The sequence below is a fragment of the Paenibacillus sp. FSL R5-0636 genome (assembly GCF_037974255.1).
GTDB classification, from domain to species: Bacteria; Bacillota; Bacilli; order Paenibacillales; family Paenibacillaceae; genus Paenibacillus_AQ; species Paenibacillus_AQ odorifer.
This window is the reverse complement of sequence record NZ_CP150232.1, coordinates 57,672-173,014: the sequence shown is the minus strand read 5'-3', so window position 1 is coordinate 173,014 and position 115,343 is coordinate 57,672. Positions and strand designations below refer to the sequence as shown.

Genomic DNA, 115,343 nt, shown 5'->3' with positions numbered 1-115,343 from the left:
TCTGCGGCGTATCGGTTAACTTGTCGCCGGCTTCAAAAGCAATTCCCGCTTCAGTAGTATTAGACACGATAAAGCGCAGCTCAGGGTTCTCAGCCAGCTTCATATACTCCTCATGCTGTGAATAGGGATTAAGCGTCCGCGTAATACAATTAATTACCTCGTGCTCTTTTACAGCCGCTCCGTCTTTAATGCCTTGCAGATAAAGGGTATACAGCCCATTCTGATCATTTAGCATTTCCGCCAGTCCGTTAGCCAGCGGCTGTACAACAACCACTCCACCATTGAAATCCGTTTTTTGATTCATGGTATGAATCTGCCAATCTACAAAAGCGCGCATGAAATTGCCTTCGCCAAATTGTAGGACCTTCTCGGGATACTGCTTGTAAGCTGTCCAATTATCGCTATTTAATCTTTTCATATAAACGCCTCCTAATAGTAAATGCACACGATAAACTAATTAAACAAACTATATAAAATCATATTTATATTGATAATTAATTAAATATATGCACACGTGAAAATTTTAGATAGCAACCCTTTACGATAGTAAAGGATTAGGCTGCTATGCGCAGCCTCTACTTCTGCAACTTCCTGACTGATTCTCTGGCAATAAGCTCTGTCTCGATCGAGATCCGCCCGTCTTTTTCTGAGGGCTCCTTGACCAAGCTTAACAGCTGGCGAGCGCCTTGCTCACTAATCTTCTCAATAGGACGTTTGACCGTGGTGAGTGAAGGATTGGCAAAAAGTGAAAACCCAATGTCGTCAAAACCAACAACAGAGATATCATTTGGCACCTGCAGCCCTCGCTCAAACACACCTTTCATAGCCCCAATTGCCATATCATCATTGGAGCAAAATACAGCAGTTGGTGGTTTCTCGAGATCCAGTAGCTTGCCCATCGCCTCATATCCACTTTGCATATCATAATTACCACTTATCATGTAGTCATTACGAACAGGGATATTATGGTCAATCAAAGCTTTTATAAAGCCATCTCTGCGTTCCTGTGTGGATTTAAAGCCCTCGACACCTTCAATAATTGCAATGTCTTGATGCCCGTTTTCGATCAGGTATTTGCCTGCATTATAAGCACCTTCCCGGTCGTTCGAGATGATGTTGATAATGGAGCGGTCATCAATTTCCCGGTTCAGCACAACGATTGGAATGCCTTGCTGGACAACATGGTAAATGAATTTATTATCTGCTTCACTCTGGCTCATTAGAATAATTCCATCAAAACGTTTGCGATGAATAGAGGAATATTCCGCATAATCGTCGATCCCACGGATGAACAGATTGTACTCTACATCTATGACACTATTTACACCACGAATCGTGTCAGAGAAGAAACCCGAAGTTGTGCCGTTGGCAATACTCGTGAAGAACAGACCAATGGTATAGGATCGCTGCATCACAAGGCTTTTGGCATTGTAATTAGGGACGTAGCCCACTTGCGCAGCGATCTCGGCAATTTTTTTACGTGTGACCTCTTTAATTAGTGGACTATTGTTAAGTGCTCTCGATACAGTTGTATGCGATACATTCGCCAATTTGGCGATATCCTTGATTGTAGGTGCCATGGGTCAACCTTCCTTATCAAACGGGTTTGGCTCTTCCATGTAAGGATATCATAACGATTACCTAGTCACCAATGCCTGTTTCGAGAAATTAAAATAATGATCAGCGTTATTGTAACAGATGTTCTCAATCATACTGCCCAGTAACTCCATATCATCCGGGGCTTCTCCAGCCTCTACCCAAGAGCCTACCAGATCACACAAGATTCTTCTAAAGTACTCATGTCTGGTATACGATAAAAAGCTTCTGGAGTCTGTTAGCATCCCAACAAATTGGCTAAGTACGCCTAGATTAGCAAGTGTCTTCATCTGTTCCAGCATGCCGTCTTTATTATCGTTGTACCACCATGCGGTTCCGAATTGAATCTTCCCTGGAATACCGCCGCCCTGGAAGCTGCCCATTAAACTGGCAATAACATGATTATCATTAGGGTTCAGTGAGTACAAAATGGTCTTAGGCAATGCATTCTCACGATCCAGCGCATCGAGCAGACCCGCCAAAGGCTTAGCAATCACGCCGTCATTGATGGAATCATAACCCGTGTCAGGTCCGAGACGTCCGAACATTACGCTGTTGTTATTCCGAAGCGCATGAATATGGAATTGCATCGCCCAATCCAGCTCGTTGTACAATTTGCCGAGGAATACTAGCGTGAATCCTTTATATTTCTTTTCTTCACTCTCACTTACAGTGCCTTCATGAAGTGCTTTAGCGAATATAGCTGTAGCTTCCTCCAAGGTAGTTGGCTCAAACATTACCGCATCCAAAGCATGGTCAGATACACGGCCGGCTCTCGCGTGGAAGAATCTCACTCTGCTCTCCAATGCTGCAAGAAACTGTCCGTAATTCTCAACAGCCATTCCCGAAACTTCGCTTAGCTGGGCTACCCACGGCTGGAAGGTTGGACGGTTGATTTCAAGCGCTTTATCTGGCCGGAATCCCGGCACAACGCTAGCATTGAACCCACTCACATTACTGATTTTCTCATGATATTCCAGATTATCTACAGGATCATCGGTAGTACAAACCGTAGTCACCTTCGATTTAATGATCAAATCTCTTGCTCCGAATCCTTCACTTTGTAGCTGTCTATTCACTTCATCCCAAATTTTTGGTGCGTTAGCTTCATTCAGCAACTCATATACACCGAAGAAACGTTGCAGCTCCAGATGCGTCCAATGGTATAGCGGATTCCCGATAATCATCGGAACCGTTTTAGCCCAGGCCATAAATTTATCATAATCACTGGCATCGCCAGTAATGAATTTCTCTTCTATACCGTTAGCGCGCATCACTCTCCATTTATAATGGTCGCCATACAGCCAAGCTTCGGTAATATTGTTGAACGTTTTGTTCTCATAAATTTCTTTTGGACTGAGGTGGCAATGATAATCGATAATGGGCATGTCTTTCGCATGATTATGAAACAGCTTAATTGCGGTCTCGCTCGACAATAGAAAGTTCTCATCCATGAATTTTTTACTCATGAGGTTTGCTGCTCTCCTTTAAGTTCGAATGGGAGTTACACAAAGTTTAACGTGAACATTAATTTAATCAGTTGATTTCCCAATAAATATTTTAAACTTAAAATCATTGCTTGTAATAGGTATTAATATAAATTGTTCACGTTAACATTATATCTTCATTGTAAACGTATTTTTAAAATGCGCAAGTCTTTTTATAAGGACATTGTTACAGTTATTTTAACTTCTGAGCGGTAATAAATAAACAACATATTTAATTTCCGGACACGGCCCCACCATTATAAAAAAAGCAGGCAACCTTTTAGAAAAAGGATAACCTGCTTATATGTCATCGGACTACGATTTCTCGCAAAATTAACTATCCAGTGTTTCGCTCCAGTCATGCACCATCGTGCCCTCTAGGTACTTCTCGGCATCCATTGCTGCCATACAGCCAGATCCCGCTGCAGAAATTGCCTGACGATAACGGGTATCCTGCACGTCGCCACAAGCGAATACGCCCGGGATGTTCGTTTCTGTCGTTCCAGGGTTGACCACAATGTAGCCGTTGGTATCGGTCGTAATTTGTCCCCCTAAAAATCCGGTGTTCGGCGTGTGCCCGATCGCGACAAACACTCCGTCCGCTTCGATGAGTTCATCAATTCCCGTCTCATTGTTGCGAACCGTCAGCCCTTTAACGCCAGACTCGTCGGTTGTAACCTCAAGCGGTGTACGGTTAAGAGCCCACGATACCTTACTGTTATCCCGTGCGCGAGCCTGCATAATCTTCGAAGCTCTAAGCTCATCACGACGGTGAACCAATGTTACATTGGAAGCGAATCGGGTTAAAAAGCTGGCTTCCTCCATCGCTGAATCTCCACCACCGACGACAATAATCTTTTTGCCACGGAAAAAGAATCCGTCACAAGTAGCACAAGTGCTGACCCCACGGCCCACATTCTCCTGCTCCCCGGGGATTCCTAAATATCTGGCAGATGCGCCGGTTGAGATGATCACTGACTCCGCTTCTAATACTCCCAATCCATCTACAGTCACTTTAAATGGACGCTGTGAAAAATCAACTGAATCCACCCAGCCATTCTTAAATTCAGCTCCAAAACGTTCAGCCTGCTTGCGCATGTTGTCCATTAAATCCGGGCCTAGAATTCCTTCAGGAAAGCCTGGGAAGTTCTCGACTTCTGTTGTCGTTGTCAGTTGTCCACCTGGTTGCATACCTTCAATCACAAGTGGGTTTAGGTTGGCACGTGCCAAATAAATTGCAGCAGTAAGCCCGGCTGGGCCTGTTCCGATTACAATCGTTTTGTACATAACAGTGGCCTCCTCACAATAGGGTTTATTTAGAAGAAACGGGCCCTTTTTTGGCATGCATAGCCGCCTTCGGTGCCCCTATAAGGAACATTAGCGTTTACGCAAGACATATAAAAAGGGCTCCGTTTCTACGAAATACTACATGATCGATTTAGATATTCTCGGTAAATGGCGGAAGACTGTCGCTCACACTTCCCTCGAAACTACATTCCTCATCTATGCGCCGAGCATAACGACTGACCATAGATACAGAAACATTGTAACGCTGAGCTACTTCACGGTAGGTGACCGGCAGGTTATGCGTTTTAGCAATTAGATATTCTAAGGCAGCACACCAGCCATTCGCATGACGGATAAACGGAATATCCGGATAAAGGCTGCTCAGAAATTGCTTCCAAAGTAATTCAGCATCTTTTTTGTGGATTGCATCATATCTTCGATCCATCATACTAAGGGTCTGATCGATAACTTTCTGCCAATCCTCTCTCCATTCCGGCAGTCCCTTCAGACGCGGGGAAGAGGTTTCTTTGACTTCCTGAAGCACATTCTCTTCAGGAACACTTCCAATCAGCCGCTGCAGACTAAGAAGTGCCGCTTCTTGCAGCTTTTCTTCCTGCAAGGGCTGCTGCTTCAGAAGTCCTTGCAGAATTTCGGACATCTCTTCATCTTCAATCCACCGCAGAGCTTCTGTAACCTGAAGCTTCGTATTGGCATCCCCGTAGCGGAGCGCCCAGAAGAAGGAAGAGCGAAGCAGCGGATTGTTCCGTACCTCTTCGGTAAAGCTGCCCTTGTTGTCCTTCCACAGCTTCAGCTGCTCCTGAAAAGGAAGCTGATAGTTGTAGCTGACCAGCGACAGCGTTTTGCCTTCCCCCTGCGCCTGCTGCAGCTGAGCTAGAAAAAATCTCGGCACAGCCGATTCCGGATCGAGCTTAGCCGCCTTCTGCCAGCAGCGCTGGGCTTCTGTATACAGGCCACTATTGCTGGCAGCAGCCGCACAATAATGATAGAGACTGGCGTCGCCACCGACCTCTTCATCCTTCAACAGACGTCTAAAATGGCCATAGGCGGTTCTATGGCGTCCCAGAATCCCCATGGTGGTGGCCATTTTGAACAGATGCTCCTGATGAAACGGAATAGTGGTCTCCAGAAGGCGTAACAATCCATCCAGTTGCCCGCGGTCGCCTTCATACTGAAGGAAGATCGCTAAGTTACAGAGTGCATGCAAATTCCCGGAGTCCTGCTCCAGCACCCGCATAATACATTCCTTAGCTTTGGTAAAACGACCCATGTAAAAATACGCTAGGGCTAGGTTGTTATGTGCCGCCAGGAAGTCAGGCGTATTGCTCACAATCTCTTCAAGCAAAGTGACGGCTTGTGTAAACTTGCCCTCCTCCAACAGTGCTCGGGCTCGCTCATGCTCTATTACACCTTCCCGGCTTCTAATCCGGATAAGTGGAGCAGGACGGTCCAGCTCATATTGCAGCAGCTCCATCAATTCTTCCGATTCGGCCAGAAATTCACCGTTCACATCTTCTTCGAGATAAGTGACGAGTGAGCGTTCTGCCTCCTCATAGCTTTCCATATTGGCGAAGTTGTTAGCCATATAGAAATAACATTCCGTCATTGCCGGATCAATATTCTCCAGTACATGGGTTAAAATGTCATTGGACGCTTCATAATTACCCATTTCTGATAATACGCCAGCCACGTTGCAATGATTGACCGGATTCTCCGGCTCGTACTCTACAGCTTTGCGAAAATTCTTTAATGCCTTATCATATTGAAAGCGATCCAAGGACCGAACGGCTCTTTCAAAGAAAAAATTGGCATTCAGAGTTACAGGAATCACATTATCATTCCCCAGTTCATACTCTGAAGTTCTCTCAATCATGGAAGCAAGGCACCTCCCTTATAAGAAGCTTCCTTATACTAACGAAAAATAGGAGGGCGGCGCCCTATGGGGTATGCCGGAGCTCCATCCTTAATCGCTATTCCGTTCCCTTATTGGGCGCGGGTATCTCCACACAGTATACCACATGTGACAGCGAGAATCTCAAGTTGAGAAAGACTCTACCACTCTGCTTACAACATCTTTTTTGACAAAAAATAAAAAAGACGGGGAATTAAATTCCCGCGTCTCTAAATAGCTTATCGATTGAACCACCCTCAAGGATGATGTGCGTAGCCTGGGCAAGCATCGGTGCAACAGATAATACCGTAAACCGACTTGAATGGTCATCAGGCAGTGCAATAGAATCTGTCGTAACCACTTCCTGAATAGAAGGATGGTCAAGCCGCTGTAGCGCGGGCCCTGAGAATAATCCGTGTGTCGCGCAGACAATACTGTCCTTCGCACCTCTCTCCTTCAGGCCTTCTACCACATTCACAATGGTCGTCCCAGTATCGATCAGATCCTCAATAATGATAGGTGTCCGTCCCTCGACATCACCAATGACATGAGTGATTACCGATTCATTATGGGCTGGGCGCTTCTTGATCATAATGGCAAAAGGTGAATCCAGCTTATTCGCCAGCTTCTCAGCCATAGACGCACGCCCTGCATCCGGGGAAACAATGACCAGATCAGACATTGCCTTGGCTTTCAAATGGCTGCTGATCAAATCGAGTGCAGTCAGATGATCGACCGGAATGTTGAAAAAGCCTTGAATCGCCGCTGCGTGCAAATCGATGGTGATTACGCGGGTTGCTCCAGCGGTCGTCAGCACATCAGCCACCATCTTAGCCGAGATCGGCTCACGAGGTGCGGACTTCCGCTCCTGCCGAGCGTACCCATAATACGGCACAATAATGTTCACTGTACGAGCCGATGCCCGTTTGGCAGCATCTATCATCACCAGCAGCTCCACGAACATCTCATTAATGGGATGCGAAAGGGATTGCACCAAAAATACGTCGCAGTTCCGGATGCTTTCTTCGTAATGCACGTAAATCTCGCCGCTCATGAAGCGGGTCAGCTTTATCTGCCCCAATTCAACACCAAGTCGCTCCGCAATATCAGCCGCTAACTTTGGATTCGACGAACCGGAAAAAATACGTAATTGTTGATGATGCATAATACCCTCCTGCGGATTATAAATTATTATAGTTTGAACTGAACAGTGGTACGGCGGCGTCCCTCAAATACAGCCAGCTCACGAAAACCAGTGTGCCAAAGCATGCTACGCGCCTCTTGCAGCCCGTCCCCCAGCTTGGCAGGATCATGTGCATCGGAGCCTAATGTCAGCGGTATGCCGAGCCTTAGGGCCTCCTGTAGCAGATGCTCTGCCGGGAACATCTCAGCGCAAGGCTTCGTAAGTCCGGAAGCATTCAGCTCCATGGTGATTCCACTATCCGCTATAACCTTTAAGGTCTCTAGCTCCAGCGCCTTCACCTCAGCCTTGCCCTCCGGTGTTTGTGGACCATAACCGAACCGTTTAATAACATCCATATGTCCTATAATATCATATAATCCCGATAACGCCGACTTCTTTACCGCATCGTAATAAAGACGATACACCTCTAGCGCATCTCTGCCTTCCCAACCATGAACCTGGCGGTGATCCGTAATATCCCACTCCCCAAGAAAATGCACAGAACCTATAAGATAATCCCATGGATACGGCGACAAAATCTCGCGGATTTGCTCTTCGTATCCTTCGATATAATCGGCTTCCAGCCCCACCCGCAGGTCTATGACTCCACGGTAACGCTCCTTTAGGGTCAGACATTCCTCCACATAACGAGGCAGCTCAGCCATTGGCATAGCCATTTCAGGATAATAGCTGGCGGGATCTACGTGGATGAGCGGCAAGTGGTCGGACAACCCCAGCTGCTGAAGTCCAAGCTCTATCCCGCGCTGCACATACTCCTCAAGCTTACCCACGGCATGGCCACAGCGTTCATGATGCGTGTGGTAATCAATATGCATCACTCAGTCCCCCTTAGTACTGATCCCGGCGTGGGCGTTCGTGACGGGTACTCAACTCTTCCATAATCTCATCCAGTGGAAGCTTACGTTCTTGCAGCAATACCAACAGATGATAGATCAGATCACTGACTTCAAGGCGCAGCTCGGCGTTATCTTTATTTTTGGCGGCAATAATGGTCTCGGAAGCTTCCTCGCCTACCTTTTTGAGGATCTTATCCACGCCTTTATCAAACAAATAAGTGGTATACGCGCCTTCCGGGCGTTCCACTTCCCGCTCAGCAATCACACGCTCCAGCTCACCAAGAACAGCAAAACGCTCACCATCTGTCAAACTAGACACTGGTTTCGAAGCATCTGTTGTTGGGTTATTCAAAGGAATCTCACGGAAAAAGCATGACGTAGCTCCAGTATGGCAAGCTGGTCCTTCAGGCACAACCTTCACGAGTAGTGTGTCGCTATCACAATCATAGGATATGGAGGTAATAGCTTGTGTGTTGCCTGAGGTTCCGCCTTTATGCCAAAGTTCGCTGCGTGAGCGGCTCCAAAACCAAGTCTGACCACTCTCCAGTGAAAGCTGTAATGATTCGGAGTTCATATAAGCAACCATCAGTACCTCTAAACTGCTAGCATCCTGAACAACCGTAGGCACCAGACCGGCTTCATTCCAGCGAATGCCTGCCAGAGCTTCTTTTTGGCTTATTGTTGTATTCTTTTGTGTTTCGCTCATCGGATTTCTACCCCTTTTTGCTTCAAATCTGCCTTTAAATCATTAATTGCAATCTCTTTATAGTGAAAAATGGTCGCCGCAAGTCCCGCATCGGCTTTCCCTTCCGTAAATACATCGTAAAAATGCTCCTTCTTCCCAGCGCCGCCAGAAGCAATCACAGGAATACTGAGCAAATCGCATACTGCCGAGGTTAGCTTCAGATCGAAGCCGTCTTTTGTGCCATCTGCATCCATGCTAGTGAGCAAAATCTCGCCTGCGCCCAGCTTCTCAGCTTCTTTAGCCCAAGCCAGAGCACGGATGCCAGTGGGCTTACGCCCGCCATGAGTGTACACTTCCCATTCACCAAAAGCCTCATTATATTTAGCATCTATCGCTACTACAATACACTGGGAGCCAAATCGGCGAGCACCCTCCAAAATTAACTGAGGATTAGTGATGGCTGCCGTATTAATGCCGATTTTGTCTGCGCCTGCACGAAGAATCCTTTTCATATCATCAGTTGTAGAGATCCCTCCACCCACTGTAAAAGGAATGGCAATCTCACCGGCGGTCTGCCGCACAACCTCGATCATCGTTGCTCTACCTTCTACGGAAGCCGATATATCTAGAAACACAAGCTCGTCTGCGCCCTCGCGGTCATACAGTGCCGCTAGCTCTACCGGATCTCCAGCATCACGCAGATTCACAAAGTTAACGCCTTTGACTACCCGTCCATCCTTAACGTCAAGACAAGGGATGATACGTTTTGCTAACATTATGAAATCCCCCTTTCTTTAAAAAGCGTTTCAAACGCCTAAAGTGTGTCGGTCCCCCTAAAGCTCTCTTAGCCCAGGGGGAGCCCAAGGGCCGCTGCCCTCTGGTAACCTTGATTGTTGACATGGGCGGATCATAACCCATCCGGCTGAACCATAGCCCACACGGCTGAACATGTGCTATGATCGCTAACCCCTTCGTGGCCGCTTCCTTGACCCATAACACCTTCAAGTTCCGCGGTTTTGACCCTTATGTGGTCGGAAGAGCTCGCGCCACCTGCAAGCCCACGAGTATTTAGTTGCACAACGTGCAGTTATTTTATCAGCCTTTTTGCAAGCCACTCTTTTAACTGCATTTCGTACAACTAAATCTGAGGATGAGCTTATAAATCAACTCATCTCTGAGTTATAGCTGCACGAAATACAACTAAATTAGCTAATCAGCTCTAAATGTGAAAAATAGCTGTATAAAGTACACTTAAATCATCATCCGAGGAAAAATACCCTTCCCGCCGCCTAATTACGCCTATTGTAGCAGATTGTGCAGCGGGTTTTAGCTAGGGGGTAACCTCCATCTTCACAGGTATTAAAATTTCACCGTATCCCTCGTTGAAACAGCGCCCAAGTCGTTACGCCATTCGTAATGAGATTTTTGCAAAGTGAAACACATTAGCTAGTTGGGTTTGTTGCTTTATTGGTCAGCTGGTTTGTTTTAGCTCTTTTGTTGCTTTGTTGGTTTGTTGTTAAGCCCATTTGCTGGTTTACTTGTTTGGTCGTTTGTTCGTTTGGTCGTTTAAACTTTTGCTAGTTTGCTTCTCTGGGCGTTCATTTAATTATTATTAGTTACTCATTTACTGTTACGTCTATTTCTTTTATCCACTGCTCATTGGATTGCTCAACTGTTGTCTTTTTGTTCATTCGCTCGTCTATTAATTAGTTTGGTCATTGGTGATTTGCTACTTTATTCATTACACCTATTTCTTTAACCCACTGTTGGTTCTGTCTATTTCATTGATCCACTATTCCTTGGCTAACCCATGTCGTCTTTTTGTTCATCCGCTCATGAATTAGCGCGTTCGCCCAACGCTACTTCTGCCCAAGCGCTCGCAAAGCTTCAGAAAGATCAATATTGCCCGTGTATAACGCCTTGCCAACAATAGCTCCACCCACACCGCTGCCGCTGTGCACGTTCAGACGCAACAGATCATCAAGACTGGTGACTCCGCCGGAGGCGATCACTGTTTTACCGCTGGCTTGCGCCATGGACAGGATACCATCCACGTTCGGCCCCTGCATCATCCCGTCACGGGAGATGTCGGTGTAAATGAACGTCTCGGCTCCTTTTGCCGCCAATTCTTTGGCAAGAGCTTCAGCACGAACTTCGGAAGTGTTCAGCCAGCCGTGTGTAGCAACATAACCGTTGCGCGCATCAATGCCGATCGCTACTTTATCGCCGTATTTTGCCAATACCTCTTCGGTAAAAGTATGATCGTTAATCGCAGCAGTACCAATAATAACGCGGCTAACGCCAAGTCCGAGCAATTTCTCTACGTCCGCAAGATTGCGAAGACCGCCGCCCACCTGCACAGGAACGTTAGCATTAGCAGCAATAGCACCGATGATTGCATCGTTCACAGGATGACCTGCTTTCGCACCATCTAAGTCCACCAAATGAATGAACTTTCCACCTTGCTCTTCCCATGATTTTGCCACCTTTAGTGGACTATCATTGTATATCGTTTCCTGATTGTAATCCCCCTGCTGCAGCCTGACGCATTTTCCATCCCGGATATCAATCGCCGGATATACAATAAAAGAAGACATTTGGCGCTCCCCACTTTCGTTACATTATATTTATAGCGTGGCTTACGCCCGCTCTCTCTTAATCTTCAAGTATAAACGCCTTCGTCGTCCTTATAAGGACAGTAAGCGTTTAAGCGAGAAATATAAGGATAAAGTGTATTGTGAAACTTATACTTTCTTATATTTCAAAAAATTACCCAACAGCTTGATTCCCAGCTCTCCGCTTTTTTCCGGATGGAACTGCATACCGAACACATTATCTTGCCCGACAATAGCCGTGACTGGGTAACCATAATCTGTGACAGCCAGCAGATCACTCTCTTTTGCTACAAGCGCGTGATAAGAGTGGACAAAATACACATGCCCCTCCTCAAGGCCAACAAAAAGCGGATTCTCCGGCTGTCTAAAGCTGAGCTTGTTCCACCCCATATGCGGCACCTTATAGCCATCTCTAGGAGCGAACCGCACCACTGAACCCGAGAGAATATCTAGCCCCTCATGGCTGCCATGCTCTTCACCGGTGCTAAACAACAGCTGCATGCCAAGACAGATCCCAAGCAGAGGCTGCTCTCCAGCGGCTACCTGTTTGACGACAAGATCCAAACCATTCTCCCGCAGATGCCCCATCGCATCGCCAAATGCACCGACACCTGGCAGAATGACACTATCAGCAGCGAGAATTTGCTCGGCATCACCCGTCACTACACACTCATAACCGAGACGTTCTACCGCCTTGCTCACACTGTGCAGGTTGCCCATGCCATAATCGACGATTGCAACAGTCATCCTACAGCACTCCCTTCGTAGAAGGCACACCCTTCACACGTGGATCAATCAAAGTTGCCTCATCCAGCGCCCGTCCAAGCGCTTTGAATACAGCCTCAATCATGTGATGAGTGTTAGAACCGTAGTGTACGATAACATGCAACGTAATCCGTGCTTCGAGCGCGAACTTCCACAGGAACTCCTGAACAAGCTCCGTCGAAAAGCTGCCTACCTGCTGTGAAGGATAGGTTGCACGATATTCAAAGTGCGGGCGATTGCTGATATCGATCACAACCTGCGCCAAAGCTTCATCCATCGGTACAAAAACACTCGCATAACGTTTGATTCCTTTTTTATCACCCAGTGCTTCGTGCAGCGCCTGCCCTAGGCAGATCCCAATGTCTTCAACCGTGTGGTGGTCATCAATCTCGATGTCTCCACGCGCCTGTACAGACAGGTCAAATTGTCCGTGCTTCGTGAACAGATCCAACATATGATTCAGAAAAGGAACATCCGTCTCCAGCTCTGAAACTCCACTTCCATCTACATTAAGAGACAACTTTATATCCGTCTCGTTTGTTTTGCGGCTTAATCCAGCTTGGCGCAAGGCCTGTTCGTTATTGTTCTCCATATCCGTCTCCACCTTTTCCTTCGTTCTTGAGTCGAATCTCAATGGCTCGTGCGTGGCCTTCTAACCCTTCGCGGCGTGCCAGCTCTATAATGGTCTTCCCATCACGCAAGAGTGCTTCCTTACTGTAATAGATCAGACTTGATTTTTTAATAAAATCATCCACATCCACTGGTGACGAGAAACGTGCGGTCCCATTGGTTGGGATAATATGATTTGGCCCGGCAAAATAATCACCCACGGGCTCAGAGCTATACGCTCCCAGGAAGATGGCTCCAGCATTCTCAATGCTGCCTACGAGGCCCATAGGATCTTCGACAACAATCTCCAGATGTTCTGGTGCCAGTCTATTCACTACGGAGATCCCTTCCTCCATAGATTCCACAACAATGATCGCGCCGTAATTCTCTACGGAAGAACGGGCGATCGCCTGACGCGGCAGTTCTTGCAGCTGACGCTCCACTTCGGCCGCCACGCTATCCGCCAGGCTCTGCGATGGCGTGACCAGAATCGCCGAGGCCATCTCGTCATGCTCGGCCTGCGAGAGCAGATCCGCTGCGACATAGGCCGGCTCAGCGGTCTCATCTGCCAGCACGACAATTTCGCTGGGACCCGCGATACTGTCGATATCCACGGCGCCATATACCTCGCGTTTAGCCAGCGCAACGTATATGTTGCCGGGCCCACATATTTTATCTACCGGCGCTATGCTCTCCGTACCAAAAGCCAAAGCAGCTACCGCCTGTGCTCCGCCCACACGGTAGATTTCATTAACACCTGCTTCTGCAGCAGCAACCAGGATGTAAGGGTCAATCCCTTCTTTGCCGCCGGTGGATGGCGGAGTCACCATGACGATCTCCGGCACACCCGCGATCTGAGCTGGGATCACGTTCATCAGCACCGAGGAGGGATAAGCTGCTTTGCCACCAGGTACATATACCCCTACCCGCTTCAGCGGACGAATAATCTGCCCCAAGATCGTGCCATCCGGCTGCAAGTCCATCCATGAATTCCGTTTCTGTCTGGCATGGAACGCCCGGATATTGGCTGCAGCCGCTTGAATAGCGGATACGAAAGATTGCTCTACTCGGCCATATGCTGCCTGAAGCTCTTCCGGGGTTACCCGCAGCTGATTCGGCGTAAGTACGACCCGGTCAAATTGCTCCGTATAGCGAAGAAGCGCCGTGTCTCCTTCTTTTTTAATGGCGGCCACAATTTCCTTTACCGCCTGATTTTGCTCTGGCGTACCATACTCCACTTCCCGCTCTAGCTTAAAGTCCTTGCTCGACACAACCTTCATCGCTGGTTCCTCCCTTTACCCCTAACATCTGTTGCCGCCTACCGCAAATTAGGTTGCCCTATAACTGCCTGTAGTCGGTCACACAGTTGCTGTATCTCTTCATTTTTCATCCGATAGCTCACACGATTCGCCACCAGGCGGCTTGTAATTTCGAATATACTCTTCATTTCGATTAATCCGTTGTCCCGCAGCGTTTGCCCGGTCTCTACCATATCCACGATACGATCGGCCAGACCAATCAGTGGTGCAAGCTCGATGGATCCATTCAGCTTCACGACCTCGACCTGTTGGCCCTGCTCCCTAAAATACCTTGAAGCTACATTCGGATATTTTGTCGCTACACGCTGCTGAATCCCCGGCTGCCAGTTCGGCAATCCGATGATAGACATCCGGCAGCGGGCAATGCCAAGATCAAGCAGCTCGTATACATCACGATCTTCCTCCAGCAAAACATCCTTGCCCACGATCCCAATATCCGCCACGCCATATTCTACATATGTAGGTACATCTACTGGTTTCGCCAATATAAACTCCATCCCTGCCTCAGGCAGCGGAATAACAAGCTTGCGTGATGCCTCACCGTCCGGTGGAATCGGAAGACCTGCCTGGCGGAACAGCTCAGCAGCCTTTTCGTAAATCCGGCCTTTTGGCATAGCCACCTTCAATATCTGTGCCATTGTTAAGTTGCCTCCTTTTCCATCTCCATGCAAAATTTATGTTAATCGCTTTTTGTACTAGCGATATCCTCAGCCATGCTCACTTACAAAAGATACGAATGTATAGATTTCACCGTACCGTACACCCTCTGCTTCAACCGTGTCCGTATCCAAACGCTTCACCGTTTCAAGCTCTTCTGGACCTGCAGCAAGTCTAGTAACGACTGCATGACCCTCTGACCGCAGGCGTGTTGCCTCTTCCAAGCCTTCTTTTCTGCGAATCGCATCATATTGGATCAAAATAGGCAGCTCTTCCTCTTCGACCACTCCAGTTACACCATCCAGGATGCGATTCGTTTTTAAGGAAAATCCTGTGGATGGGATCGGACGCCCAAACTGTTGCAGCAGATTGTCGTATCTACCACCGCTGCATACCGGAAATCCTAATTCCGCTGCATAACCTTCAAAAGTCATGCCTGTATAATAGGAAAAGTCCCCGATCATCGTCAGGTCAATCAGTACATGCTGTGATACGCCGTAAGAGACCAGCACCTCCCACACCTTGCACAAATGATCAATCGAATGACGGGCGAGCGGATGATTGCTCAGCTCTAGCGCCTGTCCACAAATCTCCTTGCCTCCGCGCAGACGCAGCAGCCCATCCAGTTCGTTCTTCTGCGCTTCTGTAAGATCCAGCCGCCGTAAAGTCTCCCGGAAAGAAACATAGTCACGGCCCAGCAAATGACTTTTCAGCTCCTCTTGAGCCTCGGGTAATTCAGGAAGTGCCTCTTGAAATAACCCATTCAGAAAGCCTACATGCCCCATAGCGATCTTAAAAGACTTCACACCCGCGGCTTGCAGCGAAGAAATAGCAAGCGCCACTACCTCCGCATCGGCCTCTGGTGAATCATCACCTACCAGCTCTACACCTGTCTGGAAGAACTCCGCTTCCCGCCCCGCTTCTTCCTCAATAGCACGGAATACATTCGCGTGATATGACAGACGCAATGGCAGTGGCTCATCCTTCAATAGAGAGGCAACAACACGGGCAACCGGGGCAGTCATTTCTGATCGAAGCACCAAAGCCTGACCACGATTGTTAAGTAATTTATAGAGCTTCTGGTCGGACGTAGAGCTAGCCACGCCAACTGTATCGTAATATTCCAACGTTGGAGTCATCATTTGCTGATATCCCCAGCGACTCATGCAATGCAGTACATCGTTCTCAATTTTGCGCAATTTCGTTACGGCCCGGGGCAGATAGTCCCGAACGCCAGACGGCTTCTCAAATCCCTTTGGTTTGGACATCTTCATTGTTCACCTCGTCAGTTATCATTAGATACTGTTTATGTTTACTTTACTATGGTAAAGTGGTAGCAAATTAAAGTATTTTCAATATCGTATCATGTTCACTGCTTTTTCGTCAATCAAACCCTTAGTCGAGCGTTTGGCATTTTCTTTATTTTTGCCTCCCCGCTTATCGAATACTATAATGAGCTAATACGATTGTACTTCATAATTTTGTAATTGGTGTTCTAAAAATATACTTTCACCTAGAAAGAAGGGCTAACGCTTGACTAAATCCTATATGATTGGCGTTGATATTGGTACTACAAGTACAAAGGCAGTTCTCTTCGAGGAGAATGGAGCCATAGTTTCACAAGCTAATATGGGTTATCCCTTGCATCAACCCTCCCCTTCTATAGCGGAGCAGGACCCAGAGCAAATCCTACGTGCAGTCTTTCATACCATCTCTAATGTCATGCGGCAAAGCGTCGTAACTCCAGATAAGATCCTATTCGTCTCTTTCAGTTCAGCCATGCACAGTGTCATTGCAATTGATCAGCTAGGTAAACCACTTACTGCCTGCATCACTTGGGCTGACAACCGTAGTGCCGGGTCTGCACTTCGCCTGAAGAACGAGTTTAACGGACATGAGTTGTATTTGCGCACAGGAACGCCTATTCATCCTATGTCACCGATTACCAAGCTAATGTGGCTTCGGGAAGAGCAGCCTGAGTTGTTCCAACAAACCTATAAATTCATTTCTATAAAAGAATACATATTCGCTCGGCTGTTCGGCGAATACATCATTGATCATTCCATTGCCTCTTCTACAGGCATGCTCAACCTTGAACTTTTGGAGTGGGATAAAGAGGCCCTGGAGATAGCCCATATTTCACCAGATCAACTCTCACGGCTTGTTCCCACCACAGAGATCATGCAAGGCCTGCTTCCCGGTCTAGCAGAGGAGCTGTTACTGCTCCCGACGACACCTTTTGTCGTAGGAGCCAGTGATGGCGTCTTGTCCAACCTTGGCGTAGGCGCGATTAAACCCGGTGTAGTGGCTGCTACGATTGGAACAAGCGGAGCGATTCGCACCGTAGTGGAACACCCGCTTACCGACCCTAAAGGACGGACCTTCTGTTATAACTTAACCCCAAAACATTGGGTGATCGGAGGACCCGTTAATAACGGCGGTATGTTGTTCCGCTGGGTACGGGATGAGTTCGCTGCTTCTGAAGTCGAAACCGCCAAACGTCTTGGCATTGACCCTTACGAGGTTCTAACTCGCATCGCGGAACAAGTTCCGGCAGGTAGCGGTGGTCTTCTGTTCCATCCTTACTTAACTGGTGAACGGGCACCGCTGTGGAATCCTGATGCTCGTGGCTCCTTCTTCGGCCTTTCTATGAATCACCATAAGGAGCATATGATTCGCTCGGTACTAGAAGGCGTAATTTTCAATATGTATATGGTTCTGCTGGCTATGGAAGAGCAAATCGGGCGTCCTAGCAAAATTCTGGCTACAGGCGGCTTCGCCCGCTCCTCAGTCTGGCGGCAGATGATGTCTGATATTTTTGATCAAGAGGTCATCATTCCGGAGAGTATCGAAAGTTCCTGCCTCGGAGCAGTAGTGCTTGGTCTTTACGCAACGGGCCGTGTGGACTCCTTCGATGTTGTATTCGACATGATCGGCTCAACTTACCAGCATGATCCGATTGATGAACATACCAAAGTGTACAAGCAGCTGCTGCCGATTTATATTTCCGTCTACCGTAGTCTGGAAAGCCAGTATCAAGCTATTGCGGAGTTTCAGCGGGAACAGGCTGGAGAATAGACGAAAAATAAAAAGCGCCGGTCAACCCGCATATACGGGAGACTGGCGCTTTTATATTACCTAGCAGTAAACTATGCGCTTTGGGAACCTGTTTTAGCTTTCTTTGGTGCGCCTGATCCGAAAATAATCCAAGACGCAGGCACATACCGGAAGACGAGAGCCACTGCCAGCCATGAGACCAGCAGCGCAACAAGCCATCCTCCTACAATCGCTGCGATGTACGCAAGAGAACCCCCGTGAAACGGTAATTTTCTATAGAAATATAGCAGCATAGGGTGCAATAGATAAATCCCGAAGGAGCATGCTCCTACGGATACCAAAAGTCTTGTCAGCAAGCTACGACCCGCTCCATAGAGCAAGAAGGAGATTTGCAACAGCACCACACAAGAGAGTAGCGCATGTAGATTAGAGAAACCCTCATACCATAAGCTGTTGATGACAGTTTTTTTCGTGTAGTTGTTAAACCATAGCTCAACATGAACAACCCCTGCTACAATCCATAACAACCACAACGTAATCCAAACCGGACCTTTACCGGCGCGCCAGCCTTCACGTGAAGGCACTAGCCATTTTTTCAAAGAAGAATAATACACCGCAATCCCAGCACCCAGCAGGAAATACGAGAAATAAGTGATCGCCAGACTCCCCTTGGATAACTGCCAATACCCATGATTGGTCATGTATTTATTCAGCAGCACAAAACCCCACTGTAGTAATAACCCGATCAGCGGCGCCCAAGCCGCCAGATGACGAACCTTTTGCAAACACCACAAAATGAGCGGAAATAACACGTAAAACTGAATAATGATAATAATATAATACAGATGCGTATATGCCGTTCCTGTCCATAAATACTTCCATAGCTTAGAAGCCATCTCCCCCGGAGGTAAGCTCCAAGTATTCCCGGCATTCATTTTTAACGCAAAATACAGCAGCGAAAACACTACATAAGGCACAATAATATAAAGCAGCCTTCTAGAGTAGAACTTTCCTAGCGTTTTGCCACCCAGCGGACGGTCAATATAGTTATAGAAGAGCACGAACCCACTCAAAAATATGAATGAAGGTACGGCGAACTGGCTGAATTTATTAATAAATAAGAACGGATGAAACATGTTTGTGCCTAGTGTCTCCGCCAACGTTCGTGAAGTAGCATGAATAGCCAGCACTGCAAAAATAGCAATTGCCCGAAAAATATCCAGCTGCGGAATTCTTTCTTTTTGTCTCATAATCTTTCCTCCTGTTAAGCTCCGCATCGAAGTGATGCCTTTTTAATCAAGTATTATGAAGGCTACCTCCCCACGTTTAAGCGTGTGCGTGTATGAGACCTTCTTTTAACGTTATTTCTCCTGCTGCACGAATCCCTTTGCCCGTTCCTCAGGGATATAACCTGACTTTTCCTGCGGACTGGACTCCAAAGAGCGAGGCACGCTTCCAAAAATAATCCATGAACCCGGAACTCGCCGGAAAGCAAACTGCACAATAAGCCAGCTCCCTCCCAGTGCGACCACAAGCCCACCGTAGATGAACAAAACATATGTTAGCGACTCTAGGGGAATATGATATCTGAACCTGCGATATACCGCCAGCAATAGCGGATGAATCAAATATATCGCAAAGGAGAGTTCACCCAAACGAGTTAAAAAAGCAACAATCCCGCGAGGAGCCTTACGATAGATCAGAAATGTAGCATACAACAGAACCAATGCAGATAACATCGTATGGACATTCCATAATAGCTCGTACCACAGCGAATCCGTCCACACCCCAAAATGGCGGGCCACATACCATAGCTGCACATGGATAAAGGCTGCAATTAACCACCCGCTCACTAATAGGGCAGTCCATCCTTTTTGCTTGGCAGTTAGCTGCCTCCATGGCTTCATCAGCCACGTCTTCACCTTCTCAAAGTGAATTGCGATATAAGCACCCATCATATAATAAGCCAGATAAGAGATCGCCAAGCTCCCTTTTTCAACAATGTGCAGTTCGTATTTATTCCAGAAAATAAACCCCCACTGAAGTATCAATCCGAGTGGAATCGCCCACTTTATTAAAAATCGGGAACTCTGGAGTAGCTTAAGCAGTACTGGAAAAAGCAAATAAAACTGAATACTGATAAATACAAAATACAAATGCGCATATGCGGAACCTGAGAATAACGCTCTAATAAAGCTGTACAGGTTGCCACCGAGGTTCTGGGTCAATCGTCCGTTCACATATAAGGTTAGTGCGTAATAGCCCATAGAGGCTAGCAGATAAGGCAATAAAATATACTTTAATCGACGACGGTAGAAATTAATAATCAAGCTGCGTGTCACAGGGCGCCCATAATAATTATAAAACAATACAAAGCTGCTCAGAAAAATAAATGAGGGCGTACCGAATTTAAAGAAAATGTTGATCCAGTTCAGCCAGTAATAATAAGGTGAATGCAGTGCCTGCTCTCCAGCGGCAAAAGATGAGGAATGCACATGCAATACGCCTAAGATCGCTAATGCTCTGAAGATATCCAGCTGGGGCAGCCTTTCCTGTCTCGCAGTGTTCATATTATATTCCTCTTCTCTACTATGATGGTTGTTCATAGAGACGCTAAGCGGAATGTGGAAACTGAAAATACCAGGAAGCCTGCACCTGCTGATTTTACATTCTGATATTTGAAGCTGAATGCCTAGCGTGGGATTCGCCTTATCACTAACGCTAATTATATCGAATGTATCTGTTCTAAAAACTTAAGAAGAACTTAAAGTTTCCTTAATAATCTTCTCTAAGACGCAAGAAACCCTGCAGAACCTGCGCTAAAAAAACGCAATATGTAACTGCAGGGTTAAAAAAGCATCGTTTACACTTGTTCCGCATGTTCTTCCGTTGAAGAGGGGCGCAGCTCTCGCAGTGGATTGCCTCCGACAAAAGAGCCAGCCGCCACATTTTTGTGCACCACGGAGCCAGCAGCTATAACTGCCCAATCTCCAATGGTTACACCGGGAAGAATCGTTGTATTCGCGCCGATCAATACATTTTCACCGATCACCACTTCGCCCAGGCGATATTCCTTGATCAGATACTCATGCGCCAGAATCGTCGTGTTATAACCAATAATAGAATTCTCACCTACCGTTATTTTCTCCGGAAAAAACACATCCACCATTGCCATAAGACCAAAAGCCGTGTGTTTACCAACCTTCATCCCCAGCATCCGTCGATAGATCCAATTCTTTAACGGTAGAATCGGACAATAGCGGGCAATCTGAATAAAAATAAAGTTGCGGACACCCTTCCAAGGGCTGACCGTACGGTAAATATACCAAAGTGAGTTATGACCTTCTACTGGATAACGGGTTACGTTTCTCACGATTCATTCGTTCCTCGCTCCATAATTTCTATAATATCCTTCATGTTATGGATGATAAAGTCCGGATCATACTTGCGGAGCGTATCCTCGCCCTTCAAAGACCAAGATACTCCAACAGCGTATACACCGGCAGCTTTGGCTGATTGAATATCAACCGCACTGTCACCTATCATTAAGGTTTTACGAGGATCAACGCCAAGGTTTTTGACCGCTGTCAGAACGGGCTCCGGATGTGGCTTTGGTTCAGTAACATCGTTCACAGTCACAATCGTATCCATGTACTTAAGCAAATCGAACCTTTCCAGAGTCTTGATCGTTGTTGGACGGATCTTAGTAGTTACAATCCCAAGTTTGATCCCACGACTCGAGAGCTCCTCAATGGTCTCCTTTACAAGCGGGAAGGACCGCACTAACTCATCATGATGCTCATTATTATAAGAACGATAGGACTTTTCTAACGTACCATTTACATCCTCTAGTCCAGAGAATACTCTCATCTGTTGCTGAAGGGTTGTTCCCATATGCGGAATTATCTCTTCTCTGGTCAGTGGAGCCAGACCATTGTCCTTCAGCGCGTACATAAATGAACTAATGATTAGCTCATTCGTATCGACAATCGTTCCATCCAGATCAAAAAGAACGCATTCTATCATAAGTTTTACTGCTCCTTCTTATCTCCATCCGCTGGCTGTCCTTGCTCAGGTTGTGTTCCTTGACGAGTTTTCTGCGGTGTATTTACTGCGCTTTCTGGCACTACAGTATCTGCTTGGATCGGTTTAGTACATACGATAGGGTCAGAATAATGTGCTTTAGGCTCTCCGGTTACTCTGCGAATAACGATTAATAATATAGCTGCCACAATAATCAGTAGAGAAAGCAGCTGAGAAATACGAATATTACCATAGGCAGGATCCAGATATCCTTGTTCAAAACCTAACCATTCCATCGGACTCCATAAGCCATTTATAAACGAAGCCAGTCCTGCACTTCCGTTAAAAGCTAAACTGTCAGTACGCACAGCCTCGATGAAGAACCGACCGATGGAATACCATATAAAGTAAGACATGAAGATTTCTCCAGCACGTACAAACTTCTGACGACGGAGAACCATCAATAACGCAATCCCTAGTAAGCTCCAAAGAGATTCATACAGGAAAGTCGGATGATGAAAAGCATCCCCTATGTACATTTGATTAACGATGAAGTCAGGTAAATGCAGTTTATCCCGTAAAAAAGATTCCTCAACTACGCTGCCGTATGCCTCTTGGTTGACAAAGTTTCCCCAGCGGCCAATCATTTGACCCGCCAGTAGTCCAGGTGCGCAAATATCAACAATACGCCAGAAAGGGTAACCCTTATAACGGAAATAAATAATTCCGCAAATAATCGCTCCTATTAATGCGCCGTAAATGGCGATGCCGCCATTCCAGATCTTAAAGACGTCTATCAGATTATGCTTATAATCGTCCCATTTAAAAGCTACAAAATAAATCCGTGCCCCTATAATTGCCGAGGGTACACCCAGTAGCAGCATATCCATAAAGAATTCTTGCGGGATTCCGAACCGTTTGCCCTCGCGGATCGCAAGAAATAATCCCGCGAGTGCACCGACCCCTAGTATTAACCCGTACCAGTGTACAGGCAGTGATCCAATTGAGAATACAATAGGATCTATTGCTAATGGGAACATTGTCTCACACTCCTAATCGAGATCGTCCATATCCTCAGATATGGTCGCAGTTAACTTATTCGTAAACTGCAGGGCTGCATTAAAGCCCATTTGCTTCAGGCGATAGTTCATCGCAGCAACCTCAATAATAACGGCAAGGTTACGTCCTGGACGTACAGGAATGGTTACAAGTGGAACATCGGTATCAATAATCCGCGTCGTTTCCTCATCAAGTCCAAGCCGGTCATACTGCTTGTCTTGCTGCCAAGCCTCTAATCTAACGACAAGTGTAATCCGTTTATGATTACGGATAGCACCCGCACCAAAAAGTGTCATTACGTTAATGATACCTACTCCGCGAATTTCCAACAAGTGACGGATCAACTCAGGGGCTGTACCATGCAGCTGGTTATCTGAAGTCTGGCGGATTTCCACGGCATCATCAGCGATCAGTCTATGTCCACGTTTTACAAGTTCAAGGGCTGTCTCACTCTTACCAATACCACTACTGCCAGTAATCAGCATACCTACACCATATACATCACAGAGTACACCATGAATCGTTGCTGTAGGGGCTAATCTCCCTTCTAAGAAGCTCGTCAAACGGCTGGAGAAAATAGTCGTAGCCATCGAGCTACGAAGCACAGGAAGTCCCTTTTCATTACTTATATCAATTAACTCCTGTGGCACATCCAAACTACGGGTAATTACGATACAAGGTGTATTGTCATTACAGATTCCACGAAGCCTACTTTTACGTTCAGCTTCAGGCAGCATGGAGAAGAATGCGAGTTCTGTCTTACCTAATAGTTGAACACGTTCTTCCGGATAATATTCGAAATAACCAGCAATCTCTAGTCCAGGGCGATTCAGGTCATCGACCGTAATAGGTCGCTTTAGACCTTCCTGGCCGGAAATAACCTCTAATTGAAAATGTTGTACCAATTCAGATACTTTTACTTTCTTAGCCATGTAAATTCGTCCTTTCGTCACCTGCGGTATATGTCCGCTTACTGCGTCCGGTTGACAGCGATCTCATTACAATTCCGGAGGTAATTCTCCTGCTATCTTAATTGATAACGCTTGTGAATGCAATCTTAACGCCTATCCATTACGACCCTAATTAAACAATAAAGCCACCCTTTCGGGTGGCTTTATCAAGAGAGAAAAGATCCTGCGATCTTATCCCAACAGAATGTTAACTTCGGATTCTTTATCGAAGAAGTGAACTTTGTTCATATCGATAGCCAATTTTGGCTTGCTGCCTTCGCGAGTAGTGGAACGTCCATCTACACGAGCGATTACAGTAGATTTACCAAGGCCGCTCAAGTAAAGGAGCATTTCGTGACCAAGGTTTTCAGTTACATCAACCAATGAAGTAAAGATTGTGTTCGGGGAAGCTTCCAAGAATACTGGCTCTTCATGGATATCTTCTGGACGAACGCCCATAATTACTTCTTTGCCAATGTAGCCTTTGCTGCGGATGATTTGAGCTTTTCCGCCTGGTACTTCAACATCAAGGTTCTCAGCACGGAAACGGACAGAACCGTTTGCTTCGGACAAAGTACCATTGATAAAGTTCATTGTAGGGGATCCGATAAATCCAGCTACGAACAGGTTAGTTGGTTCATTGTACAACTCTTCAGGGGAAGCAGCTTGTTGAATGATACCATCATACATAACTACGATACGGTCACCCATTGTCATAGCTTCTGTTTGGTCATGCGTTACGTAGATACAAGTGGTTTCAAGGCGTTTAACCAGTTTAGTGATTTCAGCGCGCATTTGACCACGAAGTTTAGCATCCAAGTTGGAAAGAGGCTCATCCATCAAGAAGACTTGTGGATCACGTACGATAGCGCGTCCCAAAGCTACACGTTGGCGTTGACCACCGGAAAGTGCTTTTGGTTTACGATCTAGCAAATGCTCGATATCGAGAATTCTAGCAGCTTCACGTACTTTCTTGTCGATTTCATCTTTCTTCACTTTACGAAGTTTCAAACCGAAAGCCATGTTTTGGTATACGCTCATATGCGGATACAGGGCGTAGGATTGGAATACCATCGCGATATCGCGGTCTTTAGGTGCAACGTCGTTGACTACACGATCGCCAATGTACATTTTACCTTCGGAGATTTCTTCCAGACCAGCGATCATACGCAAAGTTGTGGATTTACCGCAACCGGATGGTCCAACCAATACTAGAAATTCCTTATCTTTAATATCAAGATTGATATCCATTACTGTTGCTTTATCTGAACCCGGGTATTTTTTGAAAATATGCTCTAAACGTACGCCTGCCATTGTATTTCCCCCTCGAGTTAATTATTGATTAATTGAAAAATTCTTTTTTCCTTGTACATTTATATTACCCTAGACGGGACACGGTGGCTATTTGTAACGTTCACAAAAAACCTATTTCCTTTTCGTCACTTTATACAAAAGCATAGTAAGCTTCACAATAGCAGCGTCCCCAAAGCTACGCACATCCGCGCCAGTCTCCTGTTTGATCTTGTCCAGACGGTATAAAAGCGTGTTGCGATGAATATATAGCTTCTTGGCTGTTTCACTTACATTACAATCCATCTCAAAAAACGTCTCCAGGGTCATCAGCATCTCTTTATCCGATAATACGGAAGAATAGTCGCCAATCTGTCCAAGTAACTGTTTACGCCGTGCGTCAGGAATGCTGTTAACCAATCGTTCCAAATGCAGCTCCCAAGGTAAATGAATATACTCACCCACTTGGAAAATACGACCGAGTACAATAGTCTCCCTCAGCAAGGCCACGGATCCCGTCAATCCCTTAACAGGAACTATAGCCGGAGCTACAGCCAAATGGAATACACCTACCCATTCGCTGGCTATCAGTTCGTGTAAGCCCATGCTGGTCTGAGCCAGAATTTCATCTACACTCTCTTCTTCCTCATCCTTATCATCTCCGCCCGTGAGTAGTTCCTTCCGGGCCAATATTAACCATTCTTTTTCTTGAAGAGGTATAAGCAGAATTTCATTCTCAAAATAGCTGCGCAGCAGCTTCATTAAGGAACGATAAGTGATCTGCGGGCTATGTGCATTCTCACTGCTAAGTAGGAATGGAACCATATCTCCGAATAAACGTCCCTTTAGAGCCATCTCATCGGGTATCTCAGAGTCATTTTTCTCTTGCTCCAGTTCGGTGTTCAACCAGGTACCCAGCTGCCGAGCCTCCGCTTCCCCTTCTTCTCTAACCCCAGTAGCTTTTAGTGCAATTGCAAAGTTTCGAACCGCATAATTCACTAATTGTATTTCCAAAGAGTTAAGTCCATCCAATTCCACCCAGACAGCGGTTACACGTCCATCAGTCTCATATAATGGTGCCCAAAGATGACCTTCATGGATTACCGGCTGTTCTTGTGCTTCCAATCCCAGGCTAAAAAGAGAAGCTGAATGTTGCCTCCCTAACTGCTTGATTCCGGTTTTCTTTCCGGTGAGCTGCTCTAACTTTTTTCGCAATGTTTCGCTATCCATAGTCACCATACTCCACCACTTTTGCTCTTTTCGCCTATTTTAGCATATTCTCTAATATTATGTTAATCACTACAGCAGCGCGCTACTATAATACGACATAAAAACACAAAAAAAGCCACCACCCTAAGGTGATGACTTTCTGTTTGGGATGAGCCATGAAGGACTCGAACCTTCGACACCCTGATTAAAAGTCAGGTGCTCTACCAACTGAGCTAATGGCTCATAAATGGTGGGGGATGATGGATTCGAACCACCGAACACGTACGTGAGCAGATTTACAGTCTGATGCGTTTGGCCACTTCGCTAATCCCCCAAAAAAGGTGGCTCGGGACGGAATCGAACCGCCGACACGAGGATTTTCAGTCCTCTGCTCTACCGACTGAGCTACCGAGCCATAAGATTACATGACAATTAAGCGGAAAAGTCTTACACTTCCCACTCATTTTGTGGAAAAAATGGCGGAACCGACGGGATTCGAACCCGCGGTCTCCTGCGTGACAGGCAGGCATGTTAGGCCAACTACACCACGGTTCCGCATTAATTAAAAATGGTGCCGGCGAGAGGACTTGAACCCCCAACCTACTGATTACAAGTCAGTTGCTCTACCAGTTGAGCTACACCGGCACGGTGTAAAAGCAATTCTAAAAAGATGAAAATGGTGGAGGCTGAGGGGATCGAACCCCCGACCCTCTGCTTGTAAGGCAGATGCTCTCCCAGCTGAGCTAAGCCTCCAGGTATTATGGTAGCGGCGAAGGGGATCGAACCCCCGACCTCACGGGTATGAACCGTACGCTCTAGCCAGCTGAGCTACACCGCCACAATAATTAGTATTGCTATGGATTGAAAATGGCGGAGAGAGTGGGATTCGAACCCACGCACCGCTTACGCAGTCTAACCCCTTAGCAGAGGGTCCCCTTATAGCCACTTGGGTATCTCTCCAAACGATATCAGTACCACAGCAATCCAAACAGGAATTTGACTCCCTGAAAACTGAATCCGAAACAAATCTGCATTCTACGTATAGGATAAGCCCTCGACCGATTAGTATTGGTCAGCTCCATGCATTGCTGCACTTCCACCTCCAACCTATCTACCTCGTCGTCTTCAAGGGGTCTTACTAATTGGGAAATCTCATCTTGAGGGGGGCTTCACGCTTAGATGCTTTCAGCGCTTATCCCGTCCGTACGTAGCTACCCAGCCATGCTCCTGGCGGAACAACTGGTGCACCAGCGGTACGTCCATCCCGGTCCTCTCGTACTAAGGACAGCTCCTCTCAAATTTCCTGCGCCCACGACAGATAGGGACCGAACTGTCTCACGACGTTCTGAACCCAGCTCGCGTACCGCTTTAATGGGCGAACAGCCCAACCCTTGGGACCTACTTCAGCCCCAGGATGCGATGAGCCGACATCGAGGTGCCAAACCTCCCCGTCGATGTGGACTCTTGGGGGAGATAAGCCTGTTATCCCCAGGGTAGCTTTTATCCGTTGAGCGATGGCCCTTCCATGCGGTACCACCGGATCACTAAGTCCGACTTTCGTCCCTGCTCGACTTGTAGGTCTCGCAGTCAAGCTCCCTTATGCCTTTGCACTCTGCGAATGATTTCCAACCATTCTGAGGGAACCTTGGAACGCCTCCGTTACTCTTTAGGAGGCGACCGCCCCAGTCAAACTGCCCGCCTGACACGGTCCCCGTACCCGGTAAGGGTACTAGGTTAGAACCTAGATACGATCAGGGTGGTATCCCAACGGCGCCTCCACCGAAGCTTGCGCTCCGATTTCTACGGCTCCCACCTATCCTGTACAGATCGTACCCAAATTCAATATCAAGCTGCAGTAAAGCTCCATGGGGTCTTTCCGTCTTGTCGCGGGTAACCTGCATCTTCACAGGTATTAAAATTTCACCGGATCTCTCGTTGAGACAGCGCCCAAGTCGTTACGCCATTCGTGCGGGTCAGAATTTACCTGACAAGGAATTTCGCTACCTTAGGACCGTTATAGTTACGGCCGCCGTTTACTGGGGCTTCGGTTCATAGCTTCGGGTTACCCCTAACCACTCCCCTTAACCTTCCAGCACCGGGCAGGCGTCAGCCCGTATACTTCGCCTTGCGGCTTCGCACAGACCTGTGTTTTTGCTAAACAGTCGCTTGGGCCTTTTCACTGCGGCCCCCTCGTGCTATTCACACTACCGGGGCACCCCTTCTCCCGAAGTTACGGGGTCATTTTGCCGAGTTCCTTAACGAGAGTTCTTCCGCGCGCCTTAGAATTCTCTTCTCGCCTACCTGTGTCGGTTTGCGGTACGGGCACCTTCTCCTGGCTAGAGGCTTTTCTTGGCAGTGTGAGATCATGACCTTCGCTACTACAATTTTCGCTCCCCATCACAGCCCAGCCTTAATGATGTGCGGATTTGCCTACACATCAGCCTCACTGCTTAGACGGACATCCATCAGTCCGCGTCACTACCCTCCTGCGTCACCCCATCGCTCATAGCGGATTACGGTGGTACAGTAATTTCAAACTGTTGTCCTTCGACTACGCCTTTCGGCCTCGCCTTAGGTCCCGACTTACCCTGAGCGGACGAGCCTTCCTCAGGAAACCTTGGGCTTTCGGCGGATCAGATTCTCACTGATCTTTTCGTTACTCATACCGGCATTCTCACTTGTGTAGTGTCCAGCGCTCTTTTCAGTACACCTTCAACCCCTACACAACGCTCCCCTACCCCAGATACATACGTATCTAGCCATAGCTTCGGTGGTGTGTTTAGCCCCGTTACATTTTCGGCGCAGAGTCACTCGACCAGTGAGCTATTACGCACTCTTTCAATGGTGGCTGCTTCTAAGCCAACATCCTGGTTGTCTGTGCAACTCCACATCCTTTCCCACTTAACACACACTTGGGGACCTTAGCTGATGGTCTGGGCTGTTTCCCTTTTGACAATGGATCTTAGCACTCACTGTCTGACTCCCGGCAATAAGTATATGGCATTCGGAGTTTGACTGAGCTTGGTAATCCTTGCGGACCCCGCACCCAATCAGTGCTCTACCTCCACTACTCTTATACCGAGGCTAGCCCTAAAGCTATTTCGGGGAGAACCAGCTATCTCCGAGTTCGATTGGAATTTCTCCGCTACCCCCACCTCATCCCCGCACTTTTCAACGTACGTGGGTTCGGGCCTCCAGTGCGTGTTACCGCACCTTCACCCTGGACAGGGGTAGATCACACGGTTTCGGGTCTACGTCCACATACTCAATCGCCCTATTCAGACTCGCTTTCGCTGCGGCTCCACCTTCTCGGCTTAACCTTGCATGTTAAACGTAACTCGCCGGTTCATTCTACAAAAGGCACGCCATCACCCATAGATCGGGCTCTGACTTTTTGTAAGCACACGGTTTCAGGTTCTATTTCACTCCCCTTCCGGGGTGCTTTTCACCTTTCCCTCACGGTACTGTTTCACTATCGGTCGCCAGGTAGTATTTAGCCTTAGCAGATGGTCCTGCTGGATTCATACGGGGTTTCACGTGCCCCGCACTACTCGGGATCCGTCTCGGAGAGAATACAGTTTAGGTTACAGGGCTTTTACCTCTATCGCGGGCCTTTCCAGACCTCTTCACCTACCATATTCCTTTGTAACTCCATGTGAGACGTCCCACAACCCCAAGAGGCAAGCCCCTTGGTTTAGGCTGTTCCGCGTTCGCTCGCCGCTACTGACGGAATCACTATTGTTTTCTCTTCCTCAGGGTACTTAGATGTTTCAGTTCCCCTGGTCTGCCTCTACACACCCTATGTATTCAGGTATGAGTAACTGCGAATTACCACAGCTGGGTTTCCCCATTCGGACACCCCCGGATCAAAGCTTGCTTACAGCTCCCCGAGGCAGTTTCGTTGTTCGCCACGTCCTTCGTCGGCTCCTGGCGCCTAGGCATCCTCCGTGTGCTCTTATTAGCTTAACCTTGATTCTTCCGAAGAAAAATCTCACTAATAACATTTACTTGTTTGCACAAGTTGCTAAAAGATGTTCTAAAACGCAAATTCGTTTCGGTATCCAGTTTTCAAGGATCAAGTTAAAAAAGTTATTCATTTAAAAATTTATGGTGGAGCCAAGCGGGATCGAACCGCTGACCTCCTGCTTGCAAGGCAGGCGCTCTCCCAGCTGAGCTATGGCCCCATAAAATCACTCTATAATGTTATATGGTGGGCCTTGGTGGACTCGAACCACCGACCTCACCCTTATCAGAGGTGCGCTCTAACCAACTGAGCTAAAAGCCCATATAACATATATAACATTGTGAATCAACCAATGAATTGGTTGTCCGCTTGGCAACGTCCTACTCTCCCAGGACCCTTCGGTCCAAGTACCATCGGCGCTGGAGGGCTTAACGGTCGTGTTCGGGATGGGTACGTGTGGAACCCCTCCGCTATCGCCACCAAACGCATGCGAAAGAGACTTGCTCTTTCAAAACTGAACACGAGTGAGTGTTCGAACCCGAAGGTTCTATTATGGAAGCTTAGCTTCCGATTTGAATGTCCTCATTGCAGAAGACGATTCTCCATAGAAAGGAGGTGATCCAGCCGCACCTTCCGATACGGCTACCTTGTTACGACTTCACCCCAATCATCTACCCCACCTTCGGCGGCTGGCTCCCTTGCGGGTTACCCCACCGACTTCGGGTGTTGTAAACTCTCGTGGTGTGACGGGCGGTGTGTACAAGACCCGGGAACGTATTCACCGCGGCATGCTGATCCGCGATTACTAGCAATTCCGACTTCATGCAGGCGAGTTGCAGCCTGCAATCCGAACTGAGACCGGCTTTGATGGGATTGGCTCCACCTCGCGGCTTCGCTTCCCGTTGTACCGGCCATTGTAGTACGTGTGTAGCCCAGGTCATAAGGGGCATGATGATTTGACGTCATCCCCACCTTCCTCCGGTTTGTCACCGGCAGTCACTCTAGAGTGCCCAGCATTACCTGCTGGCAACTAAAGTTAAGGGTTGCGCTCGTTGCGGGACTTAACCCAACATCTCACGACACGAGCTGACGACAACCATGCACCACCTGTCTCCTCTGTCCCGAAGGCCGCTGCTATCTCTAGCAGATTCAGAGGGATGTCAAGACCTGGTAAGGTTCTTCGCGTTGCTTCGAATTAAACCACATACTCCACTGCTTGTGCGGGTCCCCGTCAATTCCTTTGAGTTTCAGTCTTGCGACCGTACTCCCCAGGCGGAGTGCTTACTGTGTTAACTTCGGCACCAAGGGTATCGAAACCCCTAACACCTAGCACTCATCGTTTACGGCGTGGACTACCAGGGTATCTAATCCTGTTTGCTCCCCACGCTTTCGCGCCTCAGCGTCAGTTACAGCCCAGAAAGTCGCCTTCGCCACTGGTGTTCCTCCACATATCTACGCATTTCACCGCTACACGTGGAATTCCACTTTCCTCTTCTGTACTCAAGCCACCCAGTTTCCAGTGCGACCTCAGGTTGAGCCCAAGGTTTAAACACCAGACTTAAATAGCCGCCTGCGCGCGCTTTACGCCCAATAATTCCGGACAACGCTTGCCCCCTACGTATTACCGCGGCTGCTGGCACGTAGTTAGCCGGGGCTTTCTTCTCAGGTACCGTCACTCCGGTAGCAGTTACTCTACCGGACGTTCTTCCCTGGCAACAGAGCTTTACGATCCGAAAACCTTCATCACTCACGCGGCGTTGCTCCGTCAGGCTTTCGCCCATTGCGGAAGATTCCCTACTGCTGCCTCCCGTAGGAGTCTGGGCCGTGTCTCAGTCCCAGTGTGGCCGTTCACCCTCTCAGGTCGGCTACGCATCGTCGCCTTGGTGGGCCGTTACCCCACCAACTAGCTAATGCGCCGCAGGCCCATCCCTCAGTGACAGATTGCTCCGTCTTTCATTCTTCTCTCAGGAGAAAAAAGAAATTATCCGGTATTAGCTACCGTTTCCGGTAGTTATCCCAGTCTGAAGGGCAGGTTGCCTACGTGTTACTCACCCGTCCGCCGCTAAGTCATTTTGAAAGCAAGCTTTCAAAATGACTCCGCTCGACTTGCATGTATTAGGCACGCCGCCAGCGTTCGTCCTGAGCCAGGATCAAACTCTCCAATTAGTATTGAAAAGAGCGATATGCTCATTTTGAAACATCTGACGAGAAAATTAATTCTCTAATTTTGGATATCACTTGCGTGATTTCCCACTCACTCGTTGTTCAGTTTTCAAAGATCAATGTCTCATCTTTCGTCGTCGTTGCTTGTCAGCAGCGACCTTTATAATATATCACAGCGCCTTTGTTTTCGTCAAGCATTTTTTTAATTTCTTTTTTTGCTTGACCATTTCAGCAAGTTGTTAATCAACAGCTTGTCCAAACGGGCGAGACTTAATGTATCATATTTTTCAAAGCCACGTCAAGCATTAAAATAAAATTATTCTTAATCCGAGTAACATAACCACGCCAGGAAGCCCAAGAACCGTTACTGCGCCTATAGTTGCAGGGTTCAAAGGGATATACACCTGCGTGAGCAAACCCGAGAAGTTCACTACATATATCCCGAGTGCAGCCAATACCAAATGAACCCCAAATAAGCTTAGCCACCCAAAACCCAGCTTTTTTCTAAATACAACTAAACCTAATAAGATAACGGATAATATCAATACGCCCATAGCTATCATTCTAAGCATGTAGATCCCCCTTATACATTTATTTATAAGCCCTTATATTTGACTACTGTTCAACCCCAAGCTTTTTGCATGTTTGAGATGTATCTGATATTTACGTTCTGCAGCCTCCAGAATATATATCGCGTAATCTATCTGATCCTGTCCCAATGCCTCGTCGAACATTAGATACGCCCTCTCCCACTCTGAATGCGCCTTACGGACCTCTAAGAGGGTTTCCCATCCCTCACTTTCCTTTTTGCCTTGTTCCTTATCCACTCCCCGCCACAGCTCTCTCCACCATCCCATTTCAATTCCTCCTCAGAATAATTTTGATGCAAAATACACATCTCGTTATTCTCATTCATATCGGGATAGGGACAAACTTAGAACAAAAAAAAGGAAACCCAAGGGCTTCCTTTTTGAAAAATACCACTATAGAGCTGCTAGAATAGCTCGCGACGGCCTTCCAACGCTTTGGACAAGGTAACTTCATCAGCGTATTCAAGATCGCCACCTACAGGCAAGCCATGAGCTATCCTGGTGATTTTAATCTCAAACGGCCGAACAAGACGAGAAATGTACATCGCCGTTGCTTCTCCCTCGATGTTGGGGTTGGTCGCCATAATAAGCTCGCTTACTCTTTCATCACTCAGACGGGTCAATAATTCTTTCAAGCGAATATCATCAGGGCCGATACCTTCCATAGGTGAAATTGCACCCTGAAGAACATGGTAATATCCATTAAACTCCTTGGTTCGTTCTATAGCCACCAAATCCTTAGAGTCTTGTATCACACATATCACTGAAGGATCTCTAGTTTTGTCCTGACATATCTTACATGGGTCCGTATCCGTAATATTACAGCAGACCGAGCAATAGTGAAGATTGCGTTTGACGCTTACTAGCGCTTTTGCAAAATCAATGACTTCATCCTCTTTCATGTTAAGCACATGAAAAGCTAACCGGGCGGCTGTCTTCGGTCCAATCCCGGGCAAACGCGTAAAAGCATCGATCAGCTTAGCTAGCGGTTCGGGATAATACAAATTAATAATTCTCCTTTAGACTGAAGTGGAGTGGGCTATTAGAACAAGCCTGGGATCTTCATTCCACCAGTGAATTTACCCATGTCATTGTTAGCAAGCTCTTCAGCTTGAGTCAATGCATCATTTACAGCAGTGATTACAAGATCTTGCAACATTTCAACATCTTCCGGATCAACGGCTTCCGGTTTAATTTGAATAGACAGCAATTTTTTGTGGCCGTTTACTTGAACAGTAACTACGCCGCCACCTGATGAACCCTCAATAACCTTGCCTCCGAGTTCCTCTTGAGCTTTGAGCATTTGCTCCTGCATTTTCTTAACTTGCTTCATCATTTGGTTCATATTATTCATACTTCGTCTCTCCTTTGGAATGCGCAATTAGCGCTAGTATGTTTATATTACTCTTTTATGACAACAAGGTCTTCTCCAAAAAGCTGGATAGCCTCATCAATCCAAGGTTCAGGTTTAGCTTCTGCAGTATCGTGTTCATGCTCCAGCTGCAGTTCTTCTTTGCCAGTCTGTCCCACAGACTTCTGGGCAGCTTCATTCCAGTCACGAAGCATCATGGTTACAAGTCTATAAGGTTTGCCTAGACGCGCTGCAAGCACACTCTCAATAACCTGTCTGTTTGCCGGCTTCTCAGTAGTATCGCGGTGAATCGTGTTCTTGAATGCAACAAGCACCGCATCCTCCATAATCGATACTGGCTCACCGTCTACAAACCATGCATGAACCGTTACCTTTTCCTCTTTTACTCCCTGCAGGACAAGGCTCCACTGTTTATAGATTGCTGCAAAATCGGGACTATCTTTACCAGCAATAAACTTATCTACGTTAGGAGGCATTTTTGAGGCTGAAGAAACCCGCAGTGTTGGAACCGCGTGCGATTTCGGTGCAGGAGCACCATCACGCCCTCCTCCGGAAATACCACCGGATTGCATAGCCTGTTCCAGCTTCTTCTCCAGTGCTGCGATCTGTCTTTTGAGAAGATCCAGTTCACCAGAGTCAACGCTCGAATTATTCGCGCCTACTACGGCATTTGTTTCACCTAACGGAGCAAATGCGGCGCTCTGACTTACCTCTTGCTGCAAGCTGCAAAGCTTCATCAGCGCCACTTCAAACAGTGTCTGAGGATGTGTTGCGTATTTCATTTCACCTAGGTATTTATTGATTGTATCTACAATCTGAAATAGACGCTCCCGAGAAAATGCGGTGGCCATATCTTTAAATTCAGCAGGATTCAGCACCCGCTCTGTTAATTGATCGGCCTCGGGTACCATCTTAATCATCAATAAATCTCGGAAATAATACATGAGATTCTCTAGGCATTTATCTGCACTTTTACCTTCATGCATAAGCTGCTCAACGAGCTCCAGAAGAAGACCCATATCACCTTCCAATATGGCAGTGGCAAGACGTGCAAATTGCTCGGAGGGAATTCCTCCTGTCATTCCTAACACTTGTTCGTACGTAACATTACCATCTGTAAAGGATGAAATCTGATCCAGCAAGCTCAATGCATCACGCATACCGCCATCAGATAGACGGGCAATATACTGCAATGCGTTGTTATCCGCTGTAATCCCTTCCTTCTCACAAATAGCAGTCAGATGGGCGGTCTGTTCTTCTAACGCCACTCTACGGAAGTCAAAACGCTGACAACGGGAAATTATTGTCGCTGGCAATTTGTGAGGTTCCGTTGTCGCAAGAATAAACATCGCATGTGACGGAGGTTCCTCCAACGTCTTTAATAGAGCATTAAAAGCTTCTGTAGTCAGCATATGCACTTCATCAATGATATACACTTTACGGCGTACCTCGGTAGGTGCATACTTCACCTTTTCACGCAGATCACGGATCTCCTCTACGCCCCGGTTTGATGCCGCATCTATTTCCTGCACATCCATTACATTACCCGCAGCGATTCGCAGGCAGGATGGACATTCGTTACAAGGTTCCGGACCTGGCCCACGTTCACAGTTAACCGCTTTAGCTAAGACTTTAGCAGCACTTGTCTTACCAGTTCCCCGCGGACCGCTGAACAGATAGGCATGCGAAACCCGCTGTTCACGAATTGCGTTCTGCAGCGTTTGGATAATGTGCTGTTGTCCAACCATGTCTTGAAACGACTGCGGCCGCCAAGCACGGTACAGCGCGATATGTTCCACTATGCATTACCCTCTCTTAAGCTGCCGCTTTCCCGGCATTTGTCGCAAATTTATTATACTATATTCATCGGCTATTGACCAAAAACAAAAAGCATCTTTGCTTGTGGCAAAGATGCTATGATAAACAGAATTATAAACCGTGCACCTGTTATTGATGGCTACGATCCAAGCGGCAACCCTACATGACTGCTCGAGTTAGGCCACCCTCCGGCACAAGAGTAATCTTACTTATGGCTGCTTCCTTCCGGACCTGACCAGGTTCATAAGCACTCATTGCGGAGGACCCAACTGTCAACACAGCCCATAGGAACCAAGGCCTCACATCGATAGCACCTCTAACAGGAATTCAACCTCGCTACAGCGGATTGCGAGTTACAGGGCACCGCTACCTCCCCGTCTAGCACGGCGAAGATAAGTATAGCTCACGCTCGGACAAAAATCAACTCCAAGACATAAAATGAGCCCCTCAGCTATACAGCTGGGGGCTCAATCTAACCGTTAAGCCGCAAAGCGACTGTTCAAATTAGATACCATATTTCTTCTTAAATTTATCTACGCGACCGCCGGCATCCAGGAACTTCTGCTTGCCAGTGAAGAACGGATGGCAGTTGGAGCAAATTTCGACACGAAGCTCTTGTTTAACAGAGCCAGCTTCGAAAGTGTTGCCACATGCGCAGGTTACCTTAGTTACATTATACTTTGGTTGAATTGCTTCTTGCATTTTGAATTTCACCTCTCATGCCCTAAGCCTCATGCGGACCCAGAGTTATATGATTACACTGTGGTATTTTAGCACGAAATATCGAATTGGGCAATATGTTTCATTTTTACATTTTAGCCGCTTAAATATTGATTCCCCGCCGCTTAGCCCGCGCCATATCTGCTGGTGGCACATGTGTATAAGAGCCTATAACTACATCCGGCAGTTCATCGCGGAAAATATCAAGCATCGTCTTCATCCCAAGGATTTCACCCTGGGCAGGAGGAATCAACTCTAAGTAACTCTCCGGGTCAATATTTAGATTGCGCATCTGAATAAGCTTCAGATCAGTACGTCTTACAAACTCCAGCATCGCTTCAATCTCTTCTTCGCGATCAGTCACTCCAGGGAAGATCAGATAATTGATCGATGTGTAAACGCCCTGCGAAGCAGCATATTTCAAAGATTTCTCTACATTGGCCAATGTATAACCGCGTGGTTTGTAATAAGCATTATAATGGTCATCACGGGCACTGATTGTGCTGACACGCATCAAATCGAGCCCAGCATCAACGATTCCTCGCATATGATCGCTTAATCCCGCATTGGTGTTGATATTGATATAGCCCATATCAGTAATCGAGCGCACTTCACGAATAGCTTCTATAATAAGTTTTGCCTGCGTGGAAGGTTCCCCTTCACAGCCTTGTCCAAAGCTGATAATCGATTCAGGCGTCTTTAAATGCTCCAACATAACTTGTGAAATTTCGTTGACCGTAGGCCGGAAATTCATCCGAGTCTGCGGAGATACAAAGCCGCTATCATCAGGTTGCTCAGAAATACAGCCAAAACATCCAGCATTACATGAATAAGAGACGGGTACACCACCCTCCCAACGCCCTAAAAAGGTATTGGAGGAAGTCAGGCATTCATAGCCAAGCGCACAGTTAGAAAGATGCTCATAGAGGCGGTTATCAGGATATTTGGCTGTCATCTCACCAACGCTGACTTCAAGATCTTCTTTGTCACAATTAAGTGGATTCCATTTCTCTGGATTATCGGTAGGGTCTGCCGCAACATAGAACCCGCCATCCTTCCACACTACAGCCGAATACCCAAACAGAGGAAGCTTATAAGACTTATCTGTCTTCACATAACCAGGAAGACATAAACGAGTATAACCTTGCGGCAGCAGCGCTCCGACAGCCTGCGAGCCTTCCGGCAAAGACATCATTTCACCCGTCTCAGGATTCATACCCACAGCACGTGTACTAGGCAAGCCCACGAGCGTAGCACCTTCTGGTAATGGAATTAATTCTTCCTCCAGCATTTCAACAATCATATCCCCGCTACGAGCTAGCCCGTACAGTTCGGGATGATCATATACGTTTCCTTGCCCGTCGGCATATACCAAATACATGTTAGTCTCCTCTTATTATCAATTCTCAAGTTGTAGGTACTGAAGGTGTCTTCGCCCGCGTGGTACGACGAGCAGCTGTACCACTGTTGGAGGTGCCCCCGTTACTTGCAGTCCCGTTTGGTGTTGTTTTTGCCCCAGCAACGTCAAAGGATGCCAAGAACTCAGCATTAGTCTTCGTATCACGCAGCTTTTTGATGAATCCCTCCACAAAATCGTAGGATTCGTTCATATTTTTGCGAATCGCCCAAATCGTATCCAGTTCTTCTTTGCTCAAGAGCACTTCTTCGCGACGTGTACCTGAACGACGAATATCGATAGCTGGGAATATCCGGCGTTCCGCCAATTTGCGGTCCAAATGAAGCTCCATATTACCGGTACCCTTAAATTCTTCATATATAATATCATCCATACGCGAGCCAGTATCTATTAATGCTGTTGCCAAAATAGTTAATGAGCCGCCTTCTTCCACATTCCGTGCAGAACCAAAAAACCGCTTCGGCCGGTGAAAAGCCGCCGGGTCAATCCCCCCGCTAAGTGTACGTCCAGAGGGTGGAACCACCAGATTATAAGCACGCGCCAGACGCGTAATGCTATCCAAAAGAATAACTACATCCTTCTTGTGCTCAACTAAACGAAGTGCCCTTTGCAACACAAGCTCAGCCACTTTAATATGATTCTCTGGAAGCTCATCAAACGTCGATGCAACCACTTCGCCTTTTACAGAACGCTGCATATCGGTTACTTCTTCAGGACGTTCATCAATCAGCAATACAAAGAGCTCAATCTCAGGATTATTAGTGGAAATACTATTGGCAATTTCTTTTAAGAGGAGCGTTTTTCCTGCTTTTGGAGGTGCTACAATCAAACCCCGCTGCCCCAAACCTACAGGAGCGAGCAAATCCATTATTCGGGTAGACAAATGAGTAGGGGATGTTTCAAGCGGTAGCTTGTCTTGCGGATAAAGTGGTGTTAATGCTGGAAAATGAAGACGCTCCGCTGCACTAGCAGGGTTCTCGCCATTAACGGCATTGACTTGAAGCAGGCCAAAATATCGTTCATTTTCTTTTGGTGTCCGACATTTACCAGACACAAGATCTCCGCTTCTGAGATCAAACTTACGAATTTGTGAAGCTGAGATGTAAATATCTTCAGCACTGGGCAAATAGTTAATTGGCCTAAGAAATCCATAGCCCTCAGGCAAAATTTCTAGCACGCCTTCCATAAACATGAGACCGCTCTGCTCTGCCTGTGCCCGAAGGATCGCAAAGATCAGTTCCCGTTTCTTCAGCTGTCCGTAATAAGGGATCTGGTATTTCTTGGCCAGCTTATATAACTCGGTCAGCTTCATTTCTTCCAGATCGGAAATTTGAAGATCCATGTAATAACCACCTATTCAATTTTTAAATGAGTTCTTCCTAGTCTATCTACTAGGCAAAAATATGATTCTATTAAAATGCTCATTAGGTTAGTATTACCCCAAATGGAAGGAAATATGCGGTTTGGCTGCAAATTAATACTCCTTCCAAGCGGGATATCCTAATATTATTCATTCTCACGCCAAACATGAGCCCCAAGTTGCCGAAGGTTGCTCACTAAATTATCATAACCACGATCAATATACTCTACGCCGGTCACTTCAGTAATACCATCCTCTACTGTTAACCCGGCAATGACAAGGGCTGCACCCGCACGCAGATCAGCTGCCTTTACTTTTGCAGCATTAAGTTTACTGCCCTCAATAATTGCAGATCGGCCTTCAACACGAATCTTTGCGCCCATTCTTACCAACTCTGGCACATGCTTGAAGCGGTTGCTGTAAACGAAATCGCTAAGCACACTAACCCCTTCTGCCTGTGTCAGCATACTTGTCATAGGAGATTGTAAATCTGTAGGAAATCCAGGATAGGTCAGCGCTTTAACATCTGCATGTTCATAATTAGCTCTACCTATAACTCGGATACTTTCATCAAGCTCTTCAATATCCACGCCCATCTCTAAAAGCTTGGCTGTTAAGGCTTCCAAGTGCTTAGGAATAACATTATCTATCAACACATTACCACGCGTAGCCGCAGCGGCAATCATATAAGTTCCTGCTTGAATCCGATCGGGAATAATGGAATGACGGCAACCGTGCATTTCCGAGACCCCTTCGATCCGGATGGTTTCTGTACCAGCGCCTTTAATAACAGCGCCCATAGAGTTCAATAGGGTAGCTACATCTATAATCTCAGGCTCTTTAGCCGCATTTTCAATAATTGTAGAGCCTTTGGCTCGTGAAGCCGCCAGCATGATGTTTATAGTGGCACCTACGCTTGATACGTCCAGATAAATCTTCGCACCGCGTAGCTCTTTTGCATATAAATGGATAGAACCATGTTCGTTGGTAACTGTTGCTCCTAAAGCCTCGAAACCCTTGATATGTTGATCAATTGGACGAGGTTCAAAATTACAGCCACCAGGAAGACCTATTGTCGCTTCTTTGAATCTTCCAAGCAGAGCTCCCATCATATAATACGAAGCTCTAAGTTTCTTAACCGGCCCATTGGGCATTGGAATAGATACAATACGTGAAGGGTCAATTCTCATCTGATTGCCTGACCAGGATACATTAGCGCCAAGCTCTTGCAAGATTTCGGAGTAAACGGCTACATCACTAAGGGACGGTAAATTATCCAGAACAACTTCAGATTCGGCCAAAATTGCCGCAGGAATAAGCGCAATGGCACTATTCTTTGCTCCACTGATGGTTACAACGCCCTCTAGCGGACGTCCACCGCCAATCATTAATTTTTCCATAGATTTATCAATTTCCCCCTACGTGTATTGCAGCTGGGTGGGCAATACGTGCTGTGGACTTTTAGTGATGAAAATGGAAAGACACCGGCTAAGCGGTGTGCTTTCCTCATCAAACTATTCAACTGGACAGAGTAATAGCCCTATCCTTTAACAAATTGCTTGTCCACCTGAGGCGGAAGCTACAATGATTAGGCTTTGTTGTTGGATCCAAATTCGCGAATTTTACCAATAACGGTTTCTTTGATTGCATCGCGACCTGGTGCGATGAATGTACGTGGATCGTAAGCATCAGGTTTAGCAGCTAGAACTTCGCGAACCACTTTTGCGAACACGATTTGGTTCTCAGTGTTCACGTTGATTTTGGAAGTACCCAGGGAGATGGCTTTCTTGATGTCATGTTCAGGAATACCTGTACCACCATGAAGAACCATTGGGATGTTAGTAGCGTCACGGATTTCTTCCATTTCTTTGAATCCGAGGTTAGGCTCGCCATGGTAAGGTCCATGAACGGAACCAAGTGCAGGAGCCAGGGTGTCGATACCTGTTTCTTTCACAATACGTACGCACTCATCAAGCTTAGCATACATGATGCCGCCGATAACGTCGTCTTCTTGTCCACCAACAGTACCTACTTCAGCTTCTACAGAAACGCCTTTAGCGTGAGCATATTCAACGACTTTTTTAGTCATATCGATGTTCTCATCGATTGGGTGATGGGAACCGTCGATCATTACGGATGTAAATCCAGCATCAATTGCTGCTTTACATTTATCAAAGCTAGATCCATGGTCAAGGTGGATAGCTACAGGAACAGTGATATTCATGTCAATAATTAGACCTTCAACCATTTTAACAACAGTAGTGAAGCCGCCCATGTGGCGTGCTGCGCCTTCAGATACACCAAGGATTACTGGTGATTTTTCTTGTTCAGCGGCACCAAGAATAGCTTGAGTCCACTCCAAGTTGTTAATGTTGTACTGACCTACTGCATATTTTCCTTCAAGTGCTTTGTTCAACATGTCTGTCATAGATACTAATGGCATGGTTTCATCCTCCTAAGAATGTTGGTTGGCTATGTTTTTAAACCGACATCACATACAGGCTTATTATAGCACATCCTGTGTCAAATACTAAATAGGGTAAACAAAAAAATGTCCCGGTGGGACGATTTTTATCCAGCCCATATAGCAATTAGACTCATCCTCTTCGGAGTCACCACGCGAAATAGGACCGATACAGAAATCACCGTTCTAACTGCATTGATCCACAGACTTGTTATGAAGATGCATGTTTACCGCTACGCGCATTTCGTCTATGTCGAACGGCTTTGTAAAATGCATTAACGCCCCTAGCTTGGTCGCCTCCTTAATCATGTCCAGTTCACCATATGCCGTCATCATAATGACCTTAATGGACGGATTGATCTCCTTTAGATGCTTCAGGATCTCGAGTCCATCCATTCCCGGTATTTTCATATCGAGTAAGACCAAATCGGGTGACTCGCTGCGAACAATGTCTAATGCCAATTTTCCGTTAGCCGCTTGAAATGTTGTATATCCCTCACTATTGAACACTTCCATAAGAAGAATCCGGATCCCGTTCTGATCATCGACAATTAATACTTTCTTCTTTTCCATACGATACCCTCCCAGAAATTAAGGCAGATTGACTATACCGCGCTCTCCACAGCGACCGGCCCCTTTAGAAACTACTCCATACGAAACCTATTATTCGTGCTTTACTGTCCAAATCCTGCTAATTGGATAAAATGGGTAAATAAAGAGTCTAAAATGAAATAAATGTCAGTTACAATATTTCTATTAAAGGGTAATACAAAAAGAGAGCCTTCGGATGAAGGCTCTCTTAGACTATTTAAGAACCGATGGGTTCTTTCTGTCTGTGTATAAATTACTGCTGCTCGGAATGCGTCAAAGAGGCTTTGACAAATTCACGGAATAGCGGTTGCGGACGGTTCGGACGTGAAGTGAATTCCGGGTGGAATTGAACCGAGAGGAACCACGGATGCTCTGGAAGCTCTACGATCTCAACTAGACGGCCATCCGGAGAAGTTCCGGAGATAACCAGTCCCGCTTTTTCAATTTCATCACGGTAAGTATTGTTGAACTCATACCGGTGACGATGACGCTCATATACCAGTTCATCATCATAGCAAGACATTGCCAGAGAGTCCGGAATAATCTTACAAGGATACAACCCAAGACGCATAGTGCCACCCATATCTTCAATATCTTTTTGCTCAGGAAGCAAATCAATCAATGGATATTGTGTATTTGGATCGATTTCGGAGCTGTTTGCACCTTGTAGTCCAAGAACAGAACGGCCATATTCAATTACAGAAACCTGCATTCCAAGGCAAATACCAAAGAAAGGTATCAATTGCTCACGGGCATAACGAATAGCGGAGATTTTACCTTCGATTCCCCGATCACCGAAACCACCAGGAACAAGAATACCGCCAATGCCACGCAGCATTTCGTCCACGTTCTCATCCGTAATTTCCTCTGCGTTCACCCAGCGGATCTTAACCTCTGCATTCGCAGCAAAACCTGCGTGTGAAAGTGATTCAACAACGCTCAAATAAGCGTCATGCAGTGCTACGTACTTACCTACAATTGCTATTTCTACTGTCTTCTCTAATTTCTGAATCCGGCTAAGCATACTTTCCCATTCGCGCATATCTGGCGCAGGTGTTGTAAGCTTCAAATGATTAACAACAATCTCGTCCAATCCTTCATCACGAAGGTTCAATGGAACTTCATATAACGTCGAAGCATCGCGGCATTCCACAACAGCATTAGCATCAATATCGCAAAAGAGTGCGATTTTGGCTTTCATATCTGCGGAAAGCTCATATTCCGTACGGCACACGATGACATTCGGTTGAATACCGATACTGCGCAGCTCTTTAACGCTATGCTGTGTCGGCTTCGTCTTCACTTCACCAGCAGCCTTGATATAAGGAATCAAGGTTACGTGGATATACATCACATTTTCCCGGCCAATATCACTCTTGATTTGACGAATCGCTTCCAGGAACGGAAGACTTTCAATATCCCCTACAGTACCGCCGATCTCTGTGATAACAACATCAGAGTTAGTCTCGCGGCCCGCGCGGAACACGCGTTCTTTGATCTCATTCGTAATATGCGGGATAACTTGTACAGTTCCACCCAAGTACTCTCCACGACGTTCCTTGCTGATTACGGATGAATAGATCTTACCTGTCGTCACATTGCTGTTCTTCGACAGATTGATATCAATAAACCGTTCATAGTGCCCAAGGTCAAGGTCAGTCTCTGCACCGTCATCCGTTACGAAGACTTCTCCGTGCTGGTAAGGGCTCATTGTTCCAGGGTCTACGTTAAGATACGGATCAAATTTCTGAATCGTTACCTTTAGACCTCTGTTCTTGAGCAGCCTGCCCAGCGAAGCGGCGGTAATGCCTTTACCCAGGGAAGACACAACGCCACCCGTTACAAAAATATACTTTGTCACTGTAAAACCCTCCTAAATAAAGTCCAAACATAAAAGCGGCACATGGTGTTTATCGTAACCCGTTTTACTATCATCAAAACAGGGGAAATCAAAAGTTTAATTCACCGGGGAAAACATAAAACGTCATCCCGCAAATTCCATTAATCTACAGCTACTTTGCATCTAAAAAAACAAAAAAGTGACACCCGTAGAACCGGGGCACTTTTTATTTTAGAAAACACGTTTATTAACTTACATGATAAGCCCATGCAATAGTTTACTCTGACGATCCCCCACTGTCAAGGGAGGAATTATGCCACAGACAAGACTCTTCTGATTATTGATCTTACTTGTCATCCTCGGAATCTTCATCGTCGCTATCTTCTGCATCGTCTTCGTCCGTATCGTCTTCGTCTATGTCATCTTCATCGATCACGACATCTTCGTCGACTTCTTCTTCGCTGTCGTCGTCAGAATAGAGGTCGTCGCGATCTTCATCGATAGCGTCGAAATCCTCTTCTTCAGCTGTGTAGTTTTCTTCTTCATCAGCAAAATCGTCATCTTCCAAATCATCGTCTTCATCGTTGATGATGCGCACCCGTTTAGTGTTACCAACCGGATCATCGGAGCGCTCTAGAGGATACCAGCGTTTCAGTCCCCAAAGGTTGGTTCCGACACAGGCAAAACGCCCGTCAATGTTAATCTCGGTATATAACTGGGCAATAGTATCTTGGCTTTCTTGATCGGTCATACCGCGTAACTTGGCTACCTCGACCATCAGATCACGGTAATAATACGGTGTATTGGCTGCTTTAAGCACCAGAAAGGCAAGATCCACCATTGGCATTTCTTTAACTTTCTCAGGGTCTAGCTTTAAATTGAGTGGCGTACTCACTAAAGGACACTTCCTCTCACGCATTGTTCACATTACGGTTTATTTCAATAATATCCATTAACAAAACTAAGTAAAACCTATTTAACAACAAAATGCAAGTCAAATGCAAGAACCGCCCAACAGAAAAAGCCTCCTGCTTATTATCCATACAGGAAACCTGTCTTCATCAAGAAGAGTTGATATGTAATTGTAGCAAGGGTCGCCGCACCCAAAGTTTTTAGAAATGGGATTTAAAAAGGCGGAGGAAGACCTCCGCGCATGACTGTATCCACGCCAAGGATCGGCTCCTTACGGGATGTTACAAAGAGAGTTTTAATCTCTTCTGTTTATTTTATGTAAAGCGCCGTCTTTTGACACGCTGGGCAGCCCATTTCCTTAAAAAAGGGCAAGTTCCCATTCGGACCCCTCCCTCCGCTCATACAATATGGCAGCAGGGCACCGAGGGGGGACAGCGAAACCTATGGACTATTACAAATTTTGGAACATGCTTCTTGAAGAAATATCGGTTGCCCCAAAAAATGGTGAGCGGCGTATTCTTACCTTCAACGATCCCCGCCAGTATGCCGGAGCTTTCTCCCAATGGAAGGCTCTAAAAGCAAAGCAGCCCGAGCTGCGTCAAGTACAGGCATCTCCGCTGATTCGGGCCTTCTTCGTGCCCGCTGCCGCCGGAAAGCTGATGAACCGATTTGCAGACCTTCTAAACGTCGAAGACGATCTGCAGATTCAAATTCATTCTATAGCTAACGAAAAGAGCGGAATCGCCGCCCTCCCTTGGGGGGTGAAAGCGATTCATGCTCCTCAGGCATGGTCTAAATCAACCGGAGTTCACGTCAAAATCGGCGTCATTGACACCGGCGCGGATTACCGTCATCCCGATCTGAAGCATTCATTAGCCTCTGGAGTCAACCTACTACACCGCGGGATGCTGCCGCTGGATGATAACGGGCACGGAACTCATATCGCCGGAACCTTAGCGGCAGCAGGGGGAAATCGCGGAATGATGGGAGTGGCGCCGCGAGCGCTGCTATATCCAGTCAAGGCCTTTGATCATAGTGGATCAGCATATGTGTCCGATATTGTGCTAGGTATTGATTGGTGTGTGCAGAACCGAATCGACGTCATTAATATGAGCTTTGGAATGAAGACTAGAAGCAAGGCGCTCCACAATGTGGTTATAAAAGCATATCGGGCCGGAATCGCCGTCATTGCCTCCTCTGGGAATGACGGCAAACGTGGCGGGGACTATCCCGCACGTTATCCCGAGACGATAGCCGTGGGCGCCATCGATAAAAGACACCGGGTTGCCGGCTTCAGCAATCGCGGTTCATATATCGATGTATACGCGCCCGGCGAAGGCGTGCCCTCCTGCTGGCTGAAGGAGGGCTACAAAGAAATGAGCGGCACCTCCATGGCGACCTCGCATGTCACGGGAGCCGCCGCACTGCTGCTCGCACTGCGACCGGGCCTCACGCCAAGGGAGCTGAAGCTGCTCTTGCGCCGCACCGCGTCCCCGGTGCGGCTACGCAAGGGGCAACGCCGCGCATCCCTAGGCGGCGGCTCTGCCGATGCCCTGCGACTGCTGAGAGCAGGAGTAAGGGCGAAGCGTTCGGTCTCCGCGAACGTGTAGACCCCGCCCGGGCACCGGGTGGGTCACTCTGACGTGAGCGCAGCTGATGCCGGTGCGAAGAACGGCAGCAAAGAAAAATCCGCCCCCAGGAAACCGGAAGGCGGATTTTTTGTCGTTTGCTGTTGATTTACATGCGATCCGGTGCAGAAACTCCGACAAGACGCAGTACATTGGCAATAGTAGTACGCGTTGCGCCAAGCAATGCAAGACGCGCCACGGTTTGAGCAGCATCCTCAGTAATTACACGTTCAGCTTTGTAATAACTGTGGAACATCGCAGCCAGCTCATATACATAACGGATGAGGCGATGTGGAGCATAACCTTCAGCCGCAACAGCGATTTCTGCCGGGAGCTCACCAATTTTTCGCAGCAGGTCATATTCATGCACTGCTGTCAGCTTGGAGAAGTCAATTTCAGCGTAATCAGGGATAGAAATCCCTTGCTCCTCTGCCTGACGGAAAATACTGCAAATACGGGCATGCGCATATTGAACATAGAATACAGGATTTTCATTAGAAGTAGAGATCGCCAAATCCATATCGAAATCAAGATGAGAATCCATGCTGCGCATGGTGAAGAAATAACGAATCGCATCGATTCCTACTTCCTCCATCAAATCTTCCATCGTAACCGCTTTGCCGGTACGTTTGGACATTTTGACCTTTTCACCATTCTGGAACAGGCTGACCATCTGAGCAATCAGAACCACTAGCTTCTCAGGATCATTGCCAAGGGCTGACATTGCCGCCTTCATCCGCGGAATATAACCATGGTGATCAGCGCCCCAAATGTTAATCATTTTATCGTAACCGCGGCCATACTTATCGCTGTGATAAGCAATATCCGGGGTAAGGTAGGTATATGTGCCATCATTTTTGATCAAGACACGGTCTTTATCATCGCCGTATTTTGTCGTTTGCAGCCAGGTTGCCCCATCTTGCTCGTACACTTCTCCACGATCACGGAGCTCGTCCAGCGAGCGCAGTACTTCTCCGTTCTCATACAGCGAGGTTTCACTGAACCAGATATCGAAGTTTACACGGAAAAGACCTAGATCACGTTTGATTTTATCCAACTCTTTATTAAGTCCATAGGTCCGGAAAAAAGCAGCACGCTCACTAGGGCTCATCTCGAGCAAGGTATCGCCCTTTTCTGCCACAAGCTCCTTCGCAAAACCCTTAATATCCTCACCATGGTAACCATCTTCCGGCATTTCTGCCTCTTGACCCAGCTCCTGCAGGTATCTGGTTTCAATGGATTTACACAGATTAGCCACTTGGTTACCGGCATCATTAATATAATATTCCCGGGTCACCTCATAACCTGCATAATCAAGCACATTACACAGCGCATCACCGACAGCAGCACCACGGGCATGCCCTAAATGTAGGCTACCTGTTGGATTGGCACTGACGAACTCCATTTCAACCTTCTGACCTTGACCCAGATTAATACGGCCATAGTCATCCCCCTGCTCAGCAACAAGGCTGATGATTGGGTACAAGTAGTTCTTAGACAGGGTAAAGTTAATAAAGCCTGGTCCTGCAATTTCCGCTTTCTCAATAGAAGCTCTGCTCGTATCCAAATGCTCAATAATAGCTTCAGCAATCTGGCGTGGATTACGTTTAGCAATTTTGGTCAGCTGCATAGCAGCGTTCGTAGCCAAATCACCGTGCGCCTTATCTCTTGGTACTTCCAGTACAATATCCGGAACCTCTTCCGGTGCAACCAGCCCAGCATTCACAATCGCATCGGCGATGGCTTCTTTTACCCGTTCATTTACAAGCTCTAACGGATTCTTACTATGTGTCATAATTTCGGTTCCTCCTGTATATGCAAACTAATAGCGAACTTTCCTGTCAATTCCTCGTAAACGTACAAATCATATTCCCAGGCAACCGTTAAAGAGCGCCCTTCGCGCACAACTTCCAGCTTGTTCGTTTCCGTAGAAAGATTGAACTGCGTATATGGCGAGCGGTAGAATCCTGGCAGACGCCGTCCAGCTTCAAAGCTCTGCTCTGACTGAATCCCGCCATGGCGGATTAGCTTCAGTTGATTACCTGCAATCTTTATCGTTGTACGAACAGAAACTTCCTCCCCGCGAGGACCCTGCTCTAATTCTTCATATTGAATATATAGATGCGGTCCTTTGGATGTTACTTCTCCATTCGCTTCCATAACATTTCGCTGACCATCTTGAAGGCTCACGAGCGTAATAGAGACATCATATTTGTCAGACTGTATTTCAGGCATCACACGTTCCTCCATTCTGCAAGCCTCTGCATTCTGCATAAGAAAAACGTCTAATGGCAAAGCTTAAACATTTTTATATTAATCAAAGGCCTATTTCGCTTTCCCATTGTACACTATAATCCAGTTCAAAGAAGCATTTCAATACAGAATCAAGCATATCTTCATAAGCACATAAAATATTACCATATTGATGATTAAAAGCACACTTTGAACGTCCATTCTCTATGTATATCATTTACTTCGATAATATTTGCACTTACCAAGCACCTATCGGACATAAATGACCCTATGCGCAGTATGATTCCATATTTGGTGCGATAACGGACTTCATAGTCGCTATTAGCCTAAAAAACAACCCATGTGAACCTCTTTCTAGAGAATAGTGTTACTGGAGTCCGAAACTCTATCCCAAAGGCCGAAAATTTGCAAATAACGTCATCTGGGTCCGTAACCCTCCGAGGATGAGGGATCTGATTAGGGCACTGATAAGGGTACTATTGAAGCAAGCAAAGATACCAACGACAAAAATACAGAGCAGCGATTCTCCAAGTATCCGGAGAATCGCTGCTCTGCTGTCTATTTGCGATTTTCACAATACATCGGAACTTATATTCTTGCACTGTAAAGAATTATTGGGTCATCACTTTCAAAGAAAACCTGCGTTCCCATGAAGCTCCGCCGTCTTTGGTCACATACAAGGAAGAGTAATCAAGCTCACGGATGGCGAGCCAGCCCTCTTTATTACTAGTGAAGGAGATTACCCCCTCATAACCAGCGAGCGCCGGAAGATTAGTCCATTGCTTACCGCCGTTATAAGAGCGTCCAACCGCCACTTTCTCTGCTGCTGGGGAAAACCCCACTAAAAAGGAGGTGCTGTTTCCCACAAGCTGCAGGTTCCCAGGTTTGCCAGCAGCTGGCCCTTTATTGAATTCAGCCTTGCCACTTCCTGGCGCAGGTCCGCCGCCCGCAGTTTCCTGAGCGATCACACGATTCCAACTTTTCCCCCTGTTCGCACTTTCATACAGCGAGTAGGAGGTCTGACTCATCCCCGTACCGCCATAGAGCACTACAGCGACCTGATCTCCCTTAGCGGAGATTTGTCCAAACTCGGGCTCGGCAAAAGCCGCCTTAAGTGAAAGGCTCCAAGTTGCCCCTCCATCTGTGGTCTTCATTACCCGATACCCGCTTCCCGGCACGATTACAACCGCCCAGCCGGTATTCCGGTCACTAAAATAAGCACCTCTTGTATTGGGTGGGGTGGAAATCTTACTCCAGCTCAGCCCCCCGTCTTTGGTGTGATACGTTGCGGCTCTCTCATAAGCAAAACCTTTCTTACTATCGATAAAATTTATTCTTTCAAAGCTGACGGCTTTGTTCGAAAGTCTCTTCCACTCCGAGCCACCGTTAGAGGTACCGATTAAATATTGAGCCTGCCCCTCCTCTACAGAAGCAAGCGCAAAGCCATGTACATTATCGGGAAAATCGAATTGTTTGAAGCTCCATTGGCCTTGATAGATCTCTTGAAAATGGCAGCCTCCGTCAGAGGTACCAATCATAAATCCATTACCTGCTGCCCGTCCGGTATTCCCTTTCAAAAACTGAACATCAGAAAAGCTAAGCGGTGTGGATATATCACCTGAGTGCTTGTTTTGCAGGGCCTGTAGCAAGCCGTGATCTCCTGTGCCGCAAGTCGCTGGTGCTGGTGCAGCCGCAGCATGTACAGAAGTTACTGGTGCACTCCAGCCTGATACCATAATAAGCGTCGCCGAGAGGGCGGTTATTGTCGTCTTATGAATCTTTTTCGTCCATTTCATGATGACACCTCCTAATATGTATATACCCTTACTTACAATCCCTACTCTGTTATACCGCCAGAGATGATGGCCTATCTACCTTAAACAATCACAAAATAGAAACAATTTGTTACCCTCCATATCCCTAATGAATATCCTTCCAGATCCTTCCCCATAATATGAGAGAAAGGAGTCTGGTGCCATGACACGCGAATCAACGAATCCACCGAAACGAAAAAGCCGCTTCCGGCGTTTATTTCGGCTGCTGGCAGCCTTGATCATATTATTTGTATTAACCACCGGAGCTCTGCTCGGTTATCTATATCAAAAAGATCTTCCACCGATTAGCGATGATGTGCGCTCCAAGCTGTTTGACTCCCGGGGCAATGTTCTTGCCACCTTTACCTCAGACGGCCGCAGCCGCGAACCCGTCAAATTAAGTCAAATTTCTCCCCTGCTCATTGAAGCTACACTAGCAGTCGAGGATCGTAAATTTTATGAACATTCCGGATTTGATCTGAAGGGGATGGCGCGAGCTGTTCTAGTCAATCTGGAAGAGGGAAACCGGTCGCAGGGTGCTAGTACGCTAACTCAGCAGCTCGCACGTAACCTCTACCTATCCCATGAAAAAACATGGACGCGCAAGGCTAAAGAAGCTGTCTATACGATGCAGCTGGAGATGAAATACAGCAAAGATGAAATCCTGAACATGTATTTAAATAATATCTACTATGGCCACGGTGCTTACGGCATTGAAGCAGCCTCACGGATGTATTTTGGTAAATCTGCAGCGGATTTAGACCTGGCAGAGAGTACCATGCTGGCTGGAATTCCAAAGGGACCTACCTATTATTCACCTTACAACCACATGGACAATGCTAAAAAGCGCCAGAGAATCATCCTGACCGTCATGGCCAATTTAGGCAATATCACTCAGGAAGAAGCGGGACAAGCCGTCCAGGAGAACTTAAACTTCAAGCCGCAAGGACAAAAGGATACGCTTGTAGCTGCGCCTTATTTCCGGGATTATATCCGCAATTTGGCCATAGAGTCTCTCCACATCAGTAATGATGAGCTGGAGCAAGGCGGATTAAATGTCTATACCACCCTTGACCCTGACATGCAGCATGCCGCAGAAAATGCCGTTGACAAAGAGATGGATCAAACTAGTGATCTGGATACTGCACTTGTATCCATCGATCCTCGCACCGGTTACATCAAAGCAATGGTCGGCGGAAAAAATTATCGTACCAACCAGTACAATCATGCTTTGGCCACCACACGCCAGCCGGGTTCTTCCTTTAAGCCGATTATGTATTTGGCCGCACTCTCATCCAAAGAGATGACAGGACTTTCGGTCTTTAATAGTCAGCCAACGATGTTTCATTATGATAACAACCGCAAAACGTATCAGCCCCGAAACTTTGGGGATAAGTATCTGGGTGAAATTAATATGCGGCAAGCTATCGCAGCATCCGACAATATCTATGCTGTTAATACAATTATGAAGATCGGCGCGGATAAAGTAAGCGAGATGGCTGCGAAGATGGGCATTGACAGTCCACTTCAAAGCGTACCTTCACTGGCACTAGGCACTTCACCGATCAGTCCGCTTGAAATGGCTGCAGCTTTCGCTGTAATTGGAAACGGCGGTCAGAAAATGCCGATCACAGCCATTCTAAAAATAACCGATTCAAATGGCATGGTCCTGTATGAAGCACCTCAACCCAAAGGAGTAACCGTCGTAGAACCTTCAGCTGCCTATGTACTGACTCGTTTAATGGAGGGAGTATTCGAGACTGGGGGGACGGGTAATCGTGTGGCTTCCATAATCAAACGTCCGGTAGCCGGCAAGACCGGCACCACGGATACAGATGGCTGGATGGTAGGTTTCACCCCGGAGCTATCAACTGCAGTCTGGGTTGGTTACGACAAGGGGCGCGACATCGCAACTACCGACGGACGGCGTGCAGCCCCCATTTTCGCCCAATTTACTGAAAAAGCGCTGGAAAATGTCCCTCCAAAAATTTTCCCTATTCCAGATGGAATAGTCAGCGTATACGTCAATCCGCAATCCGGCAAACTTGCTACAGCAGCATGTCCCGACAAAGAACTGGAAACTTTTATTAGTGGAACTGAGCCCACCGAATACTGCGAACTGCATGGAACTGGCTCCGCTCCTGCTGTCGATGACACACAAAGCAAGGTAGATCCTGCTGAAGAGAATCGTTCCCTGTGGAAGAACATTAAACGCTGGTGGTTGAATTAGCTCCTTCATTTATATTGAAGGGGTTTTTCTTTTTTTATAAGTTATATATTGTAGTAACAACAGGATTTCCAAATTCAAATATCACTTATCACATAAGGGATGTAACCGTTTTATTTATTATGCTTACCCCATTCTCTTAACTCTCAATTACTGCTATAATAGTTATTAGAAACCAAAATATAATGATGTAAATGAGGGACATGGGATGAAGGATACAGGCATGATCCGGAGTTTAGACAGTCTTGGGAGAATTGTGGTTCCCGCAGAAATCCGTATGACGCGTAATATCGACATTGGTGATCCTATCGAATTTTTTGTTTTAGACGAAAAAATCATCGTCCTTAGGAAGTACACCTCGACAGAGTGTACATTTTGCAGAAGCCACGACCATGTCACCTACTATAAAGAGCAGTTTATTTGTAGCAACTGTCTAAAAGAAATTGTCGATCCTGAACGCATGTCTCAATTGCCAGAGTCACGTGAAGATTTTGTTGTTGAGGCATCGGAGCAAAACACCAGTATCCGAAAGTCAAAGACAGAGGAAATGTGCCAACGCCTGGAACAAGCTATTGAAGATCATCCCTATGCCAACCAAAAAGAGCTTGCAGAAATCCTCGGTATTAGCCAAGCGAGAGTGAGTCAGCTCAAACGCAAGCTTAGCAGCACAAGCAAATCATAAATTAAAAAAGCTTCGACGCTCCTATTTCCGGAGGTCGAAGCTTTTTCTATATCGGATAACCCTTCTGGAGGCTCCTATACTATTCAGTCAGTGCAGCTTTAAGCTCATCTGAGGATGCATTCCACCATGCTTCATTATGAGAGATCAGAAGGGATTTGAGAGCCGACTTCTCAATGACTCCAAGCCCTGCCACATCGATCTTGCGTTTAAGAGCTGCATCCAGCTTATTGACATGCTCGGCAAGAATTTTCCATCCGCGGCGCGCTTCTGTATCAATCCACATTTCACAGGCTGTGATTCCACCATAAAATTGAGCTTCCAATGTACGGTCTACCGCTACCCATACCACCCAAACCTGTCTTCCATTCGGTACGTCTTCACGATTCATGGAAAATTTAATTCCTTTTTCCACTTTGCTCTTGGCATGCATGGCACCGATATCAATAACCGCCACATCACCATCAATAATGACAGGTGAAACGTTGTTGAGATCTATAGAGCCTGCTCCAAAGCCTTTATGTTTACTTTTAGCGTTCACAATATTTAAGGCAATCTGTTTCTTGCCCTCCGGTTGTATGTTGTCCACGAGTGCACACCCTTCCTCTTACGAATAATTTAATTTTAGCTAATAATGCGGCGATTGCAAACATATACATCCCGTAGATGCTTGTCACGGGAGGAATCACACTATGAAGTCACTATCATTAAAGTACATCATCTTTGCGACCCTGGCCATCCTCGCGCTGCTGGGAGGAGGAATATGGGCCTTTTCAGGGGATAGCTCTACAGCTTCTGTTACTAGCTTTGCTTCAAAAGAGGCCAAGTCCTCCAGCGGCACAGCGCCTGCAGCCGTACCACAGCAGGTATTGCCTGAGAGCGCGCCCGTCCCGGCAGAGGAGGCTTTAAGCCAGCGGGTAGTCGAGTATCACATTGATGTCCAGCTTGTTCCTGACACAGAAACCTTAAAAGCTTCTGAGACAGTAACCTGGACACACCCCGGAGTAAAGCCAGTAAGTGATTTATATTTTCACATGTATCCAAATGCATTTGCCTCATCAGATACCACCTTTATGAAGGAATCCGGGGGGACGCTCAGAGGCGACAGTATGCCTGAGAATGGCTTCGGAAATATGACGCTGACCGATCTGCGCACGACAGAAGGAACTTCGCTAATGCAAAGAGTGCAATATGTCCAACCTGATGACGGCAATATCAACGATAGGACGCTCCTAAAGGTACATCTTCCTCAGCCTGTTAATGGTGGGGAAAGTGTAACACTTAAGCTTCAGTATGAAGTCCAGCTGCCCAAAATCTTTGCACGCATGGGTGCTTCAGGCAACTTCGTTATGGCTGGGCAATGGTTCCCTAAGCTTAGTGTATACGAGCCGAGGGGCACACGCGGAGTTAAAGAAGAAGGCTGGGACCTGCATCAGTATCACGGAACCTCTGAGTTTTACAGTGATTTTGGCATCTTTAATGTAACGATTGCCGTCCCTTCCAACTATACGGTGGCTGCGACCGGATTTCCTGTAAAAAATGCCAAGCTCAAACAAGATCAGAAAATATATCAGTTCTACGCCGATGATGTCCACGATTTCGCTTGGGCCGCTTCCCCTGATTTTACAGTAGCTGAGGAAGCCTTCTCTACGCCGGAGGTGCCTGGAGTACGAATTAAGGTGTATCTCGACCCACTACACAAAGATTTAAAAGAGCGTTACCTTCAGGCTGCCAAGGCTGCCCTGACCTACTTCAGCAAATGGTATGGTCCTTATCCCTACTCTACGCTGTCTATTGTCGTCCCACCTAAGGAGGGCAACGGTGCTGGAGGAATGGAATACCCTACCCTTATTACAGCCTTTGGGGCCGCGGATTCTTCTCCAGATACCTCACTTGAAAGAACCGTCATTCATGAAATCGGCCATCAATACTTCTACGGTATGGTAGCCAGTAATGAATTCGAGGAAGCCTGGCTGGATGAAAGCTTCACTTCCTATGCCGAAGACAGACTTATGGAGCAAGAATACGGTATCAAGTCTAATTTGCCTTTACAGGCCAGCCTGGTGACTATACCTGAGCCGTTAAATCTGGAAACGTGGAAATATGCAGGGGCGGATTCCTATAGCCGAAATGTTTATATCCGCGGCAAGCTTGTACTTAAAGATATCGAACGCCAGGTAGGTACCAAAGCAATGAACAACATCATGTCCTCCTACGCTCGTAAGTTCCGTTTCCAGCATCCTGCTACGTCAGATTTTCAGAAAGTCGTTGAGAAGGTAACCAAAAAATCATGGCAGGCCTATTTCGATGATTACATTTATGGTGATGGAGCGCCTGACTTCTCAGTAGATACGATTACTTTTAAAAAAAATAACAGCGGCGATGCTCCAAGCTACGAATCATTAGTGAAGATTTCAAACAAAGGGAGCCATTACGTTGATGTTCCCGTGAAATTCACATTCGCCGACAGCTCTTCGGTGCAGCGGGTCTGGAACGGTGAAGGAGCAGAGACTACGTTTCAATTGTTAAGCGATAAGCCTCTTCTCTCTGCTGAGATTGACCCTGAACATTCCATCTTATTGGAGAGCAAACATCTAAACAACTTTAGGCTGGCGGAAATAGAGCCCAAGACGCTCTCTCGCTGGACATTAAGTGTAACTAAACTACTTGAAACCGTGCTCGGAACTCTTGTCTGGTGAGGTGAATGATTGTGAGAACATCGATAACCCGCGGCTGGCAAAGCATGAAGGAGCAATTTTATATTTTAATTCTGCTCTTCATCTACCGACTGATCTGGGGCTACTTTATGTATGGTTTCATCCGATCTGCTATTATTCCAATTCTACTGCGCTATCCGGATAAAGACGCCGGAGGCAGCGGTATGGGCAGACTGTTGTATTATATCGAGGGACAGTTCAGCTTGAATACGGACCCTGCGATACGCACTTGGTTATGGATGCTTCTGGCGCTTGTTGTCTTGCGACTTCTGCTTTCCCCTTTCATAAGGGCAGGATTGCTGCATGAGCTCCACCAGGAGCGAAAGGGCGAGCGTGGACTGTTCTTTTTCCCTGGCATGAAGATCTATGGACTACCTGTCTTAGTCTTTAGCCTAATCGAATGGGTGCTGACCCTGCTGCCGCTTTACTGGCTTGCTCCAAAAATGTACGGGCTGTTCTTATCCTCTTTGTTTAACTACGCTTTGTTACTTCATTTAGTACCATACGTATTGGCATGGCTTATATATATTTTTATCGTGCGCCTGTTTCTTCTATATATGCAGTTTGGTTACACCGGCGGTACAGGAATGTTCTCCTCACTGATCATCTGCTTGCGGTCACTGATTCCTGCTATAGGTGTTTCCATTGTACTTGGGGCGGGAGGCCTGCTCTTACTGCTAGTGTGCGGACTGACGGGTCTGTTCTGTCCCGGCCTACCGGCACTTATAATACGGCAAATCTCACCACTACCTTCTACGCTCTTAAAAATGTGGGGAATCTCTGCACAATATCATCTATGGCGTAGCAAAGCATTTCCACAATAAATCAACCTTATTTGACATAATAAAAAGGTCCCAATTCCTGTATTCAGGAGCTGGGACTTTTTCTCATTACGGATAACTTAAGAGTATTTGCAAAATCGTAAAAGCTCTGTTACAATAAGTCCTGTGCTATTAGTAACAATTTTGTAATCAATTGAAACGATTCCTACATAACTAAATGTATTTATCGTAAGTGTAACTGTCGAAACGTCATTCTCTGGTGCTTAACACGCCTAATTCCTTTGCACCGGGAAGTGGGGGAACCATATTTTGGGTGAATTGATCTCGCTTTACAGGGATCATAGGGAATCTTCTACCGAACCCTTAAGCTAACCTCGCAGGCCTTGGAAGGAGTACATCTTTTGAAAAGACATAATTTAAGAAAAAAATGCGTCGCTGCGGCGCTAGGACTTGTAATGGCATTATCTATTGGTGGAGGAAGCGCCTTTGCCGACTCTAAAATGGACTCTGTAATCTCAAAGACTATTGGAGTTGCCTATAAAACCGGAGGTACAAGCACTGCCGGATTTGATTGCTCTGGATTTACAAAGTATGTATTCAAGAATGTGGGTCTTACTTTACCTCGTACATCAAAAGCTCAATATAGCGTTGGAACTGCTGTATCCAAAAGCAATCTGCGTTCTGGTGATCTAGTGTTCTTTAACACACTTGGCAATGGAGTATCCCATGTCGGCATTTATGTTGGAAACGGAAAATTCGCACAATCGTCCTCTTCGCGTGGAGTGACCATCACTTCACTCAGTCAGGCCTACTGGGCCAATCGTTATGTTGGCGCTAAAAGAGTAATGAGTACTTCAGCTTATCAAGCTGTAGCCTTCGATTGAAACCTTCCTCACAACTATAACCTCACAATTACAACTATATGAACCTGAATCTGATTATGCCCGTAATCAAATTCGGGTTTTTCTTTATTCCATAATATATTTTTACACTATTAGAGCCCAATTGAAACACGTTTATTTGATAAAAATTGCAATTATATTAAAAATTAGGTCATTATTAACGCTTACATATGCCTTTCTACCGTAAAAATGCCAATTTTTCTGCATTAATATGTTAAAAACGATTGCCAAGCGGCTTTCTGTTTGTTACAATTAGCGCAGTGAGATTTTAGTAACATTTTTGTAATCATTAAGTTGTTATTTACAAAGGTTTTGTCATGTATTGATTACAAGCTAATCCTAATCAACAGTATGAGCCGAGTTTCCTAACTATTAGGAAAACGGGGGAACCAACTTTGGGTGAATTGACCTCCATTATATAGAGGGGTCATAGGGGACCTTCAACCGAACCCTTAAGCTAACCTCGTAGGCATTTGGAAGGGGTATACACTTTTGAAGAAGAAGTTAGCAGCAGCAGTACTAAGCTTTTCCATCATCCTCACCATCGGAGCAGGAAGCGCTTTCGCAGATTCCAAAATGGATAAAGTGATTGACAAGGCCATCGGTACTAAATACGTATCCGGCGGTATATCCACTAACGGATTTGATTGCTCCGGATTTACAATGTATGTGTTTGATAAGATTGGCATTAACCTTCCACACCAATCAGGTTCCCAATATCAAATGGGCACAGCAATCTCCCGTGATGATATAAGAGCCGGAGATCTTGTATTCTTCAATACAAGTGGCAAAGGTGTCTCCCATGTCGGCATTTATGTCGGTGAAGGTAAGTTCGCACACGCTTCTACCTCACGCGGTGTTACGATTAGCTCTCTGAGTGATAGCTACTACGTGAAACGCTACGTTGGTGCCAAGCGCATTATGAGCACAGACGCTTACCAATCGGTTGCTGCTGAATCGGAAGACAATGATGATGTGCAATAAATAACGTACATAGGCTCTTTTCCAAGGTACTCTTGGAGGAGAGCTTGTTTTTTTGTCTTATTACTTATTTACCCCTCTCATAATTTGTAAAACATTCCCCTCATATAAAGTTTCTGAGTCGAACCTCCCCCATTTTGTATATAATTAGTAATATAGCAATGTCCTCGTGAAAGGAGATCGTTGACCTTATGATAAATCCCTCGGTAACTTTTCATGTTGTTCCTATGGAGGCAATTCACGGAGAAGCTATTTGTAAGTGGAGCTATACGCCCCCATATAATATTTATGGCTGGATGCCGTGGGAGCAGATGCAGGCTCTTGGCATCGAGTTTGGTGATCCGCAGCTCCGGGAGGAACAATATATCTCCATATTAAATGAAAATGAGGTTTTGTGCGGATTCGCACAGTTGTTCCCGATGGAAGGAGTCGTCCGTTTAGGAGTTGGGATGCGCCCCGATCTATGCGGCCATGGTTTAGGCAAACTATTCGTAGATGCCATCGTCCAGACAGCGTTGAATCGTTATCCTGATCGTGAGATAGATCTGGAAGTCCTGACCTGGAACCAACGCGCCATTCGAACTTATCAAAAATGTGGATTTACGATTACAGATACGTATGAACGCCGCACACCTACAGGAGACAAACCTTTTTATTGCATGGTCTATGACAAAAGATATTAAATACCAGATATTTCATAAGAATGATTGTATTCTCGTTCATTTTTTTGTCACAAACCCTATGATAACGCTTCACCATAAGCTATAATGTAGGGAGCAGCTTACATAGAAGGGACGAATTGGGATGCAGAAATGGATCATGAGCGGTTTGTTTTTTGCCGCCTGTGCCTTTGCGGTAGTACTCATGTTTACACTTCCGGGTAAAGAAGAGGTAGCAGAAGAAAATAAGCCCACGATGCCGGTAGTTCAACTGGACGCCGCAAAGGCAGAAGCAACCGTGAAAGCCAGCTGTATCACCTGTCACGGCGATCAGCTTCAAGGTGGAGTTGGACCAAGTCTTCAGAATGAAGGCGGTCAGCATGACGCTGAGGAAATCTACAGCATCGTCACCAAAGGACGTGGCCAAATGCCTTCCTTTAAGGAGAAGCTAGCTCCTGAAGAGATCGCCAACGTCGCACTCTGGCTCTCAGAGAAAAAGTAACCAGCCAAGCAACCAAAAACGCCCGTGTATGAGATAGGTGACTATCTGTGCACGGGCGTTTATTTTATGATTTTGGCTAAACTAATGATTTTTTTCAAAGGCTTCATTAAATTCATGCGCCTCTCGAAGATCTAGAGCTGTAATCCCATCTTCTTCATTAGATTTCAGGCGCAGGGTAACTGTTTTATAATCAATCGTAATATGTGGATGGTGATCGAAGGCTTCTGAAATCGTGGCTACTTCATCAACGAACGCAATGCCCTTCATATATTGGCTGAACATATATTTTCGCACCATAACATTATCTTCCAGTTTCCAGCCCTCCAGCTTGGTGATCTCCTCACGCAGTTCCTCTTCCGTAAATAACAATTCGTTTCCTCCCTTACAAAAAATTGCAGTAAAGTGCGTAGTTCCCTTTACTTGTCTTAGGCGTTAAACAAAACATCCCTTAGCTTCTGAGGTCCAAGGGATGTGCCAGGATAAAGGCGATATTTTCGATTAAATGTATTCACAAATCCCAGCGATTATAACTCGGCTTTATCAATTTTAACACGGGCTACTAACTACGGGCAAATTACGTCCAGACGTCTCCTCTGCCTAAATCAAAACTACTGAAGCCAAATCCTCTTCGCCAACTAGAATATTAATGCGGTGCGTGTCCTTATCGTAAATAATTACGCCGCTCCCCACTTCAATCATAGGTTCATTACCCAGCGCGAAGAAAAGATCCTCAGCCAATGCTTCCCATACCTCCAGCTTTGATTCTTGGGGTAGTTCCTGCCACTCGTCCGGATCCATCTCAAAAAATAAATATCCATCGGAAATTCGTCCGACGGCTTCGGTCAAATCGGTTAGAATTTCACCGTAATCTCTACCATGCTTTACACCCACGTATATCACTCCGTTTTCTTCACAGATGAATAATTACTTACCTTATCCATTATAGCCGAAAAAATGACTTCACAAAAAACCGAATGATGTCGATAAATAAGAATATACGTTAATTCGGTTTCGCACAGAGTGCCCTGCCGCTGTTTCAAGGATGATATACGCGGCATTGTCGGAACACATCTTAAATCTCACGGACGAGGTGCAAAATGGAAATTTCAACAATAATTGGTTTAATTTTTGGTTTGGTTGCTGTAATCTGGGGCATGATCCTCAAGCACGCTCCACTTCATGCTTTGGCCACACCCGCTGCTTACGTTATTATCTTGGTGGGTACGGCAGCTTCTATTTTCATGGCCTTTCCTTTCAACGAGGTCAAAAAGATTCCAAGTCTGTTCAAAATGATTTTTATCAAAAAGAAATTAATCAGTAAACCCGAATTAATCACTATGTTCATGGAATGGGCTTCTATCACACGGCGTGAAGGTCTGTTGGCTCTAGAATCAAAGGTCGATGAAATAGAAGATAACTTCCTCAGAAACGGCATGCGGATGATTATTGATGGAAATGATCAGGATTTTGTCCGCGATGTCCTCATGGAGGATATCCACGCCACAGAGGATAGACATAAAGCAGGAGCCCTCATTTTCTCACAGGCAGGTATGTATGCTCCTACCCTCGGGGTGCTCGGGGCGGTTATCGGTCTCATCGCCGCTCTGGCTGATATGAGTGATATGAACAAACTGGCTGCGGCAATCGGGGCTGCCTTCATCGCCACATTGCTTGGTATCTTTACAGGTTACGTATTATGGCATCCTATTGCTAATAAGCTGAAACGTCTCTCCAAACAAGAAATCGAAGTTCGAATGATGATGGTCGAAGGTCTTTTGTCCATACAGTCCGGTGTATCTACTATTGCCATCAATCAGAAGCTTGCTGTATTCCTAACACCTTCGCAACGCGTTAAGTTAAATGAGAAGGACGGTGGATCAGGTGAGCAAAAAGACTAGACACGAAGAGCATGAAGAACATGCCGATGAATCGTGGCTGTTACCTTACTCCGACCTCATGACTCTTCTGGTGGCTCTGTTCATCGTTATGTATTCTATGAGTGCAACGGATGCCAAGAAATTTGAAGAGATGAGTCAGGCCTTCAGTTCCGCACTTAATGGCGGTACAGGTATTCTTGAAGAGCGGGCAGCAATGCCTAGTAAGACTCAAGAAGATCTAGGGAAAAATGATAAGATGGGTAGCTCTACTTCCAAGAAAGCTGAAGAAGCAGAAATGGCAAAGCTACGACAAAAGGAACAAGAGGATTTAGAGAAGCTTAAGAAACAATTCGATCAATATATTAAGAGCAACGGCCTAACTGATCTGCTCAGTACGAAGCTTAATCAATCTCAGCTAATGATTACGATCAGTGATAACGCATTGTTCGCTTCTGGCCAAGCCATTGTTAAGGATGATTCGCGGCAATTAGCTAAATCCATCTCAACGATGCTGCAGCAATTCCCGGATTATGATGTAGTAGTGCAAGGGCACACCGACGATATTCCGATTTCTAATAGCAACTATTCATCCAACTGGGATCTGAGTGCGGATCGGGCACTTCAGTTCATGAAGATTTTGCTGCAGAACACAAATCTAAATCCACGCAAATTTAGTGCGATTGGATACGGCGAATATCATCCTATTTCCGATAATGACACAGCTACCGGTCGAAGCAAGAATCGCCGGGTAGAGGTTTCCATTATTCGAAAATATCAAGAAACCAAAGAGTTTACAGGGATTGTTCCCTCTGCTGAATAAGTGATTTCGTAAGGTAATAAAAAGAGCTGTCCAAAGGTCTTAGACCCCGGACAGCTCTTTTTTTGTTGCAGTACTACATTCTATATGGAACTGTATTATTGTAATGACACTCCTACAGTAACTCGTAGTTCAGCGTAGCTCCAAGCTCTTTCTTCTCATCAGCAGACAGCTCACGCCATTCTCCCGTTTGCAATGCCCCCAGGCGAATATTCATAATCCGAATGCGTTGCAGCTTTCGAACCTCATACCCAAAAGCGCTGCACATACGACGAATCTGGCGATTTTTGCCCTCTGTCAAAATAATACGGAAGACACGCTCCGTAATACGCGTTACCTCACAGGGCAGCGTCTTCTCGCCTAATATTTTCACACCGCTGGACATGCCGGTAATAAAAGAAGGCGTAATGGGTCTGTCCACGGTAACCACGTATTCTTTTTCATGCCGGCCTTCCGCCCGCAAAATTTTATTAACGATGTCGCCATCATTGGTAAGCAGGATTAATCCTTCCGAATCCTTATCGAGACGACCAATCGGGAATATACGCTCATGATGACCTACAAAATCGACAATATTCCCCTTGATATGCTGTTCTGTTGTGGAAGTAATTCCTACCGGCTTGTTTAGAGCAATGTAGACCGTCTGGCTTGAGGTTTCAAGCGCTATACCATCTATTCGCACATCATCGCCCGGAACAGCCTGACTGCCCAGCACAGCAGGCTCTCCGTTGATCGTAACTCTGCCGGCATCCACAAGCTTGTCTGCTTCTCGGCGTGAACAGTACCCTGTCTCACTGATGAATTTATTAATTCTCACGTTGTTCTTCACTCCGTTCATCCTTAATGTTAAGCCAAGGTGTAACCTCTCCAGCTGCAGGCAGCTTAATCATAACGGTTGTCCCCCGGCCAACTTCACTTTGTATTTCCAAATGACCCTTATGAGCCTGAATAATACGCTGGCTAATCATTAACCCAAGGCCTGTCCCCGATTCCTTATTCGTGAAGAACGGTTCACCCAGCTTAGGCAGCACGTCCTCTGGAATCCCTTCACCCTGATCTTTGATTACAATAAAGACGCAATCCACAGAGTTCCACAGTTCCATTGAAATGACGCCACCCTCAGGCATGGCCTCAATTGCATTTTTAACAATATTAATAAATACCTGCTTCAACTGGTTCTCTTCACAATGTACAGTAGCGGGTTGTTCAGAGAATTTCGTACTAAATTGAATATCATGTAGATGAGCCTGACTATCCAATAGAGACACTACATCGCCTAATATGTAGCGAAGATCTTTTTCCTGAAAATGAACGGCTTGTGGCTTAGCCAGGATTAAAAATTCACTGACGATAAGATTAATCCGCTCCAGCTCAGATAACATCAGCTCTACATGAAGCGGAACTAAGAGCTCCTTCTCCTGTTGAAGCTGTAGAAATCCTTTTAATGTGGTAAGAGGGTTACGAATCTCATGAGCTACTCCTGCGGCCAATTGGCCGACTGTAGTTAGTTTCTCAGAGCGTCTAAGCAGCTCCTCCATTCGATTGCGTTCCGTCATATCACGAGAAACGTGAATAAAGGAATGGGGGTAACCCTCTTCATCTCGAATTATCGAGGTACTAACGCTAACCTCAACTAATGATCCGTCTCGTTTAAGTCTCACTGTCTCGATCGGCGGCAGAACTGCACCATTTCTTAACGCGTCAAGCCGCTCTTCCTCTTGCTTAAGCGCTGTCGCGGGTACAAGATATGGCATATTGCCTATCACTTCTGTTGCACTCCATCCATACAGCTCCTCAAAGGCCCTGTTAGTGCTAGTGATTCGTCCCTCCATATCCAATGTATGAATAGCATCAGACGTACCGTTAATTACGGATTCCAAATGTTCCTTAACCGCCCGGTTCTCTTCTAGCGTCTGCTTAAGACGATTGGTGCGTTGCATAAGATGAGAAGTCATAGCGTTAATCCGCAAGGCTAATTGACCTAACTCATCACGAGAGGTTACCTTTAATGGAGGTTCGAACTTACCTCGCGCTACATCATTGACTTTGGCAAGTATAGCCTGAATTGGACGAGTAATAAAACCTGAAAGTATGTAACTACATAGCAAAAATAATGCTAGCAATAACAGAGACGTAGTCAAATAATTGGCTAATTGTTCATGAACTACGGATGAAATCACAGAATAATCCAAAACTACACCGATTACGTAAGGCTCCATTTTAGGATTCTGAATAGGAATGAAGCTTTTGAGCACTCTTTTCCCATGTACCCTCGTCTCCAGTGTAACTGGCTTCTGCTTCTGCTGAGCTAATAGAATAGCTGCTTTATCTTGCTCCACATTACCATAAGTATAGGTACCGAACTTAATTGGGCGGTTGCCAAGTTTCTTTTTAAATGCATCGCTTCCATCACCCGCCATACTTGCTAAACCAAATGTTGTTGGATTAAATCCTGTAAGCTCTAAAATCCCTGGATTAACTTCTTTGGTTCGCTCTACAATTTGATCGGGGTTGGTGATTTCGATATATTCACTTGCCGCAGTATTGAGAATAACAGGATTAATGATGTAGTTGCTTGCTTCATCATGATAATAACCCCACTTCTCAATGAAATCGGGATTGTAGGTTGAATATTCAAATGGGCCTGACCAAAAATGATCCAAAGCCTGTCCTTGTCCCACAGTGACTTCCTGATTATCAAATAACTCCAAAAGGGCAAGGTACCAGTACCCCCAACCTTGAGTGGACATTCCAATATCAATCGGATTTGATGCCCTTGTCACCACGATATCATTATCAGTCTTTACCAGAATTGAAATATTAGACACGCCCAACTTGGAAGTTAGGGCCTTTAGTTGAGCATTGGTTATATTCTTATAATCCGGACCCAATTCCTTAGAGGCAAAGATGGCAGCCATTCTTAAGTTATGCGCGATTTGATATTCTACATAGTTAGAGCTATAGTTACTTTGTTCTACAGAAACAGCCATTTGCATAGCGGTGATCTGCATATTATTTACGTTTTCATTTCTTAGATTATTCTGAGCGGCATAAAGGTTAAATGTCAGATTCAATGCTAAAATTAGCAGTACCGCTCCAAAAATAATAGCAGATAGTTTTGTCTTTATGGACAAACTGTTATTCACCTCTTATCCACTGGTAAATCCTTGCGGAGCCTATAATAAACATCATACCTTTTGCCCCCTCATTTGAAAAGGACATTTAAAACAAGCGTATTAATTCACCAAATATTGAAATTCAAAAGGTGTTTCTCTACAATATATAAGAAACCATCCACATCTTATGCACATATAAACAAATTATTAAAGTCCGGTGTGTACAAAAATGTGTATAAGTGGGCTGTTATCCACAGAGTTATGCACATTTTGTTAAGAACGAATATTTGTTCGTTGTACAATGGTTATAGAAGAAGGGAAGATGATCTTGAATATTAAAGCCAGTGAATCGCCAGAAGATATACAAGCGGTTCATGAATATTGGATGAGGCAGGCGATCGCAGAAGCACGTAAAGCTGAGGCATTAGGTGAGGTTCCTATTGGCGCTGTCATTGTTCGACATGGTGAAATTATAGGACGTGGATACAATTTACGAGAAACGACAATGGATTCGACAGCCCATGCAGAGATGGTAGCCATTCGTGAGGCCAGCAATGTCATGAATTCTTGGCGTCTGCTGGATTGCCGGCTGTACGTCACCCTAGAACCTTGTCCGATGTGTGCAGGAGCAATAGTGCAGTCCAGAGTGCCTCTCACGGTATATGGAACGCCTGACCCTAAAGCTGGATGTGCCGGGACCCTCATGAACTTGCTTGAAGAGCCGCGATTTAATCATAGAACTGAGGTAATACAGGGTGTTTTACAAGAAGAATGTGCAGATCTACTCACCTCCTTCTTTCGCCGTTTACGTAAAAAGCCAATAAAACAAAAGGAGGACTCCTAAATGACCCTTACTCTATATCATACCTCTCAAGGCATCTATATTTCTCCACTTGAGCTTAAGGATGCACAGAGCCTGCTGGAGCTTCGTTTAAATAACCGGGTAACCCATGAACCGTTTGAGCCAAAACGTGATGAGCACTTCTTTACCCTGGAGAGTCAACAACAGATCATCAATCAGCGTATTAAGGACGCCCTACAGGACAGAGCTTATATGTTCGGCATTTATCTGCTGGATGGACAGCTAATCGGACAGATCACATTGTCCAACGTCTCACGAGGTATAGCACAATATGCTGATTTAGGATATTTAATGGATCATCGGATGCAAGGACAAGGTTATATGACAGCAGCAGTCGGATTAGTCCTCGGCTATGCGTTCCGGGCCTTAGGTCTACATAGAGTTCAAGCAGCTATTTTATTGCATAATGAAGCTTCCCGAAGAGTCCTGGAGAAGAGTGGGTTCAAACCTGAAGGGATCGCCCGTCAGTATCTTAAAATAAATGGACAGTGGCAGGATCACCAAACCTACGCAATCTTAACCGAAGATGTGCTGACTGAGGAACGGAAATAAGATTCTGCATTGTCGCAGGAATGAGTGCTACTTTTTTTCCTAAAAAAAGACCCGCATGGGCGTATAATATACGCATCATGCGGGTCTTAATCTTGCTAACTGGGATTAATAAGTTCCCATACCACCGAATTCTTCTCCAAGTTGATCCATTGTAATTACATCATCACCTTGAGGGATACCAATCTTGAATACCGGCTTCTCGTTGATCTTACTGTATTGGCCCGTTCCATTTACTGAGAAGGCCACTTTTGTGCCATCTTCCGGATCATTTACTTTAACATCCATCAATAAATCCTGATACACAGCGTATCCATCTTTATCGATCGCAGTATTATAGTGGAACTGGTTGATGGTAAGGTACTTATCAAGATCAGCTAAGCCCTTATCCAATTCAGTTCTAGCTTCACCTGATGTCAGTTCTTCTTTAGCCTTAGCTAGATCTGCATCTTTAATCTGCAGCATATCCTTGTATTCTTCCTTGCTTACGATATCAATGATTTTAGGCAGGGCGTTATTCACCAAGATAGTGATTGCTTCTTTAACATTATCGTTAGTCACTTGGAACTGAACGACTTGTTTAGCTTCCACACCTTCTGGTAAATTAGCATCTTTGGGATCAATCTCGTTAAAATATTTTTCTTCGTCATATTCAGCTAGGACAGTGTCCACCACTTCATTAGACAGCTTCTGCATTTTTTGAGTATCCATCGTACTTGGGTTAAATTCTGCACCCTCCTGCTCTGCCAACGCCTTCAGATCAACCTCTACAAACTTATTGAGGATCGTCTCAGGAATCGGTACGAAAGGAATAGATGGAATCTTAACATACAACTTCTCGGCAGTCATTACCATAGGAACATTAAAGCTCATGCTCATATCGCCTTTCAGATTCAGAACCATAGTTAGTTCTGTCTGCATTGGCTCAGCTTGATATACCCCATCAATGGTAATATCAGCATTCTTAAGCATACTAAGTACCTGTGTAGTCATTGCAGCAGATTCAGCGTCAGAAGTCTCGATCGTAAGATCGTTGATCGTGAATTTACTCTTCATCTCATAAGATGACATTGTAGTCGCTTTAGTAGCGGCTGATTTTAAGGCCTCTTTTGGCGCCTCCTGTTTACTTGCACATCCCGGCAGAATTACTGCTGCTGTAAGCAGCAATGCAGCGGCCGACAAACCCCACTTTTTGTTCATTATTGTTCTCCTCTCCCATTGTAAAAGAAATCTCTCCCCCTCCTATGATAAACCATTTGTAAAAATCAAGAAACACTTCTTTAAAATTCTTAACGTTTTTATTTGTTAACCTTGTGGATTATGGTGGTCAACATGGTTCGCTTGTTTCACCTTTTTAGAACCTGAAAGCGGTTCTGGACCTGAAGGAGCATGGTCTTTTCTCCGCTCACCACTTGTTGGCTCTGCCCCAGGAACAGGGATACTTTTTGGTTTCGACATTTTCATTCCTCCTAAGGATTGGTCAAGTTCTGAAGAGCCTGAGCACATTCATGAATTTGCCGTGAGTATTGCTGTGCCAGCTGCTGTACGGCATCACTACGCTCATCAATATGGAGACCGCTCTGTTCCACATCCAGCAGATCCACTGCCACTTCTCTGCTATCTACATACTTGCAGCGAAAATCCAGTGAATAGCCTTGATGACCTGCCGCATTAAAATGAATCAGCAAGCTATTCGGATCCCCATTATCCGCCAGCACACTGAAACTATCCCCATCATCCATCAACGCCGGCAAACGCTCCTGCCAGGCTGAGACAAGCTTATGCTGATCAACTTCTAATGATCTATCCATGATTATGATCATCCTCCTTCTCTAATACATTGCGGAGAAATGAAGCTTTTTATTCTCAATAGAACTCGGTCTACCAAACAAAACAAAAAACCGTCCCCCAGAGGGAACGGTTTCTATCTAATTATTCTTTAAGTTCATAAAGGAATGGCGGAGAGGATGGGATTCGAACCCATGTGGGCTTGCACCCTAACGGTTTTCAAGACCGCCCCGTTATGACCGCTTCGGTACCTCTCCAAATGCATTTAAATTTCACATGCATTAGGATTGTACCATACATTGCAAAGAAAAAGCAACTATATCTTTAAATAGTTTTTGGTTGTATCGATTTTACATTGCGCATATAAGGTTGTAGGCATTCTGGAATCAGAACACTGCCATCCTCTTGCTGATAATTCTCAAGAATTGCAGCAACTGTACGTCCAACCGCCAAAGCAGAGCCGTTCAGCGTATGAACAAATTCAGGCTTCGATTTTGGATCCTTACGGAAACGAATATTTGCCCGGCGTGCTTGGAAATCTTCTGTATTTGAGCAAGAGGAGATCTCACGGTACATCCCACTCTCAGGCAACCACACTTCCAAATCGTACGTCTTAGCCGATGTAAAGCCCATATCAGCCGTACATAACCCAAGTACACGATAAGGCAGTCCTAACAGCTGCAGCACACTTTCAGCGTCTGCTGTCATTTTTTCTAATTCCTCATAAGAGGATTCAGGGGTGGTGAGCTTCACCAACTCTACCTTGTTGAATTGATGCTGGCGAATCAAACCGCGAGTATCACGGCCCGCCGAGCCCGCCTCAGAACGGAAACAAGAGCTGTAAGCTACATGGTATTTAGGCAGGTCAGCTGCCGTCAAAATCTCTTCGCGATAGTAGTTCGTTACCGGTACTTCAGCTGTAGGAATCAAATAGTATTCGGTATCCCGCAGCTTGAACAGATCCTCTTCGAATTTAGGCAGTTGTCCTGTACCATACAGGCTGTCTTTGTTCACAATGTAAGGCGGCAGCATTTCCTCATAGTTATGCTCACCACTGTGAAGATCCATCATAAAGTTAATCAGCGCCCGTTCTAGACGTGCTCCGAGTCCTTTATAGAAAACAAACCGGGATCCTGTAACCTTTGCTGCAGCTTCGAAATCAATAATATCAAGCTGCTGCGCAAGCTCCCAATGTGATTTCGGAGTGAATCCGAACTCTTTGGGCTCCGACCAGCGGCGTAATTCAACGTTATCATCCTCAGACTTCCCTACTGGAACTGAATCATGAGGAATATTAGGGATATTCATAGTAAGATCAGCAATCTGAGCTTCCAGTTCACGTACTTCGTCATCAAGCTCTTTAATTCGGTCAGATACTGTACGCATTTCTGTAATTAGATCATCTGCTGACTCGCCGTTCTTTTTCTTTTTCGCTACTTCACCCGAAACTGTATTACGACGGTTCTTAAGACCTTCGGTTTCTTGCAGTAATTCACGTCGACGCAAATCAAGTTGTGGAAAATCAGCAATTAAGTCCAGCGATTTGCCCCGTTTTTCTAAAGCCTCTTCCACTCTTGCGTAATCACTACGTAGTATTTTTACATCTAACACAATGTTTCCCTCCTGAAAACAGCCTAAACTCTTTCAAAATGCTGATTACAGCTTTGAAAGAGTCAGGATGTTCTTTATATGCAATTTTGTTGTTGGACTTCCCTATTCGCCTCTACCATATCGGCAAAATATTGGTGCAGTCTGAAATCATCGGTCAGTTCTGGATGAAAAGAAGACACCAGCAAGTTCCCTTCGCGCGCGGTTACAATCTCATCATTATAGACTGTAAGCACATCAACTCCCGGTCCTACCTCGTTGATAAGCGGTGCACGTATAAATACAGCACGAACCGGCTCATCAATGCCTTTAACCTCCAGATCACATTCAAAGCTTTCCCGTTGGCGGCCGAATGCATTCCGGGCTACGGTAATATCCATCAGCTCCAAATGCCCCGGTTCACCACCGGCAATTTTTTTGGCCAGCACGATCATACCCGCACATGTGCCAAAAATAGGCTTGCCCTGATCAGAAAAATCACGGATGGCTTCTATGAAACCATATTTCCGCATTAGCTTTCCAATCGTTGTACTTTCTCCGCCGGGGATAATCAGGCCTTCAACTTCTTCTAGCTGCTCCACACGCTTGATAGGCACGCCTTCTGCACCGGTCTTCTCTATACTAACAATATGCTCCGTAACAGCGCCTTGAAGCGCCAATACTCCTATCTTCATCCTACAACCTTCTCTCTATTAACGGCCACGCTCCGACATACGTTCAGCCGGGGTGAGAGTTGCAATATCAATCCCCTTCATTGGTGCACCAAGGTTCTTGGATACTTCAGCAATCAGTTTGTAATCAGTATAGTGTGTAGTGGCTTCAACAATCGCACGCGCAAATTTCTCAGGATTGTCCGATTTAAAAATACCCGAACCTACGAATACACCATCAGCACCCAAATGCATCATAAGAGCAGCATCGGCAGGTGTAGCTACACCCCCAGCGGCAAAGTTAACAACCGGCAGTTTGCCAAGCTCATGCACTTCGAGCAACAGCTCGTAGGAAACTCCCAGGTTCTTTGCTTCATTATATAGCTCGTCCTTGGACAAATTCGTTACTTTACGGATTTGACTGTTGATAAAGCGCATGTGACGCACGGCCTCAACAATGTTGCCTGTTCCTGGTTCACCTTTTGTACGGATCATGGAGGCACCTTCGTTAATACGTCTCAGTGCTTCTCCCAGATCCTTCGCTCCACATACAAAAGGAACGGTGAACTCATGTTTATCAATATGGAATACTTCATCAGCAGGAGTAAGAACTTCACTCTCATCCAAGTAATCAACACCCAAAGATTCTAGAACTTTCGCTTCTACATAATGGCCGATACGAGCCTTAGCCATAACAGGGATACTTACCACTTTGAGAACCTCTTCTACAATTGTAGGATCGGCCATCCGTGCTACACCGCCAGCTGCACGAATGTCAGAAGGTACGCGTTCCAGAGCCATAACAGCAACTGCACCAGCAGCCTCAGCAATTTTTGCTTGCTCTGCATTCATGACGTCCATAATGACGCCGCCTTTTTGCATTTCTGCCATGCCTCTTTTAACTCGCGATGTACCTGTTTCCATGTCCTAACCCCCCGAATGATCTATCTTAATCTAACTTGTAATTTTACCCCAATGAAGGGAAATCTACAACCCATTTACTCGGATTTACTGCTGATTTCGACACCGAACTGCATTAGAACAAGTTCTTGATCCCTGAAAATAAATCACCGAAGAAATCGCCAATCGCTCTAAGGAACAACTTGAACCAGCCAGCTTTCTCAGCTTCCTCTACAGTGATCAGATTAACTGTTTTCTCCTGTGCTGCTTGCATGCCTTCAGCCTTGTAGGAATAGGTAACTTTACCTACTTTAGAGGATTGGGCTATAGGAGCAACCAAAGTTGCAGGGTCATTTGTTACAACAGTTGTAGTAACTTCAGGAGAAACAGTTCCCTTAGGAACAATGAAAGAAACTCCTTCATCAGTAACTATAGAAACATCTTTATTCTTGCCTTTCAGTACCGGAACTGTTTCCGTGCCAGCAATAACAGCCTTCGGAGCTACAACCTGTTTGATTTCAAAGTTGTTAAACCCGTAGTCGAGCACTTTTTTAGTTTCTGTGAATCGATGTGCCTCTGAATTAGCACCCATAACAACACTGATTAGACGCATTCCATCACGCACAGCAGTACCGGTAAAGCAGTTACCTGCATTTGTGGTATGCCCAGTCTTCAGTCCATCTAGACCTGGATAAGCATATGCCTTAAAGTTGGGAATACTTTTGTTAGCTTCCAGCATCCAGTTGTAGTTAATGATCGGCGCTGTATCCCGATCACGGAATTTATAAGACTGAATCGTTGTAAATTCAGTGAAGTCCGGGTGGTCAGTAACTATAAATTTAGCAAGAGTAGCTGCATCTCTAGCTGACATTACAGTCTCTTTATCAAGATCAGGACGGAATTTCTTCGGCATGTCTGCCCGATCAAGTCCAGTTGAGTTAATAAAATAGGTATTTTTCATGCCCATCTTCTGTGCAGTCTGATTCATTAGTTCTACGAATTGTTCTTCTGAACCCGATACCAATTCTGCCAAAGCAACTGTGGCATCATTCGCCGATCCTACGGCCATCGCTATGTATAGCTCTTTAACCGTATGTTCATCTCCAGCTGCCAAAAAAATTCGTGATCCGACCTGTTTGGAAGCATTCTCTTGAATGATAACTTTCTGATCCCAAGAGATGTCTCCTTTTTTCACGGCATCAGATACAAGATATTCAGTCATCATCTTGGTCATACTCGCAGGTGGGAGTGGTGTATCTGGATTTAGAGCCATAAGTACTTGGCCTGTAGTTGGTTCTATTAGAATAGCAGAACTCAATTCCAAGTTAAGAGATTCCACAGAAGGGATCTTAACTGCGTTGGTCTTGGGTGCAGTTTCAGTAGTAGTTGCGGCACCTTCGGTTGTAACCGGAGTTTTGCCCGCTTCAGCCAATGCTGGAATTACTGGGTTCATTAACATATTTAAAAGCAGACCTACAGTCGCTGTCTTAATTACAATTTGCTTACCATTAAATTTTCGTTTGTGCTTCAATGATTACGACTCTCCTTTAAATCTCATATCAATAGCTTGTTCTATTCTAACACAGGGGTACCCGCAAAAAAAGACAGACAGGACGAAATAGTCCTGTCTGTCCAAAAAATAATACGGTTAGTCCATTATACGGAATAGTTTGGTGCTTCTTTTGTAATTTGCACATCATGCGGGTGGCTCTCACGAAGTCCAGCACTTGTGATGCGAATGAATGAAGTATCGTTACGCAGTTCTTCCAATGACTTCGTACCGCAATAGCCCATACCTGAGCGCAATCCGCCGATCAATTGATGAACAGTGTCAGAAAGAGGCCCTTTAAAAGCAATACGTCCCTCAATTCCTTCAGGAACGAGCTTTTTATCATCATCTTGGAAATAACGGTCTTTACTTCCTTGTTTCATGGCACTCATGCTGCCCATACCACGATATACTTTAAATTTACGGCCTTGATAAAGCTCAGATTCCCCTGGGCTTTCTTCTGTACCCGCAAACATACTTCCCATCATTACAGCATGAGCACCAGCTGCGATAGCCTTTGTGATCTCCCCAGAATACTTAATACCGCCATCAGCGATAATAGGAATTCCATACTCACGAGCAACTGTCGCACAATCATAAATGGCTGTAACCTGAGGTACGCCGATACCAGCGATAACGCGTGTTGTACAGATCGATCCTGGTCCAATACCTACTTTAACTACAGATGCACCAGCTTCAATAAGTTCACGGGTTGCTTCGCCTGTAGCTACGTTACCAGCAACAATCGTAAGATCAGGATACAACTCACGAATTTGGCGAACCGCTTCAATAATATTAATGTGGTGACCATGTGCAGAATCGACGACGATCAGATCCACACCAGCTTTTACTAATGCTGCAGTACGTTCGAACGTGTCTTTAGAGATACCAACAGCTGCTCCAACAAGTAGACGGCCATGTGCATCTTTGGCTCCGTTAGGGAATTGAATAGCTTTTTCAATATCCTTAATGGTGATGAGGCCTTTAAGAATATTATTCTCATCTACAAGGGGAAGCTTCTCGATCTTATGACGTTGCAGGATACCTTCTGCTTCCTGAAGGGTTGTACCCACAGCAGCTGTTACAAGATTCTCATGTGTCATAACTTCTTTAATCTGAATATTGAAATCATGAATAAAGCGTAAGTCTCTATTAGTTAGAATACCGACAAGTTTATTGTCACTGTCTACAATCGGCACTCCGGAAATGCGATATTTACCCATTAAAAGCTCTGCATCAGATACCATGTGTTCTGCCGTAAGTGAGAATGGATTCGTAATAACTCCGCTCTCGGAACGCTTCACACGATCTACTTCTTCCGCTTGCTGCTCTACAGGCATATTCTTGTGTATAATCCCGATGCCACCCTCACGAGCAATTGCAATGGCCATGGCTGCTTCTGTGACTGTGTCCATCCCTGCACTCATAAGTGGAATATTCAACTTCACATTCTTACTTAGAACTGTGGTCAAATCCACTTCTTTAGGCAGTACCTCAGATTTACGCGGAACCAGCAGCACATCATCAAAAGTTAGACCTTCTTTACCAAACTTATCTTTCCACACCTGGGTCATTCCTCCTCGGTTGTTTTAAATTATACCCGCCTACAAACTTTATGAAAGAAGAACCTTTGACTCCAGTCCATTCACGACAGACAATTCTGTACATCTGGGGGCTGAACAAGTGTAGATCTTCAATTAAGGTTTGAGATGCTTATCCAAAAATATATTATTGCCATCTTAGCAAAGGGCATTTGGACTGTCAAGAACATTACATCATCAGAGTAGGTATTCAAAAAACGGCCGCCGAGTAAGCGAATTATTGGACGTTAGTCCGTGCTGGGTGGACAATTTAGTGTGTTAAAAATTCACAATGCGCCTCTGTTCACCTTTTAAGCCACGCTTATCTCCATCTTAGTATCTCAAAATATAGCCTAATGAATTCTCTATTTACATAACAAAAAGACCACTGTCGATTACTCAACAGTGGTCTTGCGTGCTTGGCAACGTCCTACTCTCCCAGGACCCTTCGGTCCAAGTACCATCGGCGCTGGAGGGCTTAACGGTCGTGTTCGGGATGGGTACGCGTGGAACCCCTCCGCTATCGCCACCAAACATGCGTCTGTGAAACAGACGCTGCCGCGTGAAATTCGGTTCATCACCAGAAGTGACAATAAATTTCTAAGCGTGTTACAGGCTTAATCGCCTGAAAACTGAATCCGAAACGAATTTGCATTCTAAGTATAGGATAAGCCCTCGACCGATTAGTATTGGTCAGCTCCATGCATTGCTGCACTTCCACCTCCAACCTATCTACCTCGTCGTCTTCAAGGGGTCTTACTAATTGGGAAATCTCATCTTGAGGGGGGCTTCACGCTTAGATGCTTTCAGCGCTTATCCCGTCCGTACGTAGCTACCCAGCCATGCTCCTGGCGGAACAACTGGTGCACCAGCGGTACGTCCATCCCGGTCCTCTCGTACTAAGGACAGCTCCTCTCAAATTTCCTGCGCCCACGACAGATAGGGACCGAACTGTCTCACGACGTTCTGAACCCAGCTCGCGTACCGCTTTAATGGGCGAACAGCCCAACCCTTGGGACCTACTTCAGCCCCAGGATGCGATGAGCCGACATCGAGGTGCCAAACCTCCCCGTCGATGTGGACTCTTGGGGGAGATAAGCCTGTTATCCCCAGGGTAGCTTTTATCCGTTGAGCGATGGCCCTTCCATGCGGTACCACCGGATCACTAAGTCCGACTTTCGTCCCTGCTCGACTTGTAGGTCTCGCAGTCAAGCTCCCTTATGCCTTTGCACTCTGCGAATGATTTCCAACCATTCTGAGGGAACCTTGGAACGCCTCCGTTACTCTTTAGGAGGCGACCGCCCCAGTCAAACTGCCCGCCTGACACGGTCCCCGTACCCGATTAGGGTACTAGGTTAGAACCTAGATACGATCAGGGTGGTATCCCAACGGCGCCTCCACCGAAGCTTGCGCTCCGATTTCTACGGCTCCCACCTATCCTGTACAGATCGTACCCAAATTCAATATCAAGCTGCAGTAAAGCTCCATGGGGTCTTTCCGTCTTGTCGCGGGTAACCTGCATCTTCACAGGTATTAAAATTTCACCGGATCTCTCGTTGAGACAGCGCCCAAGTCGTTACGCCATTCGTGCGGGTCAGAATTTACCTGACAAGGAATTTCGCTACCTTAGGACCGTTATAGTTACGGCCGCCGTTTACTGGGGCTTCGGTTCATAGCTTCGGGTTACCCCTAACCACTCCCCTTAACCTTCCAGCACCGGGCAGGCGTCAGCCCGTATACTTCGCCTTGCGGCTTCGCACAGACCTGTGTTTTTGCTAAACAGTCGCTTGGGCCTTTTCACTGCGGCCCCCTCGTGCTATTCACACTACCGGGGCACCCCTTCTCCCGAAGTTACGGGGTCATTTTGCCGAGTTCCTTAACGAGAGTTCTTCCGCGCGCCTTAGAATTCTCTTCTCGCCTACCTGTGTCGGTTTGCGGTACGGGCACCTTCTCCTGGCTAGAGGCTTTTCTTGGCAGTGTGAGATCATGACCTTCGCTACTATAATTTTCGCTCCCCATCACAGCCTAGCCTTAACGATGTGCGGATTTGCCTACACATCAGCCTCACTGCTTAGACGGACATCCATCAGTCCGCGTCACTACCCTCCTGCGTCACCCCATCGCTCATAGCGGATTACGGTGGTACAGTAATTTCAAACTGTTGTCCTTCGACTACGCCTTTCGGCCTCGCCTTAGGTCCCGACTTACCCTGAGCGGACGAGCCTTCCTCAGGAAACCTTGGGCTTTCGGCGGATCAGATTCTCACTGATCTTTTCGTTACTCATACCGGCATTCTCACTTGTGTAGTGTCCAGCGCTCTTTTCAGTACACCTTCAACCCCTACACAACGCTCCCCTACCCCAGATACATACGTATCTAGCCATAGCTTCGGTGGTGTGTTTAGCCCCGTTACATTTTCGGCGCAGAGTCACTCGACCAGTGAGCTATTACGCACTCTTTCAATGGTGGCTGCTTCTAAGCCAACATCCTGGTTGTCTGTGCAACTCCACATCCTTTCCCACTTAACACACACTTGGGGACCTTAGCTGATGGTCTGGGCTGTTTCCCTTTTGACAATGGATCTTAGCACTCACTGTCTGACTCCCGGCAATAAGTATATGGCATTCGGAGTTTGACTGAGCTTGGTAATCCTTGCGGACCCCGCACCCAATCAGTGCTCTACCTCCACTACTCTTATACCGAGGCTAGCCCTAAAGCTATTTCGGGGAGAACCAGCTATCTCCGAGTTCGATTGGAATTTCTCCGCTACCCCCACCTCATCCCCGCACTTTTCAACGTACGTGGGTTCGGGCCTCCAGTGCGTGTTACCGCACCTTCACCCTGGACAGGGGTAGATCACACGGTTTCGGGTCTACGTCCACATACTAAGTCGCCCTATTCAGACTCGCTTTCGCTGCGGCTCCACCTTCTCGGCTTAACCTTGCATGTTAAACGTAACTCGCCGGTTCATTCTACAAAAGGCACGCCATCACCCATAGATCGGGCTCTGACTTTTTGTAAGCACACGGTTTCAGGTTCTATTTCACTCCCCTTCCGGGGTGCTTTTCACCTTTCCCTCACGGTACTGTTTCACTATCGGTCGCCAGGTAGTATTTAGCCTTAGCAGATGGTCCTGCTGGATTCATACGGGGTTTCACGTGCCCCGCACTACTCGGGATCCGTCTCGGAGAGAATACAGTTTAGGTTACAGGGCTTTTACCTCTATCGCGGGCCTTTCCAGACCTCTTCACCTACCATATTCCTTTGTAACTCCATGTGAGACGTCCCACAACCCCAAGAGGCAAGCCCCTTGGTTTAGGCTGTTCCGCGTTCGCTCGCCGCTACTGACGGAATCACTATTGTTTTCTCTTCCTCAGGGTACTTAGATGTTTCAGTTCCCCTGGTCTGCCTCTACACACCCTATGTATTCAGGTATGAGTAACTGCGAATTACCACAGCTGGGTTTCCCCATTCGGACACCCCCGGATCAAAGCTTGCTTACAGCTCCCCGAGGCAGTTTCGTTGTTCGCCACGTCCTTCGTCGGCTCCTGGCGCCTAGGCATCCTCCGTGTGCTCTTATTAGCTTAACCTTGATTCTTCCGCAGGAAAATATCATACGATGACATTCTCTTTTGGAATCATCTCACTAATAACATTTACTTGTTTACACAAGTTGCTAAAAGATGTTCTAAAACGCAAATTCGTTTCGGTATCCAGTTTTCAAGGATCAAGTCTTACTTGAGAGCTTAAACTCTCAAAACTGAGCAACGAGTGAGTAACAGGCCTAAACCTGAGTTTTGGAAGCTAAGCTTCCGATTTGAATGTTCTCATTGCAGAGAACGATTCTCCATAGAAAGGAGGTGATCCAGCCGCACCTTCCGATACGGCTACCTTGTTACGACTTCACCCCAATCATCTACCCCACCTTCGGCGGCTGGCTCCCTTGCGGGTTACCCCACCGACTTCGGGTGTTGTAAACTCTCGTGGTGTGACGGGCGGTGTGTACAAGACCCGGGAACGTATTCACCGCGGCATGCTGATCCGCGATTACTAGCAATTCCGACTTCATGCAGGCGAGTTGCAGCCTGCAATCCGAACTGAGACCGGCTTTGATGGGATTGGCTCCACCTCGCGGCTTCGCTTCCCGTTGTACCGGCCATTGTAGTACGTGTGTAGCCCAGGTCATAAGGGGCATGATGATTTGACGTCATCCCCACCTTCCTCCGGTTTGTCACCGGCAGTCACTCTAGAGTGCCCAGCATTACCTGCTGGCAACTAAAGTTAAGGGTTGCGCTCGTTGCGGGACTTAACCCAACATCTCACGACACGAGCTGACGACAACCATGCACCACCTGTCTCCTCTGTCCCGAAGGCCGCTGCTATCTCTAGCAGATTCAGAGGGATGTCAAGACCTGGTAAGGTTCTTCGCGTTGCTTCGAATTAAACCACATACTCCACTGCTTGTGCGGGTCCCCGTCAATTCCTTTGAGTTTCAGTCTTGCGACCGTACTCCCCAGGCGGAGTGCTTACTGTGTTAACTTCGGCACCAAGGGTATCGAAACCCCTAACACCTAGCACTCATCGTTTACGGCGTGGACTACCAGGGTATCTAATCCTGTTTGCTCCCCACGCTTTCGCGCCTCAGCGTCAGTTACAGCCCAGAAAGTCGCCTTCGCCACTGGTGTTCCTCCACATATCTACGCATTTCACCGCTACACGTGGAATTCCACTTTCCTCTTCTGTACTCAAGCCACCCAGTTTCCAGTGCGACCTCAGGTTGAGCCCAAGGTTTAAACACCAGACTTAAATAGCCGCCTGCGCGCGCTTTACGCCCAATAATTCCGGACAACGCTTGCCCCCTACGTATTACCGCGGCTGCTGGCACGTAGTTAGCCGGGGCTTTCTTCTCAGGTACCGTCACTCCGGTAGCAGTTACTCTACCGGACGTTCTTCCCTGGCAACAGAGCTTTACGATCCGAAAACCTTCATCACTCACGCGGCGTTGCTCCGTCAGGCTTTCGCCCATTGCGGAAGATTCCCTACTGCTGCCTCCCGTAGGAGTCTGGGCCGTGTCTCAGTCCCAGTGTGGCCGTTCACCCTCTCAGGTCGGCTACGCATCGTCGCCTTGGTGGGCCGTTACCCCACCAACTAGCTAATGCGCCGCAGGCCCATCCCTCAGTGACAGATTGCTCCGTCTTTCATTCTTCTCTCAGGAGAAAAAAGAAATTATCCGGTATTAGCTACCGTTTCCGGTAGTTATCCCAGTCTGAAGGGCAGGTTGCCTACGTGTTACTCACCCGTCCGCCGCTAAGTTATTTTGAAAGCAAGCTTTCAAAATAACTCCGCTCGACTTGCATGTATTAGGCACGCCGCCAGCGTTCGTCCTGAGCCAGGATCAAACTCTCCAATTAGTATTGAAAAGAGCGATATGCTCATTTTGAAACATCTGACGAGAAAATTAATTCTCTAATTTTGGATTTCACTTGCGTGATTTCCTACTCACTCGTTGTTCAGTTTTCAAAGATCAAGTTCTCGTTGGCGCCGTTTAATGTCTCAGCAGCAACTCTTATACTATATCATGTTCGGCTATTTAATGTCAAGCTCTTTTTTAACTTCTTTTTCGAGCTCGGCATGTGTACTTCTTGGCCGGACTTAGAATATATCATGTATAGAGATTCATTGCAAGAGTTTTTTTGAAACTAATATTAAATCTCTACATTCTATAGGAGCAATGAAGTGAAAGCACCGCTTCTAATCAACAGTAGCCAAGAGAACTGTCCTTAGACAGCTCCCTTAAGCCCTGTGTTGTATAGATACTATTCAGTACGGTTACGCATATGTGGAAACAGCAATACATCGCGAATCGATGCAGAATTGGTAAGCAGCATGATCAGACGGTCTACGCCGATTCCCAGTCCGCCAGTAGGTGGCATACCATATTCCAGGGCGCGGATGAAATCATCGTCCATCTCATGAGCTTCGTCATTACCTTGCTCTTTCTCCTGGATCTGTGCCTCAAAGCGTTGACGTTGGTCAATCGGATCATTCAATTCACTAAATGCATTAGCGTGCTCACGACCCACAATAAACAGCTCAAAACGATCGGTAAAGCGTGGATCCTCATCGTTTTTCTTCGCAAGTGGTGAAATTTCAACAGGGTGTCCCATTACAAAGGTTGGCTGAATTAGAGTTTCCTCTACAAATTGCTCGAAGAAAGCGTTAAGGATATGACCGAACGTCATATGTTTCTCAACAGGCACACGATGTTCTTTTGCCAAAGCTTGTGCTTCGTCATCTGTCATGTGAACACTGAAATCAACACCGGTTACTTCTTTAACAGCATCAACCATAGTTACACGACGCCATCCTGGAGACAGATTTACCTCTTTGCCTTGGTAATCCAGCAGTTGTGTACCTAATACCTCTTGGGCAATATGTGCAATCATATTCTCCGTGAGATTCATGATGTCCTTGTAGTCAGCATATGCTTCGTACAACTCAATCATAGTAAACTCTGGATTATGACGAGTCGACATTCCCTCGTTACGGTATACACGGCCGATTTCGTACACTTTTTCCAAACCGCCAACAATAAGGCGTTTCAAGTGAAGCTCGATAGCAATCCGCATATACAGCTGCATTTCAAGTGTGTTGTGGTAAGTAATAAACGGACGCGCAGCTGCTCCGCCGGCGATCGTATGAAGTGTAGGTGTTTCAACTTCAAGATAACCAAGTGAATCCAAATAGCGACGCATCGATTGAATAATTCTTGAACGGGCAATAAAGGTCTGTTGAACTTCCGGATTAATAATCAAATCAACATAGCGCTGGCGATAACGCAGTTCTACATCTTTAAGACCATGATATTTCTCAGGAAGTGGCAGCAGGGATTTGGACAAGACTTCGAGATTATGCACTTTGATGGAGGTCTCGCCTGTTTTGGTTTTGAATACTGTTCCACGAACGCCAATAATATCTCCCAGATCGAGAACATTAAACGCCGCGTATTGAGTTTCAGGAATGCTGTCTTGACGAACATAAAGCTGAATTCTTCCACTAAGGTCCTGGATATGCGCAAAGCTGGCTTTACCCATAACGCGTTTTGCCATAATACGTCCAGCAATGCTCACTTCAACAGAAAGCTCGTCCAATTCCTCTTTGGAAAGTCCATCATACTTAGCTACGATATCGCCAGCGTTAGCTGTGCGCTCGTATTTTTTGCCAAAAGGATCAATACCAAGTCCTCTTAGCTCGTCCAGTTTGGCACGGCGGATCTGCAAAAGCTCACTAAGTTCGTTCTCTGCATTGTCCACATTGTTCATTTCCTCGGTCATGCGATTCATCCCCTTATAACTCAGTAATATCATATACACAAGAAGAAACGGCTCCGTCTCCATAGTTAGAGGACAGTCCCGTTCCAGCTCAAAATATAAGCAGTTTGTTTTACCTATCGTTTCTGGATGATTTGAAAAAAGCTTCCCTAAGGAAGCTTTCCCAAACATGTTCCCTTATCTACCTATGTACAGTGAAATGACTAATACATACGGCAGCACATCTATTTACAGACATTAAGGTCTGTATATTACTTCATTCTGATATCGAGAATTTTATATTGAATAACTCCTGCAGGTGTAGAAACATCAACAACCGTACCTATTTTTTTCCCGATAATAGCTTTGCCTACCGGACTTTCATTGGAAATCTTGTTATTCAGTGGATCAGACTCTGCTGTACCTACGATCGTATACTCCATAGTGTCCCCATATTCCAAATCCTCGACACTTACAGTAACACCAATACTTACTACGTCAGTAACGATCTCGTCGCTATTGATGATACGCGCGTTGCGAAGCATCTTCTCCAAAGTGAGAACGCGTCCTTCGATAAAAGCTTGCTCATTCTTCGCGTCTTCATACTCCGAGTTCTCACTGATATCTCCGTAGCCAATCGCTACCTTAATCCGTTCAGCAACCTCACGGCGTTTTACGGATTTGAGGGTCTCCAGCTCATCTTCCAGACGTTTTAGCCCGTCCGGCGTAAGGATGACTTCTTTATCGCTCATCTCAACCGATTCTCCTGTCGTATACAATTATTGAAAACACCATACTATATGCTAATCTAGAAGGATAAGAACCCTCCCTGCTGCATTGCTCTTACTGTAACGGCGATTTTATACTGTGAAATTATATTGGAACCGCTACAAAATGTCAATGACACCACATATAAAGTCAGATGTGTTCAAATATCAGCAGAAAAAAGGTGATTATACAGCAGAAGAAGACATTTCAATGCCCTTGCTCTCTTCTTCATGCTTTAATTGAACGACAAAATCATTCAATATCCTCACCATTCCATCGCGTTTTGTTTCTGTCATGAGAACATCCTTCACTCTAGCGGCAGCCTTCAAGCCTTTTAAGTACCAGGCCATATGCTTACGCATCTCACGGACAGCTACAGCTTCTCCCTTAAGAGCTACCAGTCGATCCATATGAAGAATAGCAACCTTAATCTTCTCATCCAAGCCAGGTTCAGGCATAAGCTCGCCGGTGCTCAAATATTGAATCGTACGATACAACATCCAAGGATTGCCGAGTGCTCCACGCCCGATCATTACGCCATCGCAGCCAGTCTGATCCAACATAGCCCGAGCATCTTCAGGTGTATTAACATCCCCGTTGCCAATAACAGGAATAGAAACTGCTTCTTTTGCCATCTTGATATAGTTCCAGTCCGCATGGCCTGTGTAAAGCTGCTCCCGGGTACGACCGTGTACGCTGACAGCCTTACCCCCAGCACGTTCAACCGCGCGCGCATTATCTTCGACAAAAATATGCTCGCTATCCCAGCCAATCCGCATTTTCACGGTTACGGGTTTATCGACAACATCGACAACCGCAGAGACCATTTCATAGATTTTGTCGGGATTCAAAAGCCAGCGGGCTCCCGCATCACATTTAGTTACTTTAGGCACTGGGCATCCCATATTGATATCGATAATATCAGCATTGGTTTCTTTATCAACCACTTTTGCTGCTTGCACCAGTGATTCTCTATCCCCGCCAAAAATCTGCAAACTAAGCGGTTTCTCCCGTTCATCTACAAACAACATTTCGCGAGTACGTGTATTTCCGTGAATAATGGCCTTATCGCTTACCATTTCCGCACAGACCAGACCTGTACCAAATTCCTTAGCGATCAGACGAAAAGCCGGATTGCACACGCCAGCCATAGGTGCCAGAACAACCTGATTTTTCATCTCGATATCGCCAATCTTCAGCATTCGTATCACTTCCTGCCTTTTAATTCTTAAAAATTATGAGTTGGGATCCACAAGCTCTTCTGTTGTAACCCCTAGGACATTCGCAATTTTATCTAAAATTTGATCTTCTAATCGTCTGTTACCCCTCTCGACTGCACCAAGCACAGCCAAGGAAATTCCGGCAAGATCCGCAAGATCCTGTTGAGTATACCCTTTTAGCTTACGGAATGCCCTGACCCTCCGTCCCAAACGCTTGTTGTCCACAACCGAATTCCTTCCTTCCCGTCTATGTCTTGAAGCGCTGCTGTAATCAGCTTGCGAAGTCCGGAAGATTGTTCATTCTGTGGAACGATGTCACTGAGCGGAAACAATACAAAAGCACGCTCTAACATGCGTGGATGCGGTAACGTTAAATGTGGTGTATCGAGCACCTGACCCTCAACCCACAACAAATCCAAATCTACCGTTCTCGGTCCATAGCGGATATCCCGGATACGACCCAACTGCGTTTCAATCCCCAACATCACTTCCAGCAAGGACTCGGGCGCAAGTGTCGTTCGCAAAGCTGCTGCCATATTGAGAAACTGCGGCTGATCTAAATAACCTACTGGCTCTGTCTCGTAAACTTTGGAGCAGCGGACCACAGATATTTCATCATGAGCGTCCAGTCTGTTCAAAGCCTCTGACAGTGTACCCTCGCGGTCACCCAAATTAGCCCCTAAAGCAATATAAGCCTCTGATTCTTCAGAGGTGGAATGTATATTCATGGACCTTGTTCTCACTTTCTAGTTCTGCGCAGCTCTACAGTCACTCCCTGAAAATGAATGTCGAAAGGCGGATGGGGTTTAGTTACCTTAACCGTTACTGCATTGATAACAGTATAAGTGTCCAGTACGGAGGATGCAATATATTCTGCCAAAGCTTCGATCAACTTAAAAGACTTTATTTCGACAATGTTTTTGACTAATTCATGAACTTCAGCATAATTCACGGTTTGACTCAAATCATCATTCAAGCCCGCACCCTGCAAATCAAGCTCCAGCTCTAAATCAATGTAAAAACGTTGTCCCAGCTTACGTTCTTCCTCAAATACACCGTGGTATCCGTAATATTCCATGCGATGCATTGTCATTTTATCCATGATTAATCCGCCCTTTTTCGTAAAATATAGCTATTCACGCACCAATGGAGGTGCAGCATACAACATCGCATCACACATCTTAACCGTTCGTTTAATCAGAGATACATCATGTACACGTACGATCTGGCAACCCTGAGCTATCCCAAAAGCTACTGTAGCTGCGGTGCCTTCCACAACATCATCAGACGGCAAATCAAGTACCGTGCGGATGAATTTTTTGCGGGAAGTCGCCAGTAACAACGGATAACCTAACTCAGTCAACCCGTCTAAAAGCGTCATTGCCTGCAGGTTTTCATTATAATCCTTAGCAAAGCCGATACCTGGATCCAATATGATATTGGCCGGCTTAACGCCTGCGGCTACCGCAAGATCAATACTTTCCTTAAGGTCAGCCGACATATCCGCACTCAGATTCGTATAATTACGGTCCTGCCGGTTATGCATCAAAATAATAGGACAGTCAGCAGCAGCGGCCACTGCCGCCATTTCCGGATCGGCCTTACAACCCCATATGTCATTAATGATATGGGCACCCGCAGCTATAGCTTGGCGGGCTACTTCAGCTTTATAGGTATCGATAGATAACGGAAGGTGAGGTGCCGCCTTATGAATACTCTCGATCACAGGCAATACACGGGCTAACTCCTCTTCAAGTCCCACCGGTTGATGACCAGGACGAGTAGATTCACCGCCGATATCAATAATATCAGCACCCTCTGCAGCCATACGCAGCGCATGCTCAACTGCTTTGTCCGGATGATCCCAAAGTCCTCCATCCGAAAAAGAATCCGGGGTCACATTAAGGATGCCCATAATCAATGTTCGATTTCCTAACTCCAAGTCTGTATTTCCACAACGGTATGTCCGCTTAAAGAGGACTGGTCTCATTTCGAAATCGCCGTCCTATCTCTATATAATGAAATCAAGCCAGCAGTAATTGTTCCACACTGGCTAGTACCTATAGTAAATCTTGCATCTCCGTGCCACACCCCAGTAACAGGAACGATTTCTTGTACGGAATTGGTAAGAAACACTTCATCAGCAGCTTTTAACTGCTCCCAGTGATATGTTCCTTCTTCAACACTAAGGCCTGCACTAAGAGCCAGCTCCATTACCATTTCCCGGGTAATTCCCGGAAGTATCCCTGTTGTAAGATCTGGGGTATAGAGCCTGTTGTTTTTTACAAAAAAGATGTTGCTGACAATGCCCTCGGCAATAAATTCTTCTGCCGTCAGCATTAGTCCTTCAGCACCATTTGCCGCAGAAGCATACCCTCTAAGCTCTCGCTTAGCCAGAATGTTATTCATATAATGCAGCGACTTGAATCGCACTGTTCCCTCAGGAGTATTACGCCGCAAGGACAACAGCTGCAGCTCTTTGCCTTCACTATAGAGTTTATCTGGTACTTTCGGCAGCGCTTTGATGTACAACAAATGATTAGGCTTTTGATAATCACCAGCAGGTAATCCGAGAACATCCTCACCGGCTGTTACGGTATAGCGTATATAAGCTTCTTTTAATTCATTTTTGTCCATAACGCGCTTAATCCAGTCAAGTAGATGTGCCGCTTCTGCTTCAAATGGAATGCCCAGTGCCTCGCAACCCTCTGCCATACGCTTCAAATGACGCTCCAGCAAAAAGGGAACTCCCCCATAGGTCCTAAAGGTTTCGAACAAGCCAATGCCGTACAAAAAGCCGTGATCCAAGGCAGAAACCACGGTTTCTCGGGCGTCAATGACACCATTGTTAAATCCTATATATTTCATGCCGTTTCTCCGGCTCTCCGTTTCAAGAAATTACGCAGCATCGTATGACCATGATCCGTAATAATAGATTCCGGGTGGAACTGCACACCTTCAATAGGGTATTCTTTATGGCGCAATGCCATAATCTCCCCTTCTTCAGTCTCAGCCGTAATCTCCAAGCAATCTGGGAGACTCTCCCGCTCTACAATCAGTGAATGATATCGGGTAGCTGTAAATGGAGACTCCAGACCTTCAAAAACTGAGGTCCCGTTATGGTAAATAGGCGATGTCTTCCCATGCATCAAACGCTCAGCACGGATGACATTGCCACCAAATGCTTGTCCAATCGCTTGATGTCCAAGGCATACGCCGAAGATCGGAATGATCCCCTTGAAATGATGCAACAATTCCAGACTAATTCCCGCTTCATTTGGCGTACATGGGCCTGGTGAAATTAGAATATGGTCAGGTGCCAGCTTTTCAATCTCTTCGATGGTAATTTCATCATTGCGGTGCACTTTAACCTCTTCCCCAAGCTCACCTAAATACTGTACGAGGTTATACGTAAAGGAATCATAATTATCGATGACCAAGATCACAGTGCTACTCCCCCTTCGGCTCCGCTGGTAGCTGGCAATTCCTGCTGCAGTTCACTACAGAGTACTGCCTTCACTACCGCTTTGGCTTTATTATGGCATTCACGGTATTCACGGTAGGGATCGGAATCGATCACTATGCCGGCACCTGTCTGAATATATCCGACCCCGTCTTTTACAGCCAGCGTTCTTATAATAATATTTAATTCCATATTGCCGTTATAGTCAATAAAACCCATCGATCCTGTATAGGGTCCACGTCGAACCGGCTCCAATTCTTCAATAATCTCCATTGTCCTTACCTTGGGAGCCCCTGTAATAGTCCCCCCGGGGAATAAAGCTGCGATAACCGCATACGCGTCTTTATCCGGCGCAATCTGGCCCTCTACCTGCGAAACGAGATGCATCACATGAGAGTAGCGCTCCACAGTCATCAGCTCCGGCACGCTGACGGAACCGTATGCAGCGACACGCCCGATGTCGTTGCGTTCCAGATCGACAAGCATGATATGCTCGGCGATCTCTTTTTCGCTCCCGCGAAGCTCCGCCTCCATGGCGGCATCCTCCGCGGGAGTGAGTCCCCGGCGCCGGGTGCCGGCGATTGGCCGGGCGCTCACTTTGTCCCCGTGCAGCTTGACGAGCAGCTCCGGTGAAGCGCTGGACAGCGCGAAGCCGGGCGACCGCAAGAGCCCCATGTACGGGGACGGGTTGAGCTTGCGCAGCCACTCGTAAACATCCTCCGGCGGGGACTTCAGCTGCGCCTCCTGGCGCAGCGAGAGGTTCACTTGGAAGACATCACCTTGGCGGATGTATTCCTGAACGTCCAGCACTGCCTGCTGAAACTTCTCAGGCGAAAAAGCGGAAGCCATGCCCGGCCACTCTCCTGATGAAACTGTAAGGGCCTCAATGCTGCCCACAGCCTCATCATCCAATCCTGCAGCTGAAGATATCAGCTGCCACTGCTCTACCATTTGTCCAGCCTGTTCTATACTGCCAAGATAAAGATTTTGCAGCTCTTCCATCCCACAGTCTGCTGGAACTGGAACGTGAACAGCACAATACAGCACATGCTCTTCGTGATCATAAATCCATATCTCGTCAAACCTCATAAAAAGAAAATCAGGAAAACCAGGATCATCTTGGGCAAGAGACGGCAATCGTTCCAAAGAACGAACCACATCATAACCAAGGAAACCAATACATCCACCAGAAAAAGGAGGAACATCTTCATCCTTTAACTTAGGCGACGTAAAATCCGACATCCATTGCTGCAGTAGCTCCAGCGGTTGTCCATGCAGTGTTGTTGCCTCAGGTATCCTCTCCTCGTCCACTGATGCTGATTCCAAAGATTCAGTAGGGAAGCTAAATACTTCCGCATTATCCTCCTTGCCCTTCAATATCGAAACAGGGTTCAAGCCCAAGTACGTATAACGGCCACCCTTACCACTTTCTAAAACTACAGAATACTGGGAAGCTAACTCCCAGGCTTTCTCCCAGGACGCAGGTAATTCGTTGGTGCACCGGGGAGATTTTATAATCAAGGGAAACATGCTCCAGTCTTCAGCAGCCCATTGTTCCCACTCGTTCCAGGTTGTTATGATTTCCAAAGCCATCCTCCTAAAAGTTTTGTCTAGCATCATCTTACAGTTTAATCTTCGAGACAAAACTCGCTTCGTAAGCATTTGCTTAGTTTTGTCCAATCATCAGTAGTATATTGCCTGTCAGTATACTGTACTTAAGGCATTATTGAAAAGCCCTCAGCGATAGGAAATTATTATGATTTTTGCGTTTTTTGCAAAAACCAGAGCTTTTTTCAACAATAATAAAATCACCACGTCTACCCCGGCATATATGCACAGAACCTAATTCCTTTTAAATCAACGAAAAGAGTCTCCATCACCACCAAAAAAGTGGTATGAAGACTCTTATAGATTTACGTTATTGCAAACAATTACGCTTCGAAATTGTAAAGTGGTGTGCTCAGGTAACGTTCGCCGTTACTTGGGATAATGACTACTACTTTTTTGCCAGGGCCTAAATCTTTAGCTACTTTAAGTGCGGCAAATACAGCAGCACCTGAAGAAATACCAGACAAGATGCCTTCTTCTTTAGCTACACGACGTGCAGTTTCGAAAGCTTCATCATTCTCAACGTGGATGATTTCATCATAGATATCTTGGTTCAGAATCTCAGGGATGAAGTTCGCTCCGATACCCTGGATTTTGTGAGGTCCTGGTTTGCCTCCAGCCAAGATTGGGGAAGCAGCAGGCTCCACAGCATAGATCTTAATATCAGGATATTGGCTTTTCAGCACTTCACCCGCACCAGTGATCGTTCCGCCTGTTCCGATACCTGCAATAAAAGCATCCAAAGGACCGCCGATGGATTCAATAGCGTCAATAATTTCAGGTCCAGTAGTCTCACGGTGAATCTTCACGTTCGCTTTATTCTTGAATTGCTCGGATGGGAAATAGCTTGGGTTCTCTTTCAGAATTTCGTCTGCTTTCTTAACCGCACCATTCATACCTTCCGATCCTGGGGTCAGCACCAATTCCGCTCCATATGCGCGAAGGAGATTACGGCGCTCCAAGCTCATTGTTTCCGGCATTACGATAACTGCTTTATAACCTTTAGCAGCAGCTACAAGTGCCAGGCCGATACCAGTGTTACCACTAGTAGCTTCTACAATCGTACCTCCCGGTTTCAGTAGACCTTCACGCTCAGCTTCTTCCACAATGCTGATTGCAATCCGGTCTTTCACGCTTGACCCCGGGTTCTGATATTCCAATTTCAAATAAATATCTGCGGAGCCTTCCTGTGCCAGACGATTCAAACGAACGAGCGGAGTACCTCCGATCAATTCTGTTACGTTGTTTACGACTTTAGCCATGAGCAAAAACCTCCTTAGAATGATAAATGCGATATAAGAACGTAAATTATGACTTTATGCTTCTGTGTATGGAGTTTAAATTGTTGACCACCGTCAGTTATTTCCGACTAAAACGGTAGGGTTTACGTTAATATCATATTATCAATCTTGCAGGCTGTTGTCAATATTTATTGATACCTCATATTTATTGCGTAAATCGCTTTCCACCTGCTGCAAGGGAGGGGCTTGCTCCAAAGCCAGCTCTTGACGTACAAGCGCCCGAATTTCTTTCTGATCCGGCATTTCTGGAGAGTGAATACTCTCCAAGCGGATAATGGCGAAGTCTTCCCCTGTCTCGATCGGACCGGCTATATCACCCACATCCAATCCAGCGGCAGTCTTTAACATTCCCTCTGGCCAAAAAGGGTCGTCTTCCTCTACTTTACCTAAGCTGCCTCCGTGCTCCCGACTCTCATCATCAATAGACACTTCCCTAGCCAAATCAGCGAAATTCTCACCCTGTTCCAAGCGATCCATTACCTGCTGACCTTCCTCATAGGATGAAACCTTGATCATAGAAAGCTGCATTTCCTTTTTTGGAATGAAGCGCTCGGCATTTTGCTCTAAATAAGCATCTATATCGGCATCACTGATTGTAATGCCCACCGTGGCTATCGCTTGTAAGGACAGACGATAAGCTGTCTCTGCGAACACTTCCTGACGAGATAATCCGAGCTGAGATTGCATTTGAGCATAATATTGCGCTTCTGATTCGTACCCAACTATAGTGCGTGTCAGTTCCTGCTTAACCTCATCGTCTGTCACGGTAATTCCTAAAGCCTTAGCTTCCATGTTCACGACAATATGGTTAAGCATACTGATTAACACTTCTTCTCCATGCTTTCTTTTGAGCTCATCCATCCACTGCTGATCCGTTATTGGTTGTCCGCCTGCAGTCGCTACATCCGGTGATTCATTGTCTGTTGTATCTCCTTTAAGAAGAGCCATGGCGCGTAAACTCCAGAATAATAGACCCCCGAGCATTAAAGTTGCAACAGCTAGAATAATAACCGTATTGCGAAGTGCGCGTTCCTGTCTCGTCATCATCCCAATGCCCTACGAATTCGCTTGTTCTAAAATGACCTGTAAATCGTCCTTATTGAAAACATAAGCCTCATTGCAAAAATGGCATACGACTTCAGCCTGTTCATCTTCTGCAATTAATCTCTCCAGTTCATCCCGCCCTAAGCTAACCAATGTCTGCTCTACCCGCTCACGCGAACACTGACAAGCAAAGTTAATATCCAGTTCATCCATAACCACTGCATCCGGCAACAGGTAGCGCAGCATTTCTTCTGGCTCCAGCCCCTGATCGAGAAGCGCTGTTACAGAAGGCATCGCCCCTACAGCTTTTTCAATCTCTGTGATCTCCGCATCAGTCAGACCAGGAAGAAGCTGAACAATAAACCCTCCAGCCACAATTACCGACTCATCGGTATCTACCAGTACACCTAGGCCAACCGCAGCTGGAGTTTGCTCAGAAACCGCAAAATAATAAGTAAAATCATCGCCAAGCTCCCCGGAGATAATAGGTATACTACCTCGGTATGGCTCTTTCATGCCTAAATCTTTTATAACATCAATGAACCCTTCAGTTCCCACCGCTCCAGCTACATCCAGTTTCCCCATACTATTGCTCGGTAAATGAATGTGTGGATTATGCACATAACCACGCACTTCTCCCAATGCATTGGATTCTGCAACGATTTGTCCGATCGGTCCATTCCCTTTAACCATAATACTCAGCTTCTCACTACCCTTGAGCATAGCGCCCATCATGGCTGCAGCGGTAACTGTACGTCCCATTGCGGCTGTAGCCGTTGGATACGTATCGTGTCTGCGTCTCAGTTCTTCAACCAATTCAGTTGTGCGGACAGCAAACGCTCTCACTTTACCATTTAAAGCCGTGCCGCGGATTAGTCGATCCTTCTTTTTTTCCATTGGGTGCATAGCCCTCCTATCTCTTCGCCTTTTTAGGCTTCTTTATCTTTATTGGTTACGATCGTAAATAATTCTTAATCCTTCTAGCGTTAACATAGGATTTACTTCATCGATACAGTCCGTTTCACCCGCAATTAGCGAGGCGAGGCCTCCGGTCGAAATAACCTTCAGTTCGGGAGCGTTCATCTCGACTTTAATTCGTTTAACGATGCCCTCAACCTGACCCGCATAGCCAAAAATAATTCCGGCCTGCATCGCATGCACCGTATTACGTCCGATGACCTTTTTAGGCTTCTCCAATTCAATTCGCGGCAGCTTAGATGCCCGCTGGTATAATGCCTCTGTTGAAATGCCTAGACCAGGAACTATCGCGCCACCAAGATAATTAGCACCTGCATCAATGCAATCAAAAGTCGTAGCCGTACCAAAATCAACAACCACAAGTGGACATTTGTATTGTTCAATCGCAGCAACTGCATTAACAATCCGGTCTGCGCCAATTTCACGCGGATTCTCATAACGTAAGTTAAGCCCCGTCTTAATCCCTGGTCCAACAATCAATGGGTCTTTCCCTATATATTTAATACACATATCCTCAATAGTCTTAACCAGTGGTGGAACAACCGAAGATATAATTACACCTTCAACGTCTTTGACAGATATACCTGACATGTGAAAAAGATTGTGTATCATTACTCCATATTCATCCACGGTCGATTGGCGCGCAGTGCTTAGCCGAAAATGATGCAGCAATTCGCGTTTTCTATATACACCGAGAACAATATTGGTATTACCGATATCGACAGCAAGCATCATGACAAAGGCCCTTCCTTCTTAGCATTAAGGTCTAGACTAATATCCAGACTGGAGAAGGAGTACGTAAGGCGCCCGACAGAAATCACATCCACACCCGTTTCAGCAATCCCGCGTACGGTTTCTAACGATACATTTCCAGAAGCCTCTGTCTTAACATGCGGAGCTTGGGATTTAATCCTAGCCACGGCTTGCTTCATCATATCGTTAGACATGTTATCGAGCATTATAATGTCGGCACCTGCTGCCAGCGCCTCTTCGACTTGCTCTAAATTTTCGGTCTCCACTTCGATGCTCATCGTATGCGGGATGTTCTTCCGAGCACGACCTACAGCCTGCCGAATACCACCCGCGCCTTTGATATGATTATCCTTGATCATAACTGCATCATATAAGCCAAAACGGTGATTAAAGCCTCCACCAATACGAACAGCATATTTCTCCAGCATCCGGTGACCTGGTGTTGTCTTACGTGTATCCACTAAGCGAGTCGGTAATCCCTCCAGCACCTGCACGAAAGAAGCTGTACGTGATGCCACACCCGAAAGACGCTGCATCAAGTTAAGCGCAAGCCGCTCACCTGTTAGAATCGCATGTGTGCTGCCCTCAACCTCAATAATTACAGTCCCTTTGGTTACAGCTTGACCTTCCTCGACAAGGGCTGTAAAACTAAGCGCCGGATCCACAATTTCAAAGACCAGCTCTGCAATTGGGATGCCACAAATTATCCCGTCTTCCTTGGCATGAATAATCCCTTTGGACTCATGGCCCACTGGAATCGTCATCTGCGTGGTTACATCTCCGGAACCAACATCTTCCCGCAACCAAGCCTTGATAGATTGTACTAGTTCTTCATTGTAACCATTAAACATCATCGCTTAATTCCTCCACTATTCCCAGTTCGCGAATTTGAAGCAGGTGCTTACGCCACTGATCATCATCCCGCTGCGGATAATCCTCACGGTAATGCGCCCCACGGCTCTCTTCCCGTGCCAGAGCAGACTCTGTCACAAGCAAACAGCAGGTCAGCATATTAGCAAATTCATATTCCTCACGTTTGGACAAAGCTGATCCAAAGATTGGCAGCTGTCGTTTTAATTCATCTAATCCTTTAAGTAACATCTCTTCGTTACGACGTAGTCCGGCATATCGAACCATTACCTTCTGTAGCTTCAAACGACGTTCCACAATAGCTTGAGTTGGCGAATCTACACGGCCCTCGTTACTGATAACCGATAAAACATCACGGTCCAGCGGGGAAAGCTCATGAATCCGATCAATAATACGCTGTCCAAATACAATGGCCTCAGATAAAGAATTACTAGCTAAACGGTTAGCGCCATGCAGGCCTGTGGAGGAAACCTCTCCGCAAGCAAACAGACGCGGGACGGTACTCTCTCCATTCAGATCGGTCTTAATCCCCCCCATCATATAATGCGCAGCAGGAGCCACTGGAATCCAATCACTTGTAATATCCAGTCCATAGCCCATACATGTCTCATATATTGTGGGAAACCGATGCTTCACCATCTCTGGAGATTCATGTGTAATATCCAAATAAACGAACGTTGATTTAGTAAGTTCCATTTCACTTACAATAGCTCGCGCTACAATATCCCGCGGGGCTAGTTCAAGCAGGTTATGATAACGCTCCATGAACCGCTCTCCATTAATATTGCGCAAGACTGCTCCTTCCCCACGCACAGCTTCGGAGATTAAAAATCTAGGAGCTCCTGGGTAACTAAGTGCTGTAGGATGAAATTGAATAAATTCCATATCTCGTATATGAGCACCAGCGCGATAGGCGATCGCTACACCATCTCCTGTAGCTACCTCAGGGTTGGTAGTGTATCGATATAATTGTCCTGCTCCACCAGAGCACAAAATGGTCGCATCCCCTTGCAGGAACAACCGTCCACCACCGGGCCGCTGCAATAATGCGCCTACACATTCGCCACCTTCAGTGATGAGATCGATAACATAATGATCATCCCAGACCTCAATATTCTCATGTTCCGCTACCTGTTCCGCCAATGCACGAACAATCTCATAACCGGTAGCATCCCCATTAGCATGCAAAATACGGCGGTGGCTGTGCGCTCCTTCCTGAGTCAAAGCCAGTACCCCATCTTCCTTATCAAACAGAGTTCCTAAGCGAATTAACTCATGAACGCCTTCCGGCCCTTCATTAACAAGTGCATCGACAGCTGTTGAGGAGCAAAGACCTGCTCCGGCCATTAAGGTATCCTGCCGGTGGTAAGCAGGGGAATCATCCTCAGCTATAACAGCTGCGATCCCCCCCTGTGCATAGCGAGTATTACTTTCCATTACTGATTTCTTTGTGATCATTATGACACGCCGATCTTCACTGGCTTTAATAGCCGTGAATAATCCGGCAATCCCTGAACCAATAACAATACAATCTGTCTTTACCGTAGGAATATCCCGAAGATCAAAATCAACCAAATATTGTGGAATCATGACCGCTTTTCACCTGTTTCAACGAAAGAGTAGCGCATGCTACCGGACTTGTAGCATGCGCTCTAGGGATGTTCTGGCTTTGTCGGCGACAGCAGGCGGTACATAGATTTGTGGCTTCATCGTCTCCAGGCATTTCACCAGTTTTTTTAGATTATTAACTTTCATATTAGGACAAACAAGAAATTTGGTAGCAAAATGGAATTCTTTATCTGGACTATCCTTACGAAGCTGATATCCGGTACCATCTTCCGTTCCAACGATAAATTGCTTACGATCCGATTTCCGGCAATACTCCAGAATTGATGTAGTGCTACCTACATAGTCACCCATGGCCACTACTTCAGGACGACACTCTGGATGAACTACAAATTCCGCATCTGGATATTTTGCTCTCATTTCTACTACATCTTTGACGGTCAACATGTCGTGAGTGTTGCAATAGCCTTCCCAAATAATCAGCTTCTTGCCCGTCTGATCTTGTACATATTGACCAAGATTCTTATCTGGGACCCAAATAATCTCTTCAGCATCAAGGGATTCGATTACTTTCACAGCATTAGCTGAGGTACAACAAATATCGGTTTCTGCTTTAATCTCGGCAGACGAGTTGATATAAGTGACTACTTTAGCATTTGGATGTTGAGCTTTAAGCTTACGCAAACCGTCTACATTGACCATATCTGCCATTGGACAGCCTGCACGTTCATCAGGAATAAGGACGGTTTTGTTCGGGGCTAGAATTTTTGCACTTTCCCCCATGAAATGAACACCGCAGAATACAATAACTTCCGCATCTGTCTCTGCAGCCTTCTGAGCGAGTAAAAAAGAGTCGCCCCGGAAATCGGCAACCTCCTGAATTTCATCACGCTGATAATAATGAGCTAAAATGATTGCGTTTCGTTCCTTTTTAAGCTGTTCAAGACGTATACGAAGTTCTCGATTCTGTTCCTGCTTGCGCTCAAGCGCCAGAGCTTCCACCGATTGTTCTCCCCCTTAAATCCTCGCGGCTTTTCGCCGACATGATGTTATCAAATGGCATGCGCCATCATGGTGAAAAAATGAACATGCTGATATAAATAGTAAGTAATATTAATCACTAATGTACACAACGTTCCAGCCCCTGTCAATGTAACTGGACAGGCTTTAAGGCATAGAATCCCTTAAAAATTAAAATAAAAAATCCGGAGAACAGTTACGTTCTCCGGATAAATTTACATCATATGAATGGTGGACCCAATTAGGTAAGGCTAGTGCCCCCACCTTTGTTGTCATCATCGGAACCGTCATTACCCTCAGAATCAGGGTTATTCGGGATATCCTTTGATAAGTCAGGAAGTGTGGACTGTTCGTCCTCAGGCTTGCCTTGAATGCGAACTCGCACATCACCGATATTGTCGATGACAGGCTCGCCAACTTCATGGGCAACACCTTCGCCACCCTCTGGTTTACCATCCTCGGAAAGGAATCCTTGTTCAATCAGTTGTGTGATCTGATCAAGCTCAAGTGTTTCTTTCTCAAGTAATGTATTGGCAATCAAGTGCATTTCTTTGGAGTGTTTGATCAACAGATCTTTACAACGTTCGTAACTCGAAGTAATAAAGTTCTGCATTTCCTGATCAATCTCATAAGCAATGGAGTCACTGTAATTCTGTTCATGCCCAATATCACGACCTAAGAATACTTGACCTTGAGAAGATCCGAACTGCATAGGTCCAAGCTTATCGCTCATACCGTACTCCATAATCATGGCACGCACGATGCGCGTAGCCTGTTGGAAGTCACTGTATGCACCCGTACCGATCTCACCAATAAACAATTCTTCGGCAACACGTCCACCAAGTAATCCAGTAACCTTATCTAAAAGCTCCTGCTTGGTAACGATCATCCGATCTTCCTTCGGAAGCATAATAACGTATCCGCCTGCACGTCCGCGTGGGATAATAGTAACTTTATGCACCATATCGGCGTGCTCAAGGAAGTAACCAGCAATAGTATGGCCTGCTTCATGATAAGCTACAATACGTTTCTCGCGGTCACTGATCACACGGCTGCGTTTCTCAGTACCTACGATAACACGGTCAATAGCTTCATCCACTTCAATCATGGAAATATCTTTACGGTTACGGCGTGCAGCTAGCAAAGCTGCCTCATTCAGCAGATTCTCCAAATCAGCACCTGTGAATCCGGTTGTGCGTTTAGCAACAACATCCAGTCTTACATCTTTCGTAAGCGGTTTGTTACGAGCGTGCACCTTAAGTACAGCTTCACGGCCTTTCACATCAGGACGGTCAACCGTAATTTGACGGTCAAAACGTCCTGGACGAAGCAATGCCGGATCAAGTATATCAGCGCGGTTAGTCGCCGCTACAATAATAATGCCTTCGTTACCACCGAATCCATCCATCTCAACCAGCAATTGGTTAAGCGTCTGCTCACGCTCGTCATGTCCGCCACCAAGACCGGCACCACGCTGACGACCCACAGCATCAATTTCATCAATGAAGATAATACATGGAGCATTCTTCTTAGCATTCTCGAACAAATCACGTACCCGAGAAGCACCGACACCCACGAACATTTCCACAAAGTCAGAACCGGAAATACTAAAGAAAGGAACGCCAGCTTCACCTGCTACCGCACGGGCAAGCAATGTTTTACCTGTTCCCGGAGGACCTACAAGCAATACGCCCTTAGGAATACGTGCGCCGACAGCTGCAAATTTGCGTGGATCTTTCAGGAACTCAACGACTTCGACAAGCTCTTGCTTCTCTTCGTCCGCCCCTGCAACATCCTCAAAGCTGATTTTCTTCTTCTCTTCATTATATAACCGAGCCTTGCTCTTGCCGAAATTCATGACTTTACCGCCGCCACCTTGCGCCTGATTAAACAGGAAGAAGAACAAGATGAACATAATTACCAGTGGGATAATTGAAGAAAGGAATGTCAGCCAAATGCTGGTACCTTCCATTTTCTTCTGAGTTAATTCAATCCCATTAACATCACTGGCTTGAATCAGTTCATTGATAGCGGCATCTGTAGGAGGAATATATGTGGAGAAGCTTTTCGATTTAGTATCGGCAGGCAGCTCTCTATACTCGCCTGTGACCAGAAAGGCATTACCCTCAAACTGAACCGTCAAATCCTTCACATTGTTGTTCTTGATCTCCTGCCGTAACTCGTCGTATCTAGGGAAATCGGCGGCTTCATTTCCATTGCTCACAAACTGGACAATACCCACCACGACTAAAAATAAAATCAAATAAAAACCAGAATTCCGGATGAACCGATTCATCCCCTACCTCCTCTCACAACACTCAAGTTATTGTACCATAGCCTCTTGGGACACCTCAAATAAAGGAAGTTGTGGGTATCCGATCCGTATGATCGAGGCAGTCCTTAGTTCAATTGGAATAAATCTCAGGTTTCAGTACTCCAACATATGGGAGGTTCCGATACCGCTCGGCATAATCCAATCCGTAGCCTACTACAAATTCGTCAGGTAACACGAAGCCTGTGTAGCTGGCTTCAAGATTAACAGTGCGGCCTGATGGTTTATCAAACAAGGTAACCACAGAGATAGTAGCAGCATTCCGGTTGCGGAGCAACTCAATTAAATAGCTGAGTGTAAGACCACTGTCAATAATATCTTCAACGATCAAGATATCGCGGCCTTCTACCGATACATCCAAATCCTTAATAATTTTGACTACTCCAGAGGACTTGGTGGATGCTCCATAGCTGGACACTGCCATGAAATCCATCTCAACAGGTACTGTAATGGCTTTAACCAAATCTGCCATAAATATAAACGCACCTTTTAGTACACAAATGACTAAAGGGGTACGACCTGCGTATTCTTCGCTCAGTGTTCGACCGAGCTCCTTAATTTTCTGCTGAAGTTCCTCTTCGGTGATCAATACTTCTTGAATATCGTTTTGCAACTTGCGAAACCTCCTAAGTTATACTATGAAAGACTTACTTCGACCATTACGTTTCTTCGCGGTCATCCAGCTCTGCCAGAGACAATAGAAGTACGGAGGTCGTGTGCCGCCCTACTGCGGCATGCATCGAGCGTCTTACGCCCGGAATCCAGACGATATTGCCCAAACCATCACAAACGAGGGGAATCAATGACCGTTCGGAAGCAGGTATTTTATCATCAATATAAATATCTTTTACCTTTTTGCTTCCGTTTAATCCCATGATCCTTATGGTATCTCCAGGCAATCGGGATCGTATCGTCAGTGGAAAGACCAGTTCATCACGGTCAAACCAAGCCGACATCTTCCCATAATCCTCCCCCTGTACAAAAAAGTTTTCTCTCTCCAGTACCGCCATCGACATCACCTTACCTATTTCCTCCAATTTAAGCTTAGAGTCCGGTAAAAACAGACGATATGTATAGCTTGCCTGTGGCGTCGTGGGCTTGGACGAGAACAAGATACTATCATATTGCCGCACACAAGTCAGGCCTCCACCCAAATCCAAGCTCCAGGTGGTGGGATAGCTCTGCAGCGTTCCCCGACGTACAGTTTCGATCTTGGGGAAATCAAGGGCAGATAAATCCGCCGACAGATAATTTAATATTAGTTTAATCAAACGCCGTTGTAAAGCGGAGGGTATGGCAGCAAATGAAGCTCTGTTAAAGGTGTATTTCCCATCCCCTTCCGAAACTAGCTCTTCAAAGCATTTTGCCGCAGACGTCTCCATATACTCATCTTCAGCTCCCGCAATTTCCGCAAGCTGTACGAGGGATTGCTTCACTCTGCCATTATACTTTTCCAGAAAAGGAAGAACTTCCAAACGAATGGCATTCCGCTTGTATTTCGTCAGCAGATTGGTGGCATCCTCAGCATAAGTGAAACCTTCATTTTGGCATAACCCTAAAAGTGCTGTTTTGTTAATACGTAGGAATGGGCGAATGAGTTCCACCTTTTTTTCTGTTCTTTTCCACTTGATACCCGACAGTCCAGATAAGCCACTTCCGCGTAATAGACGCATAATTACAGTTTCTGCCTGATCATCAGCATGATGAGCCAGAGCAACAGAACGCGCCCCATATCGGTGTGCCGTATCAATCAGAAATTCGTACCGCTTCTCACGTGCAGTACCCTCAGGACCAAGTCCACTCTCTTTAGCCAAGGAGGGAATATCGAATTCCGCAAACTCAAAGGGCAGTCCCAGTTCTTCAGCCATACCACGTACGAGCTCTGCCTCTTCCTTCGACTCCGGTCTAAATCCATGATTCACATGAGCACATATTAAGGTAAGCGGAATAAATTTTAAAGATATTTCATGTAAAACATGCAAAAGAGCCACAGAATCCGGGCCGCCGGAAACTGCGACTACAATGGTGTCATGGGGCGCCCACAGCTCATGCTCGGCTGCTGACTCCAATACAGACTCCACCAGTCCATTCATTTGCTCCACATGCGCCCCCCTCTCTCTCCAACTATATGTATGAGTTCAAAAACGGAATACCCAATAAATCGTAAAGGCGAGCAAAAACAAAGACAATGCGAATGCATTTTTTAACCACCGGGGGGTGTCCATACTATCCGGGCGCTTTCTGCGCGAGTTATAAATATGGTTTCGCCAGACCTCAGTAGCATCCGCAGAGCCTGAGAACCCCCCTTTTAACGCCATACAAATCCAGGAGGATAGTTTCTTATTGGGTAAATTTCTAGCCAGCTTAAATAATTCGTCCACACTTCTCGTCTGCGGCAGCTGTAAGGCTGCCTTTTTGAGCCCTTCTTCATTGAGCAAACGAAGACACAGCACAGCAAATGCGAAAAGATCGTAACCCTCATCGCTGATTCGACTGCCCGCATTCCAGAAACCACGATCATGCCATTCGGTAAACTGCTTCACACTACGACCAATAGGGCTTGTGCCCCCAAAGTCGATCAGTTCCACTTCACCGTATTTCGATACCATGACGTTCTCGGGCTTCAAATCACCGAACACAAATCCACATTCATGCAGTGTGCGCAGCTTTTCAAGCAGACCAAGACCTACCAGGCCTAACCAATCGGGACCGTTTTTCGATAAAAAATGATGCAGCGGTTTGCCTTCAACATACCTCATCACATAGAAGGGGATATTATCCCCATTCGCAAAATCATCCGCTTCCAAAAAATAAGAAGACAATGGATTCTCACGACGAGCCCGATGTTCATTCCGCTTTCGTCGCGATTGCAGCGAGGTCAGCACATTGATCTCCGATTGAAGTTCAAGTGTATCGTATCCGATTTTTAGCGCGTACCTTTCCCGTCTGCCTTCTCTTTGCACAAGATATACGGTTCCGTTCGCGCCCCTTCCCAGCATCCGCTCAACGACATAACGGTTACCCCGCCATTTGCCGTTAATTAAGGTACCAGTAGGATAGGACGGATTAGACGACATACCCACCAATCATCCCTTCTCTTTCGTCGTGGTCATCGCTTAGTCGGCGTCCACGATGTTCATCCAGTGTATCATAACGATAATGTTCAAGCACCTTGAAAATAGCTGGGCCAGTCGGTGTTGCGCCTCTCATGTGTAATTTAGAGAATAGCGTACGAATACCTGACATGTCATGCGTCCAATCTAGATCAAGCTTGGCATCTTCACTGCTGTTATTTCCGGGAAAATGAAACACAGCGATCTCACTCTTGCCTTCCCGTGCTTCTAAACTGAGTGCCAAATCGCGGATTGCATCTTCCACAGCACCCAGTTTAGGCTTCATACTGGCACTGGCATCGATAAGAAGTGCAATGCGCAGCGGCGTTGTTTCTGTCAGTTCATCTACAACTGTAACAACCTGTGAACGTTGAACAGGAGGCAGCTGATCCAGTGAGCCGTCGCCTAGTATCTTTTTTACCTCTTTATTAACCGCCTGCTGGATCGTCTGAACCACGGTCTTGCGTGTCATCATCTGAATCGTCTGCGCCAGTTGTGGTGTTCCGACTATTCGGCTAAGGCCTCCCCCGGCCTTGGCAATGTCGGCAATCTCCCGGCTGCCGATTTCACCGATCGTACCATAATCAACTACACCGACCACATTTACGGTGATTCCCTCCTGCAGGGCATGCGCCGCTGCCAACACCGGACTTTCTCCTACATTCGAACAACCGTCAGTAATGAGCATAATTTGCTTCATAACCCTCAACTCCCCCTTTGTTTGAACCTCTGTTTCTAGCATATCCAGAAATGAGAGATTTCAAACGGTCGATGTTAAGTGAGGAGTCTAGATCAAAACAGAGGGGGTTAGTGAATAGGGGAACTACGAGAAATGTTTGGGCTTTCGATCGCTGTTGTCCTCAGATTCCTTGATTAGAACCGCCTCTCGCGGTTGGAATCCGAGGACAAAGGCGAACGCTCCGCTTCTACAGCTCCAAACTTTCTCTCCGTTCCATACCTTTACTAGTAAACAGTTTAGATCTACAGATTCCGTCCCAAGTCAGCCGACCATTGAAACGAGAATAGTAGAGGCCGGCGAGTTACACATCACGGACTCGCCTCGAATACCTCCATCAGCACGACGGCTTCGCGCGTGCTTAAACCTATATTCAGCACGACACCTTACGCGTGCTACAAGCTTACAAGCAACACGACGCTTCGCGCGTGCCTCCCAAGCAGCACGATATCTTACGCGTGCCTTAAACTATACAAGCAGTACGACGCTTCGCGCGTACCCAACATTAAAACCTACTAAACCTAAACCTAAACCTAAAATAACTAACTTACCGTACGCGGGCGCTCCATACGGCCGATGCCCGGCATATGCAAGCTGGACCATTCCGGATGGAAATGATCAAGACGGCTGACGACAATAGTCATGTCATCAAGGATCTCATTGCCCTGGTAACGGATCACTTTCTCCAACAGGCTGTCCGCTAAATCTTGAGGATCATCACCCTCAAGCTCTTGGATCATCCGTTTCATCCATATCTCCTTATTAACGGCATATCCAGGCGCATCATAAATACCATCGGTCATCATAATTAAAATATCGCCGGGGCGAAGCTGCATACTGATTAAATCCACATCAATATCTTTAATGATTCCTATCGGCAGATTACTAGAGGTTATTGGAATGACCTCACTCCCCCTCCGGATGAAGCTTGGTGCTGAAGCAATCTTCATAAACGTTGTCTGCGCAGAATATTGATCGATTAAAGCCATGTCGACAGTAGCATAGAATTCATCAGGGGAGCGTAATAAAAGAATTGAGTTGACCGACTTTACAGCCAGCTTCTCATCCATTCCGGATTGCAGCAGCTTTTCTAACATGCCGAGTGCGGCACTGCTCTCCATCCTTGCCCGTTCACCATTCCCCATTCCATCACTGATGGAAACTGCAAAGGTGCCATTTCCAAGCTCTACGGTGCTGAAGCTATCGCCAGATAGCATATCTCCACCTTTAGAAACAACTGCCACACCCGTATTTACCTCAAAGGCTTTGGCTGAACCAAAGGTAACCATCGAGAGTCCTTCCCGGGGATGAACCGCCGTCTCACTCATGACAGCAATATTCTCATCCAGAATGTCGGAGAGGAGTGGGGCGATCATTTTACGGCATTCATCAAAACCGCGATTATAAGCGTGCACTACTTCTATTTCTACGCGTCCGGGGTCCAGACTTAAAATTTCAATGCCATGAATAGACAGTCCCAATTTCTCAAGAGCCTCGCGGATTTGCGCTTCCTGCCGATACATGGCCTGCCCCTCACGCTTAATTTCCTTGGCCAAGTCTTCCATAACCTGTGACACGCCGGACAGCTGCTCGGCAACAAATTGCCGACTATCGTATATTTGTCTTTTCCACCGCATATCATGTTGGTAGAGATCATATTGTCCCTTCATGACCTCAAGCACTTCACCGGTTTTGCCACAAATACGGCTCCATTCCGGTGGCAGCTGAGCAGCCGTAATATCAGGGCATTCCTCAACAGTTGTCATCATATCTGTCATGTATCTATATGTCTGATAGAATTTCGCATCCCAGCAGTGAGTACGGCGAATGCAGCCAGCGCAGGCTCCTTCTGTGACCGTATTCATAAAATCTTCCATTTCACGATCCGATTTGCCCACTTCTCCGGCACGTGGAATCTGACCAAAGCTACTGGAGAGCTGTTGGAATACCTGTGAGAATTGAGTGACCCGTTCTGCAGTCAGATCCCTGACCCTGCGGGCATATTCATGTTGAGATCGGCTATGATCTGACGTGCCCGGTACATATTTTGCAATCGCTGATATCATCGCCTTAGGTGTTATTAGAAACAGCACTACTGCTGCGCAGGTCTCCCATGTTGAGGCCATCATATCACCCGGACCCGTAAAATAGACGGAAAGGATCGTTGATCCTAGCAGCATGCCAATAGATACCGCACCCTTTCGCCCACCTTGCATCATTCCCGCTAGCATTCCGGAAAAAGCAAGCAGACTCATCTGATAGATAGCACTGATATCGGCCAGACTAAGGATCAACCCCGTCACCACCCCAACAGCTGCACCGAGGGGAGCGCCCCCTGCCATGGCAAAGAGCAGAATTAAATAACGAGACAATATATGCTCTAATGACAAACCATTAAGGGTCCATCCCACAAGGCCTGTCATTACGGAGGCTAACAGAATAATAAGGCATAAAACCTCCTCGTTCCTCAGCGATCTGCTCTTTTGTTTGTAAGTTAGTAGAGGAAGTGCCTGAATGAACACAAGAGTAAGTACAAACCCAAGTAAAGCATCCAGAGTTGTCATCATAAAGGGGTACCAGGAAAGAGAAGGTCCGAGAACAATCTTGAACAGGCCAACCATAAACGAGGATACGAATACCATAAGGGGTGCATAGGACAAATCTATTCGTTCGAAACTTTCAAGCCCTCTATAAACAAGAAAGAAGATAATCAGTTCAGCCGTAGTAACCAAGGCACCCGGAAACGGAGTGAAGAGACTTCCAGCTATAATAGCACCCGCTACAGGTAAAATAGAGTCTCGACGCATAAACACAATGACGGCAAAATATGCGACAGCAAAAGGGGACAGCTCGTCCAGGATCATAGCTCTACCTAGCAGAAACCCCATAAAACTTAACAGAAGCATCCACTTCTTCGCTGTTATAAGCTGAATATAACGCTGCTTCTGACCCCAAGCTATAATACGCGTGCCTAAGGCTTGTCTCTGCTTCTTATCTTCGCTTCCCACTCTTGTCCACTCTGGCAAATTCACCACATTGCTTTTACTCATTTCCCTACACCACCCGTTTAAGAATTTATGGTTCTCATTATATAGCGGGTCATTTGAGAAAGTTTGTCAGAAATGGAGGGACAGTCATAAGAAATTTCCGACAAAAAAGCCTTTGTTCATTATTCCTAAAAAAATAGAGCGATCCCTTGCGGCGCAGTAGTTTGCTTCTCCTCAAGCTTGATTCCAGTGCAGTTTTAGGCGCAAGCCTGGCGGTCATTCGCCAGCGATTGCCCTAGAGTTATGTGAAAATGACATGGATGCTGTCGGCAAGTTTATATGACACGACAAAAAAACCGCAAGGGCGAAATGCCCTTGCGGTTATTTATGATGTACAGGTATTGGATTATACGCGTTTGGCTCCACGGCCTCCGCGCTTTCCTTCTGTGTTCTTCTTAATCGAAGATATCCGTTCTTCGCTGTCTTTCAGGAATCGCGACATTTTATCCTCGAATGAAGGTTTACCGGCTGCAGGCTTAAATGGACGCCCACCCCGTTCACGATTGAATCCACCGCCGCCTCCACCACTGCCGCCACCGCCGCCGAAACGGTCTCCGCCGCTAGGACGTTCTGGTCTTGGAGCTCTAGGCGGACGTACTTCCGATGCTGGCTTGTCAACAGCCTGCTTAATGGAAAGTCCGATCTTGCCGTCCTTATCGACGTTGATCACCTTGACGGTTACTACATCACTAATCTTCAGATGATCGTTAACATCCTTGACGTAATTATCGGCGATTTCCGAGATGTGAACGAGACCTGTGACACCTCCTGACAGATCCACAAATGCTCCGAAATGCGTGATGCCTGTCACTTTGCCTTCTAACTTGGTGCCCACTTCAATTGCCATAGAATAAAATGATCCTCCCTTAAAAATATACAGACGAATATTAAGGTCATCCTGTCTGCGGTGATTTGATTATACAGTAAAGAGCAAAGCAAGGCAACAGAGTAAAAGCCTCTTTTAGCCAGTATTATTGCTCTGATTGCTCTGTTCGAATAGGAGTTTCCCCTTGAGGATAGATATTGTACCATTTACGCGCTAATTGGCCAATATACTCATCATCATTAAGTCTGGACACTTCATATTTCAGTTGATTCAAAGATGACGTGACACTCTCGCTAGTCTTTTGTTTCTTGGCGAGTTGCTCGCCCTTGTCCGCAATAACTGCACTTTGATTGAAGTAAGTATAACCCGCCCAGCCAAAAAATACTGCCACAAAGAGAATCCACATGAATCTTCTTCTCTTCGCGCCTGCGGCCGAATTTTTGCTAGGATTACTTTTCTCTTCCGCAGTGAATCTGTTCATGCAGCGTACCCCCTAATTCAAAGGTCAGCGTTTCCGCCATTTGGTAATCCATCCAGTGATCTTCACGATCCAGGCGCTATGCTTAAGCCGTGATAACCATGGAGAAATCCACCTTACAGGTAATACCCAAATTGGCTTCGTTAGACGCAGCAGAAGCTTAAGGATGAATAATAGAATACGACCTAGCAGCACTAGCAACCCTATAATAAGGCGCCAAAACCAGCGAAGAGGTTTACCTATCATAATCTCCATAAGTCTCCATAGCAATCTGCACATATACTGAACCGATTGAATTAACATTAACACAAAACGCCGCACCGTAACACTGAAGATCAAAAAATAGATCCATATTCCTAGAAATAAACCTAAAAAGACATAAAATCGCAATTGCCCCTGATTTCCGGCATAGAGCATTCTAAAAACAAACAAAGCAGCACAAAGCCAATACAGCAGGTCAAGCATGGCATTCAGCCATTTGGGAAAATTGAACTTGAGCGACAGCACCCGGTAGCTGTCATAGGCCAGTCCCATTGTCACCCCGGCCAATATCATGTAGAACAGCGTCAGCCACTGAACTGCAGGATTCATTTAAATAGCTTACCGAGTAGACCTTTATTTTTGCCCTGCGATCCGGGATCTAGATAAATCAGGGAATGTACATTGCCCTCCAAGGACAACAGTCCATTCTCCAGACTTAAATTTTTGATATGTAAATGATTCCCGCGAATGGTGAGATGGCCGAGTTCTGTACGAAGCAAAAATTCCTCGCTATCAAAGCTCTCCACATTTTGCACGCCCGTCAACTCTAGCTGTTTACGACTGCGCATGTGCAGATCATGCTGTTTATTTACCTTTCCTGGCTCGATCATAGCATGTACCCCTCCTTCTTACCTCTAATCTATGGCAGTAGAAGAAGTTATAGAACATTCCAATCCACTAAAATAAGAGAGACAAAAAGAAAAAAAGAAGGTGCAACTCTACAATATGTAAAGTTGCACCTTCTTTTTTACTATTCATTATGTTACTCCTACCAGTCCAATCCGCTGCTTTTGGCAACAGACTCTTCCCGAAGTAGAGTATACATACCAGCGGCTTCGTCCTTGCGCGTCGTTTCGACTAGCTTTTCGACTTTGACCGTTACAAGCTTTTGTCCAAATTGCACAGTAATCTCGTCACCGATCTTAACTGCGCTACTTGGTTTAGATTCCCGCCCGTTAATCAGCACCCGGCCTTGTTCGGACACATCCTTGGCCACTGTCCGGCGCTTGATTAATCGGGACACTTTCAGGAATTTGTCAAGACGCATTAGTTAACGGCTTCTTTAAGCTTGTTACCAGCTTTGAATGCCGGTACAGTTGATTCTGGAATTTCAATCGTTGTGCCCGTTTGCGGGTTGCGACCAGTACGTCCTGCACGTTTGCGAGTTTCGAATGTACCGAAACCGATCAGTTGGACTTTATCGCCTTTTGCCAAAGCTTCTGTGATCTCACCCAAGAATCCGTTCAATACTGCTTCTACATCTTTTTTTGCCAATCCGTTTTTCTCGGAAATGTTGTTTACCAAATCTGTCTTGTTCATAATTTAAAGTTCCTCCTAGGATACGAAAAAATAAATGAAACGAGATTCACCGCCATATTATGGGGCAAGTCGTCATTTCGTCTTTATGATATTCTTGATGTCATCTTAAAATCCTGCCACGAATCGTCGTTTTTTAAAAAAAGAAACAGTTATTTCTCAGAAATCGTCGCAGAATCTATTCTATAGCACTATTAAACTACTCGCCATAATCTAAATCAGAGATGAATGCTACTTTCACAGCATTGCCTCATCTTAAGGTCCGTATACCGTACATAGTCTGAGAAAATCACTATACTTTTCGTTCCTCAGTCTTTGCCTCCTGCCACAACTCTTCCATCTCTTCCAAGCTGCTATCCTCTACACTCACACCCTTGGCTCGCAAACTTTGCTCGATATACTGAAACCGACGCACAAATTTGCGGTTGGTCCGGGTTAAAGCTTCTTCCGGATCTGCACCAATAAATCGGGCAACATTGGTAACAGCAAATAATAGATCGCCCAGCTCCAGGATTTGATCCTCCGCGGCTGCGTCAGTATCGATGGCTTCTTGCAGCTCTTCTATTTCTTCACGAACCTTAGCTAAGCAATCCGTAGCGTTGTCCCAATCAAAGCCCACCTTGGATGCTTTTTTCTGAAGCTTGTACGCCTTCATAAGAGCAGGCAAATCACGCGGAACTCCACTGAGTACGGATAGTTCCTCGGGCTTTACGCCTTTCCGCCGCTTCTCCTCTGCCTTCATGCCCTCCCAATTGATCAGAGCTTCTTCAGCGTCATTCGCATTCTTGTCACCAAATACATGAGGATGGCGGAAGATAAGCTTATCATTCAGTCCTTCTATGACGTCAAATACGTTAAACGTGCCTAGCTCCTCTTCCATTTGGGAGTGCAGCATGATCTGCAGCAAAAGGTCGCCCAGCTCCTCTTTCATATGGTCTGGGTCATCCTCATCAATCGTCTCAAGCACTTCATAGGTTTCTTCGATTAGATTTTTACGTAAAGATTCATGAGTCTGCTCCCGATCCCACGGACAACCGTCCGGACTGCGCAAAATATCGACAATCTCATGCAAGCGAGCGAAAGTACGACTTCTTAGCTTCTCATCACGATTCGCAGGTACATAGACCAGAGACAAATTGCCATAACCCTCAAGCCGGTCCAATTCGTATAGAGGAACAGTCACAATGCTTTCTTCGTTCTCCACGCCAAGGGCATGACCCACCACCACTTCATATTCCGGCGGATACAGCTCCATCAGACATAACTTTGTCTCCGAAGCTGTAAAGCTGTCATAAACCTGGCCAATCAGAGTATGCAATTCAGGTTGAAGCTGAGCGCTGCGAATGCCTGAAGCATCTAATAACTGGAACCCTTCAATAGGGTCAAACCCCAGTCGTACAAACGCCTCGTCCAGAAAACTCTCCCCGCCTAATATTTGCAGTTCTATTCCTTCTTCCGGGCAACGCTGACGCAGCTGTGAAACAGCTGACTCTGCAACCATGGGATGCCCCGGAACCGCATAGACAATATCTGTACCGTCTGCGGCAGAGCGAGCCTCTTCAATCAATTTTGAAGTAATTGCCGCATAGACCTCAGGAAACGAAGATAATGTTTCATACAGTCCATCAAAGGATTGCGTGGCGATTTCAAGCTCGGTGAGAGCAGCCATGACTGGATGCTCTTGGGTACGAACGTATACAACGGATGCTGCCTTCAGTTTTTTTATAATTCCTAGTGTCAGGCGATCGGGATTACCTGACCCGAGACCAACAACTGTTAATGTTGCACTCATATCTGTTCCTCCTTTTAAGCGAGTTAATTATGGAAATAACCGCAGCTTTTTGAACTTGTCCGCCAGAGACGGGCCGATGCCCGGAAGCTGGCGAAGTTCGCTTTCGCTGAGCAGCCGCAGCACCACCGCGCCTACGGCAAAGATAACGCAGCCTGCGAGCACCCCAAGCAGGCTCTGCGCCAAGCTGGCGGTGCGTCCGTCGCCGATGCCAGCGGCCGTAGCCGCGGCGCCAGTGCCCCAGCTGGCAGCTGCGGCGGCAAGAGCCAGGCCCGCTGTGAGCAGCGCGGGCCGTGCCAGGGCATCTGCGAGGCGAAGCCGCAGATGGCCCTGGCGGTACAGCAGCAGCACGTTAAGCGCTGCTGCGAACGAATGCGCAGCCACGCCAGCGATGGCCGCGCCGGTAATGCCCTGCTGCGGAACCAGCAGCAGGTTCAGGGCCGCCTTGAGCAGCGCGGCGGCCAAAAGGTGCAGGGCCGGGGCGCGCACGTAGCCGAGGCCCTGCAGGAGCGCAGCAGAGATGATGCTGACTGTACCGCCCACAGCGGTAAAAGCCAGCCAAGTCATTGTGCTGCTGCCAGCGGTATCGCCGTAAAGAGCCATATTAATCGGCTCAGCAAGCACTGCAAGGCCCGCTGAGGCCGCTAGACCTAACAGCCAGAACCAACGCAGCGACAAGCTGCAGCGGGTCTCAATCAGCTTCATATCTCCCTTGTACTTCGCTTCCGCCAAAGCGGGAATGAACACAACAGACAGTGAGGTGGCAATCATCGTTATAATCTGCACAAGTGGCAAACCCCGATTGTACACACCAAACTGGGCCATCGCAGCTACTTCACTTCCGTCAGACGACAGCAGTCGAGGCACAGTGAATACATCTACAAGACCGATAAGAGGCATAGCCAGTGCACCTAGCATTACGGGAATTCCATAAGCCAGCAGTGCACCTGCTTTAATGCCCATGAACCCTTGCTTGGAACCTAGTCCATGTCCTGCATCCAGCGCTCTTACACGCTGACTTTCGACAGCAGCAGCTACTTCAGCAGCAGCTTCCTGTTTTACCCTCCGGCGGTGACGTCTCAAGTACAGCAGCATAATTACAAGCCCTGCGGCTCCCCCTCCGGCAGAACCAAGCAGCGCGCCAGCAGCGATGCTCTCAGCTCCTGCTCCCTGCGAAGTGAGATATAAAAGAAGAACAATCATCACTGTAACCCGTACAGACTGCTCTACAATCTGTGACACGGCAGTAGGAACCATATTATGCAGCCCCTGAAAATACCCGCGTATGGCCGACATGACAGGGACAACTGCCAAACCCCAGGCGCTTGTCCGCAAGGCAGGCATTACATGTGAGTTACCTACCCATTCGGCAATGATGGGTGCACCTGCATAGGTGATGGCGCCGATAATCAAGCCGCTGATGCCTGTAATTAGCGCGGATAATAGTAGAATCCGGCGGCCTTCTTCATCGCGTCTCCCAGCCGAAGCTTCGGCGACAAATTTGGAGATCGCCGCAGGCAGACCTAGCATAGCTACTGTTAACAGCATCGTATACAAGGGATACACTGTGTTGTATATACCAAATACAGCATCTCCGCCTAGATTTTGCAGCGGAATTTTTTGGAGTGTGCCAATAAGCTTTGAGATAATGGCCGCGGCACTAAGGATAAATGCGCCTTGCAGCAATCGTGATGTTTGTGTACTGGATTTCATATAATACCTGCTTCTACAACTTTGATGGGATGAATTTCTATATTATAACTTATGTATGCCCACAAGTAGAAACGGTTTGTGTAAACGACAAAACCCCGTTTGCCCTTTGTATATCTTACCAAAAGGAAACCGGGGTCTAAATTAAGATTACTGCTCCATTTGTTTGCCCAGGAAAGCGGCAGCCGTTTCGGCCATTTTTATTTCCATTTGCGCCATCTTCGCCGAATCATCCTTGCTCACCATCACTACACAACCAATAGGATCTCCACCGGAAATGATCGGTGAGGCTACATATGAGGACACCAAATCCGGATGATCTTTAGCGATTTCATAACTGCCTTCATTGGTTTCTAACACAGTCTTACGGCTGTCCATGACTTTCTCCAACAGCACTCCCACCTGTTTCTCCAAATAATCTTTTTTGGAGCCGCCTGCAAGGGCAATGAAGGTGTCACGATCAGCAATCATCGTAATGTGCCCAGTACCTTCGAACAATGACTCCGCGTACTCTTTTGCAAAGTCACCCAACTCACCAATCGGAGAATATTTCTTGAGAATGACTTCACCGTCCCGATCGACGAATATTTCCAGTGGGTCTCCTTCTCTAATACGAAGAGTACGTCTAATTTCTTTGGGAATAACCACGCGTCCGAGGTCATCAATACGGCGAACAATTCCAGTAGCTTTCATTTCACATGTGCCCCGCTTTCTTAAGAAGTATGGTCTTACTACTGTCCATTATGGGAAAGGATAATCCCAGTGATTTATCGTAATATCTGACCATAGTATTCATCTCTTCCCAGATCCTTATACATAAGCTGACATGTATTAATATCTGCATCAAGATAAAGGTAGTTCTACAGCCGTTTCTGCGAAATAAAAAGCCATCTTCACTTTAAGTGAAGATGGCTTTTCTAAGGTAAGCTTGTCCATATTTACCGATGTTTATTCAGCGGCATCTGTAGCACTTGGTGATGCGCTTGGAGCTGTAGTGGCTTCTGTTCCACTATTTGTTCCGGTTTCATCTGCGGCAGCAGAGCTTTTTGGCAGATTGATGTTCTCAATAATGCCTTCCAGATCCTTTTCCATGAACGTTTCTAGGTTCTTGGATACAATTGAGCTCTTAATGCCTTCTTTTTGCTCATCCGTTAACTGGTCAAAAGTCTTGTCTGTACGGGACTCCACCTTGATGATGTGGTAACCGTAAGAAGTTTCTACAGGATCACTGATGGTATTTAGAGGCAAGGTCTGAGCAGCCTTCTTAAACTCATCCACATAAGTGCCTACAGCTTTATCTTTATATTCTCCGCCTGCCTCTTTAGAGCCAGTATCGTCAGAATATTCCTTAGCGATGGCTGCGAAATCAGCACCGCCATCCAGCTTCGCCTTAACTTCTTTCGCTATTTTAAGCGCTTCTTCGCTGGTACGCTCTTTGTTGTCTGCATCTGTCAGACCAATTAGCACATGACGCAGTGTGGCAACCGTAAAGTCGCCTTTAGTCGCTTCGAATTCTTTGACAACTTGATCATCAGTCACTTTAAGCAGCATATCCTGATAAACTGTCAGCACACGCTCCATATAAGTACGAATATCTTTCTCTGTAACGTCAGCATCTTTCAGTG

Annotated in this window: 99 protein-coding genes, 11 tRNA genes, 6 rRNA genes, 1 other RNA gene and 2 riboswitches (2 of these 119 cut by a window edge); of the genes, 14 read left to right on the top strand and 103 right to left on the bottom strand. The window is 46.3% G+C overall.

The annotated features are described in order from the left end of the window. The 15 genes from MKX34_RS00845 to MKX34_RS00775 all read right to left on the bottom strand — a co-directional run. A protein-coding gene (locus MKX34_RS00845; RefSeq protein ID WP_076297212.1) for a tagaturonate reductase crosses the window boundary here: on the bottom strand, positions 1-418 show its 5' portion. 1,052 nt of this gene lie to the left of the window's left edge; the window shows 418 of its 1,470 coding nt (coding positions 1-418); it begins with the start codon at positions 416-418; its stop codon lies beyond the left edge, outside the window. A 157-nt stretch (positions 419-575) separates the two neighbouring features. Next, on the bottom strand, positions 576-1,580 hold the full coding sequence (locus MKX34_RS00840) for a LacI family DNA-binding transcriptional regulator (RefSeq protein ID WP_038568114.1): 1,005 nt from the start codon (positions 1,578-1,580) through the stop codon (positions 576-578). Positions 1,581-1,637: 57 nt separating this feature from the next. Continuing rightward, positions 1,638-3,065 carry a glucuronate isomerase gene (gene uxaC, locus MKX34_RS00835; protein WP_076297211.1) on the bottom strand — a complete coding sequence of 476 codons (1,428 nt, stop codon included), beginning with the start codon at positions 3,063-3,065 and terminating at the stop codon, positions 1,638-1,640. Positions 3,066-3,416: 351 nt separating this feature from the next. Further along, positions 3,417-4,370, bottom strand: a complete 954-nt coding sequence (trxB, locus tag MKX34_RS00830; protein WP_036687084.1) for a thioredoxin-disulfide reductase — start codon at positions 4,368-4,370, stop codon at positions 3,417-3,419. Positions 4,371-4,521: 151 nt separating this feature from the next. Beyond that, positions 4,522-6,261 carry a tetratricopeptide repeat protein gene (locus tag MKX34_RS00825; protein WP_051491491.1) on the bottom strand — a complete coding sequence of 580 codons (1,740 nt, stop codon included), beginning with the start codon at positions 6,259-6,261 and terminating at the stop codon, positions 4,522-4,524. 232 nt (positions 6,262-6,493) lie between these two features. Then, positions 6,494-7,444 carry a ribose-phosphate pyrophosphokinase gene (locus MKX34_RS00820; RefSeq protein ID WP_036687083.1) on the bottom strand — a complete coding sequence of 317 codons (951 nt, stop codon included), beginning with the start codon at positions 7,442-7,444 and terminating at the stop codon, positions 6,494-6,496. Between the two features lie 26 nt (positions 7,445-7,470). After that, entirely contained in the window at positions 7,471-8,298 is an 828-nt protein-coding gene (gene hisJ, locus MKX34_RS00815) for a histidinol-phosphatase HisJ (RefSeq protein WP_076297210.1), read from the bottom strand. A gap of 13 nt (positions 8,299-8,311) precedes the next feature. After that, positions 8,312-9,025: a bifunctional phosphoribosyl-AMP cyclohydrolase/phosphoribosyl-ATP diphosphatase HisIE gene (gene hisIE, locus MKX34_RS00810; protein WP_036687080.1), complete on the bottom strand. Its 714-nt coding sequence runs from the start codon at positions 9,023-9,025 to the stop codon at positions 8,312-8,314. After that, the gene (gene hisF / locus MKX34_RS00805; RefSeq protein WP_076101059.1) at positions 9,022-9,780 is read right to left on the bottom strand and encodes an imidazole glycerol phosphate synthase subunit HisF; all 759 of its coding nucleotides are present in this window, start codon (positions 9,778-9,780) and stop codon (positions 9,022-9,024) included. The genes hisIE and hisF overlap by 4 nt, the downstream gene beginning before the upstream one ends. A gap of 1,083 nt (positions 9,781-10,863) precedes the next feature. Further along, entirely contained in the window at positions 10,864-11,601 is a 738-nt protein-coding gene (gene hisA / locus MKX34_RS00800) for a 1-(5-phosphoribosyl)-5-[(5-phosphoribosylamino)methylideneamino]imidazole-4-carboxamide isomerase (protein ID WP_076297209.1), read from the bottom strand. A gap of 147 nt (positions 11,602-11,748) precedes the next feature. After that, positions 11,749-12,366 (bottom strand): imidazole glycerol phosphate synthase subunit HisH, encoded by a 618-nt coding sequence (gene hisH, locus MKX34_RS00795; RefSeq protein WP_038568103.1) that lies wholly within the window; start codon positions 12,364-12,366, stop codon positions 11,749-11,751. Between the two features lies 1 nt (position 12,367). Then, the gene (hisB, locus tag MKX34_RS00790) at positions 12,368-12,976 is read right to left on the bottom strand and encodes an imidazoleglycerol-phosphate dehydratase HisB (protein WP_036687073.1); all 609 of its coding nucleotides are present in this window, start codon (positions 12,974-12,976) and stop codon (positions 12,368-12,370) included. Continuing rightward, positions 12,963-14,273, bottom strand: a complete 1,311-nt coding sequence (gene hisD, locus MKX34_RS00785) for a histidinol dehydrogenase (RefSeq protein WP_036687064.1) — start codon at positions 14,271-14,273, stop codon at positions 12,963-12,965. Before hisD ends, hisB begins: the two co-directional genes overlap by 14 nt. Positions 14,274-14,311: 38 nt before the next feature. Next, a complete protein-coding gene (gene hisG / locus MKX34_RS00780) occupies positions 14,312-14,950 on the bottom strand; it encodes an ATP phosphoribosyltransferase (protein WP_036687062.1) in 639 nt (212 codons plus the stop codon). A 69-nt stretch (positions 14,951-15,019) separates the two neighbouring features. Further along, positions 15,020-16,237, bottom strand: coding sequence for an ATP phosphoribosyltransferase regulatory subunit (locus MKX34_RS00775; protein WP_036687060.1), 1,218 nt, complete (start codon positions 16,235-16,237; stop codon positions 15,020-15,022). A gap of 280 nt (positions 16,238-16,517) precedes the next feature. On the opposite strand from MKX34_RS00775, the gene gntK reads away from it, so the two are divergent. Then, positions 16,518-18,047, top strand: a complete 1,530-nt coding sequence (gntK, locus tag MKX34_RS00770) for a gluconokinase (RefSeq protein ID WP_076297317.1) — start codon at positions 16,518-16,520, stop codon at positions 18,045-18,047. A 71-nt stretch (positions 18,048-18,118) separates the two neighbouring features. Here gntK and MKX34_RS00765 read toward each other — a convergent pair whose 3' ends face one another. From MKX34_RS00765 to rpoE, 35 genes are all read right to left on the bottom strand, one after another. Further along, positions 18,119-19,276: an acyltransferase gene (locus MKX34_RS00765; RefSeq protein ID WP_076297208.1), complete on the bottom strand. Its 1,158-nt coding sequence runs from the start codon at positions 19,274-19,276 to the stop codon at positions 18,119-18,121. A gap of 111 nt (positions 19,277-19,387) precedes the next feature. Next, a complete protein-coding gene (locus MKX34_RS00760) occupies positions 19,388-20,596 on the bottom strand; it encodes an acyltransferase (RefSeq protein WP_076297207.1) in 1,209 nt (402 codons plus the stop codon). Positions 20,597-20,889: 293 nt separating this feature from the next. Further along, entirely contained in the window at positions 20,890-21,399 is a 510-nt protein-coding gene (locus tag MKX34_RS00755) for an acyltransferase (protein ID WP_170914218.1), read from the bottom strand. Next, positions 21,396-22,052: a pyrophosphatase PpaX gene (ppaX, locus tag MKX34_RS00750; protein ID WP_038568092.1), complete on the bottom strand. Its 657-nt coding sequence runs from the start codon at positions 22,050-22,052 to the stop codon at positions 21,396-21,398. The genes MKX34_RS00755 and ppaX overlap by 4 nt, the downstream gene beginning before the upstream one ends. 5 nt (positions 22,053-22,057) lie before the next feature. Then, positions 22,058-23,089, bottom strand: a complete 1,032-nt coding sequence (gene lgt, locus MKX34_RS00745) for a prolipoprotein diacylglyceryl transferase (RefSeq protein ID WP_076126827.1) — start codon at positions 23,087-23,089, stop codon at positions 22,058-22,060. A gap of 12 nt (positions 23,090-23,101) precedes the next feature. Next, the gene (gene hprK, locus MKX34_RS00740; RefSeq protein ID WP_036687047.1) at positions 23,102-24,040 is read right to left on the bottom strand and encodes an HPr(Ser) kinase/phosphatase; all 939 of its coding nucleotides are present in this window, start codon (positions 24,038-24,040) and stop codon (positions 23,102-23,104) included. Between the two features lie 210 nt (positions 24,041-24,250). After that, a complete protein-coding gene (gene ugpC / locus MKX34_RS00735; protein ID WP_036687044.1) occupies positions 24,251-25,372 on the bottom strand; it encodes a sn-glycerol-3-phosphate ABC transporter ATP-binding protein UgpC in 1,122 nt (373 codons plus the stop codon). A 111-nt stretch (positions 25,373-25,483) separates the two neighbouring features. Further along, entirely contained in the window at positions 25,484-26,578 is a 1,095-nt protein-coding gene (locus MKX34_RS00730; RefSeq protein WP_036687042.1) for a helix-turn-helix domain-containing protein, read from the bottom strand. Between the two features lie 149 nt (positions 26,579-26,727). Then, positions 26,728-26,800 (bottom strand) — tRNA-Lys (locus tag MKX34_RS00725). A 5-nt stretch (positions 26,801-26,805) separates the two neighbouring features. Next, positions 26,806-26,891 (bottom strand) — tRNA-Tyr (locus tag MKX34_RS00720). An 8-nt stretch (positions 26,892-26,899) separates the two neighbouring features. Then, positions 26,900-26,972: transfer RNA gene (locus MKX34_RS00715), tRNA-Phe, on the bottom strand. A gap of 62 nt (positions 26,973-27,034) precedes the next feature. Continuing rightward, a tRNA-Asp gene (locus MKX34_RS00710) sits at positions 27,035-27,112 on the bottom strand. Positions 27,113-27,126: 14 nt separating this feature from the next. Beyond that, positions 27,127-27,202, bottom strand: a tRNA-Thr gene (locus MKX34_RS00705). A 32-nt stretch (positions 27,203-27,234) separates the two neighbouring features. Continuing rightward, positions 27,235-27,310 (bottom strand) — tRNA-Val (locus MKX34_RS00700). A gap of 8 nt (positions 27,311-27,318) precedes the next feature. Beyond that, positions 27,319-27,395, bottom strand: a tRNA-Met gene (locus MKX34_RS00695). 30 nt (positions 27,396-27,425) lie between these two features. Further along, positions 27,426-27,517: transfer RNA gene (locus MKX34_RS00690), tRNA-Ser, on the bottom strand. Positions 27,518-27,599: 82 nt separating this feature from the next. Beyond that, positions 27,600-30,526, bottom strand: a 23S ribosomal RNA gene (locus MKX34_RS00685). Positions 30,527-30,665: 139 nt separating this feature from the next. After that, a tRNA-Ala gene (locus MKX34_RS00680) sits at positions 30,666-30,741 on the bottom strand. A gap of 24 nt (positions 30,742-30,765) precedes the next feature. After that, a tRNA-Ile gene (locus MKX34_RS00675) sits at positions 30,766-30,842 on the bottom strand. Between the two features lie 46 nt (positions 30,843-30,888). Further along, positions 30,889-31,005: ribosomal RNA gene (gene rrf / locus MKX34_RS00670) — 5S ribosomal RNA — on the bottom strand. A 124-nt stretch (positions 31,006-31,129) separates the two neighbouring features. Then, positions 31,130-32,687 (bottom strand): 16S ribosomal RNA (locus tag MKX34_RS00665). The 16S, 23S and 5S rRNA genes sit together here with 10 tRNA genes alongside, the layout of an rRNA operon. 302 nt (positions 32,688-32,989) lie before the next feature. Continuing rightward, a complete protein-coding gene (locus MKX34_RS00660; RefSeq protein WP_038568084.1) occupies positions 32,990-33,256 on the bottom strand; it encodes a pro-sigmaK processing inhibitor BofA family protein in 267 nt (88 codons plus the stop codon). Between the two features lie 33 nt (positions 33,257-33,289). Continuing rightward, on the bottom strand, positions 33,290-33,541 hold the full coding sequence (locus tag MKX34_RS00655; protein ID WP_036679920.1) for a DUF2508 family protein: 252 nt from the start codon (positions 33,539-33,541) through the stop codon (positions 33,290-33,292). A 137-nt stretch (positions 33,542-33,678) separates the two neighbouring features. Beyond that, entirely contained in the window at positions 33,679-34,278 is a 600-nt protein-coding gene (recR, locus tag MKX34_RS00650; protein WP_036679922.1) for a recombination mediator RecR, read from the bottom strand. 38 nt (positions 34,279-34,316) lie between these two features. Next, positions 34,317-34,628 (bottom strand): YbaB/EbfC family nucleoid-associated protein, encoded by a 312-nt coding sequence (locus tag MKX34_RS00645; RefSeq protein WP_036679924.1) that lies wholly within the window; start codon positions 34,626-34,628, stop codon positions 34,317-34,319. A 47-nt stretch (positions 34,629-34,675) separates the two neighbouring features. Next, entirely contained in the window at positions 34,676-36,445 is a 1,770-nt protein-coding gene (dnaX, locus tag MKX34_RS00640) for a DNA polymerase III subunit gamma/tau (protein WP_076297128.1), read from the bottom strand. Between the two features lie 137 nt (positions 36,446-36,582). After that, positions 36,583-36,851: signal recognition particle sRNA large type (ffs, locus tag MKX34_RS00635), an RNA gene on the bottom strand. Between the two features lie 117 nt (positions 36,852-36,968). Beyond that, positions 36,969-37,166, bottom strand: coding sequence for a 50S ribosomal protein L31 (rpmE, locus tag MKX34_RS00630; RefSeq protein WP_036679927.1), 198 nt, complete (start codon positions 37,164-37,166; stop codon positions 36,969-36,971). Between the two features lie 121 nt (positions 37,167-37,287). Continuing rightward, a complete protein-coding gene (locus MKX34_RS00625; protein WP_076297127.1) occupies positions 37,288-38,565 on the bottom strand; it encodes a radical SAM protein in 1,278 nt (425 codons plus the stop codon). A gap of 25 nt (positions 38,566-38,590) precedes the next feature. Next, entirely contained in the window at positions 38,591-39,943 is a 1,353-nt protein-coding gene (gene rho / locus MKX34_RS00620; protein ID WP_036679930.1) for a transcription termination factor Rho, read from the bottom strand. 164 nt (positions 39,944-40,107) lie between these two features. Beyond that, positions 40,108-41,361: a UDP-N-acetylglucosamine 1-carboxyvinyltransferase gene (locus MKX34_RS00615; RefSeq protein ID WP_036679932.1), complete on the bottom strand. Its 1,254-nt coding sequence runs from the start codon at positions 41,359-41,361 to the stop codon at positions 40,108-40,110. A gap of 188 nt (positions 41,362-41,549) precedes the next feature. Continuing rightward, positions 41,550-42,404 (bottom strand): class II fructose-1,6-bisphosphate aldolase, encoded by an 855-nt coding sequence (gene fba / locus MKX34_RS00610; protein WP_036679934.1) that lies wholly within the window; start codon positions 42,402-42,404, stop codon positions 41,550-41,552. A 207-nt stretch (positions 42,405-42,611) separates the two neighbouring features. Then, positions 42,612-42,998, bottom strand: coding sequence for a response regulator (locus MKX34_RS00605; protein WP_036679935.1), 387 nt, complete (start codon positions 42,996-42,998; stop codon positions 42,612-42,614). A 271-nt stretch (positions 42,999-43,269) separates the two neighbouring features. Then, positions 43,270-44,877 (bottom strand): CTP synthase, encoded by a 1,608-nt coding sequence (locus tag MKX34_RS00600; RefSeq protein WP_036679937.1) that lies wholly within the window; start codon positions 44,875-44,877, stop codon positions 43,270-43,272. Between the two features lie 325 nt (positions 44,878-45,202). Further along, positions 45,203-45,751, bottom strand: coding sequence for a DNA-directed RNA polymerase subunit delta (rpoE, locus tag MKX34_RS00595; RefSeq protein ID WP_038568074.1), 549 nt, complete (start codon positions 45,749-45,751; stop codon positions 45,203-45,205). Positions 45,752-46,211: 460 nt separating this feature from the next. Between rpoE and MKX34_RS00590 the strand changes: the two genes are divergently transcribed. Further along, the gene (locus MKX34_RS00590; protein ID WP_076297126.1) at positions 46,212-47,378 is read left to right on the top strand and encodes a S8 family peptidase; all 1,167 of its coding nucleotides are present in this window, start codon (positions 46,212-46,214) and stop codon (positions 47,376-47,378) included. 127 nt (positions 47,379-47,505) lie between these two features. Here MKX34_RS00590 and argS read toward each other — a convergent pair whose 3' ends face one another. From argS to MKX34_RS00575, 3 genes are all read right to left on the bottom strand, one after another. Further along, on the bottom strand, positions 47,506-49,191 hold the full coding sequence (gene argS, locus MKX34_RS00585) for an arginine--tRNA ligase (RefSeq protein WP_036679944.1): 1,686 nt from the start codon (positions 49,189-49,191) through the stop codon (positions 47,506-47,508). Then, the gene (locus MKX34_RS00580) at positions 49,188-49,631 is read right to left on the bottom strand and encodes a DUF1934 domain-containing protein (RefSeq protein WP_036679946.1); all 444 of its coding nucleotides are present in this window, start codon (positions 49,629-49,631) and stop codon (positions 49,188-49,190) included. The genes argS and MKX34_RS00580 overlap by 4 nt, the downstream gene beginning before the upstream one ends. A 629-nt stretch (positions 49,632-50,260) precedes the next feature. Next, positions 50,261-51,445, bottom strand: coding sequence for a sialidase family protein (locus tag MKX34_RS00575; RefSeq protein WP_076297125.1), 1,185 nt, complete (start codon positions 51,443-51,445; stop codon positions 50,261-50,263). 181 nt (positions 51,446-51,626) lie between these two features. On the opposite strand from MKX34_RS00575, the gene MKX34_RS00570 reads away from it, so the two are divergent. Together MKX34_RS00570 and MKX34_RS00565 are read left to right on the top strand one after the other, a co-directional pair. Continuing rightward, positions 51,627-53,693 (top strand): PBP1A family penicillin-binding protein, encoded by a 2,067-nt coding sequence (locus MKX34_RS00570; RefSeq protein ID WP_076297124.1) that lies wholly within the window; start codon positions 51,627-51,629, stop codon positions 53,691-53,693. A gap of 205 nt (positions 53,694-53,898) precedes the next feature. Further along, the gene (locus MKX34_RS00565; RefSeq protein ID WP_076100082.1) at positions 53,899-54,372 is read left to right on the top strand and encodes an AbrB/MazE/SpoVT family DNA-binding domain-containing protein; all 474 of its coding nucleotides are present in this window, start codon (positions 53,899-53,901) and stop codon (positions 54,370-54,372) included. Between the two features lie 79 nt (positions 54,373-54,451). On the opposite strand, the gene MKX34_RS00560 is transcribed toward MKX34_RS00565, so the two are convergent. After that, entirely contained in the window at positions 54,452-54,958 is a 507-nt protein-coding gene (locus MKX34_RS00560; protein ID WP_076297123.1) for a YwhD family protein, read from the bottom strand. 103 nt (positions 54,959-55,061) lie between these two features. Between MKX34_RS00560 and MKX34_RS00555 the strand changes: the two genes are divergently transcribed. From MKX34_RS00555 to MKX34_RS00530, 6 genes are all read left to right on the top strand, one after another. Next, entirely contained in the window at positions 55,062-57,068 is a 2,007-nt protein-coding gene (locus tag MKX34_RS00555) for a M1 family metallopeptidase (RefSeq protein WP_076297122.1), read from the top strand. 11 nt (positions 57,069-57,079) lie between these two features. Further along, on the top strand, positions 57,080-57,910 hold the full coding sequence (locus tag MKX34_RS00550; protein ID WP_076179687.1) for a hypothetical protein: 831 nt from the start codon (positions 57,080-57,082) through the stop codon (positions 57,908-57,910). Positions 57,911-58,127: 217 nt separating this feature from the next. Continuing rightward, a riboswitch (cyclic di-AMP (ydaO/yuaA leader) is annotated at positions 58,128-58,266 on the top strand. Between the two features lie 57 nt (positions 58,267-58,323). Next, positions 58,324-58,752, top strand: a complete 429-nt coding sequence (locus MKX34_RS00545; protein ID WP_052097401.1) for a C40 family peptidase — start codon at positions 58,324-58,326, stop codon at positions 58,750-58,752. Positions 58,753-59,114: 362 nt separating this feature from the next. After that, positions 59,115-59,257, top strand: a riboswitch (cyclic di-AMP (ydaO/yuaA leader). A 44-nt stretch (positions 59,258-59,301) separates the two neighbouring features. Continuing rightward, complete coding sequence (locus MKX34_RS00540) at positions 59,302-59,754, top strand: C40 family peptidase (RefSeq protein ID WP_232061490.1); 453 nt, start codon at positions 59,302-59,304, stop codon at positions 59,752-59,754. 188 nt (positions 59,755-59,942) lie between these two features. Beyond that, on the top strand, positions 59,943-60,434 hold the full coding sequence (locus MKX34_RS00535) for a GNAT family N-acetyltransferase (protein WP_076297121.1): 492 nt from the start codon (positions 59,943-59,945) through the stop codon (positions 60,432-60,434). Between the two features lie 121 nt (positions 60,435-60,555). Beyond that, positions 60,556-60,912, top strand: coding sequence for a cytochrome c (locus MKX34_RS00530; RefSeq protein ID WP_036679962.1), 357 nt, complete (start codon positions 60,556-60,558; stop codon positions 60,910-60,912). Positions 60,913-60,993: 81 nt separating this feature from the next. On the opposite strand, the gene MKX34_RS00525 is transcribed toward MKX34_RS00530, so the two are convergent. Both MKX34_RS00525 and MKX34_RS00520 read right to left on the bottom strand, forming a co-directional pair. Continuing rightward, complete coding sequence (locus MKX34_RS00525; RefSeq protein ID WP_036679964.1) at positions 60,994-61,281, bottom strand: 4a-hydroxytetrahydrobiopterin dehydratase; 288 nt, start codon at positions 61,279-61,281, stop codon at positions 60,994-60,996. A 228-nt stretch (positions 61,282-61,509) separates the two neighbouring features. After that, positions 61,510-61,803 carry a hypothetical protein gene (locus tag MKX34_RS00520; protein ID WP_036679966.1) on the bottom strand — a complete coding sequence of 98 codons (294 nt, stop codon included), beginning with the start codon at positions 61,801-61,803 and terminating at the stop codon, positions 61,510-61,512. 206 nt (positions 61,804-62,009) lie between these two features. Here MKX34_RS00520 and motA point away from each other — a divergent pair, with 206 nt between their 5' ends. Next, positions 62,010-62,810 (top strand): flagellar motor stator protein MotA, encoded by an 801-nt coding sequence (gene motA, locus MKX34_RS00515; protein WP_036679967.1) that lies wholly within the window; start codon positions 62,010-62,012, stop codon positions 62,808-62,810. Further along, positions 62,794-63,609, top strand: a complete 816-nt coding sequence (gene motB, locus MKX34_RS00510; RefSeq protein ID WP_036679969.1) for a flagellar motor protein MotB — start codon at positions 62,794-62,796, stop codon at positions 63,607-63,609. Before motA ends, motB begins: the two co-directional genes overlap by 17 nt. A gap of 112 nt (positions 63,610-63,721) precedes the next feature. Here the strand turns inward: motB and rluF are convergent, their stop codons facing one another. Both rluF and MKX34_RS00500 read right to left on the bottom strand, forming a co-directional pair. Then, the gene (rluF, locus tag MKX34_RS00505) at positions 63,722-64,423 is read right to left on the bottom strand and encodes a 23S rRNA pseudouridine(2604) synthase RluF (RefSeq protein ID WP_036679985.1); all 702 of its coding nucleotides are present in this window, start codon (positions 64,421-64,423) and stop codon (positions 63,722-63,724) included. Continuing rightward, entirely contained in the window at positions 64,413-66,740 is a 2,328-nt protein-coding gene (locus MKX34_RS00500; RefSeq protein WP_076100085.1) for a sensor histidine kinase, read from the bottom strand. The genes rluF and MKX34_RS00500 overlap by 11 nt, the downstream gene beginning before the upstream one ends. A gap of 304 nt (positions 66,741-67,044) precedes the next feature. Here MKX34_RS00500 and tadA point away from each other — a divergent pair, with 304 nt between their 5' ends. Further along, the gene (gene tadA, locus MKX34_RS00495; RefSeq protein WP_052096704.1) at positions 67,045-67,566 is read left to right on the top strand and encodes a tRNA adenosine(34) deaminase TadA; all 522 of its coding nucleotides are present in this window, start codon (positions 67,045-67,047) and stop codon (positions 67,564-67,566) included. Then, positions 67,567-68,136 (top strand): GNAT family protein, encoded by a 570-nt coding sequence (locus tag MKX34_RS00490; protein ID WP_076100086.1) that lies wholly within the window; start codon positions 67,567-67,569, stop codon positions 68,134-68,136. It abuts the gene before it with no gap. Between the two features lie 105 nt (positions 68,137-68,241). On the opposite strand, the gene MKX34_RS00485 is transcribed toward MKX34_RS00490, so the two are convergent. The 45 genes from MKX34_RS00485 to MKX34_RS00265 form a co-directional block, all read right to left on the bottom strand. Continuing rightward, on the bottom strand, positions 68,242-69,333 hold the full coding sequence (locus tag MKX34_RS00485) for a hypothetical protein (RefSeq protein ID WP_038568046.1): 1,092 nt from the start codon (positions 69,331-69,333) through the stop codon (positions 68,242-68,244). 105 nt (positions 69,334-69,438) lie between these two features. Beyond that, on the bottom strand, positions 69,439-69,591 hold the full coding sequence (locus MKX34_RS00480) for a small acid-soluble spore protein P (RefSeq protein ID WP_036679976.1): 153 nt from the start codon (positions 69,589-69,591) through the stop codon (positions 69,439-69,441). Positions 69,592-69,602: 11 nt separating this feature from the next. Beyond that, complete coding sequence (locus MKX34_RS00475) at positions 69,603-69,944, bottom strand: hypothetical protein (protein ID WP_036679977.1); 342 nt, start codon at positions 69,942-69,944, stop codon at positions 69,603-69,605. A 145-nt stretch (positions 69,945-70,089) separates the two neighbouring features. Continuing rightward, positions 70,090-70,178 (bottom strand) — tRNA-Ser (locus MKX34_RS00470). 67 nt (positions 70,179-70,245) lie between these two features. Continuing rightward, positions 70,246-71,532 carry a serine--tRNA ligase gene (serS, locus tag MKX34_RS00465; RefSeq protein ID WP_076297120.1) on the bottom strand — a complete coding sequence of 429 codons (1,287 nt, stop codon included), beginning with the start codon at positions 71,530-71,532 and terminating at the stop codon, positions 70,246-70,248. 74 nt (positions 71,533-71,606) lie between these two features. After that, a complete protein-coding gene (gene pdxT, locus MKX34_RS00460) occupies positions 71,607-72,203 on the bottom strand; it encodes a pyridoxal 5'-phosphate synthase glutaminase subunit PdxT (RefSeq protein ID WP_036679979.1) in 597 nt (198 codons plus the stop codon). 18 nt (positions 72,204-72,221) lie between these two features. After that, the gene (pdxS, locus tag MKX34_RS00455) at positions 72,222-73,103 is read right to left on the bottom strand and encodes a pyridoxal 5'-phosphate synthase lyase subunit PdxS (protein WP_036679980.1); all 882 of its coding nucleotides are present in this window, start codon (positions 73,101-73,103) and stop codon (positions 72,222-72,224) included. Positions 73,104-73,215: 112 nt separating this feature from the next. After that, a complete protein-coding gene (locus MKX34_RS00450; protein WP_036679981.1) occupies positions 73,216-74,610 on the bottom strand; it encodes a D-alanyl-D-alanine carboxypeptidase family protein in 1,395 nt (464 codons plus the stop codon). Between the two features lie 125 nt (positions 74,611-74,735). Further along, positions 74,736-76,193: an IMP dehydrogenase gene (gene guaB, locus MKX34_RS00445; protein WP_036679982.1), complete on the bottom strand. Its 1,458-nt coding sequence runs from the start codon at positions 76,191-76,193 to the stop codon at positions 74,736-74,738. A gap of 432 nt (positions 76,194-76,625) precedes the next feature. Further along, positions 76,626-76,742: ribosomal RNA gene (gene rrf / locus MKX34_RS00440) — 5S ribosomal RNA — on the bottom strand. A 129-nt stretch (positions 76,743-76,871) separates the two neighbouring features. Next, positions 76,872-79,798: ribosomal RNA gene (locus MKX34_RS00435) — 23S ribosomal RNA — on the bottom strand. Positions 79,799-80,061: 263 nt separating this feature from the next. Then, positions 80,062-81,619 (bottom strand): 16S ribosomal RNA (locus MKX34_RS00430). Between the two features lie 405 nt (positions 81,620-82,024). After that, positions 82,025-83,542, bottom strand: coding sequence for a lysine--tRNA ligase (gene lysS / locus MKX34_RS00425; protein WP_038573979.1), 1,518 nt, complete (start codon positions 83,540-83,542; stop codon positions 82,025-82,027). Between the two features lie 248 nt (positions 83,543-83,790). Beyond that, positions 83,791-84,270 carry a transcription elongation factor GreA gene (gene greA, locus MKX34_RS00420; RefSeq protein WP_036678719.1) on the bottom strand — a complete coding sequence of 160 codons (480 nt, stop codon included), beginning with the start codon at positions 84,268-84,270 and terminating at the stop codon, positions 83,791-83,793. Positions 84,271-84,471: 201 nt separating this feature from the next. Next, the gene (dusB, locus tag MKX34_RS00415) at positions 84,472-85,488 is read right to left on the bottom strand and encodes a tRNA dihydrouridine synthase DusB (RefSeq protein WP_036678722.1); all 1,017 of its coding nucleotides are present in this window, start codon (positions 85,486-85,488) and stop codon (positions 84,472-84,474) included. Between the two features lie 33 nt (positions 85,489-85,521). Beyond that, positions 85,522-85,731, bottom strand: a complete 210-nt coding sequence (locus MKX34_RS00410) for a helix-turn-helix transcriptional regulator (protein ID WP_076099929.1) — start codon at positions 85,729-85,731, stop codon at positions 85,522-85,524. Continuing rightward, positions 85,683-86,234 (bottom strand): 2-amino-4-hydroxy-6-hydroxymethyldihydropteridine diphosphokinase, encoded by a 552-nt coding sequence (gene folK, locus MKX34_RS00405; protein ID WP_036678725.1) that lies wholly within the window; start codon positions 86,232-86,234, stop codon positions 85,683-85,685. Before folK ends, MKX34_RS00410 begins: the two co-directional genes overlap by 49 nt. An 11-nt stretch (positions 86,235-86,245) precedes the next feature. After that, positions 86,246-86,608, bottom strand: a complete 363-nt coding sequence (gene folB / locus MKX34_RS00400) for a dihydroneopterin aldolase (RefSeq protein ID WP_036678726.1) — start codon at positions 86,606-86,608, stop codon at positions 86,246-86,248. Positions 86,609-86,638: 30 nt separating this feature from the next. Next, a complete protein-coding gene (gene folP / locus MKX34_RS00395) occupies positions 86,639-87,496 on the bottom strand; it encodes a dihydropteroate synthase (RefSeq protein ID WP_076142181.1) in 858 nt (285 codons plus the stop codon). Next, on the bottom strand, positions 87,493-88,374 hold the full coding sequence (locus tag MKX34_RS00390) for an aminotransferase class IV (RefSeq protein WP_076296957.1): 882 nt from the start codon (positions 88,372-88,374) through the stop codon (positions 87,493-87,495). The genes folP and MKX34_RS00390 overlap by 4 nt, the downstream gene beginning before the upstream one ends. After that, positions 88,371-88,952: an aminodeoxychorismate/anthranilate synthase component II gene (gene pabA, locus MKX34_RS00385; protein WP_036678733.1), complete on the bottom strand. Its 582-nt coding sequence runs from the start codon at positions 88,950-88,952 to the stop codon at positions 88,371-88,373. The genes MKX34_RS00390 and pabA overlap by 4 nt, the downstream gene beginning before the upstream one ends. Then, a complete protein-coding gene (locus MKX34_RS00380) occupies positions 88,949-90,562 on the bottom strand; it encodes an anthranilate synthase component I family protein (protein WP_076105851.1) in 1,614 nt (537 codons plus the stop codon). The genes pabA and MKX34_RS00380 overlap by 4 nt, the downstream gene beginning before the upstream one ends. 338 nt (positions 90,563-90,900) lie before the next feature. Then, a complete protein-coding gene (gene cysK, locus MKX34_RS00375) occupies positions 90,901-91,839 on the bottom strand; it encodes a cysteine synthase A (protein WP_076296958.1) in 939 nt (312 codons plus the stop codon). A 141-nt stretch (positions 91,840-91,980) separates the two neighbouring features. Then, entirely contained in the window at positions 91,981-92,925 is a 945-nt protein-coding gene (locus MKX34_RS00370) for a peptidylprolyl isomerase (RefSeq protein ID WP_081383975.1), read from the bottom strand. A gap of 9 nt (positions 92,926-92,934) precedes the next feature. Continuing rightward, positions 92,935-93,819, bottom strand: a complete 885-nt coding sequence (gene hslO, locus MKX34_RS00365; protein WP_036678742.1) for an Hsp33 family molecular chaperone HslO — start codon at positions 93,817-93,819, stop codon at positions 92,935-92,937. A gap of 48 nt (positions 93,820-93,867) precedes the next feature. Next, entirely contained in the window at positions 93,868-94,635 is a 768-nt protein-coding gene (locus tag MKX34_RS00360) for a type III pantothenate kinase (RefSeq protein ID WP_036678745.1), read from the bottom strand. After that, positions 94,632-95,507 (bottom strand): carboxylating nicotinate-nucleotide diphosphorylase, encoded by an 876-nt coding sequence (nadC, locus tag MKX34_RS00355; protein ID WP_036678747.1) that lies wholly within the window; start codon positions 95,505-95,507, stop codon positions 94,632-94,634. Before nadC ends, MKX34_RS00360 begins: the two co-directional genes overlap by 4 nt. Beyond that, on the bottom strand, positions 95,497-97,113 hold the full coding sequence (gene nadB, locus MKX34_RS00350) for an L-aspartate oxidase (protein WP_076105842.1): 1,617 nt from the start codon (positions 97,111-97,113) through the stop codon (positions 95,497-95,499). The genes nadC and nadB overlap by 11 nt, the downstream gene beginning before the upstream one ends. Before the next feature lie 39 nt (positions 97,114-97,152). Next, the gene (nadA, locus tag MKX34_RS00345; protein ID WP_036678753.1) at positions 97,153-98,091 is read right to left on the bottom strand and encodes a quinolinate synthase NadA; all 939 of its coding nucleotides are present in this window, start codon (positions 98,089-98,091) and stop codon (positions 97,153-97,155) included. A gap of 259 nt (positions 98,092-98,350) precedes the next feature. After that, entirely contained in the window at positions 98,351-100,405 is a 2,055-nt protein-coding gene (gene ftsH / locus MKX34_RS00340) for an ATP-dependent zinc metalloprotease FtsH (protein WP_038568034.1), read from the bottom strand. A gap of 109 nt (positions 100,406-100,514) precedes the next feature. After that, the gene (gene hpt, locus MKX34_RS00335; RefSeq protein WP_036678757.1) at positions 100,515-101,054 is read right to left on the bottom strand and encodes a hypoxanthine phosphoribosyltransferase; all 540 of its coding nucleotides are present in this window, start codon (positions 101,052-101,054) and stop codon (positions 100,515-100,517) included. 46 nt (positions 101,055-101,100) lie between these two features. After that, a complete protein-coding gene (gene tilS, locus MKX34_RS00330; protein WP_076296965.1) occupies positions 101,101-102,534 on the bottom strand; it encodes a tRNA lysidine(34) synthetase TilS in 1,434 nt (477 codons plus the stop codon). Between the two features lie 45 nt (positions 102,535-102,579). Next, positions 102,580-103,524: a serine/threonine protein kinase gene (locus MKX34_RS00325; RefSeq protein WP_094902328.1), complete on the bottom strand. Its 945-nt coding sequence runs from the start codon at positions 103,522-103,524 to the stop codon at positions 102,580-102,582. Continuing rightward, complete coding sequence (locus tag MKX34_RS00320; protein ID WP_038568031.1) at positions 103,508-104,254, bottom strand: VWA domain-containing protein; 747 nt, start codon at positions 104,252-104,254, stop codon at positions 103,508-103,510. Before MKX34_RS00320 ends, MKX34_RS00325 begins: the two co-directional genes overlap by 17 nt. Positions 104,255-104,832: 578 nt before the next feature. Further along, positions 104,833-107,340 (bottom strand): stage II sporulation protein E, encoded by a 2,508-nt coding sequence (spoIIE, locus tag MKX34_RS00315; RefSeq protein WP_036678764.1) that lies wholly within the window; start codon positions 107,338-107,340, stop codon positions 104,833-104,835. Positions 107,341-107,683: 343 nt separating this feature from the next. Continuing rightward, positions 107,684-108,184, bottom strand: a complete 501-nt coding sequence (locus tag MKX34_RS00310; protein ID WP_036678766.1) for a S1 domain-containing RNA-binding protein — start codon at positions 108,182-108,184, stop codon at positions 107,684-107,686. Between the two features lie 124 nt (positions 108,185-108,308). Further along, positions 108,309-108,644 (bottom strand): septum formation initiator family protein, encoded by a 336-nt coding sequence (locus MKX34_RS00305; RefSeq protein ID WP_036678769.1) that lies wholly within the window; start codon positions 108,642-108,644, stop codon positions 108,309-108,311. A gap of 24 nt (positions 108,645-108,668) precedes the next feature. Then, positions 108,669-109,232, bottom strand: coding sequence for a spore cortex biosynthesis protein YabQ (yabQ, locus tag MKX34_RS00300; protein ID WP_076296959.1), 564 nt, complete (start codon positions 109,230-109,232; stop codon positions 108,669-108,671). Beyond that, positions 109,229-109,513, bottom strand: coding sequence for a sporulation protein YabP (gene yabP, locus MKX34_RS00295; protein ID WP_036678773.1), 285 nt, complete (start codon positions 109,511-109,513; stop codon positions 109,229-109,231). Before yabP ends, yabQ begins: the two co-directional genes overlap by 4 nt. A 158-nt stretch (positions 109,514-109,671) precedes the next feature. Further along, positions 109,672-109,950, bottom strand: coding sequence for an RNA-binding S4 domain-containing protein (locus MKX34_RS00290; RefSeq protein WP_076296960.1), 279 nt, complete (start codon positions 109,948-109,950; stop codon positions 109,672-109,674). Beyond that, on the bottom strand, positions 109,950-110,222 hold the full coding sequence (locus tag MKX34_RS00285; protein WP_036678778.1) for an HU family DNA-binding protein: 273 nt from the start codon (positions 110,220-110,222) through the stop codon (positions 109,950-109,952). Before MKX34_RS00285 ends, MKX34_RS00290 begins: the two co-directional genes overlap by 1 nt. 289 nt (positions 110,223-110,511) lie before the next feature. Then, positions 110,512-112,011: a nucleoside triphosphate pyrophosphohydrolase gene (gene mazG, locus MKX34_RS00280; RefSeq protein ID WP_076099916.1), complete on the bottom strand. Its 1,500-nt coding sequence runs from the start codon at positions 112,009-112,011 to the stop codon at positions 110,512-110,514. A 27-nt stretch (positions 112,012-112,038) separates the two neighbouring features. Next, positions 112,039-113,721 (bottom strand): polysaccharide biosynthesis protein, encoded by a 1,683-nt coding sequence (locus tag MKX34_RS00275; protein WP_076296961.1) that lies wholly within the window; start codon positions 113,719-113,721, stop codon positions 112,039-112,041. Positions 113,722-113,868: 147 nt separating this feature from the next. Then, complete coding sequence (spoVT, locus tag MKX34_RS00270; RefSeq protein ID WP_036678783.1) at positions 113,869-114,411, bottom strand: stage V sporulation protein T; 543 nt, start codon at positions 114,409-114,411, stop codon at positions 113,869-113,871. A gap of 255 nt (positions 114,412-114,666) precedes the next feature. Beyond that, a protein-coding gene (locus tag MKX34_RS00265) for a peptidylprolyl isomerase (RefSeq protein WP_076147592.1) crosses the window boundary here: on the bottom strand, positions 114,667-115,343 show its 3' portion. 364 nt of this gene lie beyond the right edge of the window; 677 of the gene's 1,041 nt are visible here — the last part of the coding sequence; its start codon lies beyond the right edge, outside the window; the stop codon is at positions 114,667-114,669.

Bases quoted from the DNA above. Each gene is read 5' to 3' on its own strand.
- uxaC (WP_076297211.1), bottom strand. From the start codon at position 3,065: ATGAGTAAAAAATTCATGGATGAGAACTTTCTATTGTCGAGCGAGACC.
- MKX34_RS00775 (WP_036687060.1), bottom strand. From the start codon at position 16,237: ATGTCCAAACCAAAGGGATTTGAGAAGCCGTCTGGCGTTCGGGACTAT.
- MKX34_RS00320 (WP_038568031.1), bottom strand. From the start codon at position 104,254: ATGAAGCAAATTATGCTCATTACTGACGGTTGTTCGAATGTAGGAGAA.
- spoVT (WP_036678783.1), bottom strand. From the start codon at position 114,411: ATGAAAGCTACTGGAATTGTTCGCCGTATTGATGACCTCGGACGCGTG.
- pdxT (WP_036679979.1), bottom strand. From the start codon at position 72,203: ATGAAGATAGGAGTATTGGCGCTTCAAGGCGCTGTTACGGAGCATATT.
- hprK (WP_036687047.1), bottom strand. From the start codon at position 24,040: ATGGCTAAGAAAGTAAAAGTATCTGAATTGGTACAACATTTTCAATTA.
- MKX34_RS00645 (WP_036679924.1), bottom strand. From the start codon at position 34,628: ATGAATAATATGAACCAAATGATGAAGCAAGTTAAGAAAATGCAGGAG.
- MKX34_RS00310 (WP_036678766.1), bottom strand. From the start codon at position 108,184: ATGGCAATTGAAGTGGGCACCAAGTTAGAAGGCAAAGTGACAGGCATC.
- cysK (WP_076296958.1), bottom strand. From the start codon at position 91,839: ATGGCTAAAGTCGTAAACAACGTAACAGAATTGATCGGAGGTACTCCG.
- MKX34_RS00380 (WP_076105851.1), bottom strand. From the start codon at position 90,562: ATGGCTTTGGAAATCATAACAACCTGGAACGAGTGGGAACAATGGGCT.
- motA (WP_036679967.1), top strand. From the start codon at position 62,010: ATGGAAATTTCAACAATAATTGGTTTAATTTTTGGTTTGGTTGCTGTA.
- hisB (WP_036687073.1), bottom strand. From the start codon at position 12,976: ATGGAGAACAATAACGAACAGGCCTTGCGCCAAGCTGGATTAAGCCGC.
- MKX34_RS00275 (WP_076296961.1), bottom strand. From the start codon at position 113,721: ATGAAATCCAGTACACAAACATCACGATTGCTGCAAGGCGCATTTATC.
- argS (WP_036679944.1), bottom strand. From the start codon at position 49,191: ATGACACATAGTAAGAATCCGTTAGAGCTTGTAAATGAACGGGTAAAA.
- pdxS (WP_036679980.1), bottom strand. From the start codon at position 73,103: ATGGAAACAGGTACATCGCGAGTTAAAAGAGGCATGGCAGAAATGCAA.
- rho (WP_036679930.1), bottom strand. From the start codon at position 39,943: ATGGATCTTCAAATTTCCGATCTGGAAGAAATGAAGCTGACCGAGTTA.
- MKX34_RS00565 (WP_076100082.1), top strand. From the start codon at position 53,899: ATGAAGGATACAGGCATGATCCGGAGTTTAGACAGTCTTGGGAGAATT.
- dusB (WP_036678722.1), bottom strand. From the start codon at position 85,488: ATGCTGAAGATTGGCGATATCGAGATGAAAAATCAGGTTGTTCTGGCA.
- hisD (WP_036687064.1), bottom strand. From the start codon at position 14,273: ATGAAGGTTGTGTCGAGCAAGGACTTTAAGCTAGAGCGGGAAGTGGAG.
- ftsH (WP_038568034.1), bottom strand. From the start codon at position 100,405: ATGAATCGGTTCATCCGGAATTCTGGTTTTTATTTGATTTTATTTTTA.
- nadB (WP_076105842.1), bottom strand. From the start codon at position 97,113: ATGATTCCACAATATTTGGTTGATTTTGATCTTCGGGATATTCCTACG.
- MKX34_RS00555 (WP_076297122.1), top strand. From the start codon at position 55,062: ATGAAGTCACTATCATTAAAGTACATCATCTTTGCGACCCTGGCCATC.
- MKX34_RS00660 (WP_038568084.1), bottom strand. From the start codon at position 33,256: ATGCTTAGAATGATAGCTATGGGCGTATTGATATTATCCGTTATCTTA.
- MKX34_RS00545 (WP_052097401.1), top strand. From the start codon at position 58,324: ATGGCATTATCTATTGGTGGAGGAAGCGCCTTTGCCGACTCTAAAATG.
- hslO (WP_036678742.1), bottom strand. From the start codon at position 93,819: ATGGAAAAAAAGAAGGATCGACTAATCCGCGGCACGGCTTTAAATGGT.
- hisH (WP_038568103.1), bottom strand. From the start codon at position 12,366: ATGACTGTTGCAATCGTCGATTATGGCATGGGCAACCTGCACAGTGTG.
- rpmE (WP_036679927.1), bottom strand. From the start codon at position 37,166: ATGCAAGAAGCAATTCAACCAAAGTATAATGTAACTAAGGTAACCTGC.
- MKX34_RS00475 (WP_036679977.1), bottom strand. From the start codon at position 69,944: ATGGATAGATCATTAGAAGTTGATCAGCATAAGCTTGTCTCAGCCTGG.
- lysS (WP_038573979.1), bottom strand. From the start codon at position 83,542: ATGACCGAGGAAATGAACAATGTGGACAATGCAGAGAACGAACTTAGT.
- MKX34_RS00760 (WP_076297207.1), bottom strand. From the start codon at position 20,596: ATGAACACTGCGAGACAGGAAAGGCTGCCCCAGCTGGATATCTTCAGA.
- mazG (WP_076099916.1), bottom strand. From the start codon at position 112,011: ATGAGTGCAACATTAACAGTTGTTGGTCTCGGGTCAGGTAATCCCGAT.
- MKX34_RS00825 (WP_051491491.1), bottom strand. From the start codon at position 6,261: ATGATTGAGAGAACTTCAGAGTATGAACTGGGGAATGATAATGTGATT.
- MKX34_RS00590 (WP_076297126.1), top strand. From the start codon at position 46,212: ATGGACTATTACAAATTTTGGAACATGCTTCTTGAAGAAATATCGGTT.
- tilS (WP_076296965.1), bottom strand. From the start codon at position 102,534: ATGAATGGACTGGTGGAGTCTGTATTGGAGTCAGCAGCCGAGCATGAG.
- MKX34_RS00360 (WP_036678745.1), bottom strand. From the start codon at position 94,635: ATGATGCTTGCTGTCGATATCGGTAATACCAATATTGTTCTCGGTGTA.
- ppaX (WP_038568092.1), bottom strand. From the start codon at position 22,052: ATGATAGAATGCGTTCTTTTTGATCTGGATGGAACGATTGTCGATACG.
- MKX34_RS00580 (WP_036679946.1), bottom strand. From the start codon at position 49,631: ATGCCTGAAATACAGTCTGACAAATATGATGTCTCTATTACGCTCGTG.
- MKX34_RS00480 (WP_036679976.1), bottom strand. From the start codon at position 69,591: ATGTCGAAACCAAAAAGTATCCCTGTTCCTGGGGCAGAGCCAACAAGT.
- MKX34_RS00820 (WP_036687083.1), bottom strand. From the start codon at position 7,444: ATGCATCATCAACAATTACGTATTTTTTCCGGTTCGTCGAATCCAAAG.
- lgt (WP_076126827.1), bottom strand. From the start codon at position 23,089: ATGTTCCCATTAGCAATAGATCCTATTGTATTCTCAATTGGATCACTG.
- yabP (WP_036678773.1), bottom strand. From the start codon at position 109,513: ATGATCGAGCCAGGAAAGGTAAATAAACAGCATGATCTGCACATGCGC.
- MKX34_RS00840 (WP_038568114.1), bottom strand. From the start codon at position 1,580: ATGGCACCTACAATCAAGGATATCGCCAAATTGGCGAATGTATCGCAT.
- greA (WP_036678719.1), bottom strand. From the start codon at position 84,270: ATGAGCGATAAAGAAGTCATCCTTACGCCGGACGGGCTAAAACGTCTG.
- MKX34_RS00575 (WP_076297125.1), bottom strand. From the start codon at position 51,445: ATGAAATGGACGAAAAAGATTCATAAGACGACAATAACCGCCCTCTCG.
- MKX34_RS00490 (WP_076100086.1), top strand. From the start codon at position 67,567: ATGACCCTTACTCTATATCATACCTCTCAAGGCATCTATATTTCTCCA.
- MKX34_RS00615 (WP_036679932.1), bottom strand. From the start codon at position 41,361: ATGGAAAAATTAATGATTGGCGGTGGACGTCCGCTAGAGGGCGTTGTA.
- MKX34_RS00530 (WP_036679962.1), top strand. From the start codon at position 60,556: ATGCAGAAATGGATCATGAGCGGTTTGTTTTTTGCCGCCTGTGCCTTT.
- hisG (WP_036687062.1), bottom strand. From the start codon at position 14,950: ATGGCACAGATATTGAAGGTGGCTATGCCAAAAGGCCGGATTTACGAA.
- MKX34_RS00285 (WP_036678778.1), bottom strand. From the start codon at position 110,222: ATGAACAAGACAGATTTGGTAAACAACATTTCCGAGAAAAACGGATTG.
- MKX34_RS00390 (WP_076296957.1), bottom strand. From the start codon at position 88,374: ATGAAATATATAGGATTTAACAATGGTGTCATTGACGCCCGAGAAACC.
- MKX34_RS00305 (WP_036678769.1), bottom strand. From the start codon at position 108,644: ATGAACAGATTCACTGCGGAAGAGAAAAGTAATCCTAGCAAAAATTCG.
- nadC (WP_036678747.1), bottom strand. From the start codon at position 95,507: ATGATGTTTAATGGTTACAATGAAGAACTAGTACAATCTATCAAGGCT.
- fba (WP_036679934.1), bottom strand. From the start codon at position 42,404: ATGCCATTAGTATCTATGACAGACATGTTGAACAAAGCACTTGAAGGA.
- MKX34_RS00765 (WP_076297208.1), bottom strand. From the start codon at position 19,276: ATGAGACAAAAAGAAAGAATTCCGCAGCTGGATATTTTTCGGGCAATT.
- folB (WP_036678726.1), bottom strand. From the start codon at position 86,608: ATGGATAAAATGACAATGCATCGCATGGAATATTACGGATACCACGGT.
- MKX34_RS00535 (WP_076297121.1), top strand. From the start codon at position 59,943: ATGATAAATCCCTCGGTAACTTTTCATGTTGTTCCTATGGAGGCAATT.
- hisIE (WP_036687080.1), bottom strand. From the start codon at position 9,025: ATGAGCGAAACACAAAAGAATACAACAATAAGCCAAAAAGAAGCTCTG.
- hisA (WP_076297209.1), bottom strand. From the start codon at position 11,601: ATGTCTTCTTTTATTGTATATCCGGCGATTGATATCCGGGATGGAAAA.
- MKX34_RS00655 (WP_036679920.1), bottom strand. From the start codon at position 33,541: ATGGGATGGTGGAGAGAGCTGTGGCGGGGAGTGGATAAGGAACAAGGC.
- ugpC (WP_036687044.1), bottom strand. From the start codon at position 25,372: ATGGCAGGCGTACGTTTAGAGCATATTTTCAAAAAATACCCGGGTTCA.
- folP (WP_076142181.1), bottom strand. From the start codon at position 87,496: ATGAGACCAGTCCTCTTTAAGCGGACATACCGTTGTGGAAATACAGAC.
- MKX34_RS00290 (WP_076296960.1), bottom strand. From the start codon at position 109,950: ATGCGTCTTGACAAATTCCTGAAAGTGTCCCGATTAATCAAGCGCCGG.
- gntK (WP_076297317.1), top strand. From the start codon at position 16,518: ATGATTGGCGTTGATATTGGTACTACAAGTACAAAGGCAGTTCTCTTC.
- MKX34_RS00485 (WP_038568046.1), bottom strand. From the start codon at position 69,333: ATGAACAAAAAGTGGGGTTTGTCGGCCGCTGCATTGCTGCTTACAGCA.
- MKX34_RS00570 (WP_076297124.1), top strand. From the start codon at position 51,627: ATGACACGCGAATCAACGAATCCACCGAAACGAAAAAGCCGCTTCCGG.
- MKX34_RS00730 (WP_036687042.1), bottom strand. From the start codon at position 26,578: ATGGATAGCGAAACATTGCGAAAAAAGTTAGAGCAGCTCACCGGAAAG.
- MKX34_RS00370 (WP_081383975.1), bottom strand. From the start codon at position 92,925: ATGATGACGAGACAGGAACGCGCACTTCGCAATACGGTTATTATTCTA.
- MKX34_RS00625 (WP_076297127.1), bottom strand. From the start codon at position 38,565: ATGTATTTGGTATATGCCGACGGGCAAGGAAACGTATATGATCATCCC.
- hisJ (WP_076297210.1), bottom strand. From the start codon at position 8,298: ATGCATATTGATTACCACACGCATCATGAACGCTGTGGCCATGCCGTG.
- MKX34_RS00605 (WP_036679935.1), bottom strand. From the start codon at position 42,998: ATGGAAAAGAAGAAAGTATTAATTGTCGATGATCAGAACGGGATCCGG.
- trxB (WP_036687084.1), bottom strand. From the start codon at position 4,370: ATGTACAAAACGATTGTAATCGGAACAGGCCCAGCCGGGCTTACTGCT.
- hisF (WP_076101059.1), bottom strand. From the start codon at position 9,780: ATGTTAGCAAAACGTATCATCCCTTGTCTTGACGTTAAGGATGGACGG.
- tadA (WP_052096704.1), top strand. From the start codon at position 67,045: ATGATCTTGAATATTAAAGCCAGTGAATCGCCAGAAGATATACAAGCG.
- folK (WP_036678725.1), bottom strand. From the start codon at position 86,234: ATGAATATACATTCCACCTCTGAAGAATCAGAGGCTTATATTGCTTTA.
- spoIIE (WP_036678764.1), bottom strand. From the start codon at position 107,340: ATGAGTAAAAGCAATGTGGTGAATTTGCCAGAGTGGACAAGAGTGGGA.
- yabQ (WP_076296959.1), bottom strand. From the start codon at position 109,232: ATGAATCCTGCAGTTCAGTGGCTGACGCTGTTCTACATGATATTGGCC.